92 protein-coding genes and 1 pseudogene (2 of these 93 only partly in view) are annotated in these 115,343 nt (G+C 53.8%); 33 read left to right on the top strand and 60 right to left on the bottom strand.

The genetic code is table 11. From position 1 onward, the window contains the following. The 5 genes from MKX51_RS28960 to MKX51_RS28980 all read right to left on the bottom strand — a co-directional run. Window positions 1-672, bottom strand: partial view of a carotenoid biosynthesis protein gene (locus MKX51_RS28960; RefSeq protein ID WP_076080834.1) — the 5' portion only. Its footprint begins 114 nt before the window's first position; 672 of the gene's 786 nt are visible here — the first part of the coding sequence; its start codon is at window positions 670-672; the stop codon falls past the left edge of the window. Between the two features lie 2 nt (window positions 673-674). Next, a complete protein-coding gene (locus tag MKX51_RS28965; protein ID WP_340994745.1) occupies window positions 675-1,532 on the bottom strand; it encodes a phytoene/squalene synthase family protein in 858 nt (285 codons plus the stop codon). After that, window positions 1,525-3,045 carry a phytoene desaturase family protein gene (locus tag MKX51_RS28970; protein ID WP_340994746.1) on the bottom strand — a complete coding sequence of 507 codons (1,521 nt, stop codon included), beginning with the start codon at window positions 3,043-3,045 and terminating at the stop codon, window positions 1,525-1,527. The genes MKX51_RS28965 and MKX51_RS28970 overlap by 8 nt, the downstream gene beginning before the upstream one ends. Beyond that, a complete protein-coding gene (locus tag MKX51_RS28975) occupies window positions 3,042-4,529 on the bottom strand; it encodes a phytoene desaturase family protein (RefSeq protein ID WP_445322088.1) in 1,488 nt (495 codons plus the stop codon). The genes MKX51_RS28970 and MKX51_RS28975 overlap by 4 nt, the downstream gene beginning before the upstream one ends. 281 nt (window positions 4,530-4,810) lie before the next feature. After that, a complete protein-coding gene (locus MKX51_RS28980; RefSeq protein WP_340994748.1) occupies window positions 4,811-5,728 on the bottom strand; it encodes a MerR family transcriptional regulator in 918 nt (305 codons plus the stop codon). A gap of 267 nt (window positions 5,729-5,995) precedes the next feature. Here MKX51_RS28980 and MKX51_RS28985 point away from each other — a divergent pair, with 267 nt between their 5' ends. Next, on the top strand, window positions 5,996-7,543 hold the full coding sequence (locus MKX51_RS28985) for a phospholipase D family protein (RefSeq protein ID WP_340994749.1): 1,548 nt from the start codon (window positions 5,996-5,998) through the stop codon (window positions 7,541-7,543). Between the two features lie 366 nt (window positions 7,544-7,909). Here MKX51_RS28985 and cls read toward each other — a convergent pair whose 3' ends face one another. Then, complete coding sequence (gene cls, locus MKX51_RS28990) at window positions 7,910-9,418, bottom strand: cardiolipin synthase (RefSeq protein WP_076080844.1); 1,509 nt, start codon at window positions 9,416-9,418, stop codon at window positions 7,910-7,912. 183 nt (window positions 9,419-9,601) lie between these two features. On the opposite strand from cls, the gene MKX51_RS28995 reads away from it, so the two are divergent. Together MKX51_RS28995 and MKX51_RS29000 are read left to right on the top strand one after the other, a co-directional pair. Next, window positions 9,602-10,516 carry a TetR/AcrR family transcriptional regulator gene (locus tag MKX51_RS28995; protein WP_340994750.1) on the top strand — a complete coding sequence of 305 codons (915 nt, stop codon included), beginning with the start codon at window positions 9,602-9,604 and terminating at the stop codon, window positions 10,514-10,516. 64 nt (window positions 10,517-10,580) lie between these two features. Beyond that, window positions 10,581-13,775 carry an efflux RND transporter permease subunit gene (locus MKX51_RS29000; protein WP_340994751.1) on the top strand — a complete coding sequence of 1,065 codons (3,195 nt, stop codon included), beginning with the start codon at window positions 10,581-10,583 and terminating at the stop codon, window positions 13,773-13,775. 334 nt (window positions 13,776-14,109) lie between these two features. On the opposite strand, the gene MKX51_RS29005 is transcribed toward MKX51_RS29000, so the two are convergent. Then, window positions 14,110-14,805, bottom strand: a complete 696-nt coding sequence (locus tag MKX51_RS29005) for a TorD/DmsD family molecular chaperone (RefSeq protein ID WP_036726172.1) — start codon at window positions 14,803-14,805, stop codon at window positions 14,110-14,112. A gap of 326 nt (window positions 14,806-15,131) precedes the next feature. Here MKX51_RS29005 and moaA point away from each other — a divergent pair, with 326 nt between their 5' ends. After that, window positions 15,132-16,133: a GTP 3',8-cyclase MoaA gene (gene moaA, locus MKX51_RS29010; RefSeq protein WP_340994752.1), complete on the top strand. Its 1,002-nt coding sequence runs from the start codon at window positions 15,132-15,134 to the stop codon at window positions 16,131-16,133. Between the two features lie 373 nt (window positions 16,134-16,506). Here the strand turns inward: moaA and MKX51_RS29015 are convergent, their stop codons facing one another. After that, complete coding sequence (locus MKX51_RS29015) at window positions 16,507-16,800, bottom strand: hypothetical protein (RefSeq protein WP_340994753.1); 294 nt, start codon at window positions 16,798-16,800, stop codon at window positions 16,507-16,509. 466 nt (window positions 16,801-17,266) lie between these two features. On the opposite strand from MKX51_RS29015, the gene MKX51_RS29020 reads away from it, so the two are divergent. The 3 genes from MKX51_RS29020 (at window position 17,267) to MKX51_RS29030 (ending at window position 19,668) form a co-directional block, all read left to right on the top strand. Further along, entirely contained in the window at window positions 17,267-18,304 is a 1,038-nt protein-coding gene (locus tag MKX51_RS29020) for a hypothetical protein (RefSeq protein ID WP_340994754.1), read from the top strand. A 158-nt stretch (window positions 18,305-18,462) separates the two neighbouring features. Next, the gene (locus MKX51_RS29025) at window positions 18,463-19,098 is read left to right on the top strand and encodes a copper amine oxidase N-terminal domain-containing protein (protein WP_340994755.1); all 636 of its coding nucleotides are present in this window, start codon (window positions 18,463-18,465) and stop codon (window positions 19,096-19,098) included. A gap of 180 nt (window positions 19,099-19,278) precedes the next feature. Beyond that, entirely contained in the window at window positions 19,279-19,668 is a 390-nt protein-coding gene (locus tag MKX51_RS29030) for a hypothetical protein (protein WP_340994756.1), read from the top strand. Between the two features lie 541 nt (window positions 19,669-20,209). On the opposite strand, the gene MKX51_RS29035 is transcribed toward MKX51_RS29030, so the two are convergent. Beyond that, entirely contained in the window at window positions 20,210-20,374 is a 165-nt protein-coding gene (locus tag MKX51_RS29035; RefSeq protein ID WP_340994757.1) for a hypothetical protein, read from the bottom strand. Window positions 20,375-20,390: 16 nt separating this feature from the next. Beyond that, window positions 20,391-20,756, bottom strand: coding sequence for a hypothetical protein (locus tag MKX51_RS29040; RefSeq protein ID WP_340994758.1), 366 nt, complete (start codon window positions 20,754-20,756; stop codon window positions 20,391-20,393). Between the two features lie 226 nt (window positions 20,757-20,982). Between MKX51_RS29040 and MKX51_RS29045 the strand changes: the two genes are divergently transcribed. Then, window positions 20,983-21,204, top strand: coding sequence for a hypothetical protein (locus MKX51_RS29045; RefSeq protein WP_340994759.1), 222 nt, complete (start codon window positions 20,983-20,985; stop codon window positions 21,202-21,204). Window positions 21,205-21,281: 77 nt separating this feature from the next. Here the strand turns inward: MKX51_RS29045 and MKX51_RS29050 are convergent, their stop codons facing one another. The 3 genes from MKX51_RS29050 to MKX51_RS29060 all read right to left on the bottom strand — a co-directional run bounded on the left by MKX51_RS29050 (window position 21,282) and on the right by MKX51_RS29060 (window position 24,542). After that, a complete protein-coding gene (locus tag MKX51_RS29050) occupies window positions 21,282-22,604 on the bottom strand; it encodes a helix-turn-helix transcriptional regulator (RefSeq protein WP_340994760.1) in 1,323 nt (440 codons plus the stop codon). Between the two features lie 76 nt (window positions 22,605-22,680). Then, complete coding sequence (locus tag MKX51_RS29055) at window positions 22,681-22,860, bottom strand: aspartyl-phosphate phosphatase Spo0E family protein (RefSeq protein ID WP_340994761.1); 180 nt, start codon at window positions 22,858-22,860, stop codon at window positions 22,681-22,683. A gap of 290 nt (window positions 22,861-23,150) precedes the next feature. Then, on the bottom strand, window positions 23,151-24,542 hold the full coding sequence (locus MKX51_RS29060) for a helix-turn-helix domain-containing protein (protein ID WP_340994763.1): 1,392 nt from the start codon (window positions 24,540-24,542) through the stop codon (window positions 23,151-23,153). A 181-nt stretch (window positions 24,543-24,723) separates the two neighbouring features. Here MKX51_RS29060 and MKX51_RS29065 point away from each other — a divergent pair, with 181 nt between their 5' ends. Further along, window positions 24,724-25,113 (top strand): hypothetical protein, encoded by a 390-nt coding sequence (locus tag MKX51_RS29065; RefSeq protein ID WP_340994764.1) that lies wholly within the window; start codon window positions 24,724-24,726, stop codon window positions 25,111-25,113. Between the two features lie 63 nt (window positions 25,114-25,176). On the opposite strand, the gene MKX51_RS29070 is transcribed toward MKX51_RS29065, so the two are convergent. Next, window positions 25,177-25,794, bottom strand: coding sequence for a LysE/ArgO family amino acid transporter (locus MKX51_RS29070; RefSeq protein WP_340994765.1), 618 nt, complete (start codon window positions 25,792-25,794; stop codon window positions 25,177-25,179). Between the two features lie 305 nt (window positions 25,795-26,099). On the opposite strand from MKX51_RS29070, the gene MKX51_RS29075 reads away from it, so the two are divergent. Continuing rightward, complete coding sequence (locus MKX51_RS29075) at window positions 26,100-27,716, top strand: aminotransferase-like domain-containing protein (protein WP_340994766.1); 1,617 nt, start codon at window positions 26,100-26,102, stop codon at window positions 27,714-27,716. A gap of 198 nt (window positions 27,717-27,914) precedes the next feature. Here MKX51_RS29075 and MKX51_RS29080 read toward each other — a convergent pair whose 3' ends face one another. Genes MKX51_RS29080 through MKX51_RS29090 form a run of 3 tightly spaced genes read right to left on the bottom strand, consistent with a single transcriptional unit; the run spans window position 27,915 to window position 31,451 of the window. Beyond that, window positions 27,915-28,982 (bottom strand): sensor histidine kinase, encoded by a 1,068-nt coding sequence (locus MKX51_RS29080; RefSeq protein ID WP_340946491.1) that lies wholly within the window; start codon window positions 28,980-28,982, stop codon window positions 27,915-27,917. A gap of 2 nt (window positions 28,983-28,984) precedes the next feature. Then, a complete protein-coding gene (locus MKX51_RS29085) occupies window positions 28,985-29,656 on the bottom strand; it encodes a response regulator transcription factor (protein WP_340994767.1) in 672 nt (223 codons plus the stop codon). Further along, window positions 29,586-31,451 carry an ABC transporter ATP-binding protein gene (locus MKX51_RS29090; protein ID WP_340994768.1) on the bottom strand — a complete coding sequence of 622 codons (1,866 nt, stop codon included), beginning with the start codon at window positions 31,449-31,451 and terminating at the stop codon, window positions 29,586-29,588. Before MKX51_RS29090 ends, MKX51_RS29085 begins: the two co-directional genes overlap by 71 nt. Window positions 31,452-31,691: 240 nt before the next feature. Between MKX51_RS29090 and MKX51_RS29095 the strand changes: the two genes are divergently transcribed. Beyond that, window positions 31,692-32,909, top strand: a complete 1,218-nt coding sequence (locus tag MKX51_RS29095) for an MFS transporter (protein WP_340946488.1) — start codon at window positions 31,692-31,694, stop codon at window positions 32,907-32,909. 172 nt (window positions 32,910-33,081) lie between these two features. On the opposite strand, the gene MKX51_RS29100 is transcribed toward MKX51_RS29095, so the two are convergent. Next, complete coding sequence (locus MKX51_RS29100) at window positions 33,082-34,785, bottom strand: glutamine--tRNA ligase/YqeY domain fusion protein (RefSeq protein WP_076080992.1); 1,704 nt, start codon at window positions 34,783-34,785, stop codon at window positions 33,082-33,084. A 180-nt stretch (window positions 34,786-34,965) separates the two neighbouring features. Between MKX51_RS29100 and MKX51_RS29105 the strand changes: the two genes are divergently transcribed. Then, a complete protein-coding gene (locus MKX51_RS29105; RefSeq protein WP_340994770.1) occupies window positions 34,966-35,211 on the top strand; it encodes a DUF2164 domain-containing protein in 246 nt (81 codons plus the stop codon). 42 nt (window positions 35,212-35,253) lie between these two features. Beyond that, the gene (locus MKX51_RS29110; RefSeq protein WP_340994772.1) at window positions 35,254-35,802 is read left to right on the top strand and encodes a GNAT family N-acetyltransferase; all 549 of its coding nucleotides are present in this window, start codon (window positions 35,254-35,256) and stop codon (window positions 35,800-35,802) included. A gap of 102 nt (window positions 35,803-35,904) precedes the next feature. Here MKX51_RS29110 and MKX51_RS29115 read toward each other — a convergent pair whose 3' ends face one another. From MKX51_RS29115 to MKX51_RS29130, 4 genes are all read right to left on the bottom strand, one after another. Beyond that, the gene (locus MKX51_RS29115) at window positions 35,905-36,567 is read right to left on the bottom strand and encodes an MOSC domain-containing protein (RefSeq protein ID WP_340946485.1); all 663 of its coding nucleotides are present in this window, start codon (window positions 36,565-36,567) and stop codon (window positions 35,905-35,907) included. After that, entirely contained in the window at window positions 36,557-37,081 is a 525-nt protein-coding gene (locus MKX51_RS29120) for a GNAT family N-acetyltransferase (RefSeq protein ID WP_076080889.1), read from the bottom strand. The genes MKX51_RS29115 and MKX51_RS29120 overlap by 11 nt, the downstream gene beginning before the upstream one ends. 60 nt (window positions 37,082-37,141) lie before the next feature. Then, window positions 37,142-38,353 carry an MFS transporter gene (locus MKX51_RS29125; protein WP_076080891.1) on the bottom strand — a complete coding sequence of 404 codons (1,212 nt, stop codon included), beginning with the start codon at window positions 38,351-38,353 and terminating at the stop codon, window positions 37,142-37,144. A 472-nt stretch (window positions 38,354-38,825) separates the two neighbouring features. Next, window positions 38,826-39,653 carry a formate/nitrite transporter family protein gene (locus MKX51_RS29130; RefSeq protein ID WP_076080893.1) on the bottom strand — a complete coding sequence of 276 codons (828 nt, stop codon included), beginning with the start codon at window positions 39,651-39,653 and terminating at the stop codon, window positions 38,826-38,828. Window positions 39,654-40,074: 421 nt separating this feature from the next. Between MKX51_RS29130 and MKX51_RS29135 the strand changes: the two genes are divergently transcribed. Next, window positions 40,075-41,238, top strand: a complete 1,164-nt coding sequence (locus MKX51_RS29135; RefSeq protein ID WP_340946481.1) for a YncE family protein — start codon at window positions 40,075-40,077, stop codon at window positions 41,236-41,238. Window positions 41,239-41,369: 131 nt separating this feature from the next. On the opposite strand, the gene MKX51_RS29140 is transcribed toward MKX51_RS29135, so the two are convergent. After that, complete coding sequence (locus MKX51_RS29140; RefSeq protein WP_340994773.1) at window positions 41,370-42,734, bottom strand: FAD-dependent oxidoreductase; 1,365 nt, start codon at window positions 42,732-42,734, stop codon at window positions 41,370-41,372. 271 nt (window positions 42,735-43,005) lie between these two features. Between MKX51_RS29140 and MKX51_RS29145 the strand changes: the two genes are divergently transcribed. Further along, window positions 43,006-43,497: a hypothetical protein gene (locus MKX51_RS29145; protein ID WP_340994774.1), complete on the top strand. Its 492-nt coding sequence runs from the start codon at window positions 43,006-43,008 to the stop codon at window positions 43,495-43,497. A 31-nt stretch (window positions 43,498-43,528) separates the two neighbouring features. Here the strand turns inward: MKX51_RS29145 and MKX51_RS29150 are convergent, their stop codons facing one another. Continuing rightward, window positions 43,529-45,163 carry a formate--tetrahydrofolate ligase gene (locus MKX51_RS29150; protein WP_340994775.1) on the bottom strand — a complete coding sequence of 545 codons (1,635 nt, stop codon included), beginning with the start codon at window positions 45,161-45,163 and terminating at the stop codon, window positions 43,529-43,531. Window positions 45,164-45,536: 373 nt separating this feature from the next. On the opposite strand from MKX51_RS29150, the pseudogene tnpA reads away from it, so the two are divergent. Both tnpA and MKX51_RS29160 read left to right on the top strand, forming a co-directional pair. Next, window positions 45,537-45,940 (top strand): annotated as a pseudogene (gene tnpA / locus MKX51_RS29155) (IS200/IS605 family transposase). Beyond that, complete coding sequence (locus MKX51_RS29160) at window positions 45,912-47,000, top strand: RNA-guided endonuclease InsQ/TnpB family protein (protein ID WP_340994776.1); 1,089 nt, start codon at window positions 45,912-45,914, stop codon at window positions 46,998-47,000. Before tnpA ends, MKX51_RS29160 begins: the two are co-directional and overlap by 29 nt. A 124-nt stretch (window positions 47,001-47,124) precedes the next feature. On the opposite strand, the gene MKX51_RS29165 is transcribed toward MKX51_RS29160, so the two are convergent. From MKX51_RS29165 to MKX51_RS29240, 16 genes are all read right to left on the bottom strand, one after another. Continuing rightward, entirely contained in the window at window positions 47,125-47,601 is a 477-nt protein-coding gene (locus MKX51_RS29165) for a glutathione peroxidase (protein ID WP_340994777.1), read from the bottom strand. Window positions 47,602-47,685: 84 nt separating this feature from the next. Continuing rightward, window positions 47,686-48,708, bottom strand: coding sequence for an LLM class flavin-dependent oxidoreductase (locus tag MKX51_RS29170; protein ID WP_340994778.1), 1,023 nt, complete (start codon window positions 48,706-48,708; stop codon window positions 47,686-47,688). A gap of 36 nt (window positions 48,709-48,744) precedes the next feature. Next, entirely contained in the window at window positions 48,745-49,347 is a 603-nt protein-coding gene (locus MKX51_RS29175; RefSeq protein WP_340994779.1) for a methyltransferase family protein, read from the bottom strand. A gap of 254 nt (window positions 49,348-49,601) precedes the next feature. Then, window positions 49,602-49,940, bottom strand: a complete 339-nt coding sequence (locus MKX51_RS29180; protein WP_340994780.1) for a DUF3243 domain-containing protein — start codon at window positions 49,938-49,940, stop codon at window positions 49,602-49,604. A gap of 864 nt (window positions 49,941-50,804) precedes the next feature. Next, window positions 50,805-51,617, bottom strand: a complete 813-nt coding sequence (locus MKX51_RS29185; protein WP_340994781.1) for a M15 family metallopeptidase — start codon at window positions 51,615-51,617, stop codon at window positions 50,805-50,807. 247 nt (window positions 51,618-51,864) lie between these two features. Next, entirely contained in the window at window positions 51,865-52,575 is a 711-nt protein-coding gene (locus tag MKX51_RS29190) for a hypothetical protein (protein WP_340994782.1), read from the bottom strand. Further along, window positions 52,463-53,743 (bottom strand): DEAD/DEAH box helicase, encoded by a 1,281-nt coding sequence (locus MKX51_RS29195; RefSeq protein WP_340995752.1) that lies wholly within the window; start codon window positions 53,741-53,743, stop codon window positions 52,463-52,465. Before MKX51_RS29195 ends, MKX51_RS29190 begins: the two co-directional genes overlap by 113 nt. Before the next feature lie 427 nt (window positions 53,744-54,170). Beyond that, the gene (locus tag MKX51_RS29200) at window positions 54,171-55,841 is read right to left on the bottom strand and encodes an ABC1 kinase family protein (RefSeq protein ID WP_340994783.1); all 1,671 of its coding nucleotides are present in this window, start codon (window positions 55,839-55,841) and stop codon (window positions 54,171-54,173) included. Further along, window positions 55,842-56,189, bottom strand: coding sequence for a phasin family protein (locus MKX51_RS29205; RefSeq protein WP_036728281.1), 348 nt, complete (start codon window positions 56,187-56,189; stop codon window positions 55,842-55,844). Between the two features lie 116 nt (window positions 56,190-56,305). After that, window positions 56,306-56,938 carry a ThuA domain-containing protein gene (locus MKX51_RS29210; RefSeq protein ID WP_340751203.1) on the bottom strand — a complete coding sequence of 211 codons (633 nt, stop codon included), beginning with the start codon at window positions 56,936-56,938 and terminating at the stop codon, window positions 56,306-56,308. Window positions 56,939-57,000: 62 nt separating this feature from the next. Further along, complete coding sequence (locus MKX51_RS29215; RefSeq protein ID WP_340994784.1) at window positions 57,001-57,813, bottom strand: uroporphyrinogen-III synthase; 813 nt, start codon at window positions 57,811-57,813, stop codon at window positions 57,001-57,003. A 91-nt stretch (window positions 57,814-57,904) separates the two neighbouring features. After that, entirely contained in the window at window positions 57,905-59,959 is a 2,055-nt protein-coding gene (locus MKX51_RS29220) for a methyl-accepting chemotaxis protein (RefSeq protein ID WP_340994785.1), read from the bottom strand. Window positions 59,960-60,190: 231 nt separating this feature from the next. Continuing rightward, a complete protein-coding gene (locus tag MKX51_RS29225) occupies window positions 60,191-60,592 on the bottom strand; it encodes a Fur family transcriptional regulator (protein WP_036692190.1) in 402 nt (133 codons plus the stop codon). A 71-nt stretch (window positions 60,593-60,663) separates the two neighbouring features. Continuing rightward, window positions 60,664-61,779 carry a Ger(x)C family spore germination protein gene (locus tag MKX51_RS29230; protein WP_340994786.1) on the bottom strand — a complete coding sequence of 372 codons (1,116 nt, stop codon included), beginning with the start codon at window positions 61,777-61,779 and terminating at the stop codon, window positions 60,664-60,666. Next, the gene (locus tag MKX51_RS29235; RefSeq protein WP_340994787.1) at window positions 61,776-62,873 is read right to left on the bottom strand and encodes a GerAB/ArcD/ProY family transporter; all 1,098 of its coding nucleotides are present in this window, start codon (window positions 62,871-62,873) and stop codon (window positions 61,776-61,778) included. The genes MKX51_RS29230 and MKX51_RS29235 overlap by 4 nt, the downstream gene beginning before the upstream one ends. Beyond that, window positions 62,873-64,240, bottom strand: coding sequence for a spore germination protein (locus MKX51_RS29240; protein ID WP_340994788.1), 1,368 nt, complete (start codon window positions 64,238-64,240; stop codon window positions 62,873-62,875). The genes MKX51_RS29235 and MKX51_RS29240 overlap by 1 nt, the downstream gene beginning before the upstream one ends. Window positions 64,241-64,399: 159 nt before the next feature. On the opposite strand from MKX51_RS29240, the gene MKX51_RS29245 reads away from it, so the two are divergent. From MKX51_RS29245 to MKX51_RS29255, 3 genes are all read left to right on the top strand, one after another. Then, entirely contained in the window at window positions 64,400-65,953 is a 1,554-nt protein-coding gene (locus tag MKX51_RS29245) for an FAD-dependent oxidoreductase (RefSeq protein ID WP_340994789.1), read from the top strand. 175 nt (window positions 65,954-66,128) lie between these two features. Further along, window positions 66,129-66,848: a 3-ketoacyl-ACP reductase gene (locus tag MKX51_RS29250; protein ID WP_076080926.1), complete on the top strand. Its 720-nt coding sequence runs from the start codon at window positions 66,129-66,131 to the stop codon at window positions 66,846-66,848. 42 nt (window positions 66,849-66,890) lie between these two features. Then, the gene (locus MKX51_RS29255) at window positions 66,891-67,211 is read left to right on the top strand and encodes an antibiotic biosynthesis monooxygenase (RefSeq protein WP_340994790.1); all 321 of its coding nucleotides are present in this window, start codon (window positions 66,891-66,893) and stop codon (window positions 67,209-67,211) included. Window positions 67,212-67,725: 514 nt separating this feature from the next. Here MKX51_RS29255 and MKX51_RS29260 read toward each other — a convergent pair. From MKX51_RS29260 to cidR, 7 genes are all read right to left on the bottom strand, one after another. Next, complete coding sequence (locus MKX51_RS29260; RefSeq protein WP_340994792.1) at window positions 67,726-69,954, bottom strand: MMPL family transporter; 2,229 nt, start codon at window positions 69,952-69,954, stop codon at window positions 67,726-67,728. A gap of 572 nt (window positions 69,955-70,526) precedes the next feature. Further along, window positions 70,527-72,425: an ABC transporter ATP-binding protein gene (locus MKX51_RS29265; RefSeq protein ID WP_340994794.1), complete on the bottom strand. Its 1,899-nt coding sequence runs from the start codon at window positions 72,423-72,425 to the stop codon at window positions 70,527-70,529. Beyond that, on the bottom strand, window positions 72,422-74,182 hold the full coding sequence (locus MKX51_RS29270; RefSeq protein ID WP_340946448.1) for an ABC transporter ATP-binding protein: 1,761 nt from the start codon (window positions 74,180-74,182) through the stop codon (window positions 72,422-72,424). The genes MKX51_RS29265 and MKX51_RS29270 overlap by 4 nt, the downstream gene beginning before the upstream one ends. Further along, window positions 74,175-74,561 (bottom strand): MarR family winged helix-turn-helix transcriptional regulator, encoded by a 387-nt coding sequence (locus MKX51_RS29275; protein ID WP_340946446.1) that lies wholly within the window; start codon window positions 74,559-74,561, stop codon window positions 74,175-74,177. Before MKX51_RS29275 ends, MKX51_RS29270 begins: the two co-directional genes overlap by 8 nt. Window positions 74,562-75,000: 439 nt before the next feature. Continuing rightward, window positions 75,001-76,407, bottom strand: coding sequence for a DNA-binding protein (locus MKX51_RS29280; protein ID WP_340946445.1), 1,407 nt, complete (start codon window positions 76,405-76,407; stop codon window positions 75,001-75,003). A 143-nt stretch (window positions 76,408-76,550) separates the two neighbouring features. Beyond that, window positions 76,551-76,835: an aspartyl-phosphate phosphatase Spo0E family protein gene (locus MKX51_RS29285; protein ID WP_340946444.1), complete on the bottom strand. Its 285-nt coding sequence runs from the start codon at window positions 76,833-76,835 to the stop codon at window positions 76,551-76,553. Window positions 76,836-76,949: 114 nt separating this feature from the next. Further along, window positions 76,950-77,867 carry a cidABC operon transcriptional activator CidR gene (cidR, locus tag MKX51_RS29290; protein WP_340994796.1) on the bottom strand — a complete coding sequence of 306 codons (918 nt, stop codon included), beginning with the start codon at window positions 77,865-77,867 and terminating at the stop codon, window positions 76,950-76,952. Between the two features lie 112 nt (window positions 77,868-77,979). On the opposite strand from cidR, the gene MKX51_RS29295 reads away from it, so the two are divergent. After that, complete coding sequence (locus MKX51_RS29295; protein WP_036692167.1) at window positions 77,980-78,351, top strand: CidA/LrgA family protein; 372 nt, start codon at window positions 77,980-77,982, stop codon at window positions 78,349-78,351. After that, complete coding sequence (locus tag MKX51_RS29300; protein WP_340995755.1) at window positions 78,351-79,031, top strand: CidB/LrgB family autolysis modulator; 681 nt, start codon at window positions 78,351-78,353, stop codon at window positions 79,029-79,031. Before MKX51_RS29295 ends, MKX51_RS29300 begins: the two co-directional genes overlap by 1 nt. A gap of 27 nt (window positions 79,032-79,058) precedes the next feature. Here MKX51_RS29300 and MKX51_RS29305 read toward each other — a convergent pair whose 3' ends face one another. After that, the gene (locus MKX51_RS29305; protein ID WP_340994797.1) at window positions 79,059-80,027 is read right to left on the bottom strand and encodes a Gfo/Idh/MocA family protein; all 969 of its coding nucleotides are present in this window, start codon (window positions 80,025-80,027) and stop codon (window positions 79,059-79,061) included. A 53-nt stretch (window positions 80,028-80,080) separates the two neighbouring features. Then, window positions 80,081-82,396 carry an ATP-dependent DNA helicase gene (locus MKX51_RS29310; RefSeq protein ID WP_340994798.1) on the bottom strand — a complete coding sequence of 772 codons (2,316 nt, stop codon included), beginning with the start codon at window positions 82,394-82,396 and terminating at the stop codon, window positions 80,081-80,083. A gap of 280 nt (window positions 82,397-82,676) precedes the next feature. Between MKX51_RS29310 and MKX51_RS29315 the strand changes: the two genes are divergently transcribed. Further along, window positions 82,677-84,539: an LTA synthase family protein gene (locus MKX51_RS29315; protein ID WP_445322040.1), complete on the top strand. Its 1,863-nt coding sequence runs from the start codon at window positions 82,677-82,679 to the stop codon at window positions 84,537-84,539. Window positions 84,540-84,634: 95 nt separating this feature from the next. On the opposite strand, the gene MKX51_RS29320 is transcribed toward MKX51_RS29315, so the two are convergent. Next, complete coding sequence (locus MKX51_RS29320) at window positions 84,635-85,066, bottom strand: MarR family winged helix-turn-helix transcriptional regulator (RefSeq protein WP_340946436.1); 432 nt, start codon at window positions 85,064-85,066, stop codon at window positions 84,635-84,637. Between the two features lie 247 nt (window positions 85,067-85,313). Here MKX51_RS29320 and MKX51_RS29325 point away from each other — a divergent pair, with 247 nt between their 5' ends. After that, window positions 85,314-87,008: a methyl-accepting chemotaxis protein gene (locus MKX51_RS29325; protein WP_340946434.1), complete on the top strand. Its 1,695-nt coding sequence runs from the start codon at window positions 85,314-85,316 to the stop codon at window positions 87,006-87,008. A 536-nt stretch (window positions 87,009-87,544) separates the two neighbouring features. On the opposite strand, the gene MKX51_RS29330 is transcribed toward MKX51_RS29325, so the two are convergent. The 5 genes from MKX51_RS29330 to MKX51_RS29350 form a co-directional block, all read right to left on the bottom strand. After that, window positions 87,545-89,554 carry a putative bifunctional diguanylate cyclase/phosphodiesterase gene (locus tag MKX51_RS29330; protein WP_340994800.1) on the bottom strand — a complete coding sequence of 670 codons (2,010 nt, stop codon included), beginning with the start codon at window positions 89,552-89,554 and terminating at the stop codon, window positions 87,545-87,547. A gap of 225 nt (window positions 89,555-89,779) precedes the next feature. Next, window positions 89,780-91,444, bottom strand: a complete 1,665-nt coding sequence (locus tag MKX51_RS29335) for a hypothetical protein (RefSeq protein WP_340946429.1) — start codon at window positions 91,442-91,444, stop codon at window positions 89,780-89,782. Continuing rightward, entirely contained in the window at window positions 91,437-92,237 is an 801-nt protein-coding gene (locus MKX51_RS29340) for an ABC transporter ATP-binding protein (RefSeq protein WP_340994802.1), read from the bottom strand. The genes MKX51_RS29335 and MKX51_RS29340 overlap by 8 nt, the downstream gene beginning before the upstream one ends. A 195-nt stretch (window positions 92,238-92,432) precedes the next feature. Continuing rightward, entirely contained in the window at window positions 92,433-96,182 is a 3,750-nt protein-coding gene (locus MKX51_RS29345) for an S-layer homology domain-containing protein (protein ID WP_340994804.1), read from the bottom strand. Window positions 96,183-96,252: 70 nt separating this feature from the next. Next, window positions 96,253-97,044, bottom strand: coding sequence for a hypothetical protein (locus MKX51_RS29350; RefSeq protein WP_340994805.1), 792 nt, complete (start codon window positions 97,042-97,044; stop codon window positions 96,253-96,255). Between the two features lie 330 nt (window positions 97,045-97,374). On the opposite strand from MKX51_RS29350, the gene MKX51_RS29355 reads away from it, so the two are divergent. Beyond that, window positions 97,375-98,745, top strand: coding sequence for a dicarboxylate/amino acid:cation symporter (locus MKX51_RS29355; protein ID WP_340946423.1), 1,371 nt, complete (start codon window positions 97,375-97,377; stop codon window positions 98,743-98,745). 111 nt (window positions 98,746-98,856) lie between these two features. On the opposite strand, the gene MKX51_RS29360 is transcribed toward MKX51_RS29355, so the two are convergent. The 4 genes from MKX51_RS29360 to MKX51_RS29375 are packed head-to-tail and all read right to left on the bottom strand — an operon-like array spanning window position 98,857 to window position 102,591. Then, window positions 98,857-99,852 carry a Gfo/Idh/MocA family protein gene (locus MKX51_RS29360; protein WP_340946421.1) on the bottom strand — a complete coding sequence of 332 codons (996 nt, stop codon included), beginning with the start codon at window positions 99,850-99,852 and terminating at the stop codon, window positions 98,857-98,859. A 14-nt stretch (window positions 99,853-99,866) separates the two neighbouring features. Continuing rightward, window positions 99,867-100,820, bottom strand: coding sequence for a 1,4-dihydroxy-2-naphthoate polyprenyltransferase (locus MKX51_RS29365; RefSeq protein ID WP_340751150.1), 954 nt, complete (start codon window positions 100,818-100,820; stop codon window positions 99,867-99,869). 32 nt (window positions 100,821-100,852) lie between these two features. Beyond that, window positions 100,853-101,626: a DUF6081 family protein gene (locus tag MKX51_RS29370; RefSeq protein ID WP_340994806.1), complete on the bottom strand. Its 774-nt coding sequence runs from the start codon at window positions 101,624-101,626 to the stop codon at window positions 100,853-100,855. A 44-nt stretch (window positions 101,627-101,670) separates the two neighbouring features. Further along, entirely contained in the window at window positions 101,671-102,591 is a 921-nt protein-coding gene (locus tag MKX51_RS29375) for a prenyltransferase (RefSeq protein WP_340994807.1), read from the bottom strand. Between the two features lie 171 nt (window positions 102,592-102,762). On the opposite strand from MKX51_RS29375, the gene MKX51_RS29380 reads away from it, so the two are divergent. The 6 genes from MKX51_RS29380 (at window position 102,763) to MKX51_RS29405 (ending at window position 111,126) form a co-directional block, all read left to right on the top strand. Beyond that, a complete protein-coding gene (locus tag MKX51_RS29380; RefSeq protein ID WP_340994808.1) occupies window positions 102,763-105,132 on the top strand; it encodes a bifunctional diguanylate cyclase/phosphodiesterase in 2,370 nt (789 codons plus the stop codon). Between the two features lie 122 nt (window positions 105,133-105,254). Further along, entirely contained in the window at window positions 105,255-105,878 is a 624-nt protein-coding gene (locus MKX51_RS29385) for an acetate uptake transporter (protein WP_340994810.1), read from the top strand. 261 nt (window positions 105,879-106,139) lie between these two features. Next, window positions 106,140-108,284 (top strand): bifunctional diguanylate cyclase/phosphodiesterase, encoded by a 2,145-nt coding sequence (locus tag MKX51_RS29390; protein ID WP_340994811.1) that lies wholly within the window; start codon window positions 106,140-106,142, stop codon window positions 108,282-108,284. An 83-nt stretch (window positions 108,285-108,367) separates the two neighbouring features. Beyond that, window positions 108,368-108,679 (top strand): hypothetical protein, encoded by a 312-nt coding sequence (locus tag MKX51_RS29395; RefSeq protein WP_340994812.1) that lies wholly within the window; start codon window positions 108,368-108,370, stop codon window positions 108,677-108,679. A 275-nt stretch (window positions 108,680-108,954) separates the two neighbouring features. Continuing rightward, a complete protein-coding gene (locus tag MKX51_RS29400; protein ID WP_076080972.1) occupies window positions 108,955-109,431 on the top strand; it encodes a DsrE/DsrF/DrsH-like family protein in 477 nt (158 codons plus the stop codon). A 180-nt stretch (window positions 109,432-109,611) separates the two neighbouring features. Then, a complete protein-coding gene (locus tag MKX51_RS29405; RefSeq protein ID WP_340994813.1) occupies window positions 109,612-111,126 on the top strand; it encodes an aminotransferase class V-fold PLP-dependent enzyme in 1,515 nt (504 codons plus the stop codon). Here the strand turns inward: MKX51_RS29405 and MKX51_RS29410 are convergent. Next, the gene (locus tag MKX51_RS29410; RefSeq protein ID WP_036728222.1) at window positions 111,112-111,750 is read right to left on the bottom strand and encodes a TVP38/TMEM64 family protein; all 639 of its coding nucleotides are present in this window, start codon (window positions 111,748-111,750) and stop codon (window positions 111,112-111,114) included. The genes MKX51_RS29405 and MKX51_RS29410 overlap by 15 nt on opposite strands. Window positions 111,751-111,931: 181 nt before the next feature. Between MKX51_RS29410 and MKX51_RS29415 the strand changes: the two genes are divergently transcribed. Both MKX51_RS29415 and MKX51_RS29420 read left to right on the top strand, forming a co-directional pair. Next, a complete protein-coding gene (locus MKX51_RS29415) occupies window positions 111,932-115,051 on the top strand; it encodes an ATP-binding protein (protein ID WP_340994814.1) in 3,120 nt (1,039 codons plus the stop codon). 2 nt (window positions 115,052-115,053) lie between these two features. Then, window positions 115,054-115,343: the start of a response regulator gene (locus tag MKX51_RS29420; protein ID WP_340994815.1), read on the top strand. 838 nt of this gene lie beyond the right edge of the window; the window shows 290 of its 1,128 coding nt (coding positions 1-290); the start codon lies at window positions 115,054-115,056; the stop codon falls past the right edge of the window.

Consider the following 115,343-nt stretch of genomic DNA (forward strand, 5'->3'; position numbering starts at 1 on the left):
GCCGAACAGGATCAGGATCGCCTGATACAGGCGGGTACCCCGGCGGGCAGCCAGGCGGGTGAACGGCACAGCCGGGAGCAGCATGGACAAGGCAGCGCCTGCAATCAGCCAGCCGCCGAAATTGCTCCAGGGCACCTGATAGAAGCCCCCGCCGCCCTCCCAATGCCAGAAGTTCCTGGCATGGGCAACAGGATCGAGCACCAGATCCATCAGGACCGTCCAAAAGCCGACCTGCACGGCCCGCAGCAGCAGGAGCCTGAGGCCGCGCTGTCCGAAATCATGGCTGATCAGCACGGCATTGCACACAACCGCAATCCAGGCGAAGCCCAGTGTAACCGGCACACCAAATAATAAAGGCCCGAGAATAGTAGAATAATTATAATCCCCAAACAACCGGCCGGAATGCACGCCTACCCATTCCACCGCCATTCCGCCTAACCAGATAAGAGCCGCAGCATACCAGAATCGCTTGGTCATCCGGCCTCCCGAAGAATTGACTGACCAGTCAGACATGAAGGGTTTGAACTGCCCCTTGATTAATAAGTCCAGCCCATAGGCACCATAGAATACGAGAAATAATCCGTTAGAGAATTTCAGGCTGTCCGGAATTCCGAACACGATCAGCAGCAGCGCACCGATGGTATACCAGATCCAAAAAAGGGTTCGGACCATCGTTAGACCACCGCAGTTCTTGCACCGGCATACCGCACAACCGTACGCTGGAACAGCTGGAGCTTGGCTTCATCGGTGACATAGGATCTTTTGCGGAAAACATCATACCCGTCTGCCTCCACAGCATCCAGAATAGCAGCATAGAAGGATGCGGCAAGTTCAATGGCAAGGCCGCTCTCCAAAGGATACGTATGCACATGCTCCAGCCCTCGCCGGAACCAGTCCAACGCTTCTGTCCGCAGCTCCTGGATAACGGCAGTAAAACGGTGATTGACCTCCCCGTTCTCCAGCTCCCGCTGGCTGTAGCCATGTCCCTCCATCACCTCAAGCGGCACATATCTGCGTCCTCTCCGGAGATCCTCACCCACATCGCGGATGATATTGACCAGTTGCATTCCTATCCCCAGCGCAATCCCCGATGTCCGTGCCGCTTCACTCTGATCATCCCGCAGAACAGGCAGCAGCATCTCCCCTACCGTTCCCGCTACAAGATAACAGTAATCCTTAAGCTGCTCCATCGTGTCATAGGCTGTGAAGGTAAGATCTCTAAGCTGTCCCTCCATTTGCAAAAGAAACGGGTCACGCTGAAGCTGCGGGAAGCTGCTGAACAGCCAGCGCAGCGCCGGCCAGATGAAATGCCCGTCCGCCTGCTCCAGATTCATGAAATGCTCCCGCAGCTCATGAATGCTGTACGGCGCGCCTTCCGGCTCATCCACACTATCGTCTATAATCCGGCAAAAGGCATAAATCACATGCACCGCCTCACGCCTGGGACTTGGCAGAACATCAAACGCCTTATGGAACGAAGTGGACCCTTTCTTCATCAGTTCCTCACATTGCTGCAGTATCCTTTCATCCATGTACGCTCATCTCCTTTATTATTTCCTGAACGGCAAGCTTCGCTCCCTGCATCACGATCGGCACACCGCCGCCCGGATGGACGGAAGCACCTGCGGCATACAACCCCTTGAGCGGATAAGGCTTCGGCTGGGGCCGGAATACCCCCGACTGGCTCAGCAGCGGTGCAATACCGAAGCTGCCCCCGCCATACATTCCTTCCTGCTGCGCATCGGCAGGTGTTCTCAGCCTGCGCCAGATCACACTCGCGGCAAGCCCGGGGAAGCCCCGCTTCTCGGCATCTGCCATGACTTTGTCGGCTAGTGCTCCGGCTATTTCCTCCCAGTTCTTATCCGGTGCCGCCGGGACGGGAACAAGGAAATACAGCACGCTCTGTCCAGGAGGAGCTGCACTGTCGTCCAGCGCTACCGGATTAAATACATAATAAGATGAATCCTGGGGGATTTGTCCCCGGTCAAACAGCTCATGTAAGCTGCTGTTCAGACTGTCCGGCAGGAAGAACTGGTGCACCAGCGACTCCGGCCACTGCTTATCCGTGGCTGCATAGATCAGCAGACAGCCCGAGGAGGGCTTCCAGCTTCCGCGTTTTATGGCCTTGGCCGATATGTGTCTGTCCTTATCCGCTGTCACACCCAGCGCCCGTTCCTGCTTGAATACACCAGGCGGCAGCAATTGCTCCACATTCGGGAAATCTCCATTGTACAGAACGGCATCATAAGGAATCGACTGCCCCTGAACAACAACTCCGTAGCAGCGGCTTCCTTCAACAAGCAAGGATTCCACCTCAGCGCCCGTATGAATCTGTACCCCGCGGTCTTCCAGCTCCCGGGCCATGATCTGCGGCAGCGTCCCGTATCCGCCCTTCAGCATCCAGATGCCGAAGGCATGCTCGGCATAAGGAAGCATGGTGTAGATACCGGGTGTGCGGAAGGGTGCTCCTCCAATATAGAGGCTCTGCAGGGAGAACGCATCCTTAAGCTCCTCGTTGCGGAAATACTGCCCGATAGCAGAGCGCAGATTCTGGTAAGCACGCAGGCGGACCATCAGCGACAGGTTAGCCGGACTGAAGAATTCCCGCCCGCTGGCATACCCCCGCTCCAGGAACGACGTCCGCCCCTGCGGATACAGCACTGACATGTCCTTCATGAACCGGGTGAAGCCCTTGCCCTCTCCGGGATAAAACCGGTCAATCTCCTCCGCCTGCGCCGACGCATCTGCGAATTTGGTCAGCACCCGCCCGCTTCTGAAGTGAACCCGGTAGAGCGGATCACAGCGCAGCAGCTCCAGGCTGGATCGCGGAAGGCCGCCTTCCTCCAGAATAGCGAGAAGCATCTCCGGCAGCAGCACGATGGTAGGGCCGCGGTCAATCCGGTAGCCGTCCTGCTCTTCAAAGGCCACTCGCCCGCCCGCTTGGGGTGCCCGTTCATAGATCACCACCTCATGTCCCTGACGGGTAAGCAGCAGCGCTGCCGTCAGCCCGCCGATTCCGCTGCCTACGATGGCTATGCGGCTCATAACGGAACCCCCGCACCTGCGCCGGGCGCACCCGCCTGTACGTTGAACCGCCTCCGCACAGCCTGGTCATGCTCCCGCAGCAGCCGTGCGCTGATCTTGGCCGACTCGAAGATCGTCGGCAGGCCGCTGCCCGGATGGGTTCCCCCGCCGACCAGCCAGATGCCGCGTACCTCCTCGAAGGTATTATGCGGCCGCAGATGCATCATCTGCCCAAGATTATGGGCCAGATTGAAGGTGGCCCCGTTATATACATTCTGCTGGTTCTGCCAGTCCAGCGGGGAGAAGAACAGGCTCTCTTCCACGCGTCCGGCGATTCCCGCCAGCTGCGGAATTTGCTCCAGCCGCTCCATCATCCAGTTCTCTACCTCCTCACGCTCCTGCTCCCAGTTAATATCGGCACTCAGATTAGGCACCGGCATCAGCACGTAGAGCGAGGACTTACCGGGAGGCGCCAGTGTCTTATCGATGACTGACGGATTATGGATATAGATAGAAGCATCCTCTGACAGCACGCCCAGCTCCGTGATCTCTCTGACATTACGCCGGTAATCGTCCGCGAAATGAACCGAATGATGACTGAGGTCCACCTCTCCATCCACACCGAGGTAGAGCATGGCGGTGGAGCAGGAATATCTTTTGCGGGCAATCTTGGCAGGAGTGTATTTCTTCAGAAGCCCGGGCTCGAACAGCTGTGTCATCGCAGAGCCAAAGTCTGCTCCAATCACAATATAATCCACATCCACCTTCTCCCCGTTCTCCAGCAGCAAGCCTGCGGCCTGCCCGTCCTTGACGATAATGCGGTTCACTCCGCTTGTGGTATGCACCCGCCCGCCATGCTCCTGGATGACCTGAGCCATAGCCTGAAGCACACGGTTAATGCCGCCAGACGGATGGTACAGGCCGTAACGGTGCTCCATGTACGACAGAATCGTGAAGGTGCCCGGACATTCCCAAGGCGACATCCCAAGATACTTGGCCTGGAACGAGAACGAGAACCGCAGCCGTTCATCATCGAAATAACGGGACAGCCGGTTATACACGGTGTCTGTAGCGTTCAGCTTGGGCAGCGCGTGGAACACATCTCTTTTAACATAATCCCCTAACGATTGGAACGGACGCTGCAGCAGCGGAATCACCCGCTCCAGCTTGTCGGCTTCTTCTGCCATGAACCGGCGGTAGCCGCTGCCGTTGCCGGGGAACAGCCGCTCAATCTCCTCAGCCGTCTGATCCTGGTTCGTGGAGGGCGTAAATACGGTATCTCCAAAATGCAGTGAATACAGCGGATCAAGCGCTGTAAGCGAGACATAGTCATGCACCGAACGCCCTGCCAGAGTGAACAGCTCCTCCAGCAAATGCGGCATCATCAAGAAGGTGGCTCCCCGGTCAAAACGGTAGTCTCCCAGCTTCAGTTCGCCTGATCTTCCGCCAACTTCTGCCTGTTGTTCATAGAGATCGACTTCATATCCTTCGGCGGCAAGCAGCATGGCGGCGGCCAGCCCGCCCGGTCCTGCGCCAATTACTGCGACTTTTGCGGTATCTGTGGTTCGGATCAAGCAACGTCCTCCTTCGTTCAAACATTATACAAAAACTATACAATAGTGATACAAATATCATACATACTTTGCCGGGCTATGTAAATATCATCTGCCAGACTTCCAGCAATTTGGTTGCTAGACTTGTCCACAGCAAAAGAACCGGCCAGCCCTGTACAAGGGTTCTGACCGGTTCCTATGGAATCTACTTCAATTAAAATCCGCTATATTTGCTACGCTCTATGCCGGGTTGTGGCATATTCCTGATCGAACCAGGCTTGCCACTTCTCCGGCGGCTCCGCCATCACATAGGTGGCGTTGGTATCCTGGAGGCTGATTGCCTCATAAGCTTTACCGCCCGCGATGAGCTGCATCTCCGGGTACAAGCTGCCGAGCCGTTCAAGCAGCTCCTCCGTATAGGGGACCAGCGAACCATTCGTAACGGATAGGCAGACAGCTCCGATCCGTTCTTGCTTCTCCAGCAGCTCCATCACACCGTCCTCGGGGGTATTGGCCCCCAGATAGATCACTTCAACCCCGTTTCTGCGCAGGAACAGCGAGAACAGCAGCAGGCCGACCTGGTGATGCTCTCCTGCCGGGCAGAAGGCAAGCACCTTGTGCAGATGGGCATACACCGGGAACACGTGAAAGAACTGGGACAGCCGGTTCGAGATCATATGTGTCATATAATGCTCCTGGGCCACGGTTGCCGTCCCTTGCTCCCAGGCATCGCCAACCTTCACCAGAACAGGCACCAGCACCTGATGGACCATCGCCTCATAGCCGTACAGGGAGAACCCGAAATCGATCAGGGCATCCGCCCGCTCGCCCTGGATGTCGAGCAGCGCTGCATAGATCTGCTGCCTCATTTTGTCCAAGGCATCCTTAGGGTCACCGCCCGCAACGGACATACGCTCATCCAGGTCCTTCTGCTTATGCTGCTTCAGCATCCGCACGGCATGTGAGATACTGATGCCCTGTTTATCGGTCTGTTCCTTCAACCAGCGAAGGTCCTCAATATTCTCTTGGTTGTACAGCCTATAGCCGGATTCGGTACGTTCCGGGACGACAGCCTGATACCGGTTCTCCCACGCCCGCAGAGTGACAGAGGGAATATCGAGCATTTCGACGACCTGTTTGATGGAATACACGATGGATCTCACTGCCTTCCTGTTTACACTGAATACATTTGAAGATTCAAACCTTATACAAATTATTTACACTCATTATACAATTGCATCTGTGTTATGTCACCAGAACTTGTATGATGCAGCTCCATGGTACGGTGCGGATGAAATGGAGCGCTTATTGTAACACTAGATTTTTCAGGGATTTTGCCATCAGCTGCTTCACTTCTCCTTAGCGGGCGTTATAGGTATTTACAATGCTGGCCCCGCAGCAGACCCAGGAGGATTATTATGAATCAAGGCCGCCGTCCCGTCACACCCGAACAGTTACATATCACGCTGGCTTCCGGCGCCATTACGCCATCCCGCCACAAGCGCCAATGGCAGTTCTTCCTGCGCCGCCGCTCCAGACTCCTGATGGCCCTGACCCTTCTTCTCCTCTGGCTGGCCGGGGTGATGATCTATCAGACCCATAAGCCGCTGCCGCCCGGACTTTCTGCGGAGAGTCCTGCGTATAAGGTGAATACGGTCGCCTTCTGGCATGATCTGACTTACCAGGACAACAGCGGGAAGCAGGCAAGGGAAGAACAGATTCTGCCCCGAATCCTGCAGATTATTGAAGAGTCCAGACAGTTCCTCGTGATCGATCTGTTCCTGTTCAATAACTATACCCATACAGACCAGCAGTTCCCCGCTGTCAGCAGACAGCTTACCGATAAGCTGCTTGCCCAGAAAGCCGCCCATCCCGCGATGGAGATCGTCTTCATCACCGATGAGGTGAATACGAATTACGGCTCTGCGCCTAATGCCCTCCTGGAAGAGATGAGAGCCGCCGGTATTAAGATCATCATGACGGATGTAGACGGTCTGCGGGACTCGACTCCTGCCTATTCTGCGGTCTGGCGCGCCTTCATCCAGTGGTTCGGGCAATCCGGCACCGGCTGGATTCCGAATCTGATGGCCAGCGGAGGACCGGACATTACCGCACGTTCCTACCTGAAGCTGCTCAATGTCAAAGCGAACCACCGCAAGGTCGTGCTCAGCGAGAACACTGCCCTGATCTCCTCCGGCAATGTACATGATGCCAGTGCTTATCATTCCAACATTGCCCTGGAGGTGCAGGGTCCAATCCAGGAGGATATTCTGCGGAGTGAGCAGGCGGCGGCTAATCTCTCGGGAGCCGGTCCCTTGCTGAGCAAGCCTCCTGAATTCAAACCGCCCGCTGCCGTATCCGGGGAACCTTCGCTTGAAGTCCGCTATCTGACCGAAGGCAAGGTATACAAATATGCCCTGGATGGGATCGCTGCGGCAGGACCCGGGGATGTCATCTGGATGGGGATGTTCTATCTGGCGGATGACGGAATTATTGATGCCCTGCTTGCCGCAGATGCCCGCGGCGCCCAGGTGAGGCTGCTGCTTGATCCCAACCAGAATGCCTTCGGACGGGACAAAATCGGCATCCCCAACCGTCCCGTTGCCATGGACCTGGACCGCCGCTCTCAAGGAAATATTCTGATCCGCTGGTACAATACAGGCGAGGAGCAGTATCACAGCAAGCTGATGTTCATTGCCAAGGCGTCAGGCGACTCTACCCTGCTGGGCGGATCAACGAACTTCACAGCCCGTAATCTGGACGACTATAACCTGGAGAATGACCTCTATGTATCCGTTCCGCGGGAACAGCCGCTGTATGCGGAGGTGGAGGGCTACTTCAACCGGCTATGGAACAACGAGGGCGCTGAATACAGCCTGCCGCTCACGGAATATCAGAGTGAGGTCACCTGGTTGAAATACATCCTCTACCGGATACAGACCCGGCTTGGCTTCACTACCTTCTGAATGGGAAAAGAACACATTTCACCCTAAACGGGTGAATAAAATACCTGCGCGCAAACACAGTGTATGCTGTTTTTGGCATACATTCGGCCATGCGCCTGCATGCGAGCACAATGTATGCTGTTTTTCACATACATTCGGGCCATGCGCCTGCATGCGAGCACAATGTATGTTGTTTTTCACATACATTCGGGCCATGAACCTGCATGCGAGCACAATGTATGCTGTTTTTCGCATACATTCGGGCCACACGCCTGCGCGCCACTTATCCAAAACAGAAGAAAATCATAATTTTCTAAAAACAAAAAACGGTACCGCGTCCCAAAGGACGGTACCGTTTTTTTGTTGTCCGCTTGTCCGCTTGTCCGCTTACAGCAGCGGAGACATCAGCCGGGCTGCGGATTCCAGCAGCCGCTCCAGCAGTCTTTTCTCCATGAAGGTCTCATGGACAATCTGCCGCGTGGACTGCAGGTCACGCTCGAAGTCTGCGACAATGCGCGAGACACTCTCGGTCTGCAGCAGCAACGCGTTCACCTCGAAATTAAGATGGAAGCTGCGCATATCCATGTTCGCTGTTCCAATCGTAGCAATCTCCCCGTCTGCAATCAGCAGCTTGGAGTGGATGAAGCCCTTCTCATATTCATAGATCTTCACACCGGACTCCAGCAGCGCCGGGAAGTAGGAGTGGGAGGCCAGGAACGGAATCCATTTATCCGGCTTGGCCGGGAACAGCAGGCGGACATCCAGCCCCGACATCGCCGCCACACGCAGCGCAGTCAGTATATCCTCATCGGGGATGAAGTAGGGACTTGCGATCCAGACGGATTTTTCCGCTGTAGTTATCATGGAGAAGAAAATATTCTTGAGTGCACGCCGCTCATTATCCGGGCCGCTGGCAATAATCTGCACCGCCCCGTCTCCGGTAGTGAAGCGAAGCTGCGGGGAGAGGTAATCCTGCTCCAGGATCTTCTCGCCGGTCGTGTGCATCCAGTCCTGCAGGAAGATAATCTGCATCGTCCGCACCGCTTCGCCCCTCAGCAGCATATGTGTATCCCGCCAGAACCCGTAGGTCTTGCTGCGGCTCAGGTACTCATCCCCTACATTCAGCCCGCCCATGAAGCCGACATCGCCGTCGATGACCACGATTTTGCGGTGATTGCGGTAATTCACCCTGCTGGAGAAAAAGGAGGTCGAGTTGCCGTAAGCAGCCACCTGCACCCCCGCATCACTAAGCTCCTTAAGAAAGGCTCTGGAGAGCTGCATGCTCCCGACCGCATCATACATGAACCGGACCGCAACGCCCGCGCGGGCTTTCTCAATCAGAATCTGCTGAATGCGCGTGCCGATATGATCCGCCCGGAAAATATAATATTCCATATGGATATGATGCTGCGCCTGCCGCAGCTCCAGCAGCAGTGTCCCGAAGGTCTCTTCTCCGTTGGTCAGAATGCGAGACTCTGAATTGAAGGAGATCGGCGTGCGACCGAGCCGCTGGGACAGGCCCAGCAGCTTCTGCTGCGATGGGCTGAACACCGACCAGTCCTGGTGCATCCGCAACGCATCGTTCTCAATCCGTTCATAGGCCATGAGGTCGCGCTGGGCCTTCTTGTCATACTTACGCCGCTTGAATACATTCTGCCCGAACAGGAAATAGAACACCAGCCCCAGCACCGGGATCAGCGCGAGCAGCAGAATCCAGGACACTGTGGTGGAGGGATTGCGGTTCTCCATGAAGATCCCCAGCGCGACAGAGATGACCGTCAATGTCGAAAATATACTGATAATGGTTCCGGCTGTACTGCCGAAAATCCCAAATCCAAAATAATAGAAAGCCAGCATAGCCGCTATGATGACCATAGCCTGCAGTCCTCTTCTCATATGTACCCTACCTTCTCATTCCGCCGATTCTCACCAAAATGACACATTTATATCTTACATGAAGAATCCGTTTCTTCCTACTGAAACCTGCAAATTTGTATTGCTGCAGGATATATAATATAATCTCACTGACCAATCAGTCAAATACAGAACTGTCTAGTCAGAACGGGGGCCTATATCGCCTTGACCGCTAAAAGCATGACCAAAAAAGAACAAATCATTAAGACCGCCATGCAGCTGTTCGCTGTAAAAGGCTCCTCCTCCACCTCCATGCAGGAGATTGCCGAATTATGCGGGATCTCCAAAGGAAGTCTGTATCTGATCTTCAAATCCAAAGAGGAGCTGGAGCGCAGTATATACATCTACTGCTTCCGGATGATTCATGATCCGCTGCAGCAGGAGGAGCAGGCAGCAGGCATAGAGCCCAGGGAGAAGCTGCGGAACCAGCTCGAAATACTGCTTAGTCATGTATACGAGCTGCGCGAATTCCTGCAGCGCCAATTCCAGGAGGTGGCCGGCCGGGGTGTAGCCGAGATTCCCGATTGGGTGAAGCAGAACAACGCCGCCCTGCTGCGCTGGTTCCAGCAGAAGCTGGAGCTCATGTACGGCCCAGAGATTCTGCCCTATGCAGGCGAGCTGTGCGTGCTCAGCCACGGCATGATCAGTTCCAGCATCAAGCTGCTGTTCGGTCAGGAGACTGTTGTCTCCATCCCTGAGCTGGCTGACCGGCTGGTGGACTGGCTGGACATTATGGTCTCCGGCCTGCTTGCAGGGAAGCCCGCCCCTCTGATCTCTTCCGCAGTCCTTGCCGGATGGGCCGAGGGTCAAGGAGAAGGACCGCGCCAGAGCCCGCTTCAGCTGATTAAGGCGATGAAGCTCCTGCTCAGTGAAGCGGACGGAATACACCACGAGCATGCCGAAGACGGCCTGGAGTCCCTAAGCATTCTGGAGAACGAGATCCTAACCTCCCAGCCCCGTAAAGCGATCATTCAAGGGATGCTGGCCAATCTTGAGGGGTATCCCGGGCTATCCGGCGAGCTAAGTCAATTGAAGAAAGTATTCGCTCCTTATATGCACACTTCCTGCGGATTTCATTAAGCGAAGCGCAGATGCGGCACGCCTGTAATATCAAGATTAAATGTACTGGAGGTTCTTTTTACTGATGAAAAGCCTAATTAATTTCTCGCTCCGCAACAAATTCGCCGTCTGGCTGCTGACGATCATTATTGTCTTCGCCGGTCTATACAGCGGATTGACTATGAAGCAGGAGACCCTGCCTAACATTAGTATCCCTTATCTCAGCATTACTACTATTTATCCTGGAGCCGCACCCGAAGGGGTCGTGAATGACGTCAGCAAGCCGCTGGAGCAGAAGCTCCGCAACGTAGACGGCGTGAAGATGCTGACCTCCACCTCTCTGGAGAACGCCTCCAGCGTCACCATTGAGTTCGACTACGGCACGAACCTGGACAATGCCACAGCAGCAGTGCGGGAAGCCTTGAACGAGGTGAAGCTGCCGGATGAGGTGCAAAAGCCGCAAATCTCGCGCTTCAGTCTCAGCTCGCTGCCGGTCATCTCCCTCAGCATCTCTGATGAGAGCTCCGGCGATCTGGAGGAGCTGACCCGGGTTGCCGAGAATGATATCCGCCCGGCGCTGGAGGATATCGAAGGCGTCGCCTCTGTGCAGATTGCCGGACAATATGTCAAAGAAGTGTCCCTGAAGTTCAATCAGGAGAAGCTGAAGCAATACGGACTGACCGAGGATACGATCAAAGGCATCATCCAGGCCTCCTCCCTGCGGGTGCCGCTCGGATTGTTCGAGATGGACAAGTCACAGAAGGCTGTTGTGGTTGACGGCAACATCACTACGGTGGAGGACTTGCAGAATGTCAGCATTCCGCTGGTTCCTTCCGCCCCTGGTGCTGCCGGGGCAGGAGCTGCCGGTGCGGGAGCCGGGGAAGCAGGCGGTGCAGCTTCAGGTGGTGCTAGTGCTGCTGGCGGCACCAATGCTGCGGCTGGCAATAACGGCGCTGGCGCTGGCGCCATGACCGGGCTGCCGACGGTGAAGCTGAGCGAGCTTGCCACTATCGAGGTGGTCGGCAAATCGGAATCAATCTCCCGCACCAACGGCAAGGAATCGATCGGGATTCAGATTGTGAAGGCCAATGATGCCAACACCGTCGATGTCGTGAACGGGGTCAAGGACAAGACAGAAGAACTGAAGCAGCAATACAAGTCGATGGATCTCACCGTTCTGCTGGATCAAGGCAAGCCGATTGAAGATTCCGTGAACACGATGCTGTCCAAGGCTGCCTTCGGCGCCCTGTTCGCCGTGCTTATCATCCTGCTGTTCCTGCGCAATATCCGTTCTACCATTATTTCTATTATCTCGATTCCATTATCACTGCTGATTGCAGTATTATGCCTGCGGCAAATGGATATTACGCTGAACATGATGACACTCGGCGCCATGACCGTAGCCATCGGGCGGGTAGTCGATGACTCCATCGTCGTCATTGAGAACATCTTCCGGCGGCTTACGCTGACCGGCGAGAAGCTTCGCGGCAGAGAGCTGATCAGCGCGGCTACCCGTGAGATGTTTGTGCCGATTATGTCCTCAACCATTGTGACGATTGCCGTCTTCCTGCCGCTCGCTTTTGTCAGCGGTATGGTCGGTGAGCTGTTCCTGCCGTTTGCCCTCACTATGGTATTCGCGCTGCTGGCTTCACTGGTGGTTGCCATTACCCTGGTGCCTGCACTGGCCCATACCCTGTTCCGTAATGGACTCAAGAAGGGGAAAAAGGGCCACGAAGACAAGCCCGGCGCATTGGCGGGCGGGTATGTCCGAATCCTGGACTGGTGTCTCTCGCATAAGCTGATCACCTTGGGTGTTGCTGTCCTGCTGCTGGCAGGCAGTCTGTTCCTGATCAAGCCGATCGGCGTCAGCTTCCTGCCTTCCCAGGAGGAGAAGAATGTTACGCTTACCTTCTCCCCGAAGGCCGGTCAGACGCTGGAGGATGTGAAGGCGCAGGGCCTGAAGGCTGAGAAGTTCATTCTGGCCCAGCAGCATCTGGACAAAATGCAATATTCCATCGGCGGCAGCGGCCCGTTCGGAATGGGCTCAGGCAATTCAGGCTTGTTCTATGTCACGTATGACAGCAATACGCCTGATTTCGATACCGTGAAGGAGAAGTTAATTGAAGGCTTAAGCCAAGAGGTGCCGGATGGCGTGTGGGGCGATTTGTCCGGCATGGCCGGAGGCGGACTGGGCGGCAGTACCCTTACTGTCAACATCTACGGCGATACGCTGGAGCAGCTCAAACCGGTGGCCGATGAAATTGCCGGAATTGTTCAGGCAGACACCAAGAACTTCAAAGACGGGAAGACCAGCCTCTCCGAAGCTTATGAACAATACACCATCGTCGCTGACCAGGCTAAGCTTAGCTCACTGGGCTTAACAGCCGGACAGCTTGCGATGAAGCTGAGCCCCGCTGGAACCCGGCCTGTACTGACTGAGGTAGAGCTGGACGGCAAGAATTACAAGGTCTACATGGAGACGGACAAGGATTCCTACAGCAGTATTCAAGAAATGCAGGCTGCCACGCTCACTTCTCCACTGGGCATTACCGTACCGATTGGTGAGGTAGCAAGGATTGAACAGGGCCAGTCCCCGGATTCCATTACCCGTGAAGACGGCAAAATGAAGGTCGAGGTTACCGCCGACATTATCTCCAGTGACATTAATAGTGCATCCAACGCCGTTCAGGACAAAATAGATGCCCTTGATCTCCCGGACGGCGTGACCATCACCTTCGGCGGAGTCACCGAGCAGATTAATGAGACCTTCGGGCAGCTTGGTATCGCCATGCTGGCGGCTATAGCCATTGTATACTTCGTGCTCGTAGTCACCTTCGGCGGCGGTCTCGCACCGTTCGCCATCCTGTTCTCGCTGCCGTTCACAGTTATCGGCGCTCTTGTCGCCCTGCTCCTCGCTGGCGAGACCTTGAACGTCTCGGCACTGATGGGCGCACTGATGCTAATCGGGATCGTGGTCACCAATGCGATTGTCTTAATTGACCGCGTAATCCATAAGGAACAAGAGGGGATGTCTACCCGCAAGGCGCTGCTTGAGGCCGGGGCTACCCGCCTTCGTCCGATTCTCATGACTGCGCTAGCGACCATTGGCGCCCTGCTGCCACTGGTTACCGGCCTTGAGAACAGTGCCGGGATCATCTCCAAGGGGCTTGGCGTAACCGTCATCGGCGGTCTGGTCAGCTCCACGCTCCTGACCCTGGTCGTTGTACCGGTGGTGTATGAGTTCCTGATGAAGTTTCGGAGTAAGAAGACTTACGAATAAATAAGGGATGAACTTCAGTTTCAGTTATAAGAGCTGATTGTAAGAACATAGCGTAAAGCTCAGACGTCACTACAGTGGATATTTGGACTTCCGGCCGCTGTTGTCTCCAGATTTCCTGATTTAGACCGCTTGTTGCGGTAGAAATCCGGAGACAAAGGCGGACGCTACCGCTCCTACAGTTCCAAAATCCCCCTCCGATCCTACACGCTTTTTGTATTTTCTTTCAATCAAAACCTATAAAGTGAAAGCTTAAGTTCAAGACCCCCGCGAGCAGAAAAAAAGGCGCCCTTCCGGTTGATGGAAGGGCGCCTTTTTGATTGAGCATGGTTACTTATTAAGCCATCGCCGCCGCACTGCTCTCCAGCGAAGCCTTCCAGGCACGCAGCATGTGCAGATCCTGCGGCAGGAATTCCTCCAGCATATGGCTGAGCCCCAGATAGAGCGGGCTGTCGGTTGCAGCGTTCATTCTCGCACAGAATTGTGGAGTCCACTTCAGCAGATGCTCTTCGAGGAACCTCTCCTGGATCTCCAGAAGCTCCATCGCACTGCGGATCGAGAAGCTGTTGTACAGCATCCGTTCATGCAGCACGGCCATGAATTCCAGCTCAATGGCAATGTGGTCGTCGGCTTCGCCGCTGCACTTCTTGAAGACAATCCCCGCCGAAGCGTACACATCCGAGAGCACGTTGCAGAATTCTTCCTCACGGCCCAGCTGAGCCGCTTCACGGGCTACGAAGGAGCTGACCGCGCGCTCGTTCATCAGACGTTTGTATTCGAGTTTCTCTTTCTCACAGATGGCCGGTAGCATAGACGGCTCCTGGCTGCACAGATAACGCTTCAATTCACGGCCGCCTTCGGTCATCTCCGCAGCGACACTCATCTCACGGTTACGGCTCCACTGGGCGACCAGTGAGAGAGATGGTTTTCTTCCATAGAAGTCCACCAGCAGCTGATATATTAATCCCCGACTCTCCAGCCAGCGGCTGCAAGCCTCCGGCACGACAAGCGATGGAACAGTTGGTATGGTCATTTTGCAAATCCTCCCTACATAGTTTGCCGGATACCCGGGGTATCCTTAGGGATCGCCGCCTGAGCCTTCCGGTATCATAGCTGTGCTTCGCAAAAGTAAAAGGTTCTAAAGTTTGAATCTTCCGCACCTAAATTATATCGAAATTGATAAGCGCTTTCGGTGAGCATTCTATGACCATTCCCTGGAATTGTCGCACTTTTGTCATAATTAGGCTGCTGCTTTGGCCTTCTGTCCCCCTATGCTTTAGATTGTCCGCTTGTGCATTGACGCAGCCGACTGCTTTCTTTAAAATTTAAACTAAAATCAACAGGTGAAGGAGCAACGCTATGGAGCCGCTGACTGACCCTTTTGGACGCATACATGATTACCTCCGTATCTCGGTTACAGACCGCTGCAACCTGCGCTGTATCTATTGTATGCCCGCCGAAGGAATGCAATTCCAGCCGCAGGACGAGATTATGAGCTACGAGGAAATTGCCGCTGTGGTGGAGGCGCTTGCGCCCCTGGGCCTGCGGAAGGTCCGGCTGACGGGGGGCGAACCGCTGGTCCGCAAGGATCTGGAGAAGCTGGTAGCCATGATCTCCGCTATACCCGGCATTGAAGATATCTCATTGACGACGAACGGGCTGATGCTTCCTGCCAAAGCGGCTATCCTGAAGCAGGCCGGGCTGTCCCGGGTGAACATCAGCCTGGATTCGCTGCGGCCGGACCGCTTCTCGATGATTACCCGTGGCGGCGATGTTGCCAAGGTGCTGAAGGGAATTGAAGCCGCAGAAGCCGCCGGCCTGTCCCCGATCAAGCTGAATGTCGTGCTGATGAAAGGCATCAACGATGACGAGATCAAGGATTTCATCGCCTTGACCTTGAACGGCCCGCTCAATGTTCGCTTCATTGAATACATGCCGATCGGCAGCGCCAGCGATGCCTGGCGGCAGACCTATCTGCCGCTGGAGACTGTAGTAGAGGCCTGCAAGGAAGCTGGCTGGACCACCGAGGAGGCCGACATGCCCTCCGGGAATGGCCCTTCCCAGAACCGGCTTATCACCGGCGCGAAGGGAACCTTCGGGCTGATCCATCCGGTCAGCGAGCATTTCTGCGACAATTGCAACCGCCTGCGCCTGACCGCCGACGGCAACATCAAAGCCTGCCTGTACTGGCAGGACGAATATAATGTGCGCCCGCTGATCAGCGACCCTGCGGCGGTACAGGCCCTGTTCCGCGAGGCGCTCGGCAACAAGCCGCATAACCATGAAATGGCCCTGGCCCTGGAGCACAAAGCCCAGAGCCACACCCCCACCGCCCGCCGCATGTCGCAGATTGGGGGGTAGGGCACGGAGACAAATGTAACAGGCCCATGAACTTATTCATGGGCCTATTCTAAAAAGACCTGGAAGAGTTACTTCCAGGTCTTGCAAACTTTATGTTTGTCAAACTTTAAGCGAGGCATAGATCATCGAACTTGCCGGAAGTACCGTCATTGTACTCAGCGAGGACAGGTACCCTCGGGTGAATTTCATCAAAAATGTATTTCAAAAACCCATAAGCGGCAAGGGCCACAAACACATGCAGCTTAATGCCTCCTCTGAATTTTTTATACGGGGCCCAAGGCATGCGGGAGTTTGCCGCCGTAATCGTCGCCTAGTCAATAAGCAGAAGATCTTTAGGCAGATTCAGGTCCCGCCGGGTTTGCCGGTTACATTTCTAGACGAGCATTTGAAACAGATGTTTGAAGATATCGTAAGGGACTTCACCGGCTTTGTCAGAAAGGGTGGAGTAATAAACCTTGGGCAGATCGTAGTTCGAGCCCACGCGGGCACTTTGACGGAAGCCGACCCATTGGTGGTAACAAGCTTGGACAAAGTAATCGAACAACACACCGACGGTCATTTTGGTTCCTGTATCCTCATAGTCCTCGGTTTCCCCAGTCACCCTTTGGACTTCTTCTGGCGTTAATACTTGTTTGAACACTGCCAAGAATGGGGTAAGTTTATTCATGAGGTCGCCTCATTTCGGTTTGGTTTGGTTGTACTTACCATTACCCGAAATGGCGTCCTTTTTTGTCCCTTCACTTGGAAATTAACACACTTACAAAATCATGAATATAAGCTGGTTTATCAGTTTGACTTCTATGAAATAATTGACTTTTATTTTACTCTAAAATCCGCTATAGTTGGTTATTTCTATCGTGATTCGTTTTGAAAGCCGCCACAAGGACGCACTGTTGTGCTCTCACAGATTCAATGATCTGTCCTGTCATTTCTTCTAGTAAATAAAAAAAGTATTGCGTAACGAAACGCAATATAATATAATATGAATACGAACAGCGCTACTATTGTTAATAGACAAATTCACTGCAATTATCCGGAGATTGAAGAGAACCGTTGTCTTTATTGTAATAGATTCTGTTCGTGCAACTATAATGCGTAACATGACGTTACGATACATTAGGAGGAATTTTATTATGCCATGTTCACAAGTTAATTTAGGTGCAGTTACAATGTCTGCTCCAGCGGAGTATTCAACATCTTTTGGGTATACACCGATTTCTGGAACAAGATTGTATGTGTGTGACAATCCTGAACCGTTGATTTCTAATTACTTTACCAATGCCTCTATGATCACACTGTGGGAAGACCAAGTACCTGCAACTTTGAAGGTAAAGTATCGAGTATTTATGTGGCACCATAATGAAACAGGCAATCAGATTAAATATGGTTTGACAGTGGGGAGCGCTGGTTCTCCGATAACCGTAAGTGAAATCAAGTTTGAAACTGCAGTCACCACTAATGGCGGTGATATTCTTACAAACGCTGGACAATGTTTAGCTAAAGCACTTCTTGGGAAAACGCTAACCTCAGGAACTGCAGATATTAGTGTTCCAACTAATGGTGTTCGAACAGTAAAAGAATTTACTCTCGAAAAAAACGAAGTAAGAGGAGTTATAATGGAGTTTACTCTTACTAGTGCCAATCTTATGGTCGCAAAGATCCGTACTGTGGCAGCCAAAAATGCTGCTCAAGTATTAAATACTCACCAAGGTCCCGTTATCGGAACTGTTCTTACTCACCCTAGAGGTACTTGGAATTACGCTGATGTTCAAGGTGATAATTTCACATTGTCGCTTGGCAGTAGTAACGTTTCAAATAGCGTAGGCATCCTCGGTACTCCAGCAGTTTTTCCTGAATACTCAAGCAATGATACAGTATACCCTAACCCTGGTTCTTATGGAGGGATTTATAATGTAAACATTACAATTACTAATACCTCAGGACGTGCTCAAACCGCTAATCTTTACCTTAATCCACGCGGTGGGCTATATGCCGGAGCTATTAAGGTAGGTAGCAATGCAGTTAATGGTATTAACAAGGTAAAAGCAGGTGAAGCAGTAAAAGTTGGCGCATTCTCGCTTGCTATTGGGCAATCTATTACAGTCCCAGTACAACTAACTACTGCTGGAGGTAGTTCTACACCAATTGGTTTCTTCGTTCGTGGTTTGTAAATCTTAATTAATAAAGAGCCGATTCCTTTCAAGGAGTCGGCTCTTTACTGTGGAGAATAATAATAAATTCCATTTCAAAGAATTTTTTGGTTTAATAGTAACATAGAGTGGATAATATACGTCTAAATACATGAATAACAATTTTGGAGGGAATAACGATGAGAAATTGGAAAAAAATATGTGTATCTGCTGTTCTTTTCACTTCCGTGTTCAGTGCAGGCGCTTATGCTGCAACTACGGTTCCTAAAATTTTTGTTAATGGTAATCAAGTACAAACAAGTGTACAGCCTAAAATTATTAATGGTTCTGTTTTTGTTCCTCTTCGTGCTATATCAGAAGGCCTAGGAGTCAATATTCAATGGGATAATAAGGCGAAAAATGTATACGTAGATTCTGATCCTAATTTCAAAACAGAAACAGGTAGTGTAACATATGTTTCAAAACGTAATTTAGCACTTAAGTGGATAATGTCTTATGACGAGAGAATGGAAGAAGAGGTCCTTAAGTTAGTGGCTCCAAATTTCATAACTGATATTTATGATGTACAATCTTTTCCTGTAGGAAACTACAATCTGGGTAGTATTGTTGATATGAGAGTTATTGGACAATCCACAAATGGACTTACTGTTCGAATCGTTCAACGAGTCACTGCAGAAGATGACTATAAAGTAAAAGTAGAAAAATGGGATTTCACATTTGAGAATAATAAGATTAAATCTGTAAAAGTTGTACCGAAATCCACAAAATATTTAGATCGTTATACGTTATTTCCAGGAACAAGCTTTGGTATATAATTTATTTGGTTTAAGCTCATTATTCTAATATAGGGTGATGAGCTTTGAGCTCTGAGGATCCGAACCCTCGATTCACTTGGCTTAGCTGTTCATGGGATTCCCAATCTCATACTGCAACAATTACCAATTCTACAAAAGACACTTTTAAGATGACTCAAGGACTATCTATAGCCAGTAAAAATGGATAGTGTAGCCAACAACTACAACGGACGCATGATGGTGGCAGCACGTTTTGTTAGTGAAGCCTTTGGCCACAGTGTCTACTATGAGGGGACTCGCGGCATACTATTTGTAACGAGCAAGGATTACACAGTTGATTCGACTAAGCTTACATCAAGTAATATACAAGAAGCTCGTATAGCAGCTATTTCTTTACCCATTCAATATTCATTTAATTCTGATCGCCAAGCAGAAAGTGATAAAAATTTAACTTACACTTACATTTTCGCCGCTAATGATGCCACTCGCTATATATATGAGAACGGCGCAGTCTCTACTGTAATTGAAATTAAGGATAATAAGACAAAAGCAGTCTATGGAGAAATAATTCAACCTATTCCCCTGCCATAGCTAAGCGTATACAAACTCAACAAAAAGCGACAGTCCGATTTCATGGACTGCCGCTTTTTGTTGCATTTATCTACTTCATCCCTTGAAATTATAAAGCAACAAAAAACATCAATATTGTAACCTGAAAAATCGAAACATATCAGGCCTGAAGCACGTAAAAGATATACTCCTGTGGAAATTTAACCCTTAACATGCGAACAAACGTTTGGTATAATGAACAAACCAAGTATAGGAAACGGCATTCACTTAAAAGGGGGCTCTTATCATATGTTATTCAAGGAAAATCAATTAACCAGTGTCTCTTCATATGTAAAGCAACATATTATGGAGATCATCGAAGCAAGTACAACCTCTCAATTTCATTGTCATGTAACAAAAGAAATTCCTAACTTTTATGTCTACCTCATAGAAGATAATAGATCAGAAAACTATTCTGTCTTACATGTCTTTTCGTATGACCTAATTAGTCCAGATTACTCCTATCAACAATTCACTATTGACCAAATCCATAAAATGTATCAATACGTTAAAGAGGCTAATTTTATTTAGCCTCTTTTTCCTTTATTACACGTTCATATTCTTCTTCAATAGTTTTAGATAATAGTTCGGTTGCTGTCATATTAAGTTTTTTTGCGGCTGCAGCTAATTGCGACTTTATATAAACAGGTACGTCATAATGAAATTTCACCTTATTTCCGTATGCCATTGGTCGATCACTCCTGTCATCCCATAATTTCTTGGTATTTATTCTCAATAATACGAATTAATAATTGAGTTGCTGATATTTCTTGTAATGCCGCTGCTTCAATTAGTTTCTCCTTGATTTCAGGCTGGAATTCATAGGGTAACTTTAGCTTAGGTTCTACCATACGGCCATCTAATGTTTTTTCAGCATCCAAGGCAAGTTTTACTAAAGAATCTAAGGATGAATCATTTGAAGCCTCTCTTCCATACTTGGGCAACACACGTACCAGATAGTTTTTTAAAGCCTTTTGATTTTCCTCCGGTATTTCTATACCAAGATTCTCACCACTAATTTTAATATTACAATCAACCATCAAGCCAAATAAGTTGATACTATACTTCATATTTCCCCTCCTTATCATCTATGAATATTATATAGCGATTCGTAACCCCTCACAATATTTATTCCTCTTTGAATACTAATCTCACTTGAATTCGAGCATATATTTTAACTTATTTTTATTATAGCTTATTTGATATGCCATATTACCACAAAATATACCTCCTCAAAATATAGCGTTACGTTTCGTTATGTATTATAATAAAAATAACGAAAGGAGGTTTTTTCTTATGGATCTACAGGCTGTTGTCCAGCTAATAGGAAATGTTGGATTCCCGATTGCACTTTCTCTAATTCTTCTTCAGACGGTACTGGTTAAATTCAATCAACAAATGGATGGATTAGAGAAACGCTTGGCTCAACTTGATAAGACAATGAATCTGCTTGTCAAAACGTTTCATCAAAGTACGTCAAAAACAGCTATTCGTCAGGACAAAAAGGAAACAGATTAATGTATATGCCTAACGTCCAACGGCCGAGATTCCAGAAGGATTCTCAGCCGTTGTGTAAGGAATGTCTAATATGTGCTTCAACCCGACTTCGGAATATCCGAAATCGCAATCTCGAAATCCACGGATATGGTCCCCCGGATCACTTGCTGCTCGCTGTCTAATTTGGCGGATAAGTCTACGCTTTGCATGATCACATCGTCGCCTTTGTATCGCTTGCGGGATAGATAGTAGGTCGCCAACTCGCTGCAGAATTGGGTGTAGTTTTTTTCATGAATGAACTTGTTGTGCTCACCAAAGATACTATAAACCTTCCGGTAAGGAATGTAGTCCGCAAATCTCTGTATCACATGATCAACGTCCCACTTATACTGATTAGCCAACTGAACGATCTTGAACAGCGCCATAAAAATCTCGTTCTCACGGGTTGAAATATACTCTATATATTCTTCCAGCACCTCAATCTGCCCGTCCATTAAGCGGTAAAGGTACGTATTAGCCGTTCCCCATTCTATATATTGAGCCTTAATACGCCTTGCTTCTTCGTCATCTTCCCGTATCCAGCTGTGATCCATATAGAGTGGTACCATATCCAATGCGGATGTATAGTCCCCCATCTCTTCATAAGTAGACGACCTCATAAGCTGAGCATGTAATATATAAGTATATAGCGGCCTTTTATATAACTTATGATCTCTATGCCTACGGCCTGATTCACCATGAAGGTCATAATGGATGGAAGCCACTCGGAGCATTTCTTCTACAACCTCAGATACCTTGTCCCATTTCTGAAGCGCGAGGTAGATATCCGCCAACTGCTTCAGCGCATCCAGCTGATTGACTTCATCCAGCTTATCGACATAATTCTCTAATAAAGTAGCAGCGATTAGATTTTCCTGTGGATCATCGCCAAGATTAATCAGGAAGAGCCGATATTGACAGAGTGCCAGGCGTTCGGAATGCTGATATTTCTCGCTGGCTCCCACATTTTCGTAGATTAATGCTGCGGCCTGCCAGTTTTTCTGCTCAAATAACTCCTCCGCAACCTCGAACAGCAGCGGTGCATACAGCAGATTATCCAGTAAATTCTGCGCCACCCGCTCAATACAATCCAGACGCGATAACGCCGCGCATTGCAGCAGGAACGGCCGTAAGCGCCGCCAGGTCGGCGTCGAATCGTATAAACATTCATCCACATACTGACTGTAAAAGTAGTCCTCCGGCAGCCCCATCCCGTTGGTCACGCGGGTCAGGTGATTCATCGCCAAGGCCTGCTGGCCTTTCATGACCCGGCTGAGTGTGCCGGAATGAATTCCGCTGGCAATTGCAAACTGATTAATAGACAGTTTATGTTTTGTAAGATACGCCGCTATCTCGTCTCGAATTTTGACTGTATGCTCCACAGCATCTACCACCTCTTTTAAACACGTATCCGTTGGATCTTATATTTAAATTTCCTGTTATTTTCAAGATCAATGTTTACGCAGGTGGACGCTTGTTCATCCGATAGACATTATCGTAGGCATTGAGCAGCTCATCCAGTACTACGGATTGCCGCAAGACCTCTGGGTGATTGAAACCGCCATATTGAATATGTAATGTATAAAGCTTACTCCTAGCTTGCTCTATACGAATTCTAACGATTGCTGGACTATGCATGGGAATCCCGCCTCCTTATGCAACATTATAGATATTTATGTAAAACTACAAAATAATGGACTGATTGCATTATCTGTTAAAGTGAATATATTGACAAAGCTCTGACAAGGTAGAAGTTGTCCATAAAAAAGACGCCCCTGCATTAGCAGAAGACGCCTACAATGATACTGTTATAACTGTAGCCGCTTATTCAGCCGCCACCTGGGCCGTGCCCCATTGTTTGAATGCTTTGTTGTTGTAAAGATTTGTCCATCATATGTGGTTCAGGAATAGTAATAAATATAATAAAACTAACCGTTGCTAGCAATAATAGGAGTTTTCTTTTCATTTGTATCCCGCACCCCTTTTATTAAGATTTTATATTGTCTCTGCTCATCTTCCCCGGCAATATGCCTGTTCTGCTCGAAGAGATCAACACATTTGAAGATGATACTCTCATTATTAATTTTAGATGATGATTCCAAACTTTGCAGTATATATCTAATGCCTTCACTTCGCTTATTCCTCAAATAATAGACTCCCAGTTCAACAAGAAATCTGGCATGCTGATCCGCTTTAATCTGATGATTGTACACTCCGAATTCTGTGAGTTGTAACCTGTACGGCGTATAATCAGAGAAACGTTCTAAAATATAGTCTATATTCCAGTTATATAGGTTTGCGGATTTGACGATATAATATAAAGCTGTGAAAATTTCTCCTTGTTGCGTGGATATATAATCAACATAATCAGTTAATGCCTCTACTTGGCCATCCAGTAAGCGATATAAATAAGTATTGGCCTTGCCCCATTCCTGAAATTGCGCCACAGTCCTCTTCGTTTCCTCATTTTCTTCATGTATCCAATTTACGTCGGTATATAAAGGTACAATTTCAAGTGCCGCTTTGTAATCCCCACATTCTTCGTATGCATTTGAACGCATTAGATGAGCATACAATATATAAAAGCAAAGAGGTCTTTCACCGCTATTCACTGCTCCTTTATATTTCGGGTTACAATAAAGATCATATTGAATTGTTGCAATTCGTAGTAGTTCAAGAGCAAGCTCATTTACTTTATTCCACAATTGTAATGAATAGTAGACATGCATCAAATGCTTCAACCCATCCAGCTGATCCGCCTCGTTCAGGCGCGGGATGTAGCTCTCAAACAGGGTGGCTGCGCGCAGGTTCGTGCTCTGGTCATCACCCAGTGCAATCTGGAACAGGCGGTATTGGCAGGTGGCCAACCGTTCGGAATACTGATATTTCTCGCTGGCGCTTACATTCTCATAGAGCAGTGCAGCCGCCGGCCAGTGGCCCTGCTGGAACAAGCCTTCCGCCACTTCAAACAGCATGGGTACATAAGTCAGATTATCCAGCAGGTTCTCCACCAGACGCTCGATACAATCGGTACGCCCCAGTTCCGCACACTTCACAATGAACGGGCGAAGCCGCCGCCAGGTCGGTGCCGAATAATAGAAACATTCCTCCACATACAAGCTGTAAAAAAAATCCTCGCTAAGCCCCATTCCTGCAGTGATTAACTCCAGATGGCTCATGGCAATAGGCTGATGACCATTAATAATCCGGCTCAGTGTCCCGGAATTGATACCGGAGCTTATGGCGAAGTGATTAATAGACATCTCATGCCGGGTTAAATAATCTGCAAGCTGGTCTCGAATCATGACTGCAGGCTTCAAAGCAACACCACCTCCCGCATTCCATTATTTAGAACTTTATGTTTATATCTGTAATAGTAGGGGATCGAATTTGAAAATTCAATAGAATAGAGTCAAATAAAACAACTATATCGCGAAAGTGTGAAGAATTCGAAACAGTTTGGCAACGGGCTGGCCGAACCTTACGATAAGGGGAGAGTTTATGAGAAAAATAAGCATCATTTCAATTTCATTGATAATATTGTTTGTTTTAATATATGTTTTAGTCAGACCACATCCTGAGATTGTTAGCGTCAGTCTTATTTCCGAAACAACGGAAATTACTTACACTGATATTGAAAGCATTCGAATATTCGACGATGCTATAAGAACGGTGAAAAAAGTACGCGGGGCTGTTGATGTGGGTCCCCCCACATATCGAATGAATGTTACTTACGCGGATAGCGAAGTTGTGAAATCCAGCCTTTATTTAGATTTTAAATCCAAAAGTGGATTCTTGATTAAAGATAGTAATAGCGAAAAAATGTTGAAATTAAAAGATCGCAGTTCTAAAGAATTAACAGATTTATTGAGTAAATTAAGTACAAACTAAAACAGTCAGTTAAATGAGGCTAAGCAAGTCTCATATCATTCAGCAGGATTGTGGGAAATCTCTTTAGCCATACAACAGCCCCCACAGCTGAACTCCCATATAAACGGCGATCCCCCAGATCAACAGGGCGGAAACGGTATTCAGCCCCTTCATGACCTTGCCGGAAGCATCCAGTCTGCCGAGCTGGCGGCCCGCTGCAGCAAGACCCAGGAACCAGAACCAGGAGACGGTCACTGTGGCAGCCGCGAAGGTCCAGCGTACCGCCCCTTCGTATTGCAGTGAGCTGATCCCGATCACGCCCACCGTATCCAGAAGGGCATGCGGGTTCAGGAGGGACACAGACAGCGCATAAAGGATCTGTCCCTTCGCCGAGAGTCGGCCCGACTCATCCTTCGCCGGAGTAGAGCGCCAGATTCTCCAGCCCATGAAAGTCAGAAACAGAATGCCTGCCCCATATATAACAGGCGTGACCCAGCGCAGCGATAAAATGACCAAGGAGACTCCGCCGACTGCGGCAGCGATAAGCAGTGTGTCGCATACCGCTGCCGTCAGTACGACAGGCAGCACACTGCGGAATCTGGGATGCTGCGCCCCTTGATTGAAGACGAATATGTTCTGTACGCCCAGCGGCAGAATCAGCCCGAAGGCCAGGATCATTCCATGTAGAATGGCCTGCACCATTTCTTTTCCCCCTTATATCTTGCTAGTAGTGCTTCCAGATAAACGAGCCTCTCAGGCTACCTCCGGTAATAGCCTACTGATCGTACCCTGCCATAGCAGCTGCCGTAACCATCCAAGTTCTGCGGCACATACCACCCAAGACGAATGAAAGAGGAGGAATCATGATAGACTGGAAGAAAGAGCGAACGACAAATGAAAGAGAAAAAAAGGAATGAACGATAATGCTAGCCAATAGTGGCTGTGAGGGGGAGAATGTGTTCGGTTTTTCGCTTTTGTACAATAATCCGTCCGGAAGGAGGCTGCCCTTGACACATCCTCAACGGCCCAACCATACAACAACAGACTTAAGCACGCCTGGCCAATCCATACATTCGGAGGCTTCCCGGCCTGAAGATCCTGAAGCGGAACAAGAGAGGACAGTCCCCAGCCTGCCGGAGAACTGGAAGCCGGACCCGGCTTCTCCGCTGCCGCTGCATGGTCAGATCACCGGCTACTTCCTGACCAAGATCACTACCGGGGCCTGGCCGCCCGGCATGCGGCTGGCCCCGCAGCGGGTGCTGTGCCGCCAGCTCGGCGTGAACCGCAGCACGGTGGTTACAGCGCTGGGCCAGCTTACCGCCCTGGGCCTGATTGAAGGCAGACGCGGCGGCGGAACGATAGTTACAGGCGGGCGGCCGCCTATCGGCCATACACATTCAGATACGGCGGACGCAGCAGTTCCGGCCGGACCGGAGCGTTCAGCCCATGGCAACTGGAACGACTATGTGGAGGAGGGAATTCATTATCCCAACCTGCCCACCATTCAGGACATTAACCGGCTCGAATATGAGCCGGGCCTGATCCGCCTTGGCACAGGTGAGCCAGCGCCTGAGCTGCTGCCCGGAGCAGCGATGAACGAGGTGCTGAGCGGACTCGCGCAGCGCGTTCTTCCTCCGCTCTCCTATGAGGAGCCGCTCGGTAGTCCGGCGATGCGGGCGGCGGTCAGCCGGTTACTGGCACGGAGCGGCATTACCGCTGACCCTGCCTCCATCCTGATTACTTCCGGTGCCCTTCAGGGGCTTCAGCTCATTGCCCTCGGGCTGCTGCCGCGCGGCTCGTCTATTCTGCTGGAGAAGCCGTCCTATTTGTATTCGATTCACGCCTTCCAATCTGCCGGGGTGAAATTCAGCGGCCTGCCTATGGACGGGCGTGGTCTGATCCCGGAGCAGCTTACAGCAGAGGCGGTGCGCAGTAAGGCGGCGATGCTCTACAGCATTCCTTCCTTTCATAACCCTACGGGAATCCTGATGGATGCCGAGCGCCGCCGGGAGCTGATGGAGGTCACAGGCAGACTTGGGCTGCCCATTCTGGAGGATGGGGCCTATCAGGAATTATGGCTGGACGCTCCGCCACCACCGCCGCTGAAGGCACTGGACCATGAGGGACGGGTCCTGCATCTGGGTACTCTGTCCAAGGCCGCCAGCCCCGGTCTGCGCATCGGCTGGATTGCCGGACCAGAGCCGGTCGTCCGGCGGCTGGCCGACATCAAGATGCAGAGTGATTACGGCGCAAGCTCCCTATCTCAGCTGGCGGCCGCCAGCTGGCTTACGGGCGGCTATCATGAGGAGCACGTGCATGTGCTGCGGGGCAGACTACGCGTGCGCCGCGACCACATGCTTGAGCTGCTGCAGCTCCATTGCACCGGACTGGCAAGCTGGAATATACCGGCAGGAGGATTCTATATCTGGCTTTCTCTCCACCAGACTGTCCCCCCGCGTAAGCTGTTCACCGCAGCGCTGCGTGCCGGACTGCTGCTGAATACTGGCGATCTGTATGACCGCAGCGACGGGAGGCATCTCAGACTGTCCTACGCCTATGCCTCTGCGGCAGAACTGGAGCGCGGCATCCCCCTGCTGGCAGAGATGATCCGGCGGGAACCCTGATGGGAGACAACGCAGCCCTATCTCAAGCCAATGCGCAAATAGCCCCGAACCCTGACAACATCCTCTGGCTGTCATGGGTTCGGGGCTATGTTGTTCGGGGCCCGGGGGAACCGGAGGACATCGCCTGCGTAATCACTCGCCTGTCCGGTGAACACTGGGGCTTGGTCAGCAATCTGATCATTACCTTTTACCGCAGGCTCATCCGCCCTGCTGCGGCAGCCGCACGATGAACGCCGTCCCCTCTCCGGGGCGGCTTGTTACGTGTACGCTGCCTTCGTGGAGCTCCACGATCTTCTTCACGAGCGGGAGTCCCAGCCCGCTGCCGCTGCCGCTATTGACGCTTCTGGACTTATCCGCCTTATAGAACCGTTCGAATATCCGGGTCAGCTCCTCTTCGGTCATGCCGATCCCGCTGTCCCTGACCTCCACTTCCGCCCACTCCCTCGTATTGCGCATAGTGACAGTGATCCTTCCACCCTGCGGAGTGAATTTGATACTGTTATGCAGCAGGTTGGTCCATACCTGGCTCAGCAGATCCTGCACCGCGGTCACGGTGGTCTCCTGAAGCTCGGCCTCCACCTCAATCTCCTTGCCAAGCCACTGCGGCTCTGCGGCCAGGATCATCGCCTGTACTTGCTTATCCAGCCTATAAGGCTTCCGCTCGAACGGGAAGCTCTCCGCATCCAGCACGGACAGCTTCAGCAGATTGTCGCTCAGGCCGGACAGGCGGCGGCTCTCCGCTTCTATAATATCCAGGTAATGCTTGCGTATCTCCGGACTGAGGTTCTCCTCTTGCAGCGCGGCAGCGAACCCGCGGATCGAGGTCAGCGGCGACTGGATCTCATGGGATACGCTGGCGATGAAGTCCTGCCGCATCAGCTCCATCCGGCTCAGCTCACTCGCCATTTCGTTGATCCCTTCCACAATCCCTCCGAACTGCCGGTACTGGCCGCTGTTCTCCAGTTCAATCTTGAAGTTGCCTTGAGAGATCTGCCGCATGGCTGTAAGGATCGGCCTATAGAAGTTCTGATCCTTGCCGCGTGTAGCAAAGGCAATCATCGCCCCGCAGACGAAAAAGATGATAATCTGCATCGCCATAACAAACAGGTGATACCCGTATTCGGAGAAGGACCAGTGAAAATAATGGACCAGCAGCCTTGAGCCGAAATAGCTTCCGTTCCAGGAGATAAAGAACATGGTCAACATTCCGGCTATAGGTCCAACTATACTGATTTTCTCCCATATCTTCATGACTCTGCGCTTCATGCTTATCCCTCCAGCCGGTAGCCAAGCCCCCGGATCGTACGGATGGAGAATCCGAACTTCTCCTGCGGAAACCGCTCGCGCAGACGGCCTACATGGACATCCAGCGTCCGCTCATTGCCTTCGTAATCGTAGCCCCAGATCTCTTCAATCAGCCGGTCACGGGTCAGCGTCTGCCCCCGGTAACTGGCCAGCTTGAAGAGCAGCTCGAATTCCTTCAGCGGCAGCGTGAACCCGCCATGCTCGGACAGCACCTCATAGGTGACGCGGTTCATCCGCAGACTGCCAACGGTAACACTCTGGGCGGCCGCAATCTGGTAACGCTTCAGCAGGGCCTTGACCCTGGCGATCAGCACCGGCGGCTCGAACGGCTTGACCAGATAGTCGTCTGTACCCAGCTCGAAGCCTTTGACAATCTGCGAGGTCTCCCCTTTGGCCGTCAGCATTAGAATCGGAAAATCATACTGCTTACGCAGCTCCCGGCACAGCTCCCAGCCGTCCATATTCGGCATCATAATATCAATGATCGCCATATCCGCCGCAGTCTCTTCGAGCAGCCGCAAGGCCTCCAGCCCGTCAGAGGCGCTCAGCACCTCGGCCATCCCTTCAGCTCTCAGGAACACTCCCACCAATTCGCGGATATGCGGATCGTCGTCCACCACCAGTATTTTGACCATAATCTGTCGAACCCTCCTCTATCCCTTGGCTCAGAAGCTCAGGTGTGTTCATCTGCAGCTGCTGCTCGGCGAATTCACGGTACAGCTCATGGTCCCTCAGCAGCTCCTCATGCGTGCCCTTGCCGGTAATCCGGCCTTTCTCCATGAAAATAATCTGGTCCGCATTCACCACCGTAGCTAATCTGTGAGCAATCACAATCGTAGTCCGGCCCTGCATCAGATTGCCCAGCGCCTTCTGCACCACGGCCTCCGACTGGCTGTCGAGGCTTGAGGTCGCCTCATCGAGCATGAGGATCTTCGGATCGCGCAGCAGTGCTCTGGCGATGGCAATCCGCTGCCGCTGTCCGCCGGACAGCTTCACCCCGCGTTCACCGACATCCGTGTTGTACCCGTCCGGGAGCTCTTCAATGAAGCCGTCAGCGTAGGCCATGGCCGCCGCCCGCTTCAGCTCCTCCTTGCTGATCTCGCGGTCCAGCCCGTATCCAAGATTCTCTGCAATAGTACCGGCCAGTAGCGGACTTTCCTGTGAGACATAACCGATTCTCTTCCGCCAGGATTTGAGGGAGAACATCGATGCCGGTTTGCCGTCCAGCCGGATGACTCCGCTATGCGGTTCATAGAACCGTTCCAGCAGCGAGAACAGGGTGGTTTTGCCGCCTCCGCTCGGACCGACAATGGCAGTCACCTGCCCCGGCTGCATAGTGAAGCTTACCTTGCTGAGCACCTTCTCGCCCGTCTTGTATCCGAAGCTGAGATCCTCCACTGCGATCGGTCCCTCTGTGCCTTCAGCCTCTTCCACGCCGTCATACACCTCTTCCTCTGCGGCAAGGGTCTCAATAATCCGCTCAGAGGCTCCCTTGGCCTTCTGGAGCTGGGTGAAGAATTGCGTCAGCTGCGTCAGCGGCATAATAATCTGGATCAGATACAGAATGAAGGCGACCAGTTCACCGGCAGTGAGCGCCCCCGAGGATACCAGCATCCCGCCATAGCCGATAATAACTACCAGCAGCATCATGAAGACGAAGGAGATCAGCGGGCTGATCAGGGCGCTGATCTTACCCTCACGAATCCCGAAGCCCAGCAGGTTCATAATCCCTTTCCGCCCGGCTTCATACTCCTTCTGCTCCGCGCCTGAGGATTTCACCAGCCGAATCTCGGACAATACGCCGCTGAGCACAGCGGTGAAGGAGGCCGTCTCGTCCTGCGTGCCTTTAGAGATCTTGTACATCTGCCGTCCCAGCGGCACCAGAATGAGCGCCGACAGCGGGAGCACCGTGAACAGCACCAGCGTCATTTTCCAGTTCAGATAGAACAGCACCAGGACAGAGCCGACAATGGAGATGAGGCCGGTGAACAGACTGGCCAGATGCTCCGAGATCAGTGTCTTGAGAATTCCTGTATCATTAGTCATCCGGCTGACGCTCTCGCCTGTCCGGTTCTCATTGTAATAGGAGACGGGCAGCACCAGGAATTTGCGCCACAGCCTGTCACGAAGCCCGGCCACAACTTTTTGCCCGACGGCATTCAGAAGATAGATCGAGACTCCGCCAGCCACGGTCTGCGCAATGAACGCTCCGGCGATACCGGCAATCTGCAGCTTGCTGACAGAAGCCAGCGAGAAGCCGTCCACCAGATTCTTCGTGAACATGGGAATGACCAGACCGACCAGGGTCGAAATGATGCTGAGGCCAAGGGCCAGCGCCAGCAGCAGATAAGATGGCTTGGTTTCGTGCAGCAGCTTCAGGAACGGCTTCATGGCCGCGCCCTGCTTCTGCGGTGCTTGCTTGTTTGTCATAAGGAATCCCCTTTTCCGGCAGATAGATGGTTGGAGCAGTGGGGCCCCGCTTCCGCCTTAGAACCCAGAATAACTGGCCTATGTAAACTGAAGTTAAACAGATATTTTGCCATTGATTTGTAATTCCCCATAAAAGTTGGTTTGTATCCCTTTTCAACAAATGTTACAGTGATATCAGCGGCATAATAAGGCGGCCACAGCAAGAATGCAAGGCATCCTAGCGGGAAAGGAGTGCAACGTTTGCGGGATCATCTCGATAAGCAGCTGTCTTTCACCTCTCTGAAATGGTTCAACTTCTTCGTATATGGAACGGTTGTCCTCTTCACCAGCTTCTTTCCCTTATATCTGCAGGATGTGGGGATGAATAAGCTGGAGATTGGGAGCCTGATGTCTGTAGGCGCACTGGTCTCCATTATTGCCAACCCCTTCTGGGGCATCTGGAGTGACCGGTATCAGAATATCCGGCGGATTGTCCTCGTCATGCTGACGGGAACGCTGGTCTTGACCCAACTTGTCTTTCAGGCGAATACATATGAAATGATCTACATATCCATTCTGTTCTTCTATTTCTTCCAGGGGCCCTTGTTCGCCCAGAGCAACACGATGATTCTCAGCTATATTGACGGAACCAGCCGCAGCTTTGGCTCTTTCCGGCTATGGGGATCACTAGGCTGGGCTTTCACCGCCATCCTTGCCGGTCCCGTGATTGAATGGGCCGGCATCTCTGTGCTGTCCTATCTGTTTGCGTCCCTGCTCTGTGCGGCGATGATTGCACTGATCACCCTGCCGAAGCTGGACCATTCGATCGGAATCGCCCCCTTGCCCTTTAAAGGCATGAGCCAGATCTTCCATAACCCGTTCTTCCTGTGCTTCATCCTCTTCGGCATCCTGGTCTCGATCCCGAATACGATGAATAACACCTTTGTGTCACTGTACATCACGGAGCTGGGCGGAAGCAAGACCATGATCGGTCTCGCTGTATTCCTGTCCTCCATCCTGGAGATGGGTGTGCTGCTCCTGTGCAATATCGTTCTCCGGCGCAAAATTCCGGTCCTGCTGGCCTCGCTCACGCTGGTCAGCGCGCTGTTCTTCCTGCGGTGGTGGCTGATGGCCGATGCAACGACTCCGCTGCAGGTCGCACTTATTCAGGTGCTGCACTCCATTACCTTCGGCGGCTTCTTCTATGTCGGAACCCAGCTGACCATGCTGCTGGTGCCAAGGCCCTACCGTTCCTCAGGACAGGCTCTCTACACGCTCACCTGGAGCGGAATCTCCGGCATTCTTGGGGGCGTTCTCGGCGGCTGGATGTATCAGACCCTCGGCGCGCAGACGATGTATCAATCCGGTGCGCTTCTTGCCCTGTTCGGGGCGATCGGCTTCGGAATGATGTGGCTCACTGTCATTCGCGGCAGCTACCGCCCTCCGGCCGATCCCGAGGACGAGCTGGCGGAAGACTAGGAATGCGCACAGGTGGAAACGGCTTTGCCGTCCTTTAAAAGGACGGTACCGTTTCAGCGAGAAATAGAAGGATAATTTGTAGCGTAAAACCTATAAATCTTATATTTGGATATAGCAAACAGGCTTGGCCTCCCGGCGGGAGACCAAGCCTGTTTGCTTATATGCAGCTCTTCTAGCCTTTCTTGGGCTGGAAGGAGCTTTTGAGGGATACAATCAGATTGAACACCAGATGCTCCGGCGACGAATACTTGCTGTCTACGTTGAAGTACCCGTGACGGAAGAACTGGAACTTGTCCTGCGCCACACTGTCCTTCAGCCCAGGCTCCACGAAGCCCTGCAGGATCTCGATGGACTTCGGATTCAGCTGATCCAGGAAGGTTGGCTCCGGCTTGTCAGCGGAAGCTTCCAGACCTTCTACTTCAGCATCCGTCTCCGCCTCTTCGGCAGAGATCAGCGGCTCATAGAGGCGGAATTCCGCCGGTACAGCCTGTCCTGCATCTACCCAGTGCAGCGTTCCCTTAACCTTGCGGCCGGTGAAGCCGCTGCCGCTCTTCGTCTCAGGATCGTAGGTACAGTGCAGCTCCACCACTTCGCCGTTCTCGTCCTTGATGAAGTCGTTGCACTTGATGAAATAAGCATTCTTGAGACGCACTTCATTGCCGGGGAACAAGCGGAAATACTTATTCGGCGGAATCTCCATGAAGTCATCGCGTTCAATATAGATCTCACGGGAGAACGGAATCTGGCGGTTGCCCATCTCCGGGTTCTCCACATTGTTCTCAATTTCGAAGTATTCGGTTTCGCCTTCAGGATAATTCGTAATAACCACCTTCAGCGGCCGCAGCACAGACATCGTCCGGGGAACCGTCAGCTTGAGATCTTCACGGATGAAGTGCTCCAGCATCTGCAGGTCCACGAGCCCCTGGCTCTTGGAGATACCAGTCTCATGCACGAAGCTGCGGATGGCCTCCGGCGTATAGCCGCGGCGGCGCAGCCCGGAGATGGTCGGCATGCGGGGATCATCCCAGCCGTCCACATGGCCTTCATCGACCAGCAGCTTCAGCTTGCGCTTGCTCGTAACGGTCTGGGCCAGATTAAGGCGTCCGAATTCATATTGGTGAGGTGCAGCCTCCATGTCACATTCCGCGACAACCCAGTCATAGAACGGGCGCTGGTCCTCGAACTCCAGGGAACAGAGGGAATGGGTGACATGCTCAATGGCATCCTCCAGCGGATGTGCGAAGGTATACATCGGATAAATGCACCATGCGTCGCCCGTATTATGGTGATGGGAGTGGGATATCCGGTAAATGACCGGGTCACGCAGATTGATGTTAGGAGAGGACATGTCAATTTTGGCGCGCAGAACCTTCTCGCCGTCCTTGAATTCTCCCGCCTTCATGCGGTGGAACAGATCCAGGTTCTCTTCTACCCCGCGCTCGCGGTAAGGGCTGTTCTGCCCCGGCTCCGTCAGGGTTCCCCGGAATTCACGGATCTGCTCGGCGCTGAGATCATCGACATAGGCCTTGCCCTTCTTGATCAGCAGCTCGGCCCGCGCATACATCTCCCCGAAATAATCCGAGGCGAACCGCAGCTCCTCCCATTCATACCCGAGCCATTTCACATCCTCCTGGATGGAATTGACGTACTCGGTATCTTCCTTGAGCGGATTCGTATCATCGAATCTCAGATGGGTCTTGCCGCCGAACTCATCCGCCAGCGTGAAGTTAATCCAGATCGCCTTGGCATGTCCGATATGTAAATAACCGTTCGGCTCCGGCGGAAAGCGGGTGACGACTTCCTTAACCTTACCCGAGCGGAGATCTTCGGTAATGACGTTCTTAATGAAATTGGAGGGTGTACCCTGGTTCTCCACATTGATCAACCTTTCATTCTGTAATATAACTACTTCCTTGTATGAACATGTTTCCTACTAATATACCCGTTAAGCCGGGAATGTTCAATAAAAGTTGAGCAGCCCCCGCATCCTTTGACTTCTCTCCCGGCGATGGAGTAGCATGATAAATATAGGAATATTAAGACAAGGGGGATGCTTATGCAACCGGTAAAACTGCCTAAAGAGCAGCGCGATATGATTACGGACAATATCCGTGCCTACTTCGAGGCGGAGCGCGGGGAAACGATCGGCCACCTGGCCGCAGACAATCTGCTGGAGTTCTTCCTGAAGGAGCTGGGACCGGCGATCTATAACGGGGCGCTTAGCGACTGCCGCACACTTACCCTCCAGCGCATGCAGGCTCTGGAGGAAGACATCTACGCCTTGGAGTGGAGGAAGCGTTAGTTCAGCGTGGGTTATATCTCATAACGTATAGGGGGCAGCCGCATGTTTAATTATGTCATAGATGAAGAGCTGAAGCTGAAGCTGCTCATGCCGGAGCATGCCCGTCAGATGTTCGCTCTGGTGGAACGCTCCCGCCACCGGCTCAGGCAGTGGCTGCCTTGGGTGGACGGCGTAACCGAACAGGCCCATCTCACCACGTTCATTAAGAACTCCGTGAAGCAAGGCATTGATAACGGCGGGTTCACCGCCGGGCTGTGGGTCCGGGAGGAATTGGCCGGAATTATCGGCTATCACGAGATTGACTGGCATAACCGCTCGGTCGGCATCGGCTACTGGCTGGGCGAAGGCTATGAGGGACAAGGCTATATGACCAGCGCCTGCCGGGTCTTTGTCGATTACGCCCTGCTGGAGCTGGAGCTCAACCGCATCGAGATTCGCTGCGCTACAGGCAACCTGGCCAGCAGAGCGATCCCCGAACGGCTGGGATTTATCTTCGAAGGGGTCATCCGCCAGGCGGAGAAGCTGCCTGGCGGTTATGTGAACCATGCAGTGTACGGCCTGCTGCGCAGCGAATGGAAGCTGCTGGGCTGAAACTAACTATTTTAGCTGGACTTGTTCCAATTATTTGCGGTTATTTGCTTGAAGGGCTGGGCGGAGTGGCATGTGCACGCGAGGTGGAGAGGGACGAGCGTCCTAGCCCTCCGCCGCATCCAGCCATCTCTGGAACCGCTCCCGGAGGCCGGCCGCAAGGCTCTCCAGTCCGGCCAGCTCCGCAAGGCCCGTATGGTCCTTGCGCCCATGCTCCATCGAGTACAGAACCTGCCTCACCGGGATACGGCCTGCTCCGCCCGCAAGCTTGGTAATCCGGTCCCCGGCCGCAAGGCTGCCTTCACGCAGCACGCGAAGGTAGAAGCCGCTGTAACCGGTGGACAGCACCTGGGCCGGCATATCCGCAGGTCCATGCTTCTGCGTGAGCTTGAAGCACGGGAAGCGCGGCTGGCTCACCTCCAGCAGTGCTGTACCGATCTCAAACACATCCCCGATGCACACCTCAGTCTCCAGCAGTCCGCGCGCCGTGATATTCTCGCCGAAGGCGGAAACCTCCAGCTTACGGCCAAGCCGCTCCTCCCAGTGGGCATAATGCTCCACCGGATAGACGCAGACTGCCTTGTCAGGGCCTCCATGATTGACCAGATCCGCTTGCCCGTCTCCGGTGAACCCACCCACCCGAAGCGCAAGCGGACCGGCTACCGGCAGCTTGTAGATTCCGGTATCCAGCGGCTTACCGCGGTACTCTACCGTCTTCGGCTTGCCTACATTAAGCGAGACGACTTGCATCTTCACTTCACTCTCCATCCCCTTCTCCTCCCGTCAGCCTACAGCTCATGAATACTTCATCCACATAACGTCCGCTTAAGTAGAATTCCTCCCGCAGCCGTCCCTCTTCCTCGAATCCGCATTTGCGGTAGAACTGAAGCGCCGGTGTATTGCAGGAGAGCACACGCAGCCGCAGCTTGCGGATGCCATGCTTCGCAGCATGGCGCTTGATCTCCGCGATCAATCGGCTGCCTACACCCAGCCGCTGAAAGCGCGGGTGCACAGCGATATTCACCTCGCATACATGGCGGTTGCTCTCCATCCCGCTGGGACAGCCGAAGCCGACATAACCGCATAGCTCCCCGTCCTGCAAGGCCACAAGCTGGGAGCCGGGCGGCGCATGCAGCAGATAGTCCTCCCGCGAGCGCCACATCAGCGGACCCGGGGTCGTATTCTCCGTCCAGATCATATTATCGAGCACGATCAGCTCACGGGCATCCTTGATTTCAGAGGGCCGGATAAGCAGTGCAGCATCTCTGTTAATTGGTTGCATTATTATACACCCCTTGCCTTACTAAGCAGTTAGTAAAAATATTAGTTGCAGCATGAACGATTATGCAGTCCTGCGCTCAAGCTGTACAGCGGAACGGTTCATGTAGGCGTGTAGCGCGAAGAATCCTACGGACAGCACAGCCATTCCACAAGCGAGCCAGCCGGTTGGCGCAAGACCGCCCCTGTCGAACTGAACACCCATCAGATAAGGCCCGATGACACGGCCGATTGCGCCAATTCCGCCACTCAGTCCGAGATAGAACGGCGCGCTGCGCTGGGCATGCTCCGAGATGAAGGAAGGCATCGCCGGAGAGATCAGCATCTCCCCAAGGGTAGCCAGCACCATACCCAGCAGCATCCCCGGATAGCTTGGCATAAACAGAATTACAGCATACCCGCCCAGGTAAAAGACGGCGCTTGCTGTCATCTGCGCGGTTGACGTCTGCGCGAACCCGCGCTTGATCAGGCTGACCAGCGGCTGCGCCGCGAAGATCAGCACGCCGTTCAGCGTCCAGAGGAAGCCGTATAGCTGCTTCGACCAGCCTTCCGAGATAATGAACGGCGAGACTCCGCTGTTCCAGATCGAATTGCCGATCAGCAGGAACATCGAGCCCACCGCCATGAACAGATAGATCCGTATATGGCCGAGGAGTCTCCAGCCCGATAATTCATGCTGCGGTTGCTTTTTCGATACTGTGCTATGAGCCGGTGCCGTCCCTACCTTACGCAGATAGACGAAGAAGAATCCGGCAAATACGGCCGAGGTCACCCCGTTGAGCACAAAGCTAAGCATATAATTGCCCAGGAAGCCGCTCAGCGCGGTTCCGAGGGCTACCCCTATATTATTGGCAACATAGATGATATTGAACAGCTCTGCGCGCTGCTCCGCGAACCGGAAACCGATAAAGGCCTGGATCGCCGGGAGGGAGAGGGAGTTGAACAATCCCATCAGACCCATGACGATTATGAATACGCTCCAGCTTCCGCTCGCCCACGGGAGGGCAAACAGCGTCAAGGCATTCATCGCTAATGCGCCGACAATCAGGCGGTTCACTCCTACCTTATGATACAACGAACCGCCCAGCAGCTGACCGGCAATCCCGCCGAGTGACTGCACCAGCAGCACAATTCCCGCGTCCTTCATACTGCGTCCCAGTTCATCGAATACATACATCGTAACCAGCGGCCACATCAGCGCACTGCCGGTAGCATTAATAAGACTGGCAATCAAGAATACTTTAATTTCCTTCGGATAGGCCTGCATGAATCTCATATCTTGTCTGTCATCCCCTGTAACATAGCTGTCATTAATCCATCCAGTATCATCCTAAAACAGGGGGCGGGGCAAGCATACGCGTTAATGCTGTATCGCGGGAAACCAGGGAATTATCCTATTGAAAATCAATCCTGTCTTCACCGCCGCCAGCGATATTAATATTCTATAACCCGCTCTTTCACACGTAAAGAAAAATACCTCGCCCGCACTGATTCGTTCCCCGGAAGCCGGGGTAATGATCCATATGAAACACTCCCTATTTTATTCACCGTGAGATCCGATTTCGTTCCCCCGAATCGGATTGCACGGTGAATTTTGTTTTGTCCGGAGGATGATCCTGCTGTACCCGATACAAAAACACTCCCTGTCTCTGCGAATCCCTTGAAGCAGGGTGCCGAGAAGCAGGAAGTGCTAGGCCGAGCTATGTTACAGTCCGGCGATGTGATTCACCGGGTCAGGTCCGTATTCATTAAGCGTGTTTCTTCAATCCAGCAGCAGGTACGCCTGCGGCTGGGCTCACAGCACCCGGCTCCTTGCGCAGATAAGCCATCCAGTATGCCGCAGCCACGAAGATTGCGCCGCCCGTCAGATTGCCCAGCCAGACCGGAACGAAGTTGGCCACATACTGGCCCCAGGTGAAATGTCCTTCGAAGATCGCAGCAGGGATAAGGAACATGTTAGCTACAACGTGCTGGAAGCCGATGGCTACAAACGCCATGGTCGGGAACCAGATACCGAGGATTTTGCCGCTGAAATTGTCTGCCCCGTACGACAGCCATACCGCCAGCGCTACGAGCCAGTTACAGCCGATCCCGGAGATAAAAGCCTGCAGGAACGTAGCATCGATCTTATGCTCCGCCATACTTACCAGCTTCTCCAGATACACGCCATCTGATGTAAGACCAACGATGTGACCGAAGAAATAAGCGACGAATAAGGCACCCGCCAGGTTGCTGAGTGTGATCAGCACGAGGTTCTTAATGACTTCCCAGAACGAAATCTTCTTCGCAATGAACGCCAGCGGCACCGCCATCATATTCCCTGTCAGCAGTTCCCCTCCGGCAAGCAGCACCAGGATCAGTCCGACCGGGAATACGGCTGCTCCGATAAAGTTGGCAATGGACCCCCACTCGGCAGGCGCACCTGCAATGACACGAATATCCAGCAAAAATCCGAGCGCGATAAACGCTCCTCCCAAGAAACCAAGAATGAGTACAGTGCTGAGCGGATTATGTGCCTTCTTCACTCCGTTCTCTACCGTGACTTCAGCGATTCCCTGCGGTTTGTTATAAGCCATGATTCCTATCCCCTTCTAATTACTTAAAATTTGTTCCTTTATGCCATTGTAACGTGATCCCAATCACATTTACGTGATAAAAGTCACTATCATAAAAACCACGTGAAAGTTTTCACTGACATGTCAAATTTACCATAAAAGCTGGTGCTGCGGTACAAAGAGAAAACGGATGTCTCCCCTAAAGAGGCAGTTCTTTCCTATGGGCTTTCCTCGTGGGATTCTATTATTCTTCGTTATTTCCGCCCTTTTTGACAATCTGGCAGGACATTATGCTAGTCGGGCTGGAGAATTCATACATACCCTACAGCAGACTTCCAAATGCGGCATCCGTATTCCATCTGGTGCGCCTGCCCATCTGGCCAGCCGGTCCTCCGGGTCCGGGAAGTCCATCCGGTTCAACACCAGGAAAGGGGATTAATCCATGAATTTAAACAAGGCAGAAGCAAGCAACAGGAAATTACCCTCACGCGATCCTTATGTCTACGTGACTTATGAAATTGACTATCAACATGGCTATGTCGCTGTTATTGATCCTGCAGAAGATCGGATCATCAAGCGGATTCAGGTAGGTGCTAACCCTGGCGCTATGGCTATGGACCCCGACGAGAAGAAGCTATTCGTAGCGAATACCCGCATCGGTTCACTCTCCATTATTGATACGAGATCCCATAGCATTCTCAATACGGTTCCCGTGGGCAATATGAGCTCCAATCCTGCCCGTCCCGTTGCAGTCTTGGTTGCTTCGAATGGCAAGAAAGCCTATGTGGCGAATTATGGAGATAAGAACGTTACGATTATTGATTCTCCTACGAATACGGTTTTGAAAAATGTGGATGTCGGTCCAGGCCGGCCTTTCGCCTTGGCGAGCAATGAGAATAGCTCCTATATGTATGTAGCCTGTAAGGTTGCCGATGGAAGAGATTATGTCGCCGCCATATCCATTGAGGATGACAGCGTTCATCCATACGGGTCCCAATTTCAGCTCACCTTTGACACGGCACACAATCCACTGGTCGTCCACCCGGAGGGGTATTCGCTAATCGCTCTTGGAAAGACCGGTATGCTCTGTTTTTATGACGGTGATGTACAAGGCGAGCCTACGACCTCAAGTTTGCTGGATAACACGGTATCCGGCGTCTACCTGGACAACAAATTATTGTTTTGCACCACGGAAAACGATAGAGGCTATCTGAAACTATTTAATGACCTGTACGCTGATTGGATGGGAACCATATATGGCAATGCCCTTCCAGATGTCACCAGTTATAAAGGCCAGGATAAAATCCGGCTTTCGCGTAGGCAAGTGTATATTGGGGTCACAATTCAACCAACTTCTTTACCGACGGGAGGTCTGCAAATCTTCAACACTACACGCGCCCAGACCCGGTTCGTTCCGCTTACTTCTGTCGGCGATCTGGCATTCTTCTCCGACACTAAGGCTTATGTGGGAGAATCAAGAGCGATTCGCCCGATTGATCTGACAACCGCAAACGCAACGGCCCTGCCTGCTATTGAGATTGGACCCACAGACAGCAATCCTATCGCCGTCAAGAATATAATCTCCGGGTATCGCAATCAATCGTAATCGACACGTATCGTTAAAGTTGAGCTGCCTCAACAAGTCGAAGTTGACTTGAGAGGCAGCTCTCCTTGTCTATTGCCGCATCAAAAAAAGAGCCCTGAATGGGCTCCGGCAGAACATTTTATATTTTACAATTATGCGTGTACTGGCTCTTTGACTGCAGCAAGTTTCGGCAGAGCCTGGAGGCCTGCGGTGTTCAGGAAGTTCCAAGGCTTGTTGTAATGCGGCTGGAAGAAGAAGTCGATGAAGCCAAGCTGGTCTACAGTCATCTTATTCTGGATGCAGACCGATACGGTATTGATCGACTGCGTCAGATCCATCTTGGACATAATCTGCGCGCCCAGAATGCGGCGGGTGGCACGGTCAAAGACCACTTTTACCTGAACCTGCTCAAAGGTTGGCATGAACTCCGGACGGTAGTTGTCGATCAGCATGACACTTTCCGCATCCATCCCTTCAGCCTTGGCAGCCTCTTCAGTCAGTCCGGTTCCGGCAATATTGTCCTCGTAGATCTTGATACCCGACGTTCCTTGCGTACCCATGTAAGGGATCGTGTTCGAGACCAGATTGCGGGCAACCAGCGTTCCCATACGCACTGCGTTGGTGGCCAGCGGGATATACGCGTGTTTACCCGTCGGATTGTAATGAATCGCACAGCTGTCACCGGCAGCATAGACATCCGGCAGGCTGGTCTGCATATAATCGTTAACCATAATCGCGCCGTTCGGCAGCATATCCACTTGACCCTTCAGCAACTCGGTATTCGGACGGAAGCCGATGCAGAGAATCACCAGATCGGTCTCATGTTCACCCTTGCTCGTAATCACCTTGGTCACTCTTCCGTTCTCACCAGTGAAGGAGGCGACCTTCTCGCCCAGCGCCAGCTTAATGCCGTGATCCTCAAGCGACTGCTGGATCGGTGCGGTGAACTCTTCATCGAGATATTTGCTCAGGATGCGGTCTTCCCCATCAATCAGCGTAACTTCCTTGCCATTCATCTGAAAAGCCTCCACCAGCTCGACCCCGATATATCCGGCACCGACCACAGTAATTCTTTTCACCTTCTGCGCTTCTTCGATAATGGTGTTGGAGTGATTGTAGTTCTTCGAGAGCAGGATGCCCTCCATCTCTATTCCTTCAAGCTTAGGCACAATCGGCCATGAGCCTGTTGTCATAATCAATTTGTCATAAGTATCTTCCATTTCCTCGCCGGTCACGAGGTTGCGGGCTTTCAAGGTTTTGCGGGCGGTATCAATGTTGATTACCTCATGGCGCATCTTCGTCTGCACACCCAGCGCAGCCAGCTGTTCCGGGGAGGAATAGAATAGTCCCTGCGGGTCCTTGACCACACCGCCAACGTATAAGGCAATGCCGCAAGACAGGAATGAGATATTATCGTTGCGCTCGTACACCGTAATCTGGGCATCCGGGTATAACTGTGCGGTATTTACAATGGCGGCCGTTCCAGCGTGGGTACATCCAATAACTGCTACTTTCATGATTTCTTCCTCCTCCAAGTTGAAAAGCTTATTTAGTAGGGCTTGTGAGCTCGTGACTTTGTTTATAAAACTATTCGTTTGTGATTGTTTTCACTTTATACACTGATTATATTGTGATATTTATCACATTGCAAGAGTTATTGTGATTTTTCTCACATTGTTCACAATTTCAAATTTTAATCACTTTGGAGTTTCACCACATCACCCACTCCACTTGTGCCGCCGATTCCCTCTTCAACCTTGGCTTAGTTTCCCCCGGAGGAGGGGCATTATGTCTGCCAGGAGCAGGAAACAGCAGGAGAAAATTTGGCCTACGCGACGTGCCCGGTCCCATTGTGATCGGTTTTTCGATTACATTTGGCTTATGCGGCGCACCCATGGTCCAATTGTGATCGGTTTTTCGATTACATTTGGCCTACGCGGCGTTCCCGGTCCCATTGTGATCGGTTTTTCGATTACATTTGGCCTACGCGGCGCTCCCGGTCCAATTGTGATCGGTTTTTCGATTACATTTGGCCTACGCGGCGCGCCCGGTCCAATTGTGATCGGTTTTTCGATTACATTTGGCCTACGCGGCGCACCCGGTCCAATTGTGATCGGTTTTTCGATTACATTCGGCTTACGTGGCGCACCCGGTCCAATTGTGATCGTTCTGTTTTTAGGCGCGCTGCTCATTTTCATGCTGGGGTTGTGCCTTGAAAGACATGTTTGTTTTGGCATACAAAATAGCCTCACCCTCCGCAGCATATCTGCGGTAAAGTGAGGCCAAACTACAACCATTAGCTGATGCTGTCTTATTCCAGACCCGAGATTACGCCATCCTCATCGACCAGCAGGCCTTCTGCTGCGGGCTTGGCGGGGAGACCCGGCATCGTGACCATGTTCCCCGTAATCACTACAGCGAATCCCGCCCCGAGGGACAGGGTGATGTCCCGGACGCCCATAGTGAAGCCTTCCGGTGCGCCGAGCAGCCGGGGCTGATCCGAGAAGGAATACGGGGTTTTGGCCATGCAGACTTGAAGATGGTGCAGACCCAGCCGGTCAATGACAGCAAGACTGCGCTTGGCTGCCGGAGAGAAGGCTACTCCCGCGCCACGGTAGATCTCCGTGACGATGCGGTTGATTTTGGACGGGATATCCAGTTGGTCTTCATACAGCGGCGCATAATTCACAGGCTCTTCCCGTTCCAACAGCTTCATCAGCTCCTTCGCCAGCACCTGTCCGCCCGCGCTTCCCTCCGCCCATACCTTGGATACTGCAGCAGGTACACCCAGCCGCCCGCAGGCTTCCAGCACCTCATTTACTTCAGCAGGAGCATCCCCTTCAAAATGATTCAGCGCCACCAGCACAGGCACACCGAACTTGCGCAGGTTCTCAATATGCCGCACCATATTGGACAATCCGGAGAGCAGCGCCGGACGGTTGCCCTCATACAGCTCCTCCTTGCGGACGCCGCCGTTGTATTTCAGCGACTTCACCGTCACCACCAGGACAGCAGCCGCAGGAGCCAGCCCGGCCTGGCGGCATTTGATGTCCATGAACTTCTCCGCGCCCAGATCTGCGCCGAAGCCTGCCTCCGTCACCACCACATCGCCTAGCTTCAGCGCGTAGCGGGTTCCTATCACACTGCTGCAGCCGTGGGCAATATTGGCGAACGGGCCGCCATGCACAATGACCGGGGTTCCTTCCAGCGTCTGCACCAGATTCGGCTTCACCGCCTCCTTCAGCAGCGCAGTCATCGCCTCCACGGCTCCAATCGCCTGTGCCGTTACAGGCTGGCCCGCATGGTCATACCCGACCAGAATGCGGCTGAGGCGCTGCTTCAGATCCGCAAGATCGCTGCACAGGCAGAGCACAGCCATAATCTCGGAGGCTGTTGTAATCTGGAAGCCGCTCTCCCGCACAGTTCCGTTGCCGTCGCCAATGCCGGTCACGATATTCCGCAGGCTGCGGTCATTCATATCCATAACCCTTTTCCAGACGATCCGCTGCGGATCAAGCCCCAGACTGTTGCCCTGGAACATATGATTGTCGATCATCGCCGAGAGCAGGTTATGCGCTGCGCTCACCGCATGGATATCCCCTGTGAAATGCAGGTTAATCTCATCTGCCGGAACGATCTGCGCCTTGCCGCCTCCGGTCGCTCCGCCCTTCATTCCCAGACAGGGACCGAGCGAAGGTTCACGCAGCGCTGCTACCGTGCGTACACCCGCTGCATTCATCGCTTGGGCGAGCCCGATGGTCGTCAGCGTCTTGCCCTCACCTGCCGGTGTAGGATTCATCGCGGTCACCAGAACCAGCTTGCCGTCCGGTTTGTGCTTCAGCTCTGTCCAGAGCGAGGGCGACAGCTTGCTTTTGTATTTGCCGTACAGTTCCAGATGCTCCTCCTTGATCCCCGCTGCCGATGCTACCTCTGTAATTAACCTCATGCCGTTATGTAACCCTCCTGCCGTTATTATCCTGCATCCTTGCTTCCTGTATGCGATTCATGTAGTCAGGCGAAGCATTTCTCTTCAAAGAATACAGGGTCTCTGAAAAGATTCAAGGATAATTTTCATACATTATAGAAAACTCCCGGACCGGGCGCATCTGCACCACTATCCGGGAGAACACGTATAGCCTGGCTCCAGCCTTCAGAGCGGATGATTTCGACTTCATTAAAGAAGTTGGTCGAGAAAGCCCACTCCTTTAGGGGTGGGTTGAATCTTCTTTAATCAAGGAACATCCTTATGTTGTAAAAATTGTACTAAATGAGCGCGTGTTCTTGTAGTAGTTAAATTGTTTAAATGCTACAATTTAGGTATGAGACAATCCTACAGAAATACCAAAACAACCGTATCATTCATTAACTATCATTTTGTTTTTTTGCCCTAGATACAGACGTAAAGTGCTAGTCGATCAAGTGGTGATTCAGTTTAAGCAAATCGTTATAGAGATATGTGCCGAACAGGATTGGCAGCTACTCGCAATGGAAGTAAGCCTGATCATGTGTATATTTTTCTAAACGTACTGCCCACCGATTCTCCCGCAGAACTTATGGCGAAACTGAAAAGAATCACTTCACTTCCCGGTGCCTCCGTGAACAATTTAAGCACTTGAACCACTTGCCTTCCCTCTGGACTCGTTCCTACTTGGTCAGTACCGCAGGGAACGTTTCAAGCAAAACGATCAAACAATATGTTGAAGAACAAAAAAAGAGGGGGTGAAACCCTGCAAACCGTAACGATTCAAATCCGCATTTTTCCAACCCATCCGTCTGTATTGGTGGATATGGGCAACGAATACATTCGAACCGTCAACGAATTAACGGAGCAAGCCGAACGGTCTGGAACGTTTCCCAAAATAACTTCAAAAACCATTCATGCCAATCTACCCTCTGCCGTAAAGAATCAAGTGATTCGAGACGCCAAAAGCCTATTTCAGCGGTTTAAGAAAACGAAGAAGCGACCTCTTCTCCAAAAGAGATTGTATTACGTTAACAATCAAAATTATACGATTTGGGGCAACCACATTTCTTTTCCAGTGATGCTGGAAAGAAAAGTACAACGTCTGGTGGTTCCTGTGCTTCTTTCGGATCGGGAGCGTGACATGCTTTCGAATGGGAAACTTGGACTTCTGCGAGTGGTTCAAAAATCAGCGAAATGGTTTGTTCAAATTTCAATCGAACGCCCCACTGAGCCAGCCGATGGTCATGAAGTGATGGGGATTGATTTAGGCTTGAAAGTACCTGCTGTTGTCGTAACCTCTAGCGGAAAGACCAAATTTTGTGGAAATGGACGTCAAAACAAGTTTGTTCGCCGTAAGTACCATAGCTATCGCCGCAAATTAGGAAAGCTTAAAAAGCTATCAGCGATCCGCAAACAGAACGACAAGGAAAGTCGTTTTATGAAAGATCAGAATCACAAAATTAGCCGCCAGATCGTAAATATGGCGATTCAAGAAAGGGTATCTGTCATCAAGCTAGAGAAGCTGAAGAATATCCGTAAGACGACAAGAACAAGTCGTAAAAACGCTAAAAATCTGCATCATTGGTCGTTCTATCAGTTGCAAATGTTCATTGGATATAAGGCGGCACTCGCTGGAATCCAAGTGGTTGAAGTGAATCCGGCATACACCTCGCAAACCTGTCCCTCTTGTGGAGAGCGGAACAAAGCAAAGGATCGAACGTATCAGTGCGACTGCGGGTATACAGCACATCGAGATCGGGTCGGTGCCATCAACATCATGCGTCAACCTGTGGCAGATGGTAACAGTCTGCCAGCCTAGATAGCTATACGCTCTGATCTAGGATGGGCGAATGAACTCGCCCTTAACTTAGCAGTAGGGCAAAGCGGAAACGTATGCGCCCGCTAACTAGCTAAGAATCCCGCCCTTTTAAGGGTGTGGAAGTTCAAAGCATGGATTCGATAAGTCCCTTCATGCTCTCCGGTGATTCCTTAGGCTCGACACGGGCCACTACATTGCCGCTGCGGTCCACCAGGAACTTCGTGAAGTTCCACTGGATATCACTGCTCTCGCCGTCACCCGGCTGCTGGCCCTTCAAATATTGAAACAGCAGGCTCGCCTCCGGACCATTCACATCGACCTTGGCGAACACCGGGAACGTAACCCCATAGTTAATCTGGCAAAAGGACTCCGCTTCCTCGCTTGTGCCCGGCTCCTGACCGGCGAACTGGTTGCATGGAAAGCCCAGCACCACCAGCCCCTGGTCCCCGTACTGCTCGTACAGCTTCTGCAAATCTCCGTATTGCGGGGTCAGTCCGCACTTGCTGGCCGTATTGGCGATCAGCAGTACCTTGCCCTCATAGTCCTTGAACGGCACTTCTGTACCCGAAGGCGTCACTCCTGCAAAACTATAAATCGACATCTCTGCTTCGCTTCCTTTCGGCTATATAATTAACCTCTTCATTCTACCCTATTCGCAGCCAAAACCAAATTCCGGCGGCAAAGGCTACGCCCTGCGCTGCAGCCCGCAGGCTTCGGCGATGAGCCTGATGGATTGCAGCTTGTCCTTGAACTCATGGATATGCGAAGAAATCATCAGCTCCCCGCAGCGGTATTCGTCCGCCAGCAGCTGAAGCTGCTCCCTGACTTCAGCAGGCGAGCCTATGACCATCCGCTTCCGGTTATCCGTAATGGTGAAACGGTCGTAAGGGGTATATGTATAGTTCAGTGCAGTCTCTACGGACGGGGTCGGGGAAGAGAGGTTTTCCCGCTCCAGGCTAACCAGTGAGAGATCCATACTGGCAGCCAGCCGGTCTGCTTCGGCCGATGTCTCTGCACAGACGGCGAACACCGCAAGCAGCGGCTTCGGCGATGCAGCAGCCACGGATGGCGCGAAGCTGTCCTGGTACTCATGCACCGCGTCCGCTCCCCCATTCCCGGCAATGAACCGGGCGAAGGCATACCCGGTACCCAGCCGGGCCGAGAACACCGCACTCTCCCGGCTTGAGCCCAGCAGCCAGACTTCCGGCGCTGAGTCCACTGCAGGCGTTGCCCTTAATCCGGCATAACGCTGCGGGGCTGCTCCGCCCTCAAATTCATAGAGATAGGCTATCAGCTCCTGAATCTGCTGCTCGTACCGGTCAACGTCGTCAATAGTCACACGGGTATCCTGTAGTGCTTTGGCGGCCAGGGCACCGCCGCCTGCCGCTCTCCCTATCCCGAGATCGATCCGCCCGGGATAGAGCGCCTCCAGGACGCGAAAATTCTCAGCGACCTTGAACGCACTGTAATGCGGGAGCAGCACCGCTCCCGAGCCGATGCGGATCGCTGAGGTTACCGCAGCGAGATGCGCCATCAGCACTTCCGGGCTGGAGCTGGCGAGGCCCGGCGCAGCATGATGCTCCGCAACCCAGAAGCGGTGATAACCGAGCCGCTCTGCTTCGCGGGCCAGCAGCGCCGTCTGCCGGAGCGCTTCGGCCGGAATGCTTCCCTCCGGCACCGGGGATTGATCGAGAATGCTTAATTTCATATGAGAGCAGCTCCAATGGGTTGGATTTTCGCGGCTTCAGAGATATCTTGGCGTCTTACGGCTATAGGACCTGTATTCGTCACCGAACACCAGACGCAGATGCTCCTCCTCCTGCAGAATCAGCAGATGAATAGCCACAATATTTAACACTAGAATCACCAGCGTCAGCCAGTTCGGATACATCAGATATAACCCGGCGAACATCAGGTCGAAGCCGACAAAAGCGGCGTTCCGGCTGTACTTGTACACTCCGCGCGTCACCAGCCTGGTCGTGGTGGACTTATCAATCCCGACTCTCCAGGAAGTATTCATTGTCGCCATGGCCAGGATGAACACTGCACACCCTATACTAACTATACCCGCACCGATGTAATTCACAACCGGAAGATTATAATGCCGACCAAGCAAATTCACCAAATACGGCTCCGCTACAGACATCAGGAACCAGGCCGCGCCCCACAGGAACGTAGCGATTTTGACAAACCATTCCGTTGATTTAATGGCGGTGAGCTTCTTGCCGCCTTTGCCCAGCACATTGGCCTGGATATTGTTCTTGCTGTAGAGAATTATAAGCTTCAACACATAAGAGGCAAGGAACGCACAGAATACGATCAGGGATAGGAGATTGAGGGTGGTCATTGGGCACTGCTCCTTTGTCGGATGGGTGGGTGAATGAATAGATGAATGGTTAGATACCAATACATATGAATATTTGATCATATATTAAAATGATTATATCCTCCACACCGCCGATGTGTCAAAGGGTACTTGCACAGGAAACAGGCGGCTCCGCAAGGATCACGGAACCGCCTGATTGATTTTCATAGGACGGAATGCAACAATGCTGTTCATGTTATTTTTTCAGGGAGCCATGTTGCTTGTGCTACATCTGTTTACTGTTGCACCATCTTCACCAGCATATGCGCCAGCCGGTGGCGCTCCTCCTTGTTGCCGGCCTTCCACAATTCCAGCAGCAGCTTCTCTTCACTATTGCGGGGCTCCTCATACGCTGCCAGATATCCGGCGATTTTCTCGGCGGCCAGTGCCAGCTGTTCGTCGCTGAGACCGATTTTTTGCGCCAGTTGAATGCGCTTTCCTAAATACACCTTGAAATTCTCGAAGTTGTCCAGAATCATCTCCTTCTGCCCGGGGTCAATCCGGTCCAGCGCCTCCGTTACGCGGTTCATGGTCACACTGCCGTCCTTACTCACCACATGATTATGTTCAGACATCAAGAAACGCCTCCCATTTCATAGTGTGCGGTTTCCCACTACTTAACCAGCGTTCCCGGGGGTGAACCACCGTTCCCGAACGAGTCTCCGCCCGCTTCAGCAGCATGTAAGTGGATAAACGTATCTTATTTTCCCGGTTTCAGAGGATTGGCAGGAAGCAAGTGGAAAAAGAGCAGCTAGTTGGTGGCGTTTGGGTACTTTTGCTGAATATTGATTAATTAAGTGCTCATTATCCAACTGCTGCCGGTGGATGATTCAATTGCGCCGCAGCAGTTGGATGGAATCCACTTATTTCCTGTGACGCGCATCATCAGGACATATTACCCAACATTAGCACACCTTGTAGCATTAGAGTGTACATTACCCGGCATTAGCGCACCTTGTAGCATTAGAGTGTATATTACCCGGCATTAGCGCACCTAGTAGCATCAGAGTGTATACATTACTCATCCTAGCATGCTTCTCTGTAGCTTCAGATTTGCAACCGCTTACTATAGCGCCCATTTAGAGTCACAACACACTTCATTGTGGAGATCCAGCGCTTAATTGCAGTCTGTACAACTAAATCGCCGGACGTGCCTCCAAATCTATGTTTAGCTGTATTTCGTGCAATTAAACTACCTCTATACCTGAATTTTCGCCCATCCGGGCAAGTTTAGTTGTACAGACTACAGTTAGGAGGAAAAAGCCTTCCGTTTCAGCGTTTTTAGTTGCACGGAATACACTTATCCCTGTTTTTTCGCTACGAACGCAGCTTCAAATCTTGCCGCATTTATGGAAGGGCAGATACTGGTGACGAGCTACTCCCGCCCAGACACACAAACGGCCCCGCAAATCGCGGGACCGCCTAATTATAGTGTGGGGTTAATTCGACACCGGGACGGCGTCATAATATTCTTCGAGTGTGATCCCTCTTTCGGCGATGGAAGCGGCAATCTCCTTGCCTACATACCGGACATGCCAAGGCTCGTACTTGTACCCGGTAATGGCCTCCTTGCCCTCAAGGAACCGGATAATATAGCCGTATTCAGCGGCATGGGCGGCAAGCCACTCTGCTTCCTTCGTCCCTGCAAAACAGCTCTCGGCCGCACACTTGCCGTCTCTGCCGGACAGGTCAATGGCCAGTCCCGTCTGATGCTCGCTGTGACCGGGCATCGCGCTGTAGGTCTGGGCTTTCTCCTCGCCGTCTCTGGCGACATAGTTATCGTACAGCCGTCTCTGGGTCGATTCGGAACGGTAGCCGGATACACCGGCCAGATAGACCCCGTCCTCCTTCGCCCCCGCGAACATCTCCTCCAGCGCGGCAGCTGCTTCACGCCGCAGCATGCGCTTCTCAATCTTTTCCGAGAAAATAAAAGGGACATCCGGGTAGACCAGATCAGAAGGCTTATACTGATCAGGCAGGCTGTACTGCTTATTAACCATAACCGTGATGCTCTCCGGCTCGGCTACCACCATCTGCGCATCATTGTTCCCGGAGCTTCCAGGAGCCGGCTGATCCGTAGGCACTGGCGAAGCTTCTGGCGCTGCATCCGGCCCCTCGGCTCCCAGATCTGCACCTGTGTTTATATTGGTTCCATTCTCCGGGGAAGCGGAAGGGGACGTATACTTCCCGATTCCCCAGCCGACCGCAATGACGAAGATGAGTATAATGACAATTTTGGCGGTTTTGGACATGCTGTGTAATCCTCCTAAACGTTGTGTACCCTCGCACTTCTGAATCCGGCAGAATCCGCAGGATCAAAAGCGCAGGTTACTTTCTATATCTCTCTATTTATATTTGTACCCGAATGTTACGGCAGTATCTATATAGACAGGCCTAATATCCAAAAGGTTTCAGTAAATAAATATTACCATAGAGTCAGTTGGCTGTGACGCCAACGGCCCTATGGTAACAAGGATTAGCTATGCATGTAAAGCACCTTTATCTGGAGGAGCCGCGTCCGCCGCGTGAACCGCCGCCGGAGCCGCCGCTGCGCCCGCCGCGCGATGAATTCCCGCCGCTGCTGCGTCCGCCTGAGCTGAAGCCGCCTTTGCCGCCCTTAGAGCCGCCGCGTGAGCCGCCTTTGGGAGCGGAGGCGTTATAGCCGCCCGCATCGTTGCTGCGCGCTACATGCGCCCGGAATTTCGGGCTCGACTTCGCGCCGCCGGGATTATACCCGGCCCCGGAGCCGGCACCTTTCGAAGCGCCGTAGCTGAAGCCCCCGGCTTCTGCGCCCCGGGATACGTTGGTGCTGTAGCCGCTGCTCGGCCCGCCCTGGGCGGCGTTGCCTCTGGCGGCCCCGCCCCGCGCAGCGCCGCCCTTGCCGCCGCGCCCGGCTGCGGCACCCGCACCTACACCCGCAGCATAGCTGCTGGCTGGTGCGCTGTCGCCGCCGCTGGCGAAGGCACCGTAGCCGCCGCCAGGTCTCGGCTTCTTCGCCGCGCCTTGCCCGGCGGAGTCGCCCTTCGGCGCCGCAGCCGCGCTGTACGCGCTGCGCTTGCCGCCTCCGGCCGCGTCCTTCCGGCTGCGGCCGCCGCCTTCAGCAGGCGCGCCCCAGCCGCCTGCGTCTCTGCCGCCGCGTCCGCGCCCGCCCGGACGCCCAGCGGCTTCGCCGCGCGGCGCACCGCCGCTGCGGCCCTGCCCGGCCGCCACGGCCGGCGCGCGCCGCTTCAGGCGCCGCGCTCTGCCGCCCGCGCGGCGAGCCGCCGCCTTGCACCGAGGTGAATTCGCCTACGCCGAATTCATCCTTCTCGTACCGGCGGCGGTCCAGCCGCTGGGAGATGCCGTGCTCGATCAGTTCGAGCCCGGCGCGCTCACGCGGCGAAGCGAACGTGATCGCGAGGCCCTTGCCTCCGGCGCGGCCGGTGCGGCCGATCCGGTGAATATAGCTGTCCGCATCCAGCGGAAGATCATAGTTGAAGATATGGGTGACCCCTTCAACATCCAGACCCCGTGCCGCCACATCCGTAGCCACCAGCAATTGGAGCTTGGCGTCACGGAACCGCTTCATGACGGCTTCACGCTTGCCCTGCGACAGATCGCCGTGCAGCTCGTCACAGTCATACCCGGCCGCCTGCAGCGCCTCGTTCAGCTTGATAGCCCGGCGCTTCGTCCGGCAGAAGATGATCGCCAGGTATGGACGGTCGCGCTCGATCAGGGAGATCAGCGCCTCCTCCTTGTTGCGGTCTGAGCATTCCACCACCTGCTGGCGGATATTGTCCAGAGGAATCGGCGAGCCGCTCTTGATAATGACATCCAGCGGCTCCTTCATATAGTTCGCTGCCAGCCGTTTGATCGGGTCCGGCATCGTCGCGGAGAACAGCATCGTCTGGCGGCGGTAAGGCACAGCCGTAATGATCGTCTCCACATCCTCCAGGAAGCCCATATGCAGCATCTGGTCCGCTTCATCCAGCACCAGCATCTTCACGCCGCTAAGGTCCAGGGTCTCCCGGCGGAGGTGATCCAGCAGCCGTCCCGGCGTACCGATGATCAGATGTCTGCCGCCTTCCAGCTTACGAAGCTGCTTCTCCACATCCTGACCGCCGTAGACCGCCAGAATCTTCACGCCCGTATGACGGGCCAGCTTGCGTGCCTCTTCGGTAATCTGCAGCGCCAGCTCACGCGTCGGAGCCAGAATCAGCGCCTGCGGATAAGCGGCCTCAACCCGGATCTTGTCCATAATCGGCAGCAGAAAAGCCAGCGTCTTCCCCGTTCCCGTCTTCGCACGTGCGATCACATCCAGACCCTGCACCAGCGGCGGAATCGCCTCTTCCTGCACCGGCGTCGGCTTCACGATGCCCTGCCCCTTGAGCAGATCCATCAGCACTTCAGATACTCCTAAATCTTTAAAACCCGGCAATTGCTCCACCTCACTAATTTTCTGAATTTTCAGTTCATCATGTCAGTCCATAACTTATATTCATCCATGTAACGGAGTAATGTACGCAAGGTAAGCAGAGGGCATATCACCCTCAGGCCCTGTATAAGGACGGTACCGTTTCACATTCTTATCGTATCAAATAAAAGCGGAAGCACCCCGTCACCGGAGCCCTTCCGTCCCATAGGCCCGCAAGGCAGCGGTCGAACGTTCGGTTATACGGCGCAGCAGCGATCCACCGGACGTTCAGACGGCACTCCATTTGCGTTCCATTACACTTTAATTGTGGCAAGTTATCTTAATATTGTACTTGATTTTGCAACCTTTGTGTGCATTCGGCGAAGAATAATTATTTATCCGGCCCTCCCGGCTAGAATCTGCCCGATTTGAAGATGGAGAACAGCAGCCACAGAATCATCAGCAGTGCGATGACCGAGCCGATCTCCACAATCGGGAAGTCCCAGAGCAGCGACGGCTCGCCGCGCAGGGAGGAGGCAACAATCAGTCCGGCCATGATGATGCTGAAGGCCAGCAGCACGATACTGAAGGAGAGGCGGTTGCCGATCCGGCTGAACTTATGCTCCAGGTCCTGCAGCTCGGGGACCCCGATCTCCACCTTCAGCTTCCCCTTGCTGATCAGCGAGGAGAGCTGCCGGGCCTGAGCGGGAAGCTCGACCAGACTCTCGGCAAGATCAGCTACCCCGCCCAGCAGCTTGCGCTGCAGGCGGCTTCCGCTGAAGCGCTGCTTGATCAGCCGCCTGCCGAACGGCTCGGCCATCTGCATAATGCTGAAGGCCGGGTCCAGGCTGGCGACCATGCCCTCCAAGGTCAGCATCGTCTTGCCCAGCAGCGCCAGATCCGGCGGAATGACCAGCCGGTGCTTGCGGGCAATGCTGAACAGATCATTCAGCGCCTTGCCGATGCTGACCTGCTTGAACGGGATATCATAATACTGCTCGCGCAGCCGGTCCATATCCTCGTGCAGTGCCATCCGGTCGGCCTCCTCCGGGATCACTCCCAGGCGCAGAATGGCCCGTACCATCGAGTCCGTATTCTTGCGCATGAGTGCAATCACCAGCGCGGACAGACCGTCCTTCATCTCCTCGCTAAGCCGTCCGACCATCCCGAAATCGATCAGGGCCAGCTTCCCGTCCTCCAGCACCATGACATTCCCGGGATGCGGGTCGGCATGAAAGAAGCCATGAATAAAAATCTGGTTCAGCATCATCTCCACAAACTGCTGGGCGATGGTCTTAAGCTTCACGCCCGAGCCCAGCAGTTCGTCCTTGCGGTTCAGCGTAATTCCTTCCATGTATTCCATGGTCAGAATCCTGGTGGAGCTGAAGTCCCAATAGATGGCCGGTATATATACGTTATCTTGAGCAGACAGCTGCCCGGCTATGCGCTCGGCATTGCGCCCTTCCTGGGCATAATCCAGCTCCGCCAGCAGCGCCCGGGAGAATTCCTCAACCATCCGGGCTAATCCGTATTGCTTGGCCCAGTCCATCTTGCGCTCGGCGAGCAGGCTCAGATCCGATAGAATCTCAAGATCCCTGCTCATCGTCCGCATGACGCCTGGACGTTGTATTTTGACCGCTACACTCTGCCCGCCATGCAGCACAGCCCGGTGCACCTGACCGATGGAGGCGGCAGCGAGCGGATTATTCTCAAAGTATTGGAAGACCGCATCGATATTCTGGTCCAGCTCCTGCTCCAGAATATTGCGGGCTGTCTCGGCTGAGAACGGCGGCACATGGTCCTGCAGCTTGACCAGCTCCTGAATAATCGCATCAGGCAGCAGATCGGAGCGCGTGCTGGCAAGCTGGCCCAATTTGACGAAGGTTGGCCCCAGCTCCTCCAGCACCCTGCGGACCCGTTCACCGAGGGTCACACTTTCATGAACCTCCTGTGTGATGATCCTGCGGGGAAGTGACAGAAGATGGTAGAGGCCCAGTTCCTCCACCATATAGCCGAAGCCATGACGCATAAGCGCCATGGCGATTGCCCGGTAACGTCCGGCATGCCTTATGCGGACAGCCATTTATTCCGTACGCTGTTCCGGCACGGTGGTCTCCTGGGGTGACTTGCCCTCAAGCTCGGCAACACGGCCCTCAAGCTGGGCAATGCGCGACTCCAGCCTGGTGATATCCTCCTGCACAGGTACCTTAAGCTCCTTCAGCACCCGCTGAACCTGCTCCTGCACGGCAGACTTGAACACACCCCGTTCTTCATCTCCGCGCTCGACCAGCCGTTCCACCAGCGCCTTGGATTCCGACGGGGCCAGCTCGCCCCGCTTCACCAGCTCGTCTACGACCTTCTCAACCTTCTCCTTGCTGACAATGGTGAGGCCTACGCCTAATGAGATAGCTTTCTTCAACAGATCACTCATGGTACTTCCCTCCCAAAGATTGCAGTTATGGATAAAGTATACCCCTTCGCCCGCCATTTCACAAAACAACCCCACAAAAGTGGGGCTTAGCTTCGATAAGGCCGATTATTTGCTGATTATCTGGGGATACGCGCCGCCCAGGTGGCTGCCCGCAGAATCAGCTGACGGATCGCCGGATGCCGGAACGACGGCTCATGATGGCCGGGCATCAGATAGACCACCCGTCCCAGGCCATAGCTGTGGCACCAGGCCGCAGGCAGCATCTCCCCGTCCGCTTCGTATTCGAGCAGAATCTGCTTCTCGGTGAACGGATCGAACTCGAACCGGTACGGCTCTTCATCGAGCTGGAAGTCTTCGATGCCTTCGGTAATATCATGCTCCTGCACCTTGAACTGAAGCGGAGTATAGGCCGGATGGCCGGTGAATCTGGCGCCGATCAGCTGGGCCAGCTCATAACGCTTCGCCAGGGATACCCCGGTGTGCAGGACAATCAGACCGCCTCCTCCGCTGACATAGCTCAGCAGACCTGCCGTTTGCTGCGGAGATACGGTTTCATTCCACAATTCATTATATGCGATGCACAGATCATATCCGGACAGATGCTCACTTAGCATCAGCTTCTTGTTCTCCGAGCATTGTACCGTCAGAAGCTCATTCAGAATTTCACTGACCTGCTTGTCCACACCTTGCAACGGGTGAAACCGAGGGTGTGTGTAATCGCCTAACAACAGGCATTTTCTCTTGTCCATAGGTCTCCTCCTCCATATCTCTCTGTATTTGTAGCAGTAACTGTTAATTGAACAGCCGGCTGCTACCGGTTAGCTGCAATATAGCGGCCCAGGGTAACGAACATGCTGCCCATCCGCTCGTGCTCCGGCATGACAATCCGCTTCACGCCTTCTTCCTTCAGGGCCTCCGAGGTCATACGGCCGACAGATACCGCCAGCACCCTCTCTTCAAAAGCCTGCACCAACGCCGCAAGCTGCCCCTGCTTCCGCGCATGCTGTGCCAGGAAGCGGAATTGCGGCGCACTTGTGAACGCCACTGCATCCACCTGTCCTTCGGTGATCTCTGTGAGCAGCAGCTCCAGCGCTCCAGGCTCCGGCTGAGTATACCGGTAAGGCTGCACACAGCTTACGGCTGCGCCCGCCTGCTCCAGCCAGCCGGTCAGCTGCGGGGCAGTCTCCCCATGCAGCTGAAGCATGACCCGCTTGCCCTGCAGATCATAGTCCTGCAGGCCGCGAATCAGTCCGGCAGAGCTGCCGTCATCGTCACGCACGACCGGCTCAAGTCCGCGCTTCTTCAGGGCATTCACTGTCTTATAACCACGGGCAGCAACAGGTGAGCCAGAGAGAACCTCCAGGAAGCGGTCCGCAAGCGCCAGCTTCGCAGCCGTCTCGAACAATGCGTCCAGCCCCATACCGGTAGTCAGAATAGCCAGATCCGGCGGCTGCTCTGTCCAGGCAATCAGCCCCTCACGCAGGGCGGCATCATCCAGAAAGGTTGTCCCTTGAGCGGGACGGTGCAGCGCGGTTCCTCCCATATTCTCTACCAGCTTGGCCATGTCTTCCGCTTTACGCGGACCGGCCAGGGCTACGGTAATGCCCTTTAATTGCTCTGCCATGAACGCTTCTCCCCTTCATCACCCCGTATTGTTGCTTACCAGTATACTTGCAAAGTGAGGTAAAAGAAAAGACCAGACCGCATATTCGGCCTCATGAATTCTGCTGTTCCCCAGGGAGGCTCTCCCCCGGCTTGACCGCTTCCGGCGCGGCAGGAGCCTGGTTTCCCGGGTACAGCTTGAAGCGTCCGACCAGCTGCTGCAATTCATCGGCTTGTCGGCTCAGGTCGGCGGTGGAAGAGGCGATCTCTTCCACCGAGGCAAGCTGCTGCTGGGCTGCTGCCGAGATCGTCTCGGTGCTGCCTGCCGCAGCCTCGGTAATGCCGCGGATCTCGCTAATAGCCTGATCCAGACTATCTGCTTCTGCAGTCAGGGTCTGAACGCCTTCGTTCATTCCGCCTATAGTCTCCGCGGCCCCCTTAATCGCCCTGCGGATACGCGAGAACGAACGTCCTGTTGTATCCACAGCCATAATGCCGTCCATCACCTTGGTCTTCGCATCCTCCATGCTTGCCGTAGCCCGGAGCATCTCTGAATGGATAGAGGCAACCTGCTCGGAGATCAGGCTTGCCGACTTTCCGGATTCTTCCGCCAGCTTGCGGACCTCCGAGGCTACCACAGCGAACCCGCGACCCTGTTCACCGGCTCTGGCCGCTTCTATGGACGCATTCAGCGCCAGCAGGTTCGTCTGCCGCGAGATTCCCGAGATCACGCCGGTAATCCCCTGGATCTGCCCGACCCGCTCACTCAGCTGATCGATGACGGTACCCATTTCCTCCACGGTCTCATGAATACCGTTGATTTTGTCGACTACGCTGATGACCGAATCATTGCCCTCCGAAGCCGACAGCGAGGTCTTGTCCATCATTACCGACACCTGCTTCATGAACTCCGAGATATGGGCTACCTCGGTTGTGGTGGCAGCCGTGCTTGCCATTCCTTTATGTACACTGTTTACCTGCTGCTGCGTGCCGGCTGCCACCTCCTGGATGGCCACTGTAACATGCTCTATAGCTTTGGTCGTCTGCTCTGCCCCTGCGCTCAGCTGCTCAGCGGAGAAAGAGACATTATCCGTCATGGTCTGCACCCCGATAATCATCTGCCGCAGATTCTCCACCATCAGGCGGAAATTTCCGGCCAGCAGGCCGATCTCATCCCCCCGGAATTCCCCGATATCCTGCGACAGGTCACCGCCGGCAATCCGCTCGGTTGCCTTACGCAGGCGGATCAGCGGCTTTAGAATCGACGCAATGTTGAAATAGATCAGCACCAGCGCCAGCAGCACGGATACAGAGATGACCAGCCAGACCGTCTCGCGGATGCCGCTGGTTGCCTGCGTAATCTCATTCAAGCTGATGGTGCCTCCGATTCGCCAGCCCGTCAGCTCATTCACCATGAAGGTCATCTTCTTGGGTGCATCCTTATATACATAATCGAAGCTTCCGCTCTCACTCCCGAACATCTGCTTCACGAACTCAAGCGAGGATTCCGCGCCAATCGCTTCTGTGGGATGAACCAGGAATTTCTTGCTGCTGTCGATAATCAGAATATAGCCCTCCTGACCGACCTTGATATCCGTCATACCGGCAAGCGAGGACAGATTCAGATCAAGACTGACAACACCATTGCCATCCGCGAGCACCGCCGATACCGCAATGGCGCTCTCTCCATTCACTGTCTGAAATACCGGGGAGATTACAGTGCCGCTGCCATGCTTAAGCGCGTTGATATAGGTATTCTCCTTGCGCGGATCATAGCCTTCCGGCAGCTCCAGCTCTGCCGCACGGATGCTCTTGCCTTTGCTGGTTCCGGCATAAATATCAAGCACATCGGGATGCAGTGCGGCATACTCCCGCAATCTGTTCTCCAGTGCAGGCGCCGCCAGTCCGGCCGCCTCGTTATTAATGGAATCTGCCGGAAGCTGTCCGGCGAAATAGAGAATATCATCTATTTTCGACTGGATATTGGAACTTATGATCTCATTCACTGCAATTACGCTTTCCTGGGCATTATTGGTAAGCTGCTTCTCAACGTTGCTGCTGGCTGATTGATAGGTTAACCAGCCTATAATGATGCTCGGTGCCAGCAGGACAAGCAGATAGGTAATAATCAGCTTCGTACGGATGTTCAGACGCACCTTTTTATTCATATGATGGACTCACTCTCTCTTTCCTTATAGGTCTTAAGAAGGATTATTTCCCGGATCCTATATATAATTAAATACCAGCCCCCGAATCCCTCTTTTTTCTGGAAACTTATGATTATTTCCCTATGTTTATTGATAATTTTTATATCAGCACAGCAAAAAGACCGTTTCCATGAAAACGGTCTTTTGTTATATTCCGTTACTAAGCGAGCCAGCATACCTCATACAAACGTCCTAGTTCTGGCGTGAATTTCTGCTCTGGCAGGCCGGGCAGATGCCTCCGAATACCACATGCGTATGAGTGATCGAATAGCCTGTATCTGCTGCCACCGAGTCGCTCCACTCCTGCGGAACCTGGCTCATCACTTCATCCACAGCACCGCAGATTTCACAGACAATATGCTGGTGGTCGTCCAGGCGCGCATCATACCGGCTGGCCGCCTCGCCCAGCTTCAGCTCGCGGATCATCTGCTTATCTGTAAGGTAGCGCAGGGAATTGTAGACCGTTCCATAAGCGAGGTTATGCCCCTGCTCAACCAGCCGGTTCATGACTTCCGCAGCGGTAGGGTGATCATGGGAATTGCGGACGATATCATACACGGCTTGACGCTGAGAGGTCAGGTTCAGGGTTCTCATCTTTTATCATCCTCTAATTTGTTTTTAGATCAAGTATAAGTCCTGATGCCGGAAGCGTCAATCCTGCGGCCCTATTTGATCATGCCCGAGTATTTAACGTCCACTTTGGCATTCACGCGGAAGTCGAGACGGGGATATAGACTCTCCCATACCCTCATTTCCGTGTCGTTATTCCAGTGCCTCGCCCCGTAATGCAGCCCCCAGCCCAGCGGGTCCATGCCGCTGTCCCGGATCTTGACCAGCAGCGCCTTAACCGCAGCGCTCAGCTCTGCTGCACCGGCCTCTCCAATCTTTGTCAGCATATGGTGGGTAATCATCTCCTCCGTACTGTTCTCCTCCAGGATCGCACGAATCTTAATGGTATAGCGGATGTAAGGCTCACCTTCCCGGGGAACAACAATCTTATAGCCGGAGGAGGAGCTCTCGGTGTAGTATTCATACATTCCGCTGCCTATATGGGCGGGGAAGTTCGTCCGCAGATTGGAGCGGGACAGCAGATTGAGCAGCCTGGTCTCATCGGGTGAGAGGACGAGCCGGATTTTATTTTTATCCAGCAGAGCGATCTTGTTAATCAGGAACTGTTCCTTCCCCTGCGCTTCAATGACCGGCAGTATGGGGTCAATGCCATTCTCATAAATACTTCTCATAAGCTGATAGGAGTACACGCTTGAGATAAAAGGCGACTCTGTTCCCTGCCCACTCATAGCCAGGATCAGCGAGTTCGACGGAATGCGCTCGGCGGGCGGCTTAACCCTCAGCACCTCCAGCGCCCCCGGCCTGCCCACGGCGAAATTAAGAATCAGCTGGATGTCTCTGCGCCGGACTGCCCAGTCCGTTACATGCCGGATATCGCCCGCGGCCAGCCCTTCCCCCAGAATCACCGATTTGCAGTGCACATAGTCGAGCTCCTTCTCCACCTTGGACTTCATTCTGCGCAGTGCTTCAGAGATGCTATCCGATTCTTCGGTCAGGATCTGCATCTTCTCGTCAATCTTCGTGACATCCCCTTGCGGAATCGCCAGCTTCAGGCTGACCTTGAACGTTCCTTCCTTCCGGCCGGGATCAATGCCAATAGCAACCACAAATATTCTCCGGTCAATATCCTTGAAATTGCAGCCTGTAAGGACCAGGGTCATGGTTGCGGACAGCAGCATCACCAGCAGAGTCCCGATTACTCCCGCTCTCACACTCTTCGCCTCCTTACCATCCAGTAGCACCAGAATAACAGCAGGATCAGCAGCAGCTCCCCGTACCAGCGGATATGCAGCAGGAATACCCCGAGCATATTAAGGTCGTACTGGTCTATGCGCATCATGAGCATGGTGCCCGCTGCAAAAACCGCCATAATGACGATCTCCTGCCGCAGTCTCGTCTTAGGTCTGCCGGAGGCGGAGGGGAGCTGGCTGAGGAGCAGCTCTTTGCCGACATGCCACTGGATAATGGCACTGACGAGCGCCAGTGTGCTGTAAGCAAAATAAAAAAGATAGAGCATGCGCTCAATCAAAAACGACTCAATCCGGATGCTGTCCGCTGTAGTGAACCAGGTGTACACATGCCGCTCGACACCGACGGTTCCGTGATATCCGATGGGCACATAAAACGTGATGGCCAGCACGAGCAGCCCCTCCAGACTCAGAATCCAGATATGCCTCAGCTTCAAGCCATGAAAGACCCGGTTGAAGACCGCCATATTAATGTAGCCGCTGAATGTAAAGGTCGCTGCCGCAAGGCTGTTCCAGTCGGGAGGATGCAGGGCATGTGTCATGATCTGCAGTACGGCGTCCCAGCTAAAGTCCGGGTTCACCACCGCCTTGACTGTCGTGTACAGAATTAAGGGGAGCGTGATGGCCAGTGTAATTTCCAGTCCATAGAGCAGGGACAGCGAGTCTATTCTGGCACACAGACAGGTCAATATCAGGAACCCGAGCAAGACTGCCATCGGGCCGGTGTCCGGGCTGATGAACCGGAGGGTAATGTCCACAAAGGACAGAAGAATCAGCGCCCCGGCCAGATACCAGAGAACCGCATATACGACAATCAGCGGGGAGGACAGCAGCCTCGGCATCACTGAACCGAAGATCTCCGGCAGTCCCTTCCCCGGAAATTTACGGATGACTCTGGTGAACAGGTAGATGAACAGCGTGCCCGTACCCACCGCAACCAGAATGGAGGACTGCGCACCGTCGAAGCGGGCATCCAGCAGCTCCCGAGGGGCGAAGTTAATGATATTGATCAGAGAGTTCATGAGAAACAGACAGTAGAAATAGCGGCTGTTGGCCATTAGGAGCCCCCGCTTTTCTTCTTCAGTGACGCTCCCAGCGCATCAAGGACGAACATCTTGAAATACGGCTGGCCGAAGCTGCGCTGGCTGCATAAGTACAGCGTGAAGCCCACCAGGCAGATCACGACACCGACAAGCCCGAGCACAGCTGCTGCAATGACAAAGAAATACTTCAGCACACGGATGGAGAAGCTCATCATATTCAGCGGAACCAGGAAATTGGATATCGCCACTACGGAGACGAGAATAATCATAATGTTACCGATCAGCCCCGCCGCTGTAGCAGCTTGCCCCAGGATCAGACCGCCGACCGTGGTCGCTGTAGGACCGATGGCTCTGGGCAGACGCAAGCTAGCCTCCGTCAGGAACTCCATCATGATCATCATCAGAATCACCTCGACAAAAGAAGGGTAAGGCACCGTAGCGCGGCTTCCCCCGATCAGCAGGGCGATCTGCACCCGCACAATCTCCGGATTGTATGAGGTGAAGGCAATGTACAAGGCCGGCAGCCATAACGTCATGGCCACGCCCAGAATGCGCAGCAGCTTCAGGAAGCGGCCGACGAAGGGCAGATGGATTTTGTCATCCATGGCAGTGAAGAAATCATTGAATATCGACGGAAGCACAATCGCATACCCGGTCGTATCCAGCAGGATCGCCACCTTGCCCTCTGCCAGATTGAATACCACCCGGTCGGGGCGCTCGGTTACTATGGTCTTGGGAAAAATGCGCAGCTTGTCGCTGCTGATATATTTCTCCAGTTCACCGGCGGCCTGCAGAATGTCGAGCTTCAGCGAGTCCAGCTTCTCTTTTAACTCGGCCAGAACCTGGGGATTCACCCGGCTCTCGTCGTAGAGGATCGCCACCTTGGTCTTGGACACATTGCCGATAATGGTAAATTCCATCTTGAGCGCAGAGGACAGATAACGCCGCCGGACCAGATTGAGGTTCACCGCCAGACTCTCCCCCAGCGCATCGGAGGGGCCTTGGCTGATGCTCTCCGTAATCGTCTCCTTGATACTGCTGGCCTCCGCCCGGAGGACATCGAAGCAGCAGAGCTTGCCCTCCCGCCCAATACAGGCATAGCCGCTGAGCAGAAGATCCAGAGCACGCTGCCCGTCTGTCACCTCTTCACTGCCGGGATAATCGGCCACATAGCTGTAGTAGGCTGCGGGATGGCCCATCTCGTAGAACGGAGCAATAATATTGCGGCTGATGACCTGTCCGTCTGTCACACTTTTGATATAGAGCAGGCTGACCTGTCCCGCCGGAATCGTCAAGACCTTATCTTCAAGATCGGCGAACCCGTTTAGCTGACCTCTGATCCAGTCGAGCGAGGCTGCCTGCTTATGCTGTTGTCCCGACATAGGTCCGTCCCTGCCCCTCTCCGCCCGCTGCCCGGTGAATTTCTTCTTAGGTTGGCACTTTCTGGCGGTTTTCATGCACCTGCCGGGGGAGCGGGGCGTTTCTTTTCACGGAAGAGTGGTAATAAATGAAATGGATCATCACTTAGGAGGGACTAGACTATGAGCACACAGGAACCCCGTTCGCAAGGTCTTCCGCAATTTCCGGAATCGTTATGGATAGGCAGTACAGGTCTGCCGTCTTTTCCGGTGCTTGCGGAAGATCATGTCACAGACGTAGCTATTGTAGGGGCAGGAATTACCGGGATTACTACCGCTTATCTGCTGTCCAAGGCCGGATATAAGGTCACCCTGCTTGAAGCCGGACAGATTCTCGGCGGGGCCACCGGCTATACCAGCGCCAAAATCTCCGCCCAGCACGGCATGATCTATAATGATCTGCTGAAGCATTTCGGCGGGGAGCAGGCCCGGATGTATTATCAGTCGAACAGCGAGGCCATGGAGTGGATGATTGCCACAGCGGAGGAGCTGGACCTGTCCTGCGGGATGAAGCGGGAAGCGGCCTACCTGTATGCGGATCAAGGTGACGAGAAGACGCTGAAGGCGCTGAATAAGGAATTCGAGGCTTATGGCAAGCTGGGACTGCCCGGAGAGTGGCTGGATCAGGTGCCGCTGCCGCTGGGCGCGGGCGGGGCCATCCGGATGCCGGATCAGGCCCGTTTTCACCCGCTGGAGTACCTGAAGGGACTGCTGCAGGCGGTTCTGGACAGGGGCGGCACTGTATTTGAGCACACGATGATCGGAGAGAAGGTCGATACGGACGGACAGATAACCCTGCATACCGAGGGAGAGAAGCTCCAGATCCGCTGCCGCCATGCCGTGTCGGCTTCCCACTTCCCCTTCTATGACGGCGGGTCTCTCTACTTCTCGCGGCTGCATGCGGAACGCTCCTACTGTCTGGCGTTCGAGCCGGAGACGGATTATGAGGGCGGCATGTATCTGAGTGCCGGTGAACCTACCCGTTCGCTGCGGGCAGTGGAATGGGGAGACCGGAAGCTGGTCATCGCCGGCGGGGAGAACCACAAGACGGGTCAAGGCATTTGTACGTTCGGCCATTATGAGAATCTGGAGCGGTTCGCCGGGGAGCTGCTGGGCATCCGCAGTATTCCGTTCCGCTGGTCCACCCAGGATCTGCTCACACTGGACCGGGTTCCTTACATCGGCAAGCGCGCCGGGGACGAGGAGATCTATATCGCCACCGGCTTCGGGAAATGGGGCATGACGAACGGAACCGTGGCTGCCCGCCTGATCGCAGACGGCATTCTGGGAAGCAGTAACCCCTACACCGGGTTATATGATCCCTCACGCTTCAAGGCGGTGCCCGCGATCAAGAACTTCATCGTGCAGAACTTCTCGGTCGCCAAGGAGCTGGTGGCTGGCAAAGTGGAGATTGTACACACCAAGACGAAGGATCTGGAGCCGGATCAGGGTGCAGTCGTCTTCCATGACGGCAAACGCGTAGGTGCCTACCGCGACCCTGAGGGCCAATTGCATCTCGTTGACAGAACCTGCACTCATCTGGGCTGTGAATGCGAGTGGAATGACGCCGAGCGCTCCTGGGATTGCCCGTGTCACGGCTCCCGCTTCTCCTACGAAGGCGATGTGCTTGAAGGTCCGGCGACCGTGCCGCTTAAGACGATCACGCCGGAAGGCTAAAGCGGGATGACCGGGCGCTGCGGGACATTAGCGGCACAAGTGGTACAGGGGGACTGGCGGCCTGCACTGCCGGAGCTGCGGCTCCGGCGTGATTGTGCCCGGCCGCTCAGGTATAATAGACAGTATCTTCTAGAATTACCCATCATTCTATATATAAGGAGCGTGACGACAGGTTATGGATTTGAGAGGAACCAGTATTGTCATTACAGGTGCAGGCAAGGGAATCGGCAAGGCGCTCGCTATGGCGCTGGCTAAGGAAGGCGCCAACCTGGGGCTGATCTCCAGAACCTCGGCGGATCTGGAGGCGCTGAAGGCGGCGCTGACCGAGGTGTACGACATCAAGGTCAGTATCGCCGTAGCCGATATTGCAGTACGTGAAGAAGCAGAGCGGGCGGTAGTAGCGCTACAGAAGGATCTCGGCCCCTTCGACGCGCTTATTAACAACGCCGGGATCGCCCAGTTCGGCACGTTCCTGGAGATGGACCCGGCAGACTGGGAACGGCATATGCAGATCAACCTGTTCGGGGCCTATTATGTGACACGTGCGGCACTGCCTGCGATGATCGAGCGTTCAAGCGGCAATATCATCAACATCTCCTCCACCGCAGGGGAACGCGGCTTCGCCGCAGGCTCGGCCTACTGTGCTTCCAAGTTTGCTCTTATGGGCATGACGGAGTCACTGGCGATGGAGGTACGCAAGCATAATATCCGTGTCGTGGCGCTGACCCCAAGCACAGTGAATACAGGCCTCGCTACCGGCGCGGGTCTTAAGATCGGGGACGAGGACCGGATGATGCAGCCGGAGGACGTTGCCGAGCTGACGCTCGCTGCGCTTAAGCTGCCTGACCGTGTCTTCCTGAAGACGGCAGGCATCTGGACCACCAATCCGCAATAATGGAGGCGGAAATTACGCAAAGCTCTACAAGGAGGACTTGGCATGCTGGTAGTTACTAATACGATTAAGATCAAGGAAGGGCATGGTGAAGCGCTGGCCTCACGATTCAGCGCAGATAACGGGGTGCAGAGCATCCCCGGCTTCATCCGCATGGAGGTGTGGCGCGGCGCTCCCAAGGAAGGCATAGAGGAGCTGAAGATCAGCACCGTCTGGGAGAATGAGGAAGCGCTGAACGGCTGGACCTCAAGCCCCGCCTTCCGGGACTCGCACCGCGGTGCCGGCCGGAACGAAGCCATTGTCGGCTCCTCGCTCGACAAGTACGAGCTGGTGCACAGCCGCACTCCGGACGTTCAGGCTGAATAGTAGCACATCAGATCTAAACATGTTGAGAATTACTTTAACTAATGGCTTGCTGAGGGGTTACCTCACCCCGATTAGGTGCAAGGGGTAGGCTTAATTGCAATTCGTACAACTAAATCGTCCGATACGCTGCCAAATCTCCGTTTAGATGTAGTACGTGCAATTAAAATGCCCCTAAACCTGGATTTTCGCCCATCCGGGCAAATTTAGTTGTACAGACTACACTTAGAAGAGGAAGTCCACCCGTTTCCCTGTTTTTAGTTGCACAGAATACACTTATCCCTGTTTTTTCACTACGAAGGCAGCTTCGTACCTTACTGCTTTTATGGAATGAACTCACTTGTTTAATTCTGATGATCTACTAGCTTCGTACAAAAGAAGCGCTTCTCCCTTTAATAGAGATTTGCTGGCAAAAGCAAAAAAATCGCTCCTTTCGGGATGGTTGATGGATCTTCCATTTACCCGAAAGGGCGATTTCTTTGTTGTTTTTTCAGAAAATTGCTGAACTAACCACTTCTTACCGCTGTGTATCCGAAGCAGAGGCTTCGCTTATCTCCTGATGCTTGCCGGGCCAGAAGGCCAGACGGCCGAAGAGAACAGTGATAGCCGGTACCAGGAACGGACGGACCACGAAGGTATCCAGCAGGACACCGATCGCAGTGATGATGCCGAACTGGACCAGTACCTGAATCGGAAGACTTGCCAGAACGGCGAATGTACCGGCCAGGATAAGTCCGGCGGAGGTAATAACCGAGCCGGTCTCATTCACACCTTCTGCAATCGCCTGCTTCAGCGGCTTATGCTTACGTTTTTTCCAGATATTCGAGATCATGAAGATGTTGTAATCCTCCCCGAGCGCTACCAGGAAGACGAAGGAATATAGCGGAATGGACCCTTGAATCGCATCTGCTCCGAGTACATAATGAATGATGATCCAGCCCAGGCCCAGTGCCGAGAAGAACGATAGAATTACTGTCCCCACCAGATATACTGTGGCTACGACAGATCTGAGATAGACCAGCAGCAGCACCGTAATCAGGCCGATAACAACCGGGATGATCAGATCGGTGTCACGTTCTCCAAGCTCCTTGGTATCGTGCTGGGTAGCGGTCTGGCCGCTAATCCATACCTTATCCTGCGCGTTCTCAATCCCTGATTCCGTCAGGGCCGACTCAACCGTAGCCTGAAGTGCCGGGATGTGGTCCATCGCCTCAATCGAATACGGATTGTCCTTGAACTCAATATCATAGGCGGTAATCTTCGGGTTAACGGCCCCTTGCTGCGGGTCTGAGACCACATCCACGTAGGACAGGCTGCTCAGCACCGATTTCAGGTCTTCTCCGCCGGATAACCCTTCCGTATCGACCATCAGCTTGGCGGGTGCCAGCTCACCGGGGGAGAATTGCTTGCCGATCAGGTCGAAGCCTTCCCGCGACTCCATAGTCTTCGGGAACGACGACAGAATATCATAGGTGAACTTGATTCCGCTGGAGAATGAGGCCAGCACTCCCAGAAGTATTACAGTAATTCCGACAATGGCCCACGGGCGGGATACCACCAGGTACCCGATTCCCTTACGGCGGGCAGGCTGCGGCTGCGGGACCGGTCTGCCCTTGGCCTTGGCCCGCTCTGCTTCCATCTGCGGCGTGCGCGGCACGAACGGGAAGAAGGAGGTCCGTCCGAAGATCGCCAGCAAGGCCGGAACCAGGGTCAGACTGGCTACCCCCATAATCAGAATCGAGACGCTGAACGGCACTGCAAACCGGTGGTACGCGCCGTATTTGGCCAGCAGCAGAGCGAAGAGGGCCAGCACCACGGTGAAGCCGCTCATCGCAATCGCCCCGGAGGAGTGGGAAATGGCGCTCAGCAGTGCGCGCCCCTTATTCTCCTCCACCTTCAGCATCTGACGGAAGCGCGAGATCAGGAACAGGCAATAGTCTGTCCCTGCCCCGAAGAGCAGCACAGTCATTATCGAGACTGCCTGCGAATCCACCGTAATCCAGCCTTCCCTGGCCATCAGGCCAAGCACCGGGCTGGTTACGCCATAAGCGAAGCCTACAGCGACCAGCGGAATCAGCGCCAGAATCGGCGAACGGTAGATCAGCAGCAGGAAGACCAGCACCAGAATGACGGTGGCAATCAGCAGCGACACGTCGGCATTCTTGAACAGCCCTGTAGCATCTACCGAGATTCCGACCGGGCCGGATACGCGCAGGCTTAAGTCTCCGCTGTCCGGCTTGGCGGCAGACGGGTCAGTCCCCGTCTCCGTCCGCACCAGCTCCTTCAGGCTCTTCAGCGACTCTCCCAGCTGGTCGCTGTCCGCCGTCTTGTCGAACAGCACCGGGGTAACGAGCGTGCTCCGGTCCTCCGACAAGGACGCCTGCAGCGCCTGCGGCGGCAGCTTGCCCAGCGGCGGAACGAAGTTCTGATGCATAAGAGGCTGCTGCTCCAGCTTGCTGTATACTGCTGTTATATGTACGAGATCCTCCTCCGGGATGCCTCCGTCACGATGCCAAACGAGCAGTGCCGGCACTCCGCTTCCGGCCGGAAATTCTCTCTCGGCAACGACCGATGCCCGCACCGATTGTGAATCCTCAGGCAGATTGGAGGCATTGTTAGCAACCTGTGAATTCACTGAAGGCCATAGCATCGTAAGCACCCCGACCAGTGCAACCCACACCAGCAGAGTAATCCATTTGGTCTTGCTCCCTGCTACCCATTTTCCGTAGCCCGACATACCTTTCATCCTCTCTCCTATCCGTCCGCCCAAAAAATGAGCCGCGGGTCATTTTGATATCCTTATCATATATACCCCGAAAATTTTAAGCAAATCTTTTTTCTGAAATGTTGTAAAACTAGAGTGATCACTGCCGCTGTGCCCCCTGGAATGCCTGAACTTATGCCGTGGACGCAGGGGGGCCCGGACTCTTTTTCTAGTATAATCTGGAAAATACTATATAATACACAGGCGTCTAAAGACTATGACTTGAATCTGCACACGGAAATCTTGCAGTTATTGCAACTTTCGCTTACAGATAACCTGATATTTGGAGGATTGCTGCACGAAATGCAGGAATTTTCATTGGCAGCCTATGGATGGAGGAGGAATGCTGCCTTCTGTACAACAATTTAAGATTAAGGCCAATTGGACGCGGGGAAAGTTGTATTTTATGCAGGAAAAGGCTGGGCTTTTGGATGAGTTGCAAAAAAGCGTTCATACAGAGAATGTCCGAAGACGCTCTGCATGAACGCTAGGTGATGCCTGGCTGTGACCTACAGCCGGTTATATTCAGGTAACTATTCCATTCAGATCAGAGATCAGCCTGCATCCGGCAGGTCATCCCCGGAGAACTGGCTGTTATAGAGATCGGCATAGAAGCCGCCCGCTTCCAGCAGTTCCACATGGGTGCCCTTCTCAATTACGCTACCCTGGTTCATCACCAGGATCAGATCGGCATCCTTGATGGTGGACAGGCGGTGAGCGATCACGAAGCTGGTTCTGCCGTGCATCAGCGTGTTCATCGCCTTCTGGATCTGCACCTCTGTCCGCGTATCTACGCTGCTGGTTGCTTCATCCAGAATAAGGATGGACGGATCGGCCAGAATCGCCCGGGCGATGGTCAGCAGCTGCTTTTGACCCTGGGAGATGTTCGAGGCCTCTTCATTCAGAATCGTGTCATACCCGAGCGGCAGCGTACGGATAAAGTGATCGGCATGCGCAGCCTTGGCTGCCCGCACCACATCAGCCTCCGAAGCCCCTTCCCGGCCGTAAGCGATATTATCGCGGATAGTCCCGTTGAACAGCCAGGTATCCTGAAGCACCATACCGAATTTGCTGCGCAGCTCGCTGCGCTTCATATCGGTGATATTCACACCGTCGATCACAATCTCCCCGCCGCTGATCTCATAGAAGCGCATGAGCAGGTTGATCAGCGTGGTTTTGCCGGCCCCGGTTGGCCCTACAATCGCAATGGTCTGTCCCGGACTGACCTCGATGTTCATGTCTTCAATCAGGAGTTCACCCGGCTTGTATCCGAACTGCACGTGACGGAATTCCACAGAGCCCTCTTCTGCAGCTGCTGAACGTTTCGCCAGTGTAGCCGCCACTTCAGGGACTTCCTCTTCCTCATCCAGCAGTTCAAATACACGTTCTGCCGAAGCGATGGTGGACTGAATGATGTTGGCAATATTGGCAGTCTGCGTAATCGGCATGGTGAACTGGCGCGAATACTGGATGAATGCCTGGATGTCACCGACGTCGATCGCTTTTTTGGTCACGAAGATCCCGCCGACCACACAGACCAGCACATACCCCAGGTTCCCGATGAACATCATCAGCGGCATAATAATCCCGGAGATGAACTGGGAGCGCCAGCCGGAGTTATACAGCTCCTCATTGATGGCATTGAAGTCCTTCAGGGAATTCTTCTCCCGTCCAAAAGCCTTGATGATCCGGTGCCCGGTATACATCTCCTCCACATGACCATTCAGCTGGCCCAGCGATTTCTGCTGTCCGACGAAATAGGTCTGGGAGCGCTTGGTGATCAGCATAATCACCACGAAGCTCAGCGGCAGCGTTACGATCGTAATCAGGGTCAGCCACGGGCTGATCGTCAGCATCATCACAATAACCCCGACAATCGTCACAATGGAGGTGATCAGCTGGGTCAAGCTCTGCTGCAGAGTGGTGCTGATGTTGTCCACATCATTGGTCGCCCGGCTGAGCGTCTCCCCGTGGGTCCGGGAATCAAAGTATTTCAGCGGCAGCCGCTCCAGCTTGCTGTTGATCTGCTCGCGCATATCGTAGACAACCTTCTGCGCCACACCGGCCATGACATACTGCTGGATATAACTGAACAGCGCGCTGAACAGATACAGGCCTGCCAGCAGGATCAGAATATCATTCACATAGCCAAAATCAATCTTTGCCCCAGGTACATCCATCATCTTGCCATAAGCGCCTTCGAACAGCTTGGTCGTTGCCTTACCCATCACCTTAGGGCTGAAAATACTGAATACGGTACTGGCAATCGCCATTACGAATACGATAATCAGCTGTACCTGGCGCGGGCGCAAATACCGGACCAGGCGGCGCAGGGTGCCCTTGAAATCCTTCGCCTTCTCGGGAGGCATACCCATGCCGGGTCCGCCCGGGCCGGGGCCGAATCCGCCGTGTCTGCGGGCGGGCGGCTTCATTGCTTTGTTCTGCTCACTCATGCTATTTCCTCCTCTGACAGCTGCGAGGATACAATCTCGCGGTACACCTCATTGTTGTCCAGCAGCTCGCGGTGCGTACCCATACCGACAATTTGACCTTCATCCAGTACGATAATCCGGTCTGCATCCATTACCGTGCTTACCCGCTGTGCGACGATAAGGACCGTAGATTCCGTAGTCTCCTCCTTGAGCGCGGCACGCAGCTTGGCATCGGTCTTGAAGTCCAGCGCGGAGAAGCTGTCATCGAACAGATATACCTCCGGCTTGCGGACGAGGGCACGGGCTATCGACAGACGCTGCTTCTGGCCGCCGGAGACGTTACCGCCCCCCTGGGAGATGCTTGAATCGAAGCCTTCCTTCATCGCTGTGACAAAATCATAGGCCTGTGCCACCTTGGCGGCATGAAGAATCTCCTCCTCGGTTGCATCCTCTTTGCCGTACCGGATATTCTCGTTGATGGTACCGGTGAACAGCACGGCTTTTTGCGGAATATAACCAATCTTGCTCCGCAATTCCTCCTGCGTCATCTGGCGCACATCCACACCGTCCACACTTACCGTACCTTCTATGGCATCATAGAATCTCGGAATCATGTTCAGCAGCGTGGACTTGCCTGACCCGGTTCCGCCGATAATGGCGGTAATCTCACCGGGGCGCGCACTGAAGGTAATTCCCGACAAGGCTGCCTGCTCTGCACCCGGATAAGCGAAGGATACATTGTCGAACTCCACATACCCGTGCAATCCGTCACGGCCGTCCTCCTGTGTAGCTGTAGCCGTAGTCTTCAGTTCTGCAGAGGTAGGGTCCTTAATCTCTGGCTGCATATCCAGCACTTCATTAATGCGCAGCGCTGAGGCAGAAGCTCTTGGAATCAGCACGAACATCATCGACACCATGATCAGCGAGAACATAATCTGCATGGCATACTGAATGAATGCCATCAAGGAGCCAACCTTCAGATCCCCGTCGCCAATGCGGATTCCGCCGTAATACAGAATGGCAATCATCGAGAAGTTCATGACGATCATCATCAGCGGCATCAGGCCCGCCATCACCTTATTGACTTTGATTGCAGTATCCGTAAGATCTGCGTTGGCCGCACTGAACCGTCTGTTCTCATGCTCAATCCGGTTGAAGGAGCGGATGACGCGGATACCGGTCAGATGCTCGCGCAGCACCAGATTTAATTTGTCCAGCTTGATCTGGATCGCCTTAAACAGCGGCAGACCCTTCATTCCGATGAAAAATATCGCTCCGACCAGCAGCGGAATCACCACTACAAAGATCAGCGAGAGCTTGGCGTCCTCCGACACCGCCATAATAATCCCGCCGATCATCATCATCGGAGCACCGACCATCATGCGGAGCATCATAGTCAGTACCGTCTGAACCTGTGTAATATCATTAGTGGTACGTGTAATCAATGAGGCCGTGCCCAGCTTGTCGAATTCATGAAGCGTAAAGTTCTCCACATGATTGAACACCCGTGAACGGGTATTCTTTCCGAAGCCTGCCGCCACTCTGGCTGACAGATAGCTGGCAATAATAGAGCATAGCACACCTCCGGCCGCCACCAGCAGCATGAAGCCGCCAATTCTCCAGATATACGGCTGGTCACCCTCCACAATCCCTTTGTCGATAATGTTACTCATCAAGGTGGGAAGATACAGATCGCCCATGGACTGCAGGAATACCAGAATCAGTACCCCTGCGATAGCCAAGCGGAAGGGCTTCAGTTGTTTCATTAATTTAATCATGCTTCTCATCTCCGTTCATTTGTAACCGGTCTAGATTAGGCGGAGGATTATCCTCCATAAAGGCATAGACTTTCAGCAGCAGTTCCGCCAGTTGATCAGATTCTTCCTCACCTAAGTACTCCACCATCTTGTTCAGTGTGGCGTCCATATGGTCCCTGGCCCTGCGGGTAATAATTTTCCCCTGTTCGGTCAACTTGATGCGCACTACCCTCCGGTCAGACGGATCAGCCTGCCGTTCTACCATCTGCTTGGCTTCAAGACTGTTAATCAGCTGGGTTACTGTTGGCGGAGTCAGTCCCAGGAAGCGGCTGATCTCCGACACCTTGAGTCCCAGATCTGAAGCATGCGACGCCCGTGCAATACATATCAATAAAGTCATCTCACTTGGCTTATGCCCCTCCACCGAGTGATGCCAATGCCCTTTGCGCAGCTTCCGGAGTGCAGAAAAAAGCTTGTGTCCGACTGAGTTTTCACCTTCGCGATTTATCCCAATGCTTCCACCTCCATTTTTAGTTAGGTCTACAAATAATTAAACCCTATATTAATTAGGCTACCTAATTATATTTTCGTGCCTGCACTTTGTCAATTCTTGAATGCGCTCTTAATATTTACAGAATGGAGAACATCATTCGGCAGAGTCATGTAACTTTTTTCACATTATCACGCGCAAACGCTCCCGCGACACAAAGGGCCGGGGAGTCTCTCTTAGATATACAATTAACTGCTCTAATCCGCTTTAGAATTCCACTCCGTGTTCAACAGCAGTTAACCCTCTCGTCTTAGACTTCTGATCTGTTCCTATACCCGCAAGGATGAAGCTAAACAATACCAAAACGCTGACCGTCATCAACAGTGATCTCTTCATGCGCTCTCACCTCCCTGATGAGCTCCCGGTATGCATTCTGCTGGGTATCCGAGGCATAGTCTCTGTTCAGTTCAAATAAGGTTACACAGTTAATGAAGTCCTTGCCGCTGTTCAGTCTGATGGTCAGACGCAGGCAATGAATGATATAGTCTATTCCCTTGGCATACTGCTGGCGGGAGATATGATAGATCGCAATCTGATAATAGAGACGGTACACCCGGTCTACATTGATCGTATCCTGGAATTGTTCGAAGCGCAGCATCTCCCGGGAAAAGCGCGACATCACAGCATCAGCGGAGAACCCGAAGCGGTTGGCCGACTCCATAATGATTACCATGCCGGACAGAATCTCGCCGGGATGCTCGGACAAGAAAGCGATATAGGACGGCAATACAGAGATGTTGCCCATCAGAATCTCCAGCGTGAACCCGTTGGCCGTGGCAAACAGCTTGAAGCTGTCCACACTGCTGCGCCCCTCGTCATCCAGCATCTCGAACCATCCCAGGTCCGCATAGCCGGCGGTATATTTCTTGGCCTGCTCATATTCCCCCTGCTTCGTAAGCGCCGATGCCTTCAGCAGATAACCGTGCCCGTAATAGACCACCAGCGGGCGTTCCGCCTGAAAGGGCTCCCCTCTCCTCGCCTTGCTGCGGCGCAGCTCCTCGCGGTAGATTCCGCTTGCTAACGCCCTCAGCTCATCGGAGAATTTCTCCACATCCTTCCAGCGGTGCAGCGCGAAGCATACTTTCGCCAGCTTCAGCAGCCCGTCCAGCTGCATCTCCTCGGGAAGCAGCCCGCGGTAAGGCTCGAAGCTGATGACGGCGCGCAGCTTCTGCTCCATATCCACATCGGGAGTAGACTGCAAAGACATGAAGATACGGTACTGGCTAATCGCCATACGCTCGGAATAGCTGTCTTGTTCATGGTCTACAATCAGCTTGTAGAATACGATGGACTCCTGTACTTTGCCGCTGCAGAATAGCCTCTCTGCCACCCTGTAGATGATATCCAGCGGCCGCTGATATTCCATAATCCGCCTTAAGACCTCTTCAATGCATTGCTGCTTGCCCATCTCGGCACATTTAACCAGGAAGGGCTCGATACGGCGGCGGGAGATCCGCTCTTCACTGAAGCACTCATCCACATACAGCGGATACAGCCAGCCTTCCGGGAAGCCGAAGGCCCGGATCATGGCATCGAGCTGTCCCAACGAGATGGGCTTCGGCGGATTGCCGTGAAGAATGGCGCTGAGACTGCCGCGGTTCAGGCCGGAGACTTTGGCAAATGAGGCAAGATTATGGCCCGAGCGGGACAGACTCTTCTCGATTTCCGTACGTAATGTAGTCAGCTTCGCCTCCACCCGGCACCTCCCTATCCATCATTCAGGTTATCCTTCTATTAATTGCCATTATAGGACAACACTATGAAAAGCACAACAAAATGGCCCCACATTAGTAGGACCACGATTAACAAACACCGTCAGATGCTCGGGTGTATTATAGATTATTGCTGCAGAGCCGCCTGATTCCTGATCCGCTGGCTCTTCTTATTCTTGCCGTAGGGCGCGGCTCCATTCTTGCGGCTGCGCAGGCTCTCCATCATCAGGTTCTGGGCCATCACGATATATCCGTCCAGCCGCTGGCTAAGCTCCAGCACTGCATGGTCGCTCAGACTCCGTTCCTGGGCCACCTCCAGCAGCTCACTTCTTAAATTCTCTATAGTAAGGAACAGCTCATCTTCTCTGTAATCCCGGCCGCTAATATCAGGAGAATTCTGGTAAAGGTTCACGGTTACTCACCTTCTCTCTATCAACTTCTCCCTTATCATAAATCATGATGCCAAAAAACAAAATTTGCAAAAAAAGAAAAAAATGTCGGCGGAAGTATAAATAAGCTCTGTTATTTATATATCCTCCGGAGGCTCCGGCCGCGAATACCGCTCTCCTAATACATTCATCGCAAAAGCAATCCACTCCCTCGCGGCAAAGGACAGATAGCGGTCCTTGCGCCAGATCATGCCCAGCTGCCAGGGAATCACCGGCTCGGTCAGGGGAATCACCGCAATCCGCGAACGGTCGATATCCCGGCAGATGGTCTCCGGCAGCAGCGCAATGCCCATTCCGGCGGCCACCATCCGGCTGATCAGATCCCATTGGGAGCTTTCATAGACCACCTTGGGCTGAAAGCCCGCCTTGACGCATTCCGAGATAATCCGGTCATGGAGGGCGAAGTCCTCCCGGAACAGGACGAACTCCTCCCCGGCCAGCTCTTTCAGCGGCACCTGCTGCGCTCCGTCCAGACGGTGGCCTGTGGGAACCAGCAATTCCAGCTTCTCCTCCACAAAGGTGAAGCAGTGGAATCTGGCCGGGTCCACCGGCAGTACAATCGCCCCGATATCGAGCTGGCCGGACTCTACGTCATCCTCCACTTTCTTCGCCCCGTCCTCATGCAGCCGGATTGTCACCTCGGGATACTTCCGGTGGAATTCCCCGATGACCGCCGGGAAGAAGCTGGCCCCCACCATGGGCGGAAGTCCGATACGGATATGCCCCTGCTTCAGATTGCGCAGGCTGTCCAGCTCGGAGGAGAGGCTGGCAAAGGACTCTACAATGTTCTGCGCCTTGACGAGCAGCAGCTCTCCGGCATCCGTGAGACGGATGCTCCGGCCTTCGCGGTAGAACAGGTCGGCTCCCAGCTCCGTCTCCAGATTGCGGACCATCTTGCTGATGGTCGGCTGGGTGATATACAGCGATTCTGCGGCTCTGGAGAAGCTGTTCAGCCTGGCAGCCTGCACGAAATACTCCAGCTGTCTGATATCCATTAGGTACCCTCCATGCATAGACAATTAGAATGTGAGATATTCAATCCATTCATTGTACCTATGAAAGAATTAGATGTAAAATTTCAGTAAGAGATGAAAGGAGGTAATCATGATGAAAAAGATTGCCTTAGGCTTACTGCAGGTGGCCGGACTAACCGTGTTCTCCCTGCTCGTTAACGGATTAACCTCACTACTGCATATTCCGCTTCCCGGAAGCATTATCGGGATGATTCTATTATTCCTGCTGCTCGAATCCGGCGTGATCCGGCTGAACTGGGTGGAAGCAGGAGCTTCATGGCTGCTGGCTGAGCTGCTGCTGTTCTTCATTCCATCGGCTATCGGGGTCATGAACTACTCGAAGCTGCTGGAATCCTTCGGCCTGCAGGTACTGGCTGTTGTGCTGGTAGGCACCTTTGCTGTCATGGCCAGCTCAGGTCTGCTGACAGGCGTTATCTATAAAGTAAAGGAGCGTAGAAGCTCATGATGACCGGACTATTATTCCTTGGACTTACCATCACGGTATATCTTATAACCAAACGGATCTATGCGGCCAGCGGCAAAATGTACACTTCTCCGCTGATCATCACTCCGCTGGTAATCATCGGCTTCCTGCTGATCACAGGCAGCTCTTATGAATCCTACAATGCAGGCGGCAAATGGCTGTCAGACCTGCTTCAGCCGGCGACAATCGCCTTTGCGATTCCGCTGCACAAGAACTTCAAGCTACTCAAAAAACACGCCGCCGAAATTGCGGCAGGCGTGCTGTCAGGAACGGTAACGGCTGTACTGTCGTCCATGCTGCTGGCCAAATTAATGCACCTGAGCGGAGATCTCGCCACCAGCCTGGTCCCCCGTTCGGTAACTACGCCGATTGCCATGAGCATCTCGCAGAGCATCGGCGGAGTTCCCAGCATCACCGCAGTCTTCGTCATTCTCACGGGTGTGCTTGGAACGATGATGGGGCCCTCGGTGCTGCGCCTCTTCCACATTGAGAATGAAGTGGCACGCGGAGTCTCACTGGGCACTGCAGCGCATGGCACCGGTACCTCCAAGGCCTTCGAGCTTAGCTCGCTGACCGGAACCATCTCCAGTATCTCGATGATTCTGGCGGCGCTGTTCTCCATTGGGCTGGCACCCGCACTCCTCGCAGTGTTCATTCATTAAGCAGCTCCCTGGCCCTAAGACGGAGGCCTACAGCTTCACAGGCAATCCGCTCTGGGCGGATTCATACGCGGCGCAGGTTACCTTCAGCGTCTTGTACCCGTCCTCATAATCGCTGAGAATACGGGAGCGGTCTCCGGTGCGGACAGCGTACAGGAATGCCTCGCTCTCTACCGCGTAAGGATTGCCTGAATTCTTGTATTCCTTGCTGTTCCCGCTGCGGACTTCAAGAAGACGCTCCGGATTCCAGTCAAGCATGCCGTTGTCATTATAGAAGCTGATTCCGGCCTTGTTCACCTCACCGGGCAGCACACAGGTATTGGAGATGCTGGCGATAATGCCGCTCGCAAGCTTCAGCGACACGGTGCCCACATCGGCTACGGTCACCCCTTCATGCTTCTCATGCATAATCCGGTTGCCGAACATGCCGTAGACCTCTGTCACCTCACCGGCCAGATAACGCAGCAGATCAACAATATGCGTCGTCTGCTCCGTGAATTGCCCGCCGGACTGCTCCTGATTGCGCCACCACGCCACGCCGGGCATTCCGCCCATCCATTCTCCGGTAATCATCCCTACCTTGTCTCCGGCAAGCGTCTGCTTCAGCCGCTGGATATTCTCCTGATAGCGGAAATGATAGCCTACCGAAGTCAGCAGCTGATGCTGCTTGATATCCTCCAGCAGACTGGCCGGAATGGCCGTACTTGAGCCTAGCGGCTTCTCGATGAAAAAGGGGATATCCCTGCGGATCAGCGCCCGTTCAATCGCCCCGTGCGACTGTGGCGGCACACAGATGTAGACGGCATCCAGCTTGTGGCTGTCCAGCATCTCGGTCATCTCCCCGTAGCCTTCGGCCCCGTAAGGGCGGGCCATCTCTTCTCCCTTAAGCTTGCTGCTGCCGCAGACCGCCTTCAGCGACACATCCTCCATGCCCGCCAGCAAATCCGCATGTACCTTGGAGAACCAGCCTGTTCCAACAAGTCCGATATTAAGCGTCATGTCATTACCTCCTGAGTTGTCTGGTGAATGCCTTTTCAGTAGATTATACCCGCTTAGGTCATAACAGAGTAGTCCCGCCACTCCTCTGGGAGCAGCTGCCGGTAGGAAGGCTGCATGAAGCGGTCGTCTGCGAGCACAATGACCCCGCTGTCGCTCTCACTGCGGATCAGCCGCCCTCCAGCCTGCTGCACCTTGCACATGCCAGGGTAGATATAAGCATAATCGAAGCCGTTCTTGCCCTGTGACTGGAAATAGCTCCGGAGCAGATTGCGCTCCAGACCCACCTGCGGGAGTCCGACACCTACGACCATCACCCCGTTCAACCGGTCGCCGGGCAGATCCACCCCTTCGGAGAAAATACCGCCCAGCACGGCAAAGCCAAGCAGCGGCTCCGGGTTATCCGGGCGGAAGGCCGCAAGGAAGCTCTCCCGCTCCGGCTCGCTCATCCCGCTGCCCTGCAGCAGCGTAGGCACTTCAGGGTACTTCTCAGTGAACACCTCATAGACATTCCTCAAGTACACATAAGAGGGGAAGAAGACCAGGTAGTTGCCCTTCTTCGAGACCATGCCTTTAAGAGCATTACTAAGCGGCTGTAAGGAAGCATCCCGGTCATGAAACCGGGTGGATACCGGCAGGACAGACACCTGCCACTGCTCTTTGTGAAAAGGCGAGGCCAGGCTCAGACTGTAGTCCTCCTCGCCTGCACCGATCATGTCCCTGTAGTACGAGAGCGGGGAGAGGGTCGCAGAGAACAGAATCTGGCTGCGAAAGCTCTTGCCCATTTGCTGCAGCAAATGCGACGGATCGAGATTGAACAGCTTCAGATACACATCTCCGCTGCGCACCTCGGCATAGGTAATGTAGCGTTCATCGTAGGTTTTGAAGGTGCGAAGCATCCCCTGTACTGCGTAATAGGTATCCAGCAGGCTATACGCCCCGTCCTCCTCCGCCTGCACAGAGCTTACCGGGGAAGAGGAATTCAGCAGCTCCAGCTCCGCTTCGGCTGCGAAGTTCTCCAGCAGCTCCGGCAGTTCCTCCGGATAGGCCGCCCACTCTCCCGCACCCTTATCACCGCAGATCTTGCGCAGCGCAATGAAGAAAGCGTTCACCGCTTTGGCGGCAGTGCCGAGCCGGGGATTCGCCGTTTTGTAGGTCCGGCTGAGCGCCAGGAAGGGGGCCTTGGTAAGCGCAGCCGAATACATCTCCCGGCCCCGGTCCACCAGATTATGCGCTTCATCCACCAGCAGCACGGTGTTCTTCTTACGCTCCTCAGACATGCGCTTCAGACTGATGCGCGGGTCGTAGATATAATTGTAATCGCAGATAACAACATCGCAGGCATAGGCGGCATCCAGCGAGAATTCAAACGGGCAGACCTGATGCTTATGGGCATAGCCGGCGATCGTCTCCCGGGTCATCAGCGTCTCATGCTCCAGCATATCAATCAGCGCGCCGTTGATCCGGTCATAATAGCCCTCCGCATACGCGCAGGAATCCGTGCCGCAGATGCCTTCCTCCCGGAAGCAGGCCTTCTCCTTCGCCGTCAGCGCAATGACATGCAGATGCAGCCCCCGGAGGTTCAGCATCGTGGCTGCCTCCTGCGCCGCGATCCGTGTAACGGTCTTGGCGGTCAGATAGAAGATACCGGCCGCCTTGCCTTCACCCAGCGCTTTGACCGCCGGGAACAGGGTGGACATGGTTTTGCCGATGCCAGTCGGTGCCTGGGCGAAGAGATTCGCCCCCTCAGCAATGGAGGTGTAGACTGCGGCGGCGAAATGGCGCTGGCCGGGCCGGTAAGCCGAGAATGGAAAGGACAGGTTCGTGATGCTCTCCCCTCTCTTCGCCTTGTAACGGACCATCATCTCGGCATACGGTGCATACCTGCTTACCGTTTCTAGCGCAAAGGCCGTCAGCGCTTCACGGGACATCTCCCGGTAGAGACTGTACTGTGCCTCGCTTCCCCGCTGCACATAGGTGAGCTTCACCTGAATGCAGGGAAGCTCAAGATCCGTTGCCAGCATGTAAGCGTACATGTAAGCCTGCGCCCAGTGTACCTCCTTCCCTTCAAGCGCAGGGTCCGGGATTCCGGCCATGGACTTAATCTCATCCACCGTCAGGCTCCCATCCTCCGCCGTAAGCAGGCCGTCGCAGCGTCCGTCAATCTGGAACAGCAGCTCTCCGTAAGCAATTCCGGTCTTCAAATAGACCTCCTTGCGGTCCCCTTCCTTGTATTGCTTCTGGATCAGCTGATGGCTGCGCGTCCCCTCCGCCATGGCGGCTCCGCTGCGGAAGCCCGGCTCCAGACTGCCGCTGCTGTAGGCAAATTCCACAAGCGCCCTCACGGACAGTGTGATTTCTGTATGCTCCATCCGTCCCCACCTCCAATAATTTCCGCCAGCTTCCGCTGCGTAAGGCTCATATTCTTCGTTTAACGCCGATATTCCCCCGCCTGAGGGAGTGGCCTGCGCCGGGTTCGTTCTAGCCGTAGTTTACGCGCGCTCCAGGGAGTATACGGCCGCTTCTGATTTTTGACATTCCTTCCCTGGCACTGCATAATAAGTTCTATTGATAATGGTATTCTTATGTCCTCATGCTGCTGTTTCCTATCACCCGGGAAACCTGTTCATTCTTCAGAAAGAAGGCGAAGCTGTGTCATCCCAAACTGTGAAACGCTGGCTCCTTAAGCCATTTGTGTTCTTTTCCATTCTTTTTCTGTTCAAAAGCCTGCTGGCCTGGGGTGTAATCTTTGATGATTTGCAATTCTGGAAATCCGTATTGACGGAGCTGCCCTTTGTCTGGGCCCTGTTTTTCCTGATTGAGCGCTTTGCTTCCAGACGGAAGCTCGGCTATTACATGACGGTCAATCTGCTGGTTACCGCGATCTTTTTTGCCGCCATTATGTACTTCAAATATTACGGGGTCATTGTCACTTACCATGCCGCCGAGCAGGTGAACCAGGTCACTGCCGTCAAGAACAGCGTGTTCTCATTGATGGACCCTTATTATCTGCTGATCTTCACCGATATTATCGTGCTGGGCTTCTACTTCTTCATTAATAAGAACGGACGCAATTATAAAAAAGACCAGATCAACCGGCGCAGTGGCCGGACGCTGCATGTCGTACTGTTCGCGGTCTCGCTCGGACTCTGCCTGTTCAATATTCTTCCGAATAAGGCGAGCATGAATGAGATCAAGAAGGCCCAGGAGATGGGCATCCTTAATTATGAAGCATACACGATCTTTGCCAAAGATAAAACCGAGCTGGTCCAGGCCAGTGAAATCACACAGGGCACGATTAATCAGCTCAAGGGCATCGACCCTTCAGCAGTCTCGGCTTATGCCGGTGCCGCCAAGGGCAAGAATCTGATTGTGATCCAGCTGGAGTCCTTCCAGAACTTCCTGCTTGGTCTGAAGGTAGACGGCCAGGAGATTACCCCTAACCTGAACCGCCTGATGGAGGAGAGCCTGTACTTCACGAACTTCTATCAGATGGTCGGCCAAGGCAACACCTCCGATGCGGAATTCGTGGTCAATTCGTCCTTCTATATTCCTCCGCAGGGTGCGGCTACCATGTCTTATATCGACAAGCAGCTGCCGAGTCTCCCCCGTCTGCTGGGAGACAACGGCTATCAGACGGCCACGTTCCACACCAATGTAGTGGAATTCTGGAACCGGGGTGAGCTATACAAAGCCCTCGGCTGGCAGAAATATTACGATCACCAGTTCTTCGGTGACGAGGATGCCTTCTTCTTCGGCGCTTCCGATGAGGTGCTCTACCGCAAATCCTCGGAGAAGCTGAAGGAAATGAGCGATGCGGGCCAGCCGTTCTATGCCCAGGTCATCTCCATGTCGGCGCATCACCCGTTCACTATTCCTGAAGAAAAGCACAAGATGAAGCTTCCTGAGCGGTATGAAGGAACCTTTGTCGGCGATTATGTCCGGTCCCAGAACTATGCGGACTATGCCTTCGGACAGTTTGTAGATGAACTGAAGGACAGCGGATTATGGGAGAACAGTCTGGTTATGGTCTACGGCGACCATATGGGACTGCCGATCTATTCGCTGGATCATGACGACAAACAGTTAATGAAGGAAATCTACGGATATGATTACAGCTACGCCAATATGCTCAACATTCCGCTGCTTATCCATAGCGAAGGAATTGCTCCGCAGAAGCTTGCGCAGGTCGGCGGAGAAGTTGATATTATGCCTACAGCTGCCAGCCTGCTGGGGGTATCCATGGATCACAACATTCATTTCGGCCAGGATCTGCTCAGCCAGTCCTACAATCTGCTGCCGCAGCGGTATTACCTGCCTACCGGCTCCTTCATCTCCAGCTCTGCCCTGCTGATTCCGGGCAACAGCTTCGAGGATAACACCCAATATCCGCTGGCGACCGGAGGTACTGCTCCGGCCGGCAACGAGGATGAATACAACCGCGCTCTGCGGCTGCGCCAGCTGTCTGACAGCTATGTTACACAATTGCCGGACAAAGAACCTGCCGCAGAATAGCCAGACACAAGTAGAAACGGCATATAAATTCTATTTAGACAAGAGGCAGCGCCTCTCCGTAACGGGAGAAGCGCTGCCTCTTTGTGATGCTTATGTTAACGCTCCTGATTCTCCAGCATGAGATAATAATCCGCGAAGTTCTCCAGCTCTGCCGGCTCCAGAATGGCCAAATGCTCTTCCAGCAGCAGCAGTGACCGGCGCTGTGCTTCTTCCAGCACCTCTTGTCCCTTGCCGGTGATCGTGACGATTACCGCTCTGCGGTCATTCTCGTCCGTCACGCGGGCGATCAGCTCCAGCAGCTCCAGCCGGTCCAGCATGACAGTGACTGCACTGGACTTCACCTCCATCTTGTCCGCCAGCTGAATCACCCGTGCCTGCTGCTCCTGAAAGATCATATGCAGCAGCCCGAATTGCGGCACAGTCAAGCCCAATTCCTTATGCAATGACATCTGCGACATGATTCTGCGCTGAACCTTCCACATGGATAATCCCACACGTTCGATCAAAGGATTGATTTCTTGCGACATTCCTTCAGCTCCCAGTCCGTTTGTTCTGCTTCAAGCGTACCATTATACGGGTCCGGCAACAATATTTTTTGAATTTAAGATAGGATTCAGCGCCTATTTTCAATGATTTTTTATACATAATCCATCATTTTCCGACACAAAAATTCTTTTTCTGACGTCTGCTCAAACCGCAGCGTATGCGCTATAATCGTAGCAGTGAACCCATAATTCACTTAATCTTTTAGAGTCAGGGCTGGTGATATTTGTTATGAAATTGGCAACAAAATTAACATGGATGATGCTGATTGTATTGCTGCTGGTTGGTTCATCCATAGGCTTCTTCGGTTATCATGCGGCCTACAAGCAGATCGATGAAGCTGCAGGCATTGAATTGGTAGGCTGCGCGAATATCACTACCGGCCTTATTGATCCTGCCGACATAACCGCTCTGGCTGCCGGGGATTCCAGCAAGCTGACCGCGATTGAAGACCGCATCGGATGGATCAGTGATCACAAGCCTATTTTCAAAGAAGCCTTCATTCTATCACTGGACGGCAAGGTGCTGGCCGCTGACCAAAACTTCAAAAAACGCGGATACAAAGCTGGAGATTCCTTCTACTTCTCAGATGAAGATAAACAAATGATTATCAAGATGAAGCACTCCGCCTACTCGAAGGTGTATACATATCAGGGCACCTCCCTCAAAACCGGCTACGGCCCCATCTATCAGGACCATGACCCTACCAAACCCATCATTGCATTAATGGCGATTAACTTCGACGGCCCCTTAATTCAATCCCGGACCATGGATATCATCACCCAGCCCTTCCTGATCGGCAGCTCCATTCTGATTATTGCGATTCTTGCCGCCTATCTGCTGATCCGCCGGATGGTCAGCCCGCTCACCAAGCTGTCTGCATCCGTGAATACGGTAGCCCAAGGCGATCTGACCCGGGAACCGCTGCTCTTCACAGCCAAGGACGAGATCGGCGAGCTTGCCCGCGACTTCAATGCGATGACTCTGAATCTGCGCAACCTGATTACACAGGTCAATGATACGTCCATGCTGGTTGCCTCCTCTTCCCAGGAGCTGTCCGCCAGTGCCCAGGAGACCAACCGCGCCGGAGAGCATAGTGTTAATGTCACCCTGGATCTCGCCGACGGGGCGCATACCCAGCTGCAGAATCTGGAGGGCAGCTTCAAGGCCGTACAGGATATGTCGCATTTCATTACCGAGATTGCAGGCAATGCCGACAGCGCAATGAACCAGGCCGCCATCAACTCCCAGAAGGCCCGGACGGGCCGGGAATCTATGGACTCGACCACCTCCCAGATGGCCATTGTGGGCGCAAGCATCTCGGATCTATCCGGTATTATCGAGACGCTGGGCAGCCATTCCAAAGAGATTGAGAATATTGTCGGCACTATTGCCAGTATTGCCGAGGAGACGAATCTGTTATCCCTCAATGCGGCGATTGAAGCCGCACGGGCCGGAGAAGAGGGCCGCGGCTTCGCCGTTGTGGCAGGCTCTGTACGCAAGCTGGCTGAACGTTCGGCCGGATCTGCCCGCCAGATCGGTGAGCTGGTCAGTCTGATTGTCCAGCAGATGGACAAGGCCGGAGAGACCATGAAGCACTCCACGGAAGAGATGCATCACGGCAAAGAGATGATTATAGCGGCCGGCCATTCCTTCTCCGAGATTGAGTCATCCGTCTCCGATATGTCTGCACATAGCCAGCAGATCTCAGCCACCGTGCGTGAGCTGGCCCTGCTCTCTGACGGACTTGTCGCTTCGATCCAGAAGATCGTAGCGGTCTCCAATCAGACAGCCGAGGGCGCGGAGACCTTGTCCGCCTCGTCTCAAGAGCAGCTTGCCGCCATGCAGGAGGTCGAATCTTCCGCCGCATTCCTCTCCTCCCTGGCAGAGAAGCTGCAGGTATTGGTCGAGAATTTCAAAATCTAGACCGGAACTTTAAATATTATTCAGAACAAAATCACCCTGCGGGTGGAACGATGCTAATGCCTCTCTCACCGGCCGCTTTTAAGGAGTAGTAATGGTAATGTTGCAGTTTTTGCAGGATTCCTCTATACCTTTTACGGGTTGAAGTACATTGTTGCATTTTTTGCACAAATTTCGGTGTTTAGAGCAAGTTAGCGCTGAATTTGTTGCATTTCGTGCAGGATTTCAGCATAGACCGCTTCTTTGGGGCAGTATTGTTGCACTTTTGGCAGGATTCCTCTTAAAATGTTACTGGCTGTGATGCATGGGGCCCTTCCCTCCCGCAGCGGCACCCATTGTATTCGGTTTTTCTGTGAAAATACGTCTGGCTACGCGGCGCACCCCGTCCAATTGTGTTCGGTTTTTCGCTTACATGCCTGACTGGCTTATCCACAATAAAAGAAAATCATAATTTCCTAACCAGTGAAAAAGGCTGCCCTGATGTGGAACAACCCTCCACGTCCAGGACAGCCCTTTTTGTGCAACAGCAATCAGATACATTATGCCGTATTCTCAATGAACCATTGGCCCAATTCGTTAACCGGCATCGGACGCCCGTAGTAGAAGCCCTGCATCACCCGGCAGCCCAGCGATTGCAGCAGCTCAATCTGCTCCGTAGTCTCCACGCCCTCCGCCACAACCTCCATGTTCAGATTGCTGGCAATGGCAATGATGTTGCTGATGATCGCTTTCTTGGAATGCATCTTACTCTTGCGGATGAAGACCTGATCAATCTTCAGGGTATTCACTGGAATCTCATCCAGATTGCCAAGCGAAGAGAAACCGGTTCCGAAATCATCCAATGACACCCGCACACCGAGATCCCGCAGCTTGGAGAGCTGGGCTACCGTCTCTTCCATATTGTTCATCGCAATCGACTCGGTAATCTCCAGTTCAAGGAAATGCGGCGCAAGGCCCGAACGCGACAGCGCCTCTTCCACTACCTCATACAGGCTTCCGCCTTCAAACATCCGCGCCGACATATTAATCGAGACCGCTACACTGGCAACCTTCGCCTGATGCCAGAGCATATTCTGTCCGCACACCTCATGCAGCATCCAGTATGTAATAGGGACAATCAGACCGGTCTCCTCGGCGATCGGAATGAACTCTCCCGGAGAGATGACGCCATGCTCCGGATGTCTCCAGCGCAGCAGCGCTTCAAGCCCCACGGTGACATTCAGCAGCGAATCCCATTTGGGCTGGTAGACCACCATGAATTCCGAGCGGGCCAGCGCCTTGCGCAGATCCTTCTCAAGTGACATCCGCCGGACCTGATGACGGTTCATCTCCAGATCGAACACACTGAATTTATTCTTGCCCGAATCCTTGGAGGTATAGAGCGCCGTATCGGCTGCCTTCATTAGCGCCGAACGGTCGGTGCCGTGCGCCGGAGTCATGCTGATTCCCACACTCGCAGTTACGTACAATTCGTTACCTTCAATACTGTAAGACTTCTTGAGCTCCTGGAGGATATGCTGTGCTACTTCCTCTGCCGCCACGGTGGTGCAATCCGGCAGCGCAATCAGGAATTCATCCCCGCCAAGCCGGAACACCTTCCCCTTCCCATCCACGCAGCAGGTCAGCCTCGCAGATACATCCCGCAGCAGCAAGTCGCCAATATCATGGCCCAGCGTATCATTAATCGATTTGAAGCGGTCCAGGTCAACAAAAAACACGGCGCCGGAGATCCCGCCGAAGAAATCATCCTTGAAGTAGCGCTCCAGACCATGCCGGTTCGGCAGCTCGGTGAGCGGGTCATGATAGGCCATGCGCTCCAATACATCCCTGTCCAGAAACACAGTCCCGCCGGAGACTGCCAGCACGAACAGGGTAACCAGTGAAATCCCAGTCAGCAGAACCACATCGGTCTCCATCAGCATCGGGGCGGGCGCCTGCCAGCTGTAACTATGCAGGTCGCTTGCTCTCAGACTCGTATAATGCATACCGGTAACCGCCAGGGCGATGAATAGAGCCGAATACAGCTTCCAGCGGTTGAAGCCTGTATCATCCTTGAATCTGCGGAACATTAGAACTCCGATGTAGGAAGCGGCAAGGGCAATCAGTACCGATACAGCCTGATCCATTGCCCTGTAATGAATCTTAGCCTCCATCTCCATCGAGGACATTCCGGCATAATGCATGAACGATATGCCGCTGCCGAGTATGCCGCTGCCCGCGAGAAGCCGCCAGCTTCTCTGGCGGGGAGCCGTAACCAGCTGAAGGGTTGCATAGCAGGAGGACATAATAATAAGCAGGGACACGCCAGCCATCACCGGATGGTAGCTGGCCTTGAACGGCAGGCGGCTGGCCATAATGCCGACAAAATGCATGGCCCAGATCCCGCCGCCAAGGACACAGGCACCCGAGAGCAGCCAGAGACGTCTGACCCGGCCCGCGGAATGGGAAACCTGCGAAATCAGATTAAGCGCGGAGTACGCTGCTGCGGCAGCTAGCGCATAGGATAGTAAAACGATCCAGATATTATAGTGGATTCCCATTTGATCCATAGTTGACCTCTTCACTGGTTATAGTATCAGCGTCGTTTCAGGGTCTATCTTAAGTTATAAATCAATATACGAATAGCGGATAAATGGAAGAGTATATAATGATTGCAGGTATTCTCTGAAAACTAACTTTAGCTGTATTTTACCTTGTATTCACCGGGCTGTCTAAGTAAATAATGGAACTTGGACCCTTTTTTGAACGCCGGCAAAAATTGTCCATATTTGTCCTCAGCCGCCTGCGCGAAGGGTTGGAAATCCGTTGTCCCGGGAGGTGTCCGGCAGGAACGCCCTGCGCCAGATCCAGGCATTAGCAGCTACCAGAATTACCATGTAGATGTATATTCCTGCAGGAATCAGAGTGAAGACATAGTGCACTCCGGCCAGCCCCCCAAGAATGAACAATTGTACAAAAGCACTGCCGGTGAATTCCTTCCGCTGCGCCGCCTCGTACTTCTCCGAGAACGGGAGCGCCTTCGGGAACGTAAGGAAGCAAATCACGGCATACAGCAGCAGAGCCAGCAGGACGACTGCCATATCTGCAATAATCCAGGAGCCCAAGAGAGCGATGAACACTGCCGCCTCCAGCAGAAAGAGCGGCACCAGCAGCTTCACGACCGCTGCCTTCAGCATTCCCCGGTAGACCAGCCCCTTGCCCGGTAAAGGAATCACCTGATAGATCCATGCCCCCTTATAGCTGGCCGAGTAACGGACCATCTGCACGACTGTCATCAGCAGCAGCGCGCTGTAATAGATAAACAGGAAGGACTTGGAGCTTCTGATCCCGGCCAGATCGCCGCTCCACACCTGATTGAAGATGAAGATAAAGGGAAAGATCAGCGAGAAGCCGATGGTCGGATATACCCGGAGCTTGAACTCGCGTTCATTCTTCATCATCGACCAGGTGAAGCGGAAGAACATGGCCTCCGCTTTGTTCCGGCACACGGTCTCGGACAGCACACGGGCAAGCCGTCCGCTATCCCGGCCCTCTGCGCCATGCTCAGCCAGCTTCTGAAGGCTGCGTTCAAATACCGGCATCAGCCGGATGTAGGCGGCGAACATCACGGCAGGCACCACCACAGAGAGCGCTGTCAGAATAATCACGGACCGGCTTCCTGTTCCTCCGCCCAGCAGCTCGAACGGCGCCCCGAACCAGACCGGAGCCAGCAGGAAATGCCACCAGGCGGGAGTGAAATCCAGCCCCAGCTCCGATAGATTGAACATCCTGCTAACCAGCTGCGCGCCGACAGTTACCGCCACAGACAGGACAATCTGAACGTAGTTGATGATGTCCTTGAGCTTTTCCCCGTCAAAGAACCTCAGGATCAGCAGATAGATTAGCGCAGTGAACACCAGGATGAAGCCGTCCATCAGCAGAATCTCAGCTGCGTACACGAAGAAGAAGCCCGGCCCGTGCCGGAATAGAGAGAACAGCAGTGAGGGTCCGGTGAAGGTCAGTGTTAAGGTCAGCAGATAGATCAGAATATGTAAGCTCTTGGCCATGTTCAGTGTGCGGCGGTCCACCGGCTTGGAGAAGAGGATGTTCTTGTCGCGCAAATCCAGCATCACCGTCGAGAAATCGGAGATCAGCGTCGTGGTGATCAGGAACATCACGATACTGAACAGCAGACTCATCATCAGGATATGGTGGTCTCTAGGCGCAACCATAGCGATCAGCATCAGCCCCAGCAGCAGATAGAGCCACTGGACTCTGAAGGGGGAGCCCTCCATCTCCAGCTTGGAATTCTGCGACCCGGAGAACAGGGTAGGTGTCCGTCTGCCATCCATCGTCAGCTTGACCTGAAGAATACGGCGCATGAGCGCATAATCGGCTCCCAGGCTCTTAAAGATCCACTGTACCCGGTCAAGCAGCTTCAGAATCAGGAATTCATTCATGCCCCGCACCCTCGCCTATCACAGCCACGAACTCGCTTGCAATATCCCTGTATTGATCGAACCCGGTCAGCTGATTGAAAATCTCTTCCAGTGACCCCTCCCGGCTCTGCTCCCGCAGCTGCGTGAAGGTTCCGTCCGCGACAATATCGCCTCCGTCCAGCAGGATGATCCGGCTGCTGATTCGCTCGACCACATCCATAATATGCGAGGAATAAAAGATGGTCTTGCCCCTGGCGGCAAGCGTGGCGAAGATCTCCTTGACCACCATGACACTATTGGCGTCCAGCCCGCTGAGCGGCTCATCCAGGAACAGAATATCCGGGTCATGCAGCATGCTGGCAATCAGCAGCACCTTCTGCTTCATCCCCTTGGAGTAGGAGGCAATCCGCATATCATAGGCCTTATCCATTCCCAGCAGCCCCATCAGCTTCCGCGCCTTGTCATCGGCATCCGCCTGCTTCAGTCCGTACAGCTCACCGGTGAAGGTCAGATACTCCCGCGCTGTCAGGCTGTCATACAGCTCCGCTACCTCAGGCACGTAACCGATTCTTTTTTTGTAAGCCGTATCCCCGTCCGAGATATCCCTGCCAAAAATCCGTATGGTCCCGTTGTAACCCTCCACCAGACCGAGCATAATCTTGACTGTCGTGCTTTTACCGGCCCCATTGGGTCCGATATATCCGATAATCTGCCCGCGGTATACCTTCAGATCAATCCCCCGCAGCACCATCCGGTCACTGTAATTCATCCACAAGCCCTCAATTGAAATCACCGGCTCTTCAGTTAAGCCCATTGACGTCTCTCTCCCTTCGGTAAGCACACTCTTCCTTCAAGCAACAGAAAGTACCATTCACCCTATTCTAGCAAATTTTAGCACTTGATTCCTGTGATTTATCGCAGCGTGATTTCTGCATAGACCCGAAAACAGCAAAAAGAGCAGCCCTTAGGCTACTCTTGATGAACTTGCTATGCTACTGAGGAAGCGGTGCTATTGCGCCAACAGATTATAGATAACCTGGGCCGCCTGTGCTCTCGTGGACAGCTCCTGCGGGTATAATCTTCCATTATCCCCCTTGATCACTCCGTGTTCCGCAAGAGCCTGCAGGGCTTCTTGTGCGTATCCGGCAATCTGAGTTGTATCGCTGTAAGCGGATATTGCTGACCCTGCGGACTTCCCGGGAAGCTCGCCCAGCGTATTCAGTGCGCGGTACAGCAAGGTGAACAGCTCCTGCCGTGTAATCTGCCGATCCGGCTTGAACTGGTTATCCCCGGAGCCGGAGGCAATCCCCAGCTTCTTGGCAGCCGCCAGATAAGAGGTGTAATAAGTAGCCCCCGCATCGGTAAAGTTGGCGGCTCCTTCATTCTCTGGCGCTATTCCATAAGCCTTGAGCAGCAGAACAATGAATTGGCCTCTGGTTACAGCGGCATTCGGACTGTAATTGTTGTCATCCGTGCCGGAGGTTATTCCTCTGGCTGCCAGGAAGCTCACTGCGTTGTTATACCAGGCACTCTCCGGCACATCGGTAAAGCTCACTTTGTTATACCCGACAATGTACTGGGAGAAATGCGGGGTAACGAAATTCACACTGGCCGCCGCCTGGCTATACCCGCCGCGAATCGTTTCCAGGCTGCCGGATTCTGTAATATGATAGATGACCAGGGAATCGGCGTCTTCGGCTGCCGTCAGGGTGTAGGGCACACTAATACTGGCTTTACCACCGCCGAACGCCTTAATCTCACTGTCACCTGCGGTCAGTGACAGATCATAGACCGGCCGGTTGCCGAGTACCGCCTGTCCTTCTTCGTTCAGCGATACCTTAGCAATCCGGATATGAATATTCCCAGGGTCTGCCGCTCCGCTGATGCTGGCTACGTACCGGGCATCAAGGGTGATGGTTCCCACATTCAGATAGTTCACTTTAATCTCTGCCTTCGTCCCTGAGGCCAAAGCATTGAACGCACTTCTTGGCAAAATCAGCTCTGCGGTCTGCGTATCTGTCTTAGTCTCCACCTTAATCTCCAGGATAGCTTTTTTACCGGCAGCTTCAGCCTTGATGAGGCTCTCCACCAGTCGGGAGAGCGTATCCGCTGTAAGGGACGCCGTAGTTACTCCGGTAGTGTCATCGGTAGTGGCCGAAGCCGTGGCCGATACTGTCACCGTTGCCCCTGCTGTTGTCGTAACAGGCTCGCTGCTGACTGGCGTAGCCGGTGTTGATCCCGGTGCTGATCCTGGCGGTGTACCGCCGGTGGATGCCGGTGGATTGCCGCCGGAAGCCGGTACATATTCAGGCACAGTGACGCTGGCAGCCGCACCCGCCTTGTAGCCTTCTTTGGCTGAATATCGGACGTCATACGTACCCGGAACCAGACCGGTGATCTCCGGGCCTGTTGCATACACGTAGCTCGTAGCCGTAGACAGCTTATATTCCTGCGCTGCCGTGGTACCGGTAATCCGGCCGTCCTTATTCGCTGCAGATGTTGGAGCAATCCCGGCCAGTCCCGTTGGGGCTGCCTGCTCAGCCGTATAAGCCGGCACGGTTACATCCGCAGCGCGCCCCGCCTTATAGCCTTCTTTGGCTGCAAATCTTACATTGTATACACCCGGCACGAGTCCGGTAATCTCACCATCCGTCGCATAGACATAATCTGTGACTGTGGAGAGCTTGAACTCTAGTAGCGTGGTGGTGCCTGTGATCCGTCCATCCTTATTCTCGGGAGTGGTCGGTGCAATGCCTGCCAGTCCGGTCGGCGCCGCCTGCTCCCCGTAGGCAGGAACCTCAACCTCGGTTGCCGGGCTGGCGCTATAGCCTTCTCTGGCAGGATATCTCACCAGATAGATCCCCGGGGTCAGTCCAGTGATCAACGAACCTTCTACTTTGAGGTATTCAGCGCCTTCAGCCAGCTTATATTCCTGTCCGGCCACCGTCCCTGTAATTTGCCCGTCAATATTCTCCTCTGTAGTAGGAGCTACCCCCGTCAATCCGGAAGGTGCCGCCTGGGACTCAATATATTCCGGCACCACTACCTTCACTGGAGCTCCTGCCGGGTAAGAGATGGCTACTGCACCGCCAGTGGACGTAATCGGCCCCTGATACCCCGGCTTGGAGGCGTAGCGGACAGTGTAGGTTCCCGGAGCGAGTCCGGTAATTGCCTCGCCTGTTACAGGGGTGTATGCAGTTTCCCCCTCCCTTGTGTACTCCAATGCTCTGTTTGCTGTGCCTGCAATCTGCCCGTCAGTACCTCCGGCCGCAGCCGGGGCTATTCCTGTCAATCCGCCCGGCACGCTCTCCAGTCTCGAATACAGAGCCGACAACGCCGCAACGGTATTGGAATATCGGACGCCGGCCGGATACACGCCAGGATATCTGGTATCCACATAACCCGGCTGAATGTTCGTCCAGGAGTACATCAGCTCCACATGTCCCAGGATCGGAGCGCTATTCCCGGCTTCATCCTTATTATTCTTGCTGTAAGTGAACAGATACGGAACCTGAAGCCGGTCGCCGTTGATCTTGACGCCGCTCGCATCGATATAGCTGATGACGGAAGGCTTCGCCGCCGTATTGTTCTCTGTCTTGATGTTGGTCAGATAGGTGTTAACCAGATCGACATACAGGTTCGCATAGGGATGTCCTGTTAGCCGGATCTGAAGCTCTTCATTGCCGTGCGGATTGGCCGGATAGGTACCGCCGCTGTTATTATCCGGTTCGGCGACAGTCACCCCGGCATCCAGCTTGGTGTCAAAGAAATATATTTTGTCCACCTGATATTTTCTGGCATATTCGTTAATGTATTTGATGACCGCTTGCGTATTCGGGCACCAGGACCCGCCGAACAGAACCGCATAATTCCCGTCACTGGCCAAAATCTGCTTGAGCTGATGGTAGGTAACATGCTCATAGACAAGACTGCCGTCCCCTTCCGTGAAGATTGCCGGCTTCCCCGGATTCTCCCCCAGATAGTTCTTATTGAAGGCCGCCTTGATATAAGCTGACTCATCAATCGTGTTAAAGGAAGGCACCGAACGGAATACAGGCTCCAGCAGGGCTTTGTAATCCGCAACCTTAACAGGGTCCAGCTTTCCGCCAGTCTGGAAATCACTCCAGGACCTGCTCTCGTTCAGATAAGATACGATAGGGGCACTGTTGCCCTGGCTGTCTCTATGATCCTTGTTGTATACGAACAGAAAAGGCGCTTCAAGCTTGTTCGCAGTAATTACGGCTCCCGCTTTGTTTACGTAGCTGACATTATGCTCGGGAATGCTTTTGTCGTACAAGGCAAGATTCTTCAAGTACTTATTGACCAGATCCACGTATTTATATGCATACTTATTATTGCTGTCAGCAATATCCAGGCTATCTCCATCCAGCTTCGTATCAAAATTATAAATGGTGGATATACCGTACGCCTTGGCAGCCTCATTAATAAACCCTATCTCTGCCTGAGTATTCTCACTCCACGCTCCACCCACCAGCACAGCGTAATTCCCTTCGCTCTCAAACAGATGGACGATGTCCTCATACGTCGCTGTCTTGAACACATGTTTCTCGTCCTTCAAATTGCTGTAGACATTGTTGAAATAATTATAATGGCTTACACTGCCCCCGGCAGCAGCCTGAACGAAGGCTTCCGTTTCCGGCACGGCCTGGTCTGCTGTTGCCTGGCGAACCGGGAGAACAAATAGAGGGGCTGCCAGCAGCAGCGGAACTATCTTTTTGAGCTTAATCAGTTTTGTCATTATGTGCACCTCGACTCGGATTGGGGTATGGTCTGTAACGGCCAGCGGACTTCAGAAGCAGGCTTGCCCGTCATGGGCAAACCTCTTCTGTGGCTGCCGGAGCCGGAGCAGCCTCCGCCGCAGGGGCAGCTTCTGCCGGTGCAGGCGCAGGAGCGCTTACCGGTTGCTGCGGTGCAGCATTAGCTGTGTTAGCCGAAGAAGCAGGGGCTGCAGTAGCTTTGGCTTTGACCACCTCGGTTGTGGAGAAGGTAACCGCCTTGGCTGGAGCCTGTGTCGCAGCAGGGGCCTGTGTTACAGCAGGCGCTGCGGCAACCACCGGCTGTTGCGTGGCGGTAACAGCAGCCGGAGCGGCCGTAGGAACCGCTGCAACGGCTGCTTTAGGAGCAGGGGTGCTGATTACAGGAGCTGCTGTTGGAACGGCAGCTTGCGGTTTGGCGCCGGCAGCTTGAACGGCAGAGGCGGGGGTAGCCTTCGGCTGGGCCGCCGTCTTGTTCAATGCCGCGGCATCCTTCGGCTCTGCTGAAGCTGCGGCGGCTGGAGCTGCCACGGCAGGGGCTGCGCTGGCCTTAGTCTGCACGGCAGCAACCACAGCCGGTACTGCTGATGCCTCAGGCTGGACTGCTGCGGTCTGGGCCGCTTCAGCCGTAGGCGCTTCGGTCTGCACCGCTACAGCGGAAGAGCTCTCAGCAGGCTGGGCCGTCTGCACGGGTGCTACCGGTGGCTGGCTTGCCGCTGCGGCAGCGGCGGCCTTCTCCTGAACCGGCTCAGCCTCCGCTGTTTTTTTCGTAGCGGATACGGCGGCAAAGGTCAATGCCGAGAAGACCACCGCTGCGGCAATAACGGATACCGTAAGCTTTTTCATAGATGAACCATTCCTTTCACTTCGCCCTAGGCTGATAGTTGGTATAGATGATTTCAGGGCTGCGGAACGCAAAAAGAGATTCAACAGCACGCATGGTTATGCGCTTCTGTTGAATCTCTGGCGGTCCAGTCGATCCCTAAATGGCTTGCAGATAAGTTCCATATTATTCATCCTGCCATCCTTTGTCAATCACCAATTTATTTATCACATCTGTTTTATCGGATTTAAAGATAATTGACATATTCATACATTGACATTCATAAAATTACCATATACATTTAAACCCATAATTCCGACCAAAAAACTATTATTAGGAGGCTTTATAGCAGCATGAATAATATCGACAACAATCTGTTAACCGCCATTGAGACGAATTGGCATGGCTTTGTGGTCTCTATTATCGTATTCGGTATCCTTTATTTCCTGGCCCGCAAGAGAATCGGCTTCGGCACCCGTGTTCTGGCAGGGCTGGGCATCGGACTGATTGCGGGAATATTTTTTCAATATTTCACGTTGGAGACCAAGGCCATCAGCACCTTCGGCAGCATCTATGTCAGTCTGATCCGTATGCTTGTTGTGCCGCTGGTGTTCATTCTGGTATTGAACAGCATCTCTTCCTTAACTAACCTTGAATACCTGCGCAAAATCGGAATTAAAACCTTCGCCTGGTTCCTAGGCACCACCGGTGTTGCCTCCATCATCGGTCTGTCTGTAGCTCTGCTGTTCAACCCGGGCAAAGGCATCCAGCAGACCGTTCCCGAGGACTTCACCGCCCGTGAAATTCCCACCTTCTCACAGGTGATCCTCGACCTTGTCCCTTCCAACCCCGTGAATGAAGCGGCTACCGGCAAGGTGGTGCCTCTGCTGATTTTTGCCATCTTCCTGGCAGTGGCCATTATTAAGGTCGGCTCCAAGAAGCCGGAGGCTGTGAAGCCTGTCCGCGATCTTATTGAATCCTTGACGACAGTGTTGCACCAAGTTGTAAAATTCGTCATCCGTCTGACGCCTTACGGCGTATTCGCATTGATTGCCGGAATCACGGCACGCTACGGCTGGGATACCCTCCAGGAGCTGGGCAGTGTCATCCTAACCTCTTACGCCGCACTGATTCTGCACTTTATCCTGATCTTCGGCGGGCTGGTGCTGTTTGTTGCCAAGGTGAACCCTATCCGCTTCTTCCGCAAAATCTATCCGATGCTGACCGTTGCCTTCACCACCAGAAGCAGCTACGCCACCCTGCCGGTGAATCTTGAGGTGATCACGAAACGTCTGCATGTCTCACCGCGCATTGCCAGCTTCGTGGCTCCGCTGGGCGCGTCCGTCAACTTCAATGGCTGCGGCGGCGTATGGCCGGCCATTGTGGCTGTATTCACCGCGCAAGTCTACGGAATTCAGCTTACCGGAACCGACTATATTACGCTGGTGCTGGTCAGCATCATCTCCTCCATCGGGGTAGCAGGCGTGCCAGGACCGGCTGTTATCTCCACCACTGTGGTATTAACCGCACTCGGCTTGCCGCTTGAGGGTATAGCCATCGTTGCAGGGGTGGAAGCCCTTATCGATATGGGCCGAACCGCAGTTAATGCTACCGGGACTACCGTAACAGCCCTGCTGGTGGCTAACTCAGAGGGCGAATTCGACCGCGAAGCCTTCAACCGTGGTGACAAAGACGAGGACGAAGTTCTCCTGAACGCAATCTAAGCAAGCCCCCTTTCCTCTTCGTAAAAGCCATAAAGACGCCAAAAAGCAGCGATTCCTCCGTAACTGGAAGAATCGCTGCTTTTTGGCGTTATTAACAGATGGAACAAATGATTACCCTAAGCAGATACGCTCACGCCTCCGGGCTGACTCCAGGCAGCTCTCGATCAGCCTCATATTCAGCACCGGGTCCTCCGACGAAATCCATGGCTTGCCGCTGAAGACCGCTGTAGCGAAATGGTCGGCCTGCTGGACGTAAGGGTTGGCTCCGACGGCCTCGACACGCCGGGGCTCGCCGCCGCCGTATACGAAGAACTCCGCATCATCGAATCTCGCATTGAACGGCATCGGAATCTCGATCCGCCCCTGCGTACCGAGCACCTCCAGGAGCTGGCGGTTGTACGCCCACATCCCGCAATCGAAGATCAGGCTCTTCCCGCCGGGGAACTCCACTAGCCCGGAAGCTACCATATCTACATTGTCATGCTCCGGCGAGAACAGCGCGTGCACCGTTACCGCCTCCGGCTCTGTGCCGAACAGCAGCCGCGCCGCGGTGAGCGGATAGCAGCCGACATCATAGAGCGATCCGCCTCCCCAGGCAGCATTGAAGCGGATGTTGGAGGTATCCGTAGCATCGTTGTAGGTGAACGTGCCGCGGATGGTACGCACCGCGCCGATCTCGCCGCTGGCGATAATCACCTGCAGCTCATTGATGCGCGGATGATGCCGGTACATGTAAGCCTCCGCCAGGTGAACGCCCGCCTTCCGGCAAGCCTCTACCATCTCGGCCGCTTCACGGCTGTTCAGCGCAATCGGCTTCTCGCATAGGATATGCTTACCCGCTTCCGCCGCGCGGATCACCCATTCACAGTGGAGATGATTGGGAAGCGGAATATAGACGGCATCCACCTCCGGGTCAGCAAGCAGCTCCTCATAGCTGCCGTAAGCCTGCTCAATGCCGAATTCGGCGGCTACGCTGCTGCTCTTCGTGAGCCCGCGGCTGGCCACCGCCCGGATCACTCCGGTCTCTGATTCCTGGATAGCCGGCATGACCGAGCCTGTAGCGATCTGCGCGCAGCCCATAATTCCCCAGCGAAGCTTCTCTGCCATCGTTATCACCTTCCTTATCTTAGTGTAACCCATATAACAGCTATACCCAGCACAAGGATTCTTGCCGCACTCATAAGCACGAAATTCTTCACCGCCAGGATGAAGGTCGTGCCTTTATGCTGCTCCTGATAGAAGCGTGCAATATTACGGCGCAGCGGAATCAGGGTCAGCAGGAGCAGCAGGACCAGGACCGGATGGACCCCGAGCAGCACCAGCACAATCAGATCGGCAAAAGACACATAATAGAGCAGCCTCCACAGCAGCAGCGCATTCTCCCGTCCGATATACACCGGCAGTGTGTATCTGCGGTTCTCGATATCATCCTCGATATCGCAGATATTGTTCGCCAGCATAATTCCGGCAATGCCCAGAATCGCCGGGACGGAGAACCAGAACAGATACAGCACCTCAAGGAAATTGATATGCAGGCTGATCCATTCCCCCTTCAGCAGGAGAGTGACCACCGCCTGATCCGAATGGATATAGGCCGAGATGAAAATAATGACGAACCCCATGAACAGCCCGGAGAACAGCTCGCCGAGCGGCATCCGCGAGATGGGGATCGGTCCGAAGGAGTACAGGATGCCGATCAGGAAGGAGAGTCCCCCGAGCAGGAATACCAGCAGTCCGGTCTGGAACACCAGGGCAATGCCCCCGCCTGCCGCCAGCACAAGGAGAATGACGATCAGCGCCACCACCGTAGACTCCTTCAGCTTGAAGCGGACAATCGGATTATGGGTCTCATACCCGTAGCCATGGGTTTTGGCGGCCTTTTTGAAATCATAATAGTTGTTGATCGCTGTTGTCGCCATATCAAAGCTTAAGAGGGACACCAGCATCAGCACGAAGCGCAGGATATAGAAATCCTCGAACCGGTACAGAGCATACAGCGTCCCCAGCAGCAGCGGGAGCATACTGGCCACCTTCGTCGGCAGCTCGACAAACTTGAAGAAAGTTCTTATATTCACAGCCATTCATCCTTATCAGTCATATGAGCACGTTACTGTGCGGTGGTTGTAATGGTAACCGGCGACCACTCAGCGATAACCGTCTGTCCGTGCGCCGACACGCTGCCTTCCGGGGTCAGGTCCTTCTCCGTCATAATGCCCAGAGCGATGGTGAAGCTGTTGAATTTCACGGGCACATTCCGCTCGCGCCGCACCTCATTCCCATTCACATAGAAGACAGCCTCATTGTTGCCCCGGTGGTAGGTGATGGTGTACGTGTTGAATTCGCGCGGCTTGAAGTCCGTATCCTCCTTGAAAATACAGAAGTATTTGGTCCCTCCCGTCTCGGGTACAGTTACCCCGGGGAACGGAAGGATGCCGTACACACTGGCATATTTGTCGTTGCCGGCGAAGAAATCAAGCGCAGCGCCTGTGGTGAAGTCCAGCAGATTCAGCGACACATAGCCGTCATACAGATCCCCTGGTGCAGTGCCCTGTGTGCGGGCGCGGATCTGGAGCTCGAAGCGGATTTCGCCTTCCTCCGGAATCTCTACCGGCTGGGCCGAATAGTACATATGCTTGGCATTATCCAGAATCTGCACCTGATCATGACGGCGGCTCAGCTGAGCCCGCACGTACAGATACTCATTACGCACAATTACCACCGCCTCCGGCTCACGATACGCCCAGAACGAGCCGTCCGGCAGCTTAAAGCCGCCCGTCTGCCAGACCTTCCCTTCCTCCAGTATGTTATGGAAATCCCCGATCACCGTTTGCTTGCCCTGTGTTGCAGGCATACCTTCGTTCGCTGGCAGATGCTTGTCCATGAATTCTCCCGCTTTCTGTAGTGTAGTAGTCAATGATATATATTTTAAAATAGCCCCTGGATCAGCAGGGCTGCTGTCATGACCGCCCCGCAGCGTACCGAGGCGCGCTGTGAGGCACCCATAAGCGGCAGATAGGCTTCAGAGGGATTCTCCGGCTGGAGGCTGCGGTAGATCCGTATCGGGGCAATGGCTGTCAGCAGAGCGAGCAGCGCGTATACCGGCAAGATATGAAGCAGCACACATACAATCAGTGAAGCATAGGAGATGTAGAGCAGTACCTGCGAGAAGATCAGCGCCCTGCGTTCACCCCATACCACGACCAGTGTGCGTTTGCCGGCCTGCTGGTCGGCTCTCCAGTGCAGAAAGTGATGATTGAACAGCAGCAGGGTTGTGAGCAGGCCGCTCGGCAACGATAACAGCACCGGCTTCAGGCTGAACCCCCCGGTCTGAACGAAATAAGCGCCGAGAACCGGCATGAGTCCAAAGGCCAGGAAGATCGCAAGCTCACTGTAGCCCTTGCCCCGGTATCCGAACCGCAGCGGCGGAGCCACATAGAAATAAGCGATCAGTGCACCGCCGGCTACAAACCACAGAATCTCCCAGCCGCTGTACAGGCTGAGCAGCAGGCCACACCCGGCCGCAACGGCCAGCAGCCCCCAGGTCAGCAGGGCAAACAGCGACTCGCGCATGACGCCCCCGGACAGCAGCCCGGAGTTCGTAGAGATGGCTCCAGGTGTATGCTGCGCCTCTGTATCCGTGCCGTTGCGGAAATCCCACAGGTCATTCACCATATTGGAGAATAAATGGGCCGCAGCCGCTCCGATGAACGTTATTACAAATAAAAACGGATGGAACACTCCCTGCCATACATAGGCCCCGGCTGTTCCCAGGACAACCGGTATGAGCATAACGGGGATCACTCCAAACCGTGAGGCTTTCTTAAAAAGGGTCCACTTCTCCATCATGCCAAGAAAAATCTCCTTTTATTATTATTTGATAATTATTATCATTAAATTATTATACATCAAAATTCGACACTTCGGGCAGATTTACGCTGCAAAATATTCCCTAATCGTGGTACACTATAATCGATGGTACTTATTTCCTATTAAATCTTAAATAATGAAGGGGATCAGATGAAACTCCGCAAAAAAATAATCATCTTCATTAGTTTTGTCGCTATCCTCGGCATTGGTGCCACCTATCTGATGCTTCATGTGATTCTGCTGAACCGCTTCGAGAAGCTGGACGAGGCAGAGCTGAAGCGCAACCTGAGCAAGGCTACCGCAGCTTATCATCAAGAGCTGGAGAGCCTGAGAACGGGACTCCTTGATGTTGCCGTCCGGGATGAAACCTACCGCTTCATAGAGAATGCAGCGGCTACCGGCTCGGCGGACTCCGGCAGTACCGCTGCCGCCTTCATCCGCAGCAGCCTTGAACCGGCTGCTTATCCAATGAATCATTTCGATATGATTGCCCTGCTTGATCTGGACGGACAACCGCTGTACGGCGGCTCCTACGACCTTCCGGCAGGAATAGTCACCCCGCTAACTGAGGAGCAACTGACGTTAATCAAGCTGATCCGAAGCCGTCTGCCTGTGCCGGGATCTCCCGGCAAGAGCCGGAGCGGCTTCGTTAATCTGGATAAAGGGACTATGCTAATTACAATTACGCCTATTCTTAACAGCAGCAAGAACAAGCCGGTCATCGGAACAGCCATTGCCGGACGGATGCTGCACCAGGATGGAATCGCACAGATCTGGGAGGATACCCTGTCCACGATGGAGATGTCGCGTCTCACCACCCCGCTGCTTGCGGACAGCGGAGGGGAACGCGTCTGGACCAGCCCCGCCCGGGGCGGGCAGATGTCCATCCACACCATACTGGACGACCTGTTCGAAGATCCCGGGATGGTCCTCACCCTGAAGGAGCCGCGCCAGTTCTACAACAGCGGGCTCAAGTCGCTCTCCACCTTCCGTATGTTCTATTTCATCTCCATTCTGCTAATGCTGGGTGCCAGCCTCCTCTTCGTGAACCGGTTCATTCTGAGAAGGATGTCCACTCTGGTACGCAACATCCGAAGGATCGGCAGCAGCAAGGATCTCTCCATCCGGATTCCCAGCTCAGGCCAGGATGAATTCAGTGAAGTGGAGGTCGAATTCAACCGGATGATTGATTCGCTGGAGCAGACCCAGGATGAGCTGCGGCGGCAATCGATGCTGGACCCGCTGACCCGTCTGCCCAACCGCTCGCTGTTTTTTGACAAATTGAATGAAGCAATTGCCGCCGTCAAGGGAAGTGACCGGCAGATCGTGCTGGTCTTCATTGATCTGGATCATTTCAAGACGGTGAACGATACCCTCGGCCATGACTTCGGAGATGCCATCCTGAAGGAGACCGCCTTCCGCATCACGCAGGTTGTCGGCAAGCATGATGTGGTCTCCCGGCTCGGCGGGGATGAATTCACCATTCTGCTCTATGATGTGCCTGATGAAGGCAGCATTGCCCGGCAGCTCTCCCGGATTCAGGAAGCCCTCTCCATGCCTCACCGGATCAAGGGGCATCTTCTATATAATACCGCCAGCATCGGCATCAGTATTTATCCGCAGAATGGGGAAGACGCCGATTATCTGGTCAAGCAGGCAGACCTGGCCATGTTCCATGTTAAGGAGACCGGCCGCAATAACATTTTCCAGTATTCAGAGGATCTTGAAGCAGGCATCCGGCGCAAAAAGGTACTGGCCCAGCAGCTCCTCTCCGCTGCCGCCGGGAACGAGTTCGAGCTGCACTACCAGCCGATTCTCAGCACGGGACAGCTGCAGGTATCCAAGGTGGAGGCTCTGCTGCGCTGGACCAGCCCTGCTTACGGCAATATCTCACCGGCCGAATTCATTCCGCTGGCGGAGAGCAGCGGCTCCATTGTCGGCATCGGCAGCTGGGTGCTGCGCCAGGTGTGCTCGGATATGCGCGATTTCCGCAGACGGGGTCTTGAGCTCACCGCCGCAGTGAATATCTCCGCGCTGCAGCTCATGCAGCCGGGCCTGCTGGAGCTGCTCTTAGAGCTGCTCGATGAATATGAGCTGCCCGCCTCCAGCCTGGAGCTGGAGATCACGGAGAGCGTGCTCGTCTCCGGGGACGGCATCTTCCTGTCGCTGCAGCAGCTTCGGGCCCACGGGTTCCGGATCTCGCTGGATGATTTCGGCACCGGCTTCTCCTCCCTCAGCTATCTGCGCCGCTTCCCGGTGGATGTGATCAAGATTGACCGCTCCTTCATCTCCGAGATGTCACGGGAGGCCCAAGGGGATGTGCTCGTCAAGGCGATTATCGAGCTGAGCCATAATCTGGGGCTGCGCGTAGTCTCGGAAGGCATTGAGCAAAGAGAGCAATTCGATATGCTGCGGGAGCTGGGCAGCGACGAGCTTCAGGGCTACTATATCAGCAGGCCGCTTCAGGCCCAGGCGCTGTATTCTTTTCTGGAGCAGGGTAATTATTACACCGGCCGATAAGAGACTTCTTTTATAGGCAAGCTACTGGCGATATGATATGATAGGCAGGCTGATAACAGCACCCGGCTCAGGGTGCTGTTATCCTATGCGAACACTTATGAAAATTGGAGGCTTTCATTGTTATGTCAGCGCAACCGCACACCGCACAGTCCGTCAAAATCGTTACCGCCGACCCCAGCGCCATCGGCTTATTCGGACTAGCCATCGTTACCCTGGTCGCTTCTTCACAAAAGCTCGAAATTACAACAGGTCTCAGCTATGCTATTCCATGGGCCATCTTCCTCGGAGCCTTCGCCCAGCTATTCGCATCCATCCAGGATGCCAAGCACAACAATACCTTCGGCATGACTGCCTTCGGCGCCTATGCGTTCTTCTGGTTCGGCATGGGGGCAAGCTGGCTGATCAAGCTCGGTGTATTCGGTGCAGTGCTGGCGGAGGGCGTTGATCCCAAGCAGCTGGGATTTGTTTTTGCAGGATATCTTGTGTTCACCCTCTTCATGACGCTCGGCGCCGTTGAGGCAAACCGTGTACTGCTGATTATCTTCATCCTGATCGACTTCCTGTTCCTCGGACTCTCGATGGATGCTTTCGGCGTCGCTGCGGAATTCTTCCACAAGCTGGCTGCCGTATCGGAAATGGCTATCGGTATCGTATCGCTCTACGGCTGCGGCGCATCTGTGCTCAACGCCCACTTCGGACGTACCTTCCTGCCGATTGGTGCCCCGCTGGGCATCTTCAAAAAATAGCACCGGCCTTCCAGCCGGGCAGGGCCATGCCCTCCTCTCCAAAGACTCGGATAAATGCTTACTGCCCTTTTATGCAGATGGTGTTTATCCGTTTTTGGATTCAGGCGGGTTTTGTTAGGAATTCCCTTGCGCAAACACGATAATAATGACATGCTATAGAGACCCAAACGACATTTATCGACATCTCCCTGCGGTCTAGGAACCGCTTATTATACACTTTGACATCTGCGGCTTTTATTTTTCCGGTATCGGGGGCAATCCATGGCTTTCCTTAGTAAAAAGCCTTTAAGCATCATTATCGGCTTCATCATCGTCCTGCAGCTCTGCCTGTTCTATTACTATTCCGTATCCCTGGCCCGGGAATATAGAGCCGAGAAGGCGGATCTGGCCTCACAGGCGGTCATGCTGGCCTCGAACATCGAAGAGCGGGTGGCCATTGTGAAAGGGGTCAGCTCCTTTATCCAAACCGTCGGCTTCGATGCCGATCCTGCACTAATCCAGAGCTACCTGGTCACCGCACACGCCAAAAACACCAGCAACGTCACGAATATCATGATCGCTCCGGATGGTCTGATCCGCTACCTCTACCCGCTTGAAGGCAATTCGTCACTGCTAGGCAGAAGCCTGCTGCTGGATTCCTCCCTGGCCTCTCCCGGCATGATCCAAGAAACGATCCGTTCCCGCAGCATTACAATAGACGGTCCTCGTACACTTGCCCAGGGCGGCTATGGCATGGTGATCCGGCAGGCCATCTATAAGGACAACTCTCTGGAGGGCATCGTCTCCGTCACCGTGAAGATTGATAATATCATTAACCAGCTTGTGTATAAGGACAGTAATATCTATGTCACTGCCAAGGATCATACCTTCCTGTTCGGCAATGAAGCCCATACGAAGGACCCGCAGCTCACCGTTCCCGTGAATACCTACAATCAGCACTGGCTGATGGGGATCTCTCTGCCCTCCCACAAGAAATGGCAGGTGCTGCTCAGCGTGCTGTGGATCGATATTGCTTTTCTGCTGGTGATTGCCTTCATTCTATATATTTTCTGGTATCAGAGCCGCTTCAACCGCGAGCTGGAACGGGTGGTCAGCATCCGGACCCGGGACCTGCGTATTTCCAAGCGTCTCTATGAAAAGCTTGCGCACTACGACAGTCTGACGGAGATCCCCAACCGGCGGTTCTTCATGGACGAATTCGAGCGTCTGCTGCAGAGCTCGGAGCCCACACAGACCTATACCTTATTCTTTTTCGACCTGAACCGGTTCAAGGAGATTAATGATACGCTCGGCCACTCTACGGGGGATCAGGTGATCAAGACCCTGGCCGGACGGCTCAAATCCGGGAGCCTGCCCTTCAAGCTGTTCGCCCGTACCGGCGGAGATGAATTCGTGATGATCTTCGCGGGTCTGCCGCACACGGATATTCCTGTGATCGCCGGGCGGATCAGCATGCTGATCGCAGAGACTCTCCTGATCTCGGGAGCACATCTGAGCCTGTCCACCAGCATTGGCATCTCCCTGTACCCCGAGCATTCGCAGAATACGGATGATCTGCTGAAATTCGCCGATATGTCGATGTATCAGGCCAAGTCGCAGGAGGACACCAATTACTTCATCTTCGACTGGGAGCTGCGCGAGAAGCTGGAGCAGAAGACGATGATCGCCAAATATCTGCATTCCGCCCTGGAACGGGAAGAATTCGTGCTGTATTATCAACCCCAGATCAACGCCATCACAGGCGAAATGATCGGCATAGAGGCGCTGATCCGCTGGAATCACCCCGAGAAGGGGCTGATTGGACCAGGGACGTTCATCACTGCCGTCGAAGAAGCCGGGCTGATGATCCAGCTCACCGACTGGGTGCTGCGTGAGGTGTGCCGCCAGCTCTGCGAGTGGCGCGGCCTGGGGATGCCGCTGCTGCGGACCTCAATTAATATCTCCAACAGCTGGTTCTACAACCGGAACCTGATCGAGAATCTGTTCGCCGTGCTTGACGAGTACGGGCTGGATACCGGTGTGCTGGAATTCGAGATTACCGAGAGCACCGCACTGCTGGAGGAGCATTATCCGCTGCTGCAGCAGATGCGCGATCACGGGATCATCGTCTCCATCGATGATTTCGGCACGAAATATTCTTCGCTGAATTACCTGAAGCATTTTCCCGTGAACAAAATCAAGATTGACCGCACCTTCATCACCGGCATCGGCGTCAGCTCCATAGATGAGACCATCATCAAATCCATCGTCTTCGTCGCCTCCCAGCTTGGCTATGACCTGATTGCCGAAGGGGTCGAGACGCAGGAGCAGCTGGCCTTCCTGGTGCAGCATAATTGCCCGCATATTCAGGGATTCCTGTTCTTCCCTCCGCTGCCTGCCGATGAGATCCGCAAGCTGGTCTCCTGAAGCTGTCAGGATGCTTTGCACGCGGGTAGGGGGATCGTTATAATTAGCTTCATCTGATGTTAACCCGAAAGGATTCTGAGACCATGAATAGATTGACTACCGGCGAAATGGCCGGAACCGCCCTGTTTGCGCTGATCCTCGCCCTCCTGGCGTACCGGATTATCCGCGGCATGCCGAAGATGGCCGGAGACATTACCGCCTTCCGCAAACGGACCCTCGTCTGGACCCAGGTCGCCCTGGTGCTTACCGTCCTGCAGCTCAACTTCAAGGCCGGAGACTGGCGCTTCGGTATTATCCTCGGCCTGATCGTCCTGTTCACCGGCAGCATCTGGCTGTCCGCCCGCCGCTATGACAATGCCCGCCAGGCTGAGGCTGAGCAGGGAGAGGAGCAGTGAGGGAAACGGTGCGTTTGCTGCGTGGAGCGGGGATAGCTGACTGGAGACAGCCTGGAGTAACCCGTCCACCATTCGCCCTAGCCCTCTCTATCCGCATCCAGTAGATGCTGTTTTTCGCATACATTCGGGCCATACGCCTGTATGTGAGCACAATGTACCTTTCAGGCTCCCGTCAGGGGGCCTTTTTTCGTGTCTTCCGGCTGCGCTACAGGCATACTTTTCCTCTCCCTAACCATACTAATGACATTCTATGGATACCGATGGAGGGCTGATGAATGGGCAAAAAACTGAATCTGCTAATGTTCAGCGGGGAGTATGACAAGGCGATGGCCGGGCTGATTCTGGCGAATGCGGCCAGGGATATTGAGGTGGAGGTTACGATGTTCTTCTCGTTCTGGGGGCTGTTCCTCGTCCGGGACCCGGAGACTATGACGCTAGAGGATAAGAGTATCTATGAGAAGCTGATGGATGTCATTACTCCCAAGGGACCGGAGCAGCTGCCGCTCTCGCGGATGAACTTCAGCGGGCTCGGCAAGCTGATGCTGGAGGAGATGATGGAGGATCAAGGAGCACCGAAGCTTATACATTTCCTGAAGGGCGCGCGCAAAAAGAACATCAAGTTCTACGCCTGCAAGCTCTCGGTGGAGATCATGGGCTTCAAGCCGGAGGAGCTGCTGCCCGAGGTGGAGATTATCGATGCCGCCGCGTATCTGAAGGATGCGCTGGAGAGCGATATCCAGCTCTTCATCTGATGGCTATGGGCTTTAACCTAATTACACCACCGGGCATATACTGAGGCAGACGAAGACGGATTGGTTACCCCCGGCGGGCACGCAGAGGCTGCGACTCACACGATACTTGCCTTGCGCAGCACCAGCGACTGCCGGAATCCGTCTCATTGATAGAGCATTCATTGCCTGGAGGGATTGTCCGTGCTGAGTATCCACCGCGCCGCTGCGGCAGACGCGCCGTCTTCACTGCAAGAGCATTTCGCGGCATTCCGTGAGCACACTGTCGGCAGCCGCCATCTGATCTCCACCCCCTACGGACGGCAGCCGCTGCTGTATGCCGATTGGACGGCCAGCGGCCGGCTGTATGAGCCGATCGAGCGCAAAATACAGGAGACCTTCGGCCCCTATGTCAGTAACCCGCATACCGACTCCAACACCACCGGCCTGACCATGACCCTGGCTTACCATGAAGCGCGTAGCATCATCCGGCAGCATGTGAATGCTGCCCCCGCAGATGCCCTGCTCTTCTGCGGCAACGGCACCACCGGTGCGGTGAACAAGCTGCTGCGGATCATGGGCCTGAAGCTGCCGGAATGGCTGAAGCAGGAAACCCTCTGCGCACCGGAGGAGCGCCCGGTTATCTTCGTCAGCCATATGGAGCATCATTCCAATCTGCTGCCCTGGCAGGAGAGCTTCGGCGAGGTGGTTACCGTCTCCTCCGGGCCGGGCGGCGAGGTGGATCTGCTGCGGCTCGGGGAGCTGCTGACGATCTACCGGCACCGCCGCTTCAAGATCGGTTCCTTCACCGCCTGCTCCAATGTCACCGGCATAGAGACCCCGTATCATCAGCTTGCTGCGCTCATGCACCGGCATGGCGGGGTATGCTTCGTGGATTTCGCAGCCAGCGCCCCTTATCAGGAGATCAATATGCATCCGGCAGCCCCGCAGGAGAAGCTGGACGCCATCTTCTTCTCTCCGCATAAATTCCTCGGAGGCCCGGGAACCGGCGGCGTGCTGCTGTTCGACACCGCGCTCAGCACCGGCCGGCTGCCGGATGAGCCCGGCGGCGGCACCGTAGTATGGGTGAACCGCTGGGGCGGACGCCGCTACATTGATGATGTTGAGGTACGCGAGGACGGAGGCACCCCCGGCTTCCTGCAGGCGATCCGCACCGCCCTCTGCGTGAAGCTGAAGGAGCAGATGAACGGAACCGGACAATATATGATCGTCCGTGAACAGGAGCTCTGCCGGAAGCTGCTCTCGGGTCTGGCGCAGATTCCCGGCTGCTCTGTGCTGGAGGGCGTACACCGTAAGCGGCATGGCATTGTCTCCTTCACGCTGAAGGAGATTCATTACAATCTCGCGGTACGGCTGCTGAATGACCGCTTCGGCATTCAGGCGCGCGGCGGCTGCTCCTGCGCCGGTCCGTACGGCCATCAGCTGCTCGGGCTGAACCCGGCGCAATCCCAGGCATTCATCCAGGCGATTCACGCCGGGGACCAGTCGCTGAAGCCGGGCTGGGTCCGCCTGTCCCTGCACCCGATCATGACGGACCGGGAGGTAGAGCATATGATCTTCGCCGTACAGTCTATCGTCAGCAGTATCGGGGAATGGAGTAAGGATTACCGCTACAATGCTGTCACCAATAGCTGGCTTCATACCGGGGAGAGAGGCGTTACAGAGGACGAGGAGATTCGTGAATTATTTGTGCTGTAGCGGCGCTTGGCCGCGCAGCTCCCGCTCCCGCGCCAGCCGGGCGAACCTGGCTTCAATCGCTTTAACCCCCCACAGGGAAGCTCCGATAAACAGCAGCACATAGATGATTTCCGCCGGATGACGGATGAACCGCTGCACATCATTGCCGATGTAGGATACCGCAAATACCATAATGGCTTTGCCGGCACACAGTGCAATCAGATAGGAACGCAGCCGCATTCCGGCCAGACCCGCTGCCATATTAATCACCACGAACGGACCCACCGGGAACAGGCTAAGCAGGAACACATAGCTGAACCCGCTCTGGCGGACCCAGGTCATCGCTTTGGCTACCTTGGGCCGCTTGGCCCATTTGGTGAGATAGGGATGGCCGGCAATTTTGCGGATAATCAGGAAGGTGACCGTGCAGCCTGCGACCAGACCGATCCAGGAATACAGGAACCCCAGCCATAACCCGTACACCGCCCCGTTAAGCCCTACAATCGCTATAGTCGGCAGCGGAGGCACGAACGATTTCATGAAGGTAAGCCCCACACCCGGGAGCGGCCCGAACGAGCGGTATTGCTCCAGCAGCTGTAACAGGCGCTCCTCGGTCAGCCATGACATAATATCTATATAGAACATTTCTTCAGCGCTCCTCAAGTACTCTAGTGAGTTTCAATTATACAATACTTTCTGCTTCTCTGATGCCAAGCGGAAGCGGCTTTACTGTCTATTTTATGGACGATACCGTATCAGCGGGAAATAGAAGGATATGTAATCAACAGGCTGGACAAGCGCAAGCTGCCGGAGATATGATGAAATTATGAGAACATTTGATTATAGTCTGCTGGCCAAAAGAGTGCTCGCCCTGCTATGCATCGGCCTGCTCACCGCAGTGGCGCTGGTTCCCCTGCTTGGCTCCTCGTCTGCCTGCTACAGCCCACGGTCAGGATGGGCCGATTTGTCCTCCTGCACTTTCGATAATACTGCCGTCTACCCGCTTGGAGGGGAATGGGAATTCTATTGGCAGGAGCTGCTGGAACCGCAGCATTCCTTATCCCGGACCGCAGAGGCACCGGCCTATATGTCCGTGCCCGGCGCTTGGGGCCGGGGATCAGAGGCTACCAGCTCCTCCCGCTACGGATATGCGACCTACCGACTGCTGGTTCAGCTGCCGCCAGGGGTCCCCGCCTTCGCCCTCAAGGTTAGCAATATCCGCAATGCCAGCGAGGTATATGTAAATGGCGAGCGGCTGGGCGGAAGCGGGACACCAGGGGAATCCCGGGAGACCACCAAGCCGCGCAATCATCCGTATTCCCTGATTTTTCAGAGCAAGTCTAACCTGGCGGAGATTCTGATACATACATCCAATTTCACATATTCAAACGGAGGCATTGCGGAGCCTATCCGGATCGGTACTCCTGCTGCTATAGCTGCCATCGACCAGCGGAACCGGACCTATGATATATTGCTGGTAGCGGGCTTTTCTTTTATCGGCCTGTACTTATTCGGTCAGGGCTTCCAGCGCAAAGAGGACAAGTCTTCATTCCAGCTGGCCGTCTACTGTTTCATGATTGCCCTCTATATGCTGACGCACAGCGAGAAGCTGCTCTTCGAGTACCTCCCATCCCTGTCGTATGAAGGATTCAGCAAGCTGCAGGCGGTGTCAGGTGTAGTCGGGTTCTATTGCGTGTCCAGCTATACCTATTCCCTGTTTCCTGCTCTGTATTCCCGGCTCTTCAAGCGGATCTGCTTCGTGTATGCCTTGAGCTTCTGCACCATTGTACTGTTCACCACGCTGCCTGTATATTCGCGGATTACAGGGGTGCTGCTGACCTTCAGCTTCATCTCTGTCTGCTATACCTTCTACGTCATGGTCAAGGCCGCCTGGCGGAGAGAGACCGGTTCTAACTATCTGCTGATCGGTGTGATTGCTGCAGTCATGTTCACCTTATCCTTAGTGAGCAATCTGTTCTTCGGGACTGAACTCTATGCCGTTCCGCCGGTATCCGGTCCGATCTTCATTCTTGCCGAGGGGCTGTTCCTGTCTGCGCGCCATGCCCATGCATATCAGACCATTAAGCAGCTATCCCAGCTGCTTGAGCGCAAGGACAGGGATAAGGACGAGTTCCTGCTGAAGACCTCCGCCGAGCTGCGTACGCCGCTGAATGCCATCATTAACGTGGCGTTATCCATGCATGAGGGAGCGGGAGGACCGCTAAGCCCGTCTCAGCGGGAGGATATGCGGCTGATTCTCGGTACCGGCAGAAGGCTGGCCTTCATGGTCAGAGACATTCTCGACTATGAACAGATCAAGCGCCAGCGCATCACCCTGCAATGGGGGACTGTCGATATCCAGGGGGTAGCGGCCATTGTCATCGAGGTCTTCCAGTTCCTGAACAAGAAGGGCAGCATCCGCATCAAAAATCATATTCCGCCGGGCCAATTCCTGGTCCAGGCAGATGAGCAGCGGCTGATGCAGATTCTCTATACCCTGCTGGATAATGCGCTGAAATTCACGGACCGCGGCAGCGTGATGATTGAGGCCGCCTGGCAGGAGGAGTTCCTCTCCGTTGCCGTCACCGATACCGGAAAGGGCATTCCCGAGGATCAGCTGGAGTACCTCTTCCGCGACTATGAGCAGCTCAGCGAGGCCGATTCATTGGAGACTGGAGGTCTCGGACTAAGTCTTGCAATCAGCCGCAAGCTGGTAGAACTGCATGGCGGGAGCATCTCCGTCTCTTCCCGGGTTGGCCGGGGCAGTACATTCACTTTCACGCTTCCGGGCAACGAGGCGGAAGCCGCCGCTGCTGCCCAAGCCGGAGAACAGGCGCTCTTAAGACAAGCGTATACCCAGCCGGAAATGCTGGATGACCTCTGGAAATACCGGTCGGCTGATCCGCCGCAATCCAGCGGGCAAGCTGCTCCCTATGCGCCGCGTATCCTGATCGTAGATGACGATTATGCCAACCTGAAGGCACTGACTAACCTGCTGTCGCTGGAGAATTACAGCATCGCAAGCCGCAGCAGCGGCAAGGAAGCGCTGGCACTGCTGGCCGGTGACCGGAATTTCGATCTCTGCATTATTGATGTCATGATGCCGGAGATGTCCGGGCTGGAGTTGTGCAGGATCATCCGCCAGACCTACACCCCGCTGGACCTGCCGATCCTGATGGCTACGGCCGGGCAGCAGCTTCACTTCAACGAGGCGGCCTTCCGGGCCGGAGCCAATGATTTCATCCATAAGCCTTATATCTGGAGTGATCTTAAGGGACGGGTCAACACGCTGGTTCAGCTAAGGCGGTCTGTCTCCGAGCGGCTCAGCTCAGAGATCGCCATGCTGCGTGCGCAGATCAAACCGCATTTTCTCTACAACGCGATTAATACAATCATCTGGATGAGTACGCGTGACACCGAGAAGACACAGCAGCTGTTATACGATCTGAGCCATTTCCTGCGCGGCAGCTTCGACTTCAGCAACCAGGAGACCGCCATTCCGTTCGAGAAGGAGCTGGAGCTGATCGAAGCCTATCTGTCGCTGGAGCAGGCCCGGTTCGGGAAGCGGCTGAAGGCCGAATATCATATTGAGGTTAGTGAATTCCCGCTGCCGCCGCTGATTGTGCAGCCCATTGTAGAGAATGCTGTTCGTCACGGACTGATGGAGAAAATTGACGGAGGAACAGTGATCATCTCCACCCGGCAGGAGGGCGGTGATATCCTGATCACCGTCTCGGACAACGGGAAGGGAATGAGCGATGAACAGCTATCCTCGTGGATGAAGGACGACTACCGATCTTCGCATGGCGAAGGCACCGGAATCGGCCTGCGGAACATTAACCGCCGGCTGCTCACACAGTTCGGGCGTCCGCTGATTCTTACCCGGGGAGCCAGCGGAGGTATAGATGTACTGATAACAATCCCATGGAAGGAGGAGGTCTCCTGAGTATGAGCATCTCTGTAATGGTAATTGATGACGAATGGCCGGCACTGGATCAGATGAAGCGGCTGCTGCTCCAGTGTGAAGGAGTATCCTCTGTCCTGACATACGATAACCCGCGCGAAGCCCTCGCTGCTGCTTCCGAACTGAAGCCGGATGTTCTATTCCTGGACATCCAGATGCCGGAGCTGTCCGGCCTCACTTTTGCCGAGAAGCTGTTGCCAGTATCTCCGGACACAGACATCGTATTCGTAACCGCCTACCGGAATTATGCTGTCGAAGCCTTCGACTTGTCTGC

The organism is Paenibacillus sp. FSL M7-0420 (assembly GCF_038002345.1).
GTDB lineage: Bacteria > Bacillota > Bacilli > Paenibacillales > Paenibacillaceae > Paenibacillus_AQ.

Excerpts from the sequence above, each read along its gene's own strand:
- MKX51_RS29400 (WP_076080972.1), top strand. The coding sequence starts at position 108,955 with ATGGGCAAAAAACTGAATCTGCTAATGTTCAGCGGGGAGTATGACAAG.
- MKX51_RS29175 (WP_340994779.1), bottom strand. The coding sequence starts at position 49,347 with ATGACCACCCTCAATCTCCTATCCCTGATCGTATTCTGTGCGTTCCTT.
- MKX51_RS29215 (WP_340994784.1), bottom strand. The coding sequence starts at position 57,813 with ATGGCAGAGCAATTAAAGGGCATTACCGTAGCCCTGGCCGGTCCGCGT.
- moaA (WP_340994752.1), top strand. The coding sequence starts at position 15,132 with ATGGAGCCGCTGACTGACCCTTTTGGACGCATACATGATTACCTCCGT.
- MKX51_RS29185 (WP_340994781.1), bottom strand. The coding sequence starts at position 51,617 with ATGTCCAAAACCGCCAAAATTGTCATTATACTCATCTTCGTCATTGCG.
- MKX51_RS29200 (WP_340994783.1), bottom strand. The coding sequence starts at position 55,841 with ATGGCTGTCCGCATAAGGCATGCCGGACGTTACCGGGCAATCGCCATG.
- MKX51_RS29325 (WP_340946434.1), top strand. The coding sequence starts at position 85,314 with ATGAAATTGGCAACAAAATTAACATGGATGATGCTGATTGTATTGCTG.
- MKX51_RS29295 (WP_036692167.1), top strand. The coding sequence starts at position 77,980 with ATGAAAAAGATTGCCTTAGGCTTACTGCAGGTGGCCGGACTAACCGTG.
- MKX51_RS29380 (WP_340994808.1), top strand. The coding sequence starts at position 102,763 with ATGAAACTCCGCAAAAAAATAATCATCTTCATTAGTTTTGTCGCTATC.
- MKX51_RS29310 (WP_340994798.1), bottom strand. The coding sequence starts at position 82,396 with ATGGAGCATACAGAAATCACACTGTCCGTGAGGGCGCTTGTGGAATTT.
- MKX51_RS29300 (WP_340995755.1), top strand. The coding sequence starts at position 78,351 with ATGACCGGACTATTATTCCTTGGACTTACCATCACGGTATATCTTATA.
- MKX51_RS29265 (WP_340994794.1), bottom strand. The coding sequence starts at position 72,425 with ATGAGTGAGCAGAACAAAGCAATGAAGCCGCCCGCCCGCAGACACGGC.
- MKX51_RS29385 (WP_340994810.1), top strand. The coding sequence starts at position 105,255 with ATGTCAGCGCAACCGCACACCGCACAGTCCGTCAAAATCGTTACCGCC.
- MKX51_RS29330 (WP_340994800.1), bottom strand. The coding sequence starts at position 89,554 with ATGGATCAAATGGGAATCCACTATAATATCTGGATCGTTTTACTATCC.
- MKX51_RS29355 (WP_340946423.1), top strand. The coding sequence starts at position 97,375 with ATGAATAATATCGACAACAATCTGTTAACCGCCATTGAGACGAATTGG.
- MKX51_RS29240 (WP_340994788.1), bottom strand. The coding sequence starts at position 64,240 with ATGTCGGGACAACAGCATAAGCAGGCAGCCTCGCTCGACTGGATCAGA.
- MKX51_RS29350 (WP_340994805.1), bottom strand. The coding sequence starts at position 97,044 with ATGAAAAAGCTTACGGTATCCGTTATTGCCGCAGCGGTGGTCTTCTCG.
- MKX51_RS29415 (WP_340994814.1), top strand. The coding sequence starts at position 111,932 with ATGAGAACATTTGATTATAGTCTGCTGGCCAAAAGAGTGCTCGCCCTG.
- MKX51_RS29345 (WP_340994804.1), bottom strand. The coding sequence starts at position 96,182 with ATGACAAAACTGATTAAGCTCAAAAAGATAGTTCCGCTGCTGCTGGCA.
- MKX51_RS29340 (WP_340994802.1), bottom strand. The coding sequence starts at position 92,237 with ATGGGCTTAACTGAAGAGCCGGTGATTTCAATTGAGGGCTTGTGGATG.
- MKX51_RS29375 (WP_340994807.1), bottom strand. The coding sequence starts at position 102,591 with ATGATGGAGAAGTGGACCCTTTTTAAGAAAGCCTCACGGTTTGGAGTG.
- MKX51_RS29410 (WP_036728222.1), bottom strand. The coding sequence starts at position 111,750 with ATGTTCTATATAGATATTATGTCATGGCTGACCGAGGAGCGCCTGTTA.
- MKX51_RS29030 (WP_340994756.1), top strand. The coding sequence starts at position 19,279 with ATGGATAGTGTAGCCAACAACTACAACGGACGCATGATGGTGGCAGCA.
- MKX51_RS28975 (WP_445322088.1), bottom strand. The coding sequence starts at position 4,529 with ATGCTGCTTGCCGCCGAAGGATATGAAGTCGATCTCTATGAACAACAG.
- MKX51_RS29180 (WP_340994780.1), bottom strand. The coding sequence starts at position 49,940 with ATGTCTGAACATAATCATGTGGTGAGTAAGGACGGCAGTGTGACCATG.
- MKX51_RS29210 (WP_340751203.1), bottom strand. The coding sequence starts at position 56,938 with ATGGACAAGAGAAAATGCCTGTTGTTAGGCGATTACACACACCCTCGG.
- MKX51_RS29015 (WP_340994753.1), bottom strand. The coding sequence starts at position 16,800 with ATGAATAAACTTACCCCATTCTTGGCAGTGTTCAAACAAGTATTAACG.
- MKX51_RS29160 (WP_340994776.1), top strand. The coding sequence starts at position 45,912 with ATGTTGAAGAACAAAAAAAGAGGGGGTGAAACCCTGCAAACCGTAACG.
- MKX51_RS29245 (WP_340994789.1), top strand. The coding sequence starts at position 64,400 with ATGAGCACACAGGAACCCCGTTCGCAAGGTCTTCCGCAATTTCCGGAA.
- MKX51_RS29120 (WP_076080889.1), bottom strand. The coding sequence starts at position 37,081 with ATGCAACCAATTAACAGAGATGCTGCACTGCTTATCCGGCCCTCTGAA.
- MKX51_RS29255 (WP_340994790.1), top strand. The coding sequence starts at position 66,891 with ATGCTGGTAGTTACTAATACGATTAAGATCAAGGAAGGGCATGGTGAA.
- MKX51_RS29165 (WP_340994777.1), bottom strand. The coding sequence starts at position 47,601 with ATGTCGATTTATAGTTTTGCAGGAGTGACGCCTTCGGGTACAGAAGTG.
- MKX51_RS29110 (WP_340994772.1), top strand. The coding sequence starts at position 35,254 with ATGTTTAATTATGTCATAGATGAAGAGCTGAAGCTGAAGCTGCTCATG.
- MKX51_RS29205 (WP_036728281.1), bottom strand. The coding sequence starts at position 56,189 with ATGAGTGATCTGTTGAAGAAAGCTATCTCATTAGGCGTAGGCCTCACC.
- MKX51_RS29135 (WP_340946481.1), top strand. The coding sequence starts at position 40,075 with ATGAATTTAAACAAGGCAGAAGCAAGCAACAGGAAATTACCCTCACGC.
- MKX51_RS28965 (WP_340994745.1), bottom strand. The coding sequence starts at position 1,532 with ATGGATGAAAGGATACTGCAGCAATGTGAGGAACTGATGAAGAAAGGG.
- MKX51_RS29040 (WP_340994758.1), bottom strand. The coding sequence starts at position 20,756 with ATGAAGTATAGTATCAACTTATTTGGCTTGATGGTTGATTGTAATATT.
- MKX51_RS29020 (WP_340994754.1), top strand. The coding sequence starts at position 17,267 with ATGCCATGTTCACAAGTTAATTTAGGTGCAGTTACAATGTCTGCTCCA.
- MKX51_RS29070 (WP_340994765.1), bottom strand. The coding sequence starts at position 25,794 with ATGGTGCAGGCCATTCTACATGGAATGATCCTGGCCTTCGGGCTGATT.
- MKX51_RS29275 (WP_340946446.1), bottom strand. The coding sequence starts at position 74,561 with ATGACTTTATTGATATGTATTGCACGGGCGTCGCATGCTTCAGATCTG.
- MKX51_RS29045 (WP_340994759.1), top strand. The coding sequence starts at position 20,983 with ATGGATCTACAGGCTGTTGTCCAGCTAATAGGAAATGTTGGATTCCCG.
- cls (WP_076080844.1), bottom strand. The coding sequence starts at position 9,418 with ATGAGAAGAGGACTGCAGGCTATGGTCATCATAGCGGCTATGCTGGCT.
- MKX51_RS29005 (WP_036726172.1), bottom strand. The coding sequence starts at position 14,805 with ATGACCATACCAACTGTTCCATCGCTTGTCGTGCCGGAGGCTTGCAGC.
- MKX51_RS29055 (WP_340994761.1), bottom strand. The coding sequence starts at position 22,860 with ATGCATAGTCCAGCAATCGTTAGAATTCGTATAGAGCAAGCTAGGAGT.
- MKX51_RS29335 (WP_340946429.1), bottom strand. The coding sequence starts at position 91,444 with ATGAATGAATTCCTGATTCTGAAGCTGCTTGACCGGGTACAGTGGATC.
- MKX51_RS29000 (WP_340994751.1), top strand. The coding sequence starts at position 10,581 with ATGAAAAGCCTAATTAATTTCTCGCTCCGCAACAAATTCGCCGTCTGG.
- MKX51_RS29225 (WP_036692190.1), bottom strand. The coding sequence starts at position 60,592 with ATGAGAACCCTGAACCTGACCTCTCAGCGTCAAGCCGTGTATGATATC.
- MKX51_RS29260 (WP_340994792.1), bottom strand. The coding sequence starts at position 69,954 with ATGAAAGGTATGTCGGGCTACGGAAAATGGGTAGCAGGGAGCAAGACC.
- MKX51_RS29065 (WP_340994764.1), top strand. The coding sequence starts at position 24,724 with ATGAGAAAAATAAGCATCATTTCAATTTCATTGATAATATTGTTTGTT.
- MKX51_RS29370 (WP_340994806.1), bottom strand. The coding sequence starts at position 101,626 with ATGGACAAGCATCTGCCAGCGAACGAAGGTATGCCTGCAACACAGGGC.
- MKX51_RS29130 (WP_076080893.1), bottom strand. The coding sequence starts at position 39,653 with ATGGCTTATAACAAACCGCAGGGAATCGCTGAAGTCACGGTAGAGAAC.
- MKX51_RS29080 (WP_340946491.1), bottom strand. The coding sequence starts at position 28,982 with ATGAAGCGCAGAGTCATGAAGATATGGGAGAAAATCAGTATAGTTGGA.
- MKX51_RS29115 (WP_340946485.1), bottom strand. The coding sequence starts at position 36,567 with ATGGAGAGTGAAGTGAAGATGCAAGTCGTCTCGCTTAATGTAGGCAAG.
- MKX51_RS29140 (WP_340994773.1), bottom strand. The coding sequence starts at position 42,734 with ATGAAAGTAGCAGTTATTGGATGTACCCACGCTGGAACGGCCGCCATT.
- MKX51_RS29305 (WP_340994797.1), bottom strand. The coding sequence starts at position 80,027 with ATGACGCTTAATATCGGACTTGTTGGAACAGGCTGGTTCTCCAAGGTA.
- MKX51_RS29145 (WP_340994774.1), top strand. The coding sequence starts at position 43,006 with ATGTCTGCCAGGAGCAGGAAACAGCAGGAGAAAATTTGGCCTACGCGA.
- MKX51_RS29195 (WP_340995752.1), bottom strand. The coding sequence starts at position 53,743 with ATGGATCTGCTCAAGGGGCAGGGCATCGTGAAGCCGACGCCGGTGCAG.
- MKX51_RS29150 (WP_340994775.1), bottom strand. The coding sequence starts at position 45,163 with ATGAGGTTAATTACAGAGGTAGCATCGGCAGCGGGGATCAAGGAGGAG.
- MKX51_RS29235 (WP_340994787.1), bottom strand. The coding sequence starts at position 62,873 with ATGGCCAACAGCCGCTATTTCTACTGTCTGTTTCTCATGAACTCTCTG.
- MKX51_RS29170 (WP_340994778.1), bottom strand. The coding sequence starts at position 48,708 with ATGAAATTAAGCATTCTCGATCAATCCCCGGTGCCGGAGGGAAGCATT.
- MKX51_RS29085 (WP_340994767.1), bottom strand. The coding sequence starts at position 29,656 with ATGGTCAAAATACTGGTGGTGGACGACGATCCGCATATCCGCGAATTG.
- MKX51_RS29270 (WP_340946448.1), bottom strand. The coding sequence starts at position 74,182 with ATGATTAAATTAATGAAACAACTGAAGCCCTTCCGCTTGGCTATCGCA.
- MKX51_RS29090 (WP_340994768.1), bottom strand. The coding sequence starts at position 31,451 with ATGACAAACAAGCAAGCACCGCAGAAGCAGGGCGCGGCCATGAAGCCG.
- MKX51_RS29390 (WP_340994811.1), top strand. The coding sequence starts at position 106,140 with ATGGCTTTCCTTAGTAAAAAGCCTTTAAGCATCATTATCGGCTTCATC.
- MKX51_RS29025 (WP_340994755.1), top strand. The coding sequence starts at position 18,463 with ATGAGAAATTGGAAAAAAATATGTGTATCTGCTGTTCTTTTCACTTCC.
- MKX51_RS29125 (WP_076080891.1), bottom strand. The coding sequence starts at position 38,353 with ATGAGATTCATGCAGGCCTATCCGAAGGAAATTAAAGTATTCTTGATT.
- MKX51_RS29250 (WP_076080926.1), top strand. The coding sequence starts at position 66,129 with ATGGATTTGAGAGGAACCAGTATTGTCATTACAGGTGCAGGCAAGGGA.
- MKX51_RS28985 (WP_340994749.1), top strand. The coding sequence starts at position 5,996 with ATGAATCAAGGCCGCCGTCCCGTCACACCCGAACAGTTACATATCACG.
- MKX51_RS29220 (WP_340994785.1), bottom strand. The coding sequence starts at position 59,959 with ATGAATAAAAAGGTGCGTCTGAACATCCGTACGAAGCTGATTATTACC.
- MKX51_RS29105 (WP_340994770.1), top strand. The coding sequence starts at position 34,966 with ATGCAACCGGTAAAACTGCCTAAAGAGCAGCGCGATATGATTACGGAC.
- cidR (WP_340994796.1), bottom strand. The coding sequence starts at position 77,867 with ATGGATATCAGACAGCTGGAGTATTTCGTGCAGGCTGCCAGGCTGAAC.
- MKX51_RS29320 (WP_340946436.1), bottom strand. The coding sequence starts at position 85,066 with ATGTCGCAAGAAATCAATCCTTTGATCGAACGTGTGGGATTATCCATG.
- MKX51_RS29035 (WP_340994757.1), bottom strand. The coding sequence starts at position 20,374 with ATGGCATACGGAAATAAGGTGAAATTTCATTATGACGTACCTGTTTAT.
- MKX51_RS29360 (WP_340946421.1), bottom strand. The coding sequence starts at position 99,852 with ATGGCAGAGAAGCTTCGCTGGGGAATTATGGGCTGCGCGCAGATCGCT.
- MKX51_RS28970 (WP_340994746.1), bottom strand. The coding sequence starts at position 3,045 with ATGAGCCGCATAGCCATCGTAGGCAGCGGAATCGGCGGGCTGACGGCA.
- MKX51_RS29395 (WP_340994812.1), top strand. The coding sequence starts at position 108,368 with ATGAATAGATTGACTACCGGCGAAATGGCCGGAACCGCCCTGTTTGCG.